The 114,573-nt window shown below is 69.2% G+C and carries 103 protein-coding genes and 1 pseudogene (2 of these 104 cut by a window edge); 46 read left to right on the top strand and 58 right to left on the bottom strand.

From position 1 onward, the window contains the following. The 10 genes from FNH13_RS07605 to FNH13_RS07565 form a co-directional block, all read right to left on the bottom strand. Nucleotides 1–492, bottom strand: partial view of a glucosamine-6-phosphate deaminase gene (locus tag FNH13_RS07605; RefSeq protein WP_143782901.1) — the 5' portion only. The gene continues 273 nt to the left of window position 1, outside the view; only the first 492 of its 765 coding nucleotides appear in the window; its start codon is at nucleotides 490–492; its stop codon lies off the left edge, out of view. A 2-nt stretch (nucleotides 493–494) separates the two neighbouring features. Beyond that, complete coding sequence (locus FNH13_RS07600) at nucleotides 495–1,460, bottom strand: ROK family protein (RefSeq protein ID WP_228266643.1); 966 nt, start codon at nucleotides 1,458–1,460, stop codon at nucleotides 495–497. Further along, nucleotides 1,457–2,467: a glycoside hydrolase family 3 N-terminal domain-containing protein gene (locus FNH13_RS07595; protein WP_143782900.1), complete on the bottom strand. Its 1,011-nt coding sequence runs from the start codon at nucleotides 2,465–2,467 to the stop codon at nucleotides 1,457–1,459. Before FNH13_RS07595 ends, FNH13_RS07600 begins: the two co-directional genes overlap by 4 nt. Next, nucleotides 2,394–2,987 (bottom strand): glycoside hydrolase family 3 N-terminal domain-containing protein, encoded by a 594-nt coding sequence (locus FNH13_RS19695; protein ID WP_143782899.1) that lies wholly within the window; start codon nucleotides 2,985–2,987, stop codon nucleotides 2,394–2,396. Before FNH13_RS19695 ends, FNH13_RS07595 begins: the two co-directional genes overlap by 74 nt. Then, nucleotides 2,984–3,868 carry a carbohydrate ABC transporter permease gene (locus FNH13_RS07585; protein ID WP_143782898.1) on the bottom strand — a complete coding sequence of 295 codons (885 nt, stop codon included), beginning with the start codon at nucleotides 3,866–3,868 and terminating at the stop codon, nucleotides 2,984–2,986. The genes FNH13_RS19695 and FNH13_RS07585 overlap by 4 nt, the downstream gene beginning before the upstream one ends. Then, nucleotides 3,865–4,824, bottom strand: a complete 960-nt coding sequence (locus FNH13_RS07580; protein WP_143782897.1) for a carbohydrate ABC transporter permease — start codon at nucleotides 4,822–4,824, stop codon at nucleotides 3,865–3,867. Before FNH13_RS07580 ends, FNH13_RS07585 begins: the two co-directional genes overlap by 4 nt. 172 nt (nucleotides 4,825–4,996) lie before the next feature. Beyond that, nucleotides 4,997–6,076, bottom strand: a complete 1,080-nt coding sequence (locus FNH13_RS07575) for an extracellular solute-binding protein (protein WP_165700053.1) — start codon at nucleotides 6,074–6,076, stop codon at nucleotides 4,997–4,999. Then, complete coding sequence (locus tag FNH13_RS19010; RefSeq protein ID WP_165700052.1) at nucleotides 6,015–6,353, bottom strand: hypothetical protein; 339 nt, start codon at nucleotides 6,351–6,353, stop codon at nucleotides 6,015–6,017. The genes FNH13_RS07575 and FNH13_RS19010 overlap by 62 nt, the downstream gene beginning before the upstream one ends. A 44-nt stretch (nucleotides 6,354–6,397) precedes the next feature. Further along, nucleotides 6,398–7,510, bottom strand: coding sequence for an ROK family protein (locus tag FNH13_RS07570; RefSeq protein ID WP_143782895.1), 1,113 nt, complete (start codon nucleotides 7,508–7,510; stop codon nucleotides 6,398–6,400). Nucleotides 7,511–7,559: 49 nt separating this feature from the next. Beyond that, nucleotides 7,560–8,642 (bottom strand): Kelch repeat-containing protein, encoded by a 1,083-nt coding sequence (locus FNH13_RS07565; protein ID WP_143782894.1) that lies wholly within the window; start codon nucleotides 8,640–8,642, stop codon nucleotides 7,560–7,562. Nucleotides 8,643–8,888: 246 nt separating this feature from the next. On the opposite strand from FNH13_RS07565, the gene FNH13_RS07560 reads away from it, so the two are divergent. The 3 genes from FNH13_RS07560 (at nucleotide 8,889) to FNH13_RS07550 (ending at nucleotide 14,725) form a co-directional block, all read left to right on the top strand. Further along, complete coding sequence (locus FNH13_RS07560) at nucleotides 8,889–9,884, top strand: hypothetical protein (RefSeq protein ID WP_143782893.1); 996 nt, start codon at nucleotides 8,889–8,891, stop codon at nucleotides 9,882–9,884. Nucleotides 9,885–9,908: 24 nt separating this feature from the next. Beyond that, nucleotides 9,909–11,273 (top strand): diaminopimelate decarboxylase, encoded by a 1,365-nt coding sequence (gene lysA, locus FNH13_RS07555; RefSeq protein ID WP_143782892.1) that lies wholly within the window; start codon nucleotides 9,909–9,911, stop codon nucleotides 11,271–11,273. Between the two features lie 101 nt (nucleotides 11,274–11,374). Beyond that, nucleotides 11,375–14,725: a S8 family serine peptidase gene (locus tag FNH13_RS07550; RefSeq protein ID WP_143782891.1), complete on the top strand. Its 3,351-nt coding sequence runs from the start codon at nucleotides 11,375–11,377 to the stop codon at nucleotides 14,723–14,725. On the opposite strand, the gene FNH13_RS19745 is transcribed toward FNH13_RS07550, so the two are convergent. Beyond that, complete coding sequence (locus tag FNH13_RS19745) at nucleotides 14,703–16,010, bottom strand: glycosyltransferase (protein ID WP_143782890.1); 1,308 nt, start codon at nucleotides 16,008–16,010, stop codon at nucleotides 14,703–14,705. The two genes, FNH13_RS07550 and FNH13_RS19745, sit on opposite strands and share 23 nt — an antisense overlap. Nucleotides 16,011–16,134: 124 nt before the next feature. Continuing rightward, a complete protein-coding gene (locus FNH13_RS07540) occupies nucleotides 16,135–17,019 on the bottom strand; it encodes a phosphotransferase (RefSeq protein WP_143782889.1) in 885 nt (294 codons plus the stop codon). A 263-nt stretch (nucleotides 17,020–17,282) separates the two neighbouring features. Here FNH13_RS07540 and FNH13_RS07535 point away from each other — a divergent pair, with 263 nt between their 5' ends. Together FNH13_RS07535 and FNH13_RS07530 are read left to right on the top strand one after the other, a co-directional pair. Next, nucleotides 17,283–17,747: an SRPBCC family protein gene (locus FNH13_RS07535; RefSeq protein ID WP_143782888.1), complete on the top strand. Its 465-nt coding sequence runs from the start codon at nucleotides 17,283–17,285 to the stop codon at nucleotides 17,745–17,747. 273 nt (nucleotides 17,748–18,020) lie between these two features. Beyond that, complete coding sequence (locus FNH13_RS07530; protein WP_143782887.1) at nucleotides 18,021–26,873, top strand: SpvB/TcaC N-terminal domain-containing protein; 8,853 nt, start codon at nucleotides 18,021–18,023, stop codon at nucleotides 26,871–26,873. Nucleotides 26,874–26,887: 14 nt separating this feature from the next. On the opposite strand, the gene FNH13_RS07525 is transcribed toward FNH13_RS07530, so the two are convergent. After that, nucleotides 26,888–27,448, bottom strand: coding sequence for a TIGR03086 family metal-binding protein (locus tag FNH13_RS07525; protein WP_143782886.1), 561 nt, complete (start codon nucleotides 27,446–27,448; stop codon nucleotides 26,888–26,890). 50 nt (nucleotides 27,449–27,498) lie between these two features. Between FNH13_RS07525 and FNH13_RS07520 the strand changes: the two genes are divergently transcribed. Further along, on the top strand, nucleotides 27,499–28,377 hold the full coding sequence (locus tag FNH13_RS07520; RefSeq protein WP_143782885.1) for a helix-turn-helix domain-containing protein: 879 nt from the start codon (nucleotides 27,499–27,501) through the stop codon (nucleotides 28,375–28,377). On the opposite strand, the gene FNH13_RS07515 is transcribed toward FNH13_RS07520, so the two are convergent. Beyond that, nucleotides 28,349–29,164 (bottom strand): MBL fold metallo-hydrolase, encoded by an 816-nt coding sequence (locus FNH13_RS07515; RefSeq protein ID WP_143782884.1) that lies wholly within the window; start codon nucleotides 29,162–29,164, stop codon nucleotides 28,349–28,351. The two genes, FNH13_RS07520 and FNH13_RS07515, sit on opposite strands and share 29 nt — an antisense overlap. Nucleotides 29,165–29,328: 164 nt before the next feature. On the opposite strand from FNH13_RS07515, the gene FNH13_RS07510 reads away from it, so the two are divergent. Beyond that, nucleotides 29,329–29,895 (top strand): nucleosidase, encoded by a 567-nt coding sequence (locus FNH13_RS07510; RefSeq protein ID WP_228266642.1) that lies wholly within the window; start codon nucleotides 29,329–29,331, stop codon nucleotides 29,893–29,895. 47 nt (nucleotides 29,896–29,942) lie between these two features. Here FNH13_RS07510 and FNH13_RS07505 read toward each other — a convergent pair whose 3' ends face one another. Further along, nucleotides 29,943–30,539 carry a TetR/AcrR family transcriptional regulator gene (locus FNH13_RS07505; RefSeq protein WP_143782882.1) on the bottom strand — a complete coding sequence of 199 codons (597 nt, stop codon included), beginning with the start codon at nucleotides 30,537–30,539 and terminating at the stop codon, nucleotides 29,943–29,945. Between the two features lie 159 nt (nucleotides 30,540–30,698). On the opposite strand from FNH13_RS07505, the gene FNH13_RS07500 reads away from it, so the two are divergent. Beyond that, entirely contained in the window at nucleotides 30,699–31,328 is a 630-nt protein-coding gene (locus FNH13_RS07500) for an NADPH-dependent F420 reductase (RefSeq protein ID WP_143782881.1), read from the top strand. Further along, nucleotides 31,325–32,089 (top strand): DUF998 domain-containing protein, encoded by a 765-nt coding sequence (locus tag FNH13_RS07495; protein WP_202878896.1) that lies wholly within the window; start codon nucleotides 31,325–31,327, stop codon nucleotides 32,087–32,089. The genes FNH13_RS07500 and FNH13_RS07495 overlap by 4 nt, the downstream gene beginning before the upstream one ends. Before the next feature lie 148 nt (nucleotides 32,090–32,237). Here FNH13_RS07495 and FNH13_RS07490 read toward each other — a convergent pair whose 3' ends face one another. Then, nucleotides 32,238–32,909 (bottom strand): alpha/beta fold hydrolase, encoded by a 672-nt coding sequence (locus FNH13_RS07490; RefSeq protein WP_143782880.1) that lies wholly within the window; start codon nucleotides 32,907–32,909, stop codon nucleotides 32,238–32,240. A gap of 48 nt (nucleotides 32,910–32,957) precedes the next feature. On the opposite strand from FNH13_RS07490, the gene FNH13_RS07485 reads away from it, so the two are divergent. Continuing rightward, entirely contained in the window at nucleotides 32,958–33,452 is a 495-nt protein-coding gene (locus tag FNH13_RS07485) for a nucleoside deaminase (RefSeq protein WP_143782879.1), read from the top strand. Between the two features lie 78 nt (nucleotides 33,453–33,530). Here the strand turns inward: FNH13_RS07485 and FNH13_RS07480 are convergent, their stop codons facing one another. The 4 genes from FNH13_RS07480 to FNH13_RS07465 form a co-directional block, all read right to left on the bottom strand. Further along, complete coding sequence (locus FNH13_RS07480) at nucleotides 33,531–34,076, bottom strand: NADPH-dependent FMN reductase (RefSeq protein WP_165700051.1); 546 nt, start codon at nucleotides 34,074–34,076, stop codon at nucleotides 33,531–33,533. Between the two features lie 68 nt (nucleotides 34,077–34,144). After that, nucleotides 34,145–35,200: an NAD(P)/FAD-dependent oxidoreductase gene (locus FNH13_RS07475; RefSeq protein ID WP_143782877.1), complete on the bottom strand. Its 1,056-nt coding sequence runs from the start codon at nucleotides 35,198–35,200 to the stop codon at nucleotides 34,145–34,147. Between the two features lies 1 nt (nucleotide 35,201). After that, nucleotides 35,202–35,723 carry an isoprenylcysteine carboxyl methyltransferase family protein gene (locus FNH13_RS07470; RefSeq protein WP_143785003.1) on the bottom strand — a complete coding sequence of 174 codons (522 nt, stop codon included), beginning with the start codon at nucleotides 35,721–35,723 and terminating at the stop codon, nucleotides 35,202–35,204. 5 nt (nucleotides 35,724–35,728) lie between these two features. After that, the gene (locus FNH13_RS07465) at nucleotides 35,729–36,811 is read right to left on the bottom strand and encodes a type III polyketide synthase (RefSeq protein ID WP_143782876.1); all 1,083 of its coding nucleotides are present in this window, start codon (nucleotides 36,809–36,811) and stop codon (nucleotides 35,729–35,731) included. Nucleotides 36,812–36,909: 98 nt separating this feature from the next. Between FNH13_RS07465 and FNH13_RS07460 the strand changes: the two genes are divergently transcribed. Then, nucleotides 36,910–37,716 carry a UbiA family prenyltransferase gene (locus FNH13_RS07460; protein ID WP_143782875.1) on the top strand — a complete coding sequence of 269 codons (807 nt, stop codon included), beginning with the start codon at nucleotides 36,910–36,912 and terminating at the stop codon, nucleotides 37,714–37,716. A 62-nt stretch (nucleotides 37,717–37,778) separates the two neighbouring features. Here FNH13_RS07460 and FNH13_RS07455 read toward each other — a convergent pair whose 3' ends face one another. Next, nucleotides 37,779–39,221: a GntP family permease gene (locus tag FNH13_RS07455; protein WP_407669972.1), complete on the bottom strand. Its 1,443-nt coding sequence runs from the start codon at nucleotides 39,219–39,221 to the stop codon at nucleotides 37,779–37,781. Nucleotides 39,222–39,521: 300 nt separating this feature from the next. On the opposite strand from FNH13_RS07455, the gene FNH13_RS07450 reads away from it, so the two are divergent. The 5 genes from FNH13_RS07450 to FNH13_RS07430 are packed head-to-tail and all read left to right on the top strand — an operon-like array spanning nucleotide 39,522 to nucleotide 44,505. Next, complete coding sequence (locus FNH13_RS07450; protein ID WP_165700050.1) at nucleotides 39,522–40,247, top strand: 4-hydroxy-tetrahydrodipicolinate reductase; 726 nt, start codon at nucleotides 39,522–39,524, stop codon at nucleotides 40,245–40,247. 31 nt (nucleotides 40,248–40,278) lie between these two features. Beyond that, the gene (gene dapA, locus FNH13_RS07445) at nucleotides 40,279–41,289 is read left to right on the top strand and encodes a 4-hydroxy-tetrahydrodipicolinate synthase (protein ID WP_143782872.1); all 1,011 of its coding nucleotides are present in this window, start codon (nucleotides 40,279–40,281) and stop codon (nucleotides 41,287–41,289) included. Next, entirely contained in the window at nucleotides 41,286–42,119 is an 834-nt protein-coding gene (locus FNH13_RS07440; protein WP_143782871.1) for a 2,3,4,5-tetrahydropyridine-2,6-dicarboxylate N-succinyltransferase, read from the top strand. The genes dapA and FNH13_RS07440 overlap by 4 nt, the downstream gene beginning before the upstream one ends. Continuing rightward, nucleotides 42,116–43,237, top strand: a complete 1,122-nt coding sequence (locus FNH13_RS07435; protein WP_143782870.1) for a pyridoxal phosphate-dependent aminotransferase — start codon at nucleotides 42,116–42,118, stop codon at nucleotides 43,235–43,237. The genes FNH13_RS07440 and FNH13_RS07435 overlap by 4 nt, the downstream gene beginning before the upstream one ends. After that, a complete protein-coding gene (locus FNH13_RS07430) occupies nucleotides 43,234–44,505 on the top strand; it encodes a type III PLP-dependent enzyme domain-containing protein (RefSeq protein ID WP_143782869.1) in 1,272 nt (423 codons plus the stop codon). Before FNH13_RS07435 ends, FNH13_RS07430 begins: the two co-directional genes overlap by 4 nt. A 20-nt stretch (nucleotides 44,506–44,525) precedes the next feature. On the opposite strand, the gene FNH13_RS19005 is transcribed toward FNH13_RS07430, so the two are convergent. Beyond that, the gene (locus tag FNH13_RS19005) at nucleotides 44,526–44,693 is read right to left on the bottom strand and encodes a hypothetical protein (protein ID WP_165700049.1); all 168 of its coding nucleotides are present in this window, start codon (nucleotides 44,691–44,693) and stop codon (nucleotides 44,526–44,528) included. Between the two features lie 77 nt (nucleotides 44,694–44,770). Between FNH13_RS19005 and FNH13_RS07425 the strand changes: the two genes are divergently transcribed. Beyond that, nucleotides 44,771–45,691 carry a LysR substrate-binding domain-containing protein gene (locus FNH13_RS07425; protein WP_143782868.1) on the top strand — a complete coding sequence of 307 codons (921 nt, stop codon included), beginning with the start codon at nucleotides 44,771–44,773 and terminating at the stop codon, nucleotides 45,689–45,691. Nucleotides 45,692–45,838: 147 nt separating this feature from the next. On the opposite strand, the gene FNH13_RS07420 is transcribed toward FNH13_RS07425, so the two are convergent. After that, entirely contained in the window at nucleotides 45,839–46,987 is a 1,149-nt protein-coding gene (locus FNH13_RS07420; protein WP_143782867.1) for a M14 family zinc carboxypeptidase, read from the bottom strand. Nucleotides 46,988–47,109: 122 nt separating this feature from the next. Then, the gene (locus tag FNH13_RS07415; protein ID WP_143782866.1) at nucleotides 47,110–47,775 is read right to left on the bottom strand and encodes a DUF305 domain-containing protein; all 666 of its coding nucleotides are present in this window, start codon (nucleotides 47,773–47,775) and stop codon (nucleotides 47,110–47,112) included. A gap of 301 nt (nucleotides 47,776–48,076) precedes the next feature. Between FNH13_RS07415 and FNH13_RS07410 the strand changes: the two genes are divergently transcribed. Further along, nucleotides 48,077–49,768 carry an LVIVD repeat-containing protein gene (locus tag FNH13_RS07410; protein WP_143782865.1) on the top strand — a complete coding sequence of 564 codons (1,692 nt, stop codon included), beginning with the start codon at nucleotides 48,077–48,079 and terminating at the stop codon, nucleotides 49,766–49,768. Between the two features lie 83 nt (nucleotides 49,769–49,851). Here FNH13_RS07410 and FNH13_RS07405 read toward each other — a convergent pair whose 3' ends face one another. Next, nucleotides 49,852–50,490: a hypothetical protein gene (locus FNH13_RS07405; RefSeq protein ID WP_143782864.1), complete on the bottom strand. Its 639-nt coding sequence runs from the start codon at nucleotides 50,488–50,490 to the stop codon at nucleotides 49,852–49,854. 102 nt (nucleotides 50,491–50,592) lie between these two features. On the opposite strand from FNH13_RS07405, the pseudogene FNH13_RS19500 reads away from it, so the two are divergent. Further along, a pseudogene (locus FNH13_RS19500) lies at nucleotides 50,593–51,411 on the top strand (isocitrate lyase/PEP mutase family protein). Between the two features lie 4 nt (nucleotides 51,412–51,415). Here FNH13_RS19500 and FNH13_RS07395 read toward each other — a convergent pair. From FNH13_RS07395 to FNH13_RS07385, 3 genes are read right to left on the bottom strand one after another with little or no spacing between them, the layout of a single operon-like run. Beyond that, nucleotides 51,416–52,303, bottom strand: coding sequence for a DMT family transporter (locus FNH13_RS07395; RefSeq protein WP_143782863.1), 888 nt, complete (start codon nucleotides 52,301–52,303; stop codon nucleotides 51,416–51,418). A 2-nt stretch (nucleotides 52,304–52,305) separates the two neighbouring features. Beyond that, nucleotides 52,306–53,265, bottom strand: a complete 960-nt coding sequence (locus FNH13_RS07390) for an HAAS signaling domain-containing protein (protein ID WP_143782862.1) — start codon at nucleotides 53,263–53,265, stop codon at nucleotides 52,306–52,308. Nucleotides 53,266–53,267: 2 nt separating this feature from the next. Further along, the gene (locus FNH13_RS07385) at nucleotides 53,268–53,603 is read right to left on the bottom strand and encodes a PadR family transcriptional regulator (RefSeq protein WP_143782861.1); all 336 of its coding nucleotides are present in this window, start codon (nucleotides 53,601–53,603) and stop codon (nucleotides 53,268–53,270) included. A 207-nt stretch (nucleotides 53,604–53,810) separates the two neighbouring features. Between FNH13_RS07385 and FNH13_RS07380 the strand changes: the two genes are divergently transcribed. From FNH13_RS07380 to FNH13_RS07365, 4 genes are read left to right on the top strand one after another with little or no spacing between them, the layout of a single operon-like run. After that, a complete protein-coding gene (locus tag FNH13_RS07380) occupies nucleotides 53,811–54,779 on the top strand; it encodes an NAD(P)-dependent alcohol dehydrogenase (protein WP_202878892.1) in 969 nt (322 codons plus the stop codon). Between the two features lie 11 nt (nucleotides 54,780–54,790). After that, on the top strand, nucleotides 54,791–55,693 hold the full coding sequence (locus FNH13_RS07375) for an ABC transporter ATP-binding protein (protein WP_143782860.1): 903 nt from the start codon (nucleotides 54,791–54,793) through the stop codon (nucleotides 55,691–55,693). Next, nucleotides 55,690–57,333: an ABC transporter permease gene (locus FNH13_RS07370; RefSeq protein ID WP_228266641.1), complete on the top strand. Its 1,644-nt coding sequence runs from the start codon at nucleotides 55,690–55,692 to the stop codon at nucleotides 57,331–57,333. The genes FNH13_RS07375 and FNH13_RS07370 overlap by 4 nt, the downstream gene beginning before the upstream one ends. A gap of 6 nt (nucleotides 57,334–57,339) precedes the next feature. After that, complete coding sequence (locus tag FNH13_RS07365; RefSeq protein ID WP_143782859.1) at nucleotides 57,340–57,924, top strand: NAD(P)-binding domain-containing protein; 585 nt, start codon at nucleotides 57,340–57,342, stop codon at nucleotides 57,922–57,924. A gap of 121 nt (nucleotides 57,925–58,045) precedes the next feature. On the opposite strand, the gene FNH13_RS07360 is transcribed toward FNH13_RS07365, so the two are convergent. Beyond that, entirely contained in the window at nucleotides 58,046–58,504 is a 459-nt protein-coding gene (locus FNH13_RS07360) for a DUF6326 family protein (protein WP_143782858.1), read from the bottom strand. Between the two features lie 161 nt (nucleotides 58,505–58,665). Between FNH13_RS07360 and FNH13_RS07355 the strand changes: the two genes are divergently transcribed. Both FNH13_RS07355 and FNH13_RS07350 read left to right on the top strand, forming a co-directional pair. After that, nucleotides 58,666–59,814, top strand: coding sequence for a sensor histidine kinase (locus FNH13_RS07355; RefSeq protein WP_143782857.1), 1,149 nt, complete (start codon nucleotides 58,666–58,668; stop codon nucleotides 59,812–59,814). Further along, nucleotides 59,811–60,458, top strand: coding sequence for a response regulator (locus FNH13_RS07350; RefSeq protein WP_143782856.1), 648 nt, complete (start codon nucleotides 59,811–59,813; stop codon nucleotides 60,456–60,458). Before FNH13_RS07355 ends, FNH13_RS07350 begins: the two co-directional genes overlap by 4 nt. Before the next feature lie 127 nt (nucleotides 60,459–60,585). On the opposite strand, the gene FNH13_RS07345 is transcribed toward FNH13_RS07350, so the two are convergent. Next, nucleotides 60,586–63,078, bottom strand: coding sequence for a hypothetical protein (locus FNH13_RS07345; protein WP_143782855.1), 2,493 nt, complete (start codon nucleotides 63,076–63,078; stop codon nucleotides 60,586–60,588). Nucleotides 63,079–63,176: 98 nt separating this feature from the next. Between FNH13_RS07345 and FNH13_RS07340 the strand changes: the two genes are divergently transcribed. Both FNH13_RS07340 and FNH13_RS07335 read left to right on the top strand, forming a co-directional pair. Beyond that, on the top strand, nucleotides 63,177–64,799 hold the full coding sequence (locus FNH13_RS07340) for a LuxR family transcriptional regulator (RefSeq protein WP_143782854.1): 1,623 nt from the start codon (nucleotides 63,177–63,179) through the stop codon (nucleotides 64,797–64,799). A 190-nt stretch (nucleotides 64,800–64,989) separates the two neighbouring features. Beyond that, a complete protein-coding gene (locus tag FNH13_RS07335) occupies nucleotides 64,990–67,788 on the top strand; it encodes a M36 family metallopeptidase (protein WP_143782853.1) in 2,799 nt (932 codons plus the stop codon). A 72-nt stretch (nucleotides 67,789–67,860) separates the two neighbouring features. Here the strand turns inward: FNH13_RS07335 and FNH13_RS07330 are convergent, their stop codons facing one another. Continuing rightward, a complete protein-coding gene (locus tag FNH13_RS07330; protein ID WP_143782852.1) occupies nucleotides 67,861–68,373 on the bottom strand; it encodes a hypothetical protein in 513 nt (170 codons plus the stop codon). Between the two features lie 105 nt (nucleotides 68,374–68,478). Then, nucleotides 68,479–69,678: a hypothetical protein gene (locus FNH13_RS07325; RefSeq protein WP_143782851.1), complete on the bottom strand. Its 1,200-nt coding sequence runs from the start codon at nucleotides 69,676–69,678 to the stop codon at nucleotides 68,479–68,481. A gap of 170 nt (nucleotides 69,679–69,848) precedes the next feature. Between FNH13_RS07325 and FNH13_RS07320 the strand changes: the two genes are divergently transcribed. After that, a complete protein-coding gene (locus tag FNH13_RS07320; protein WP_202878891.1) occupies nucleotides 69,849–70,775 on the top strand; it encodes a DMT family transporter in 927 nt (308 codons plus the stop codon). A gap of 21 nt (nucleotides 70,776–70,796) precedes the next feature. Here FNH13_RS07320 and FNH13_RS07315 read toward each other — a convergent pair whose 3' ends face one another. The 3 genes from FNH13_RS07315 to FNH13_RS07305 form a co-directional block, all read right to left on the bottom strand. Further along, the gene (locus tag FNH13_RS07315; RefSeq protein WP_143782850.1) at nucleotides 70,797–71,207 is read right to left on the bottom strand and encodes a phage holin family protein; all 411 of its coding nucleotides are present in this window, start codon (nucleotides 71,205–71,207) and stop codon (nucleotides 70,797–70,799) included. Nucleotides 71,208–71,334: 127 nt separating this feature from the next. Then, nucleotides 71,335–73,419: an LTA synthase family protein gene (locus FNH13_RS07310; RefSeq protein WP_143782849.1), complete on the bottom strand. Its 2,085-nt coding sequence runs from the start codon at nucleotides 73,417–73,419 to the stop codon at nucleotides 71,335–71,337. 81 nt (nucleotides 73,420–73,500) lie between these two features. After that, nucleotides 73,501–74,211, bottom strand: a complete 711-nt coding sequence (locus tag FNH13_RS07305) for a B3/B4 domain-containing protein (RefSeq protein ID WP_143782848.1) — start codon at nucleotides 74,209–74,211, stop codon at nucleotides 73,501–73,503. Nucleotides 74,212–74,309: 98 nt separating this feature from the next. Here FNH13_RS07305 and FNH13_RS07300 point away from each other — a divergent pair, with 98 nt between their 5' ends. Beyond that, nucleotides 74,310–75,347 carry an Ltp family lipoprotein gene (locus tag FNH13_RS07300; protein WP_143782847.1) on the top strand — a complete coding sequence of 346 codons (1,038 nt, stop codon included), beginning with the start codon at nucleotides 74,310–74,312 and terminating at the stop codon, nucleotides 75,345–75,347. 41 nt (nucleotides 75,348–75,388) lie between these two features. Here FNH13_RS07300 and FNH13_RS07295 read toward each other — a convergent pair whose 3' ends face one another. Next, the gene (locus FNH13_RS07295) at nucleotides 75,389–75,682 is read right to left on the bottom strand and encodes a GNAT family N-acetyltransferase (protein WP_143782846.1); all 294 of its coding nucleotides are present in this window, start codon (nucleotides 75,680–75,682) and stop codon (nucleotides 75,389–75,391) included. 104 nt (nucleotides 75,683–75,786) lie between these two features. On the opposite strand from FNH13_RS07295, the gene FNH13_RS07290 reads away from it, so the two are divergent. Next, nucleotides 75,787–76,653 (top strand): hypothetical protein, encoded by an 867-nt coding sequence (locus FNH13_RS07290; protein WP_143782845.1) that lies wholly within the window; start codon nucleotides 75,787–75,789, stop codon nucleotides 76,651–76,653. Between the two features lie 16 nt (nucleotides 76,654–76,669). On the opposite strand, the gene FNH13_RS07285 is transcribed toward FNH13_RS07290, so the two are convergent. The 7 genes from FNH13_RS07285 to FNH13_RS07255 form a co-directional block, all read right to left on the bottom strand. After that, nucleotides 76,670–76,957: a WhiB family transcriptional regulator gene (locus FNH13_RS07285; protein WP_321169228.1), complete on the bottom strand. Its 288-nt coding sequence runs from the start codon at nucleotides 76,955–76,957 to the stop codon at nucleotides 76,670–76,672. A 175-nt stretch (nucleotides 76,958–77,132) separates the two neighbouring features. Continuing rightward, nucleotides 77,133–79,067 carry a hypothetical protein gene (locus tag FNH13_RS07280; protein WP_143782844.1) on the bottom strand — a complete coding sequence of 645 codons (1,935 nt, stop codon included), beginning with the start codon at nucleotides 79,065–79,067 and terminating at the stop codon, nucleotides 77,133–77,135. Between the two features lie 99 nt (nucleotides 79,068–79,166). Next, nucleotides 79,167–79,889, bottom strand: coding sequence for a GOLPH3/VPS74 family protein (locus FNH13_RS07275; protein WP_228266640.1), 723 nt, complete (start codon nucleotides 79,887–79,889; stop codon nucleotides 79,167–79,169). A 36-nt stretch (nucleotides 79,890–79,925) separates the two neighbouring features. Then, the gene (locus tag FNH13_RS07270) at nucleotides 79,926–80,765 is read right to left on the bottom strand and encodes an alpha/beta fold hydrolase (protein ID WP_143782843.1); all 840 of its coding nucleotides are present in this window, start codon (nucleotides 80,763–80,765) and stop codon (nucleotides 79,926–79,928) included. Between the two features lie 21 nt (nucleotides 80,766–80,786). Then, nucleotides 80,787–81,677 (bottom strand): protein kinase domain-containing protein, encoded by an 891-nt coding sequence (locus FNH13_RS07265; protein ID WP_143782842.1) that lies wholly within the window; start codon nucleotides 81,675–81,677, stop codon nucleotides 80,787–80,789. Between the two features lie 23 nt (nucleotides 81,678–81,700). Beyond that, complete coding sequence (locus FNH13_RS07260) at nucleotides 81,701–82,420, bottom strand: ABC transporter permease (RefSeq protein WP_143782841.1); 720 nt, start codon at nucleotides 82,418–82,420, stop codon at nucleotides 81,701–81,703. A gap of 31 nt (nucleotides 82,421–82,451) precedes the next feature. Beyond that, entirely contained in the window at nucleotides 82,452–83,402 is a 951-nt protein-coding gene (locus FNH13_RS07255) for an ABC transporter ATP-binding protein (RefSeq protein WP_228266639.1), read from the bottom strand. 180 nt (nucleotides 83,403–83,582) lie between these two features. Here FNH13_RS07255 and FNH13_RS07250 point away from each other — a divergent pair, with 180 nt between their 5' ends. The 3 genes from FNH13_RS07250 to FNH13_RS07240 all read left to right on the top strand — a co-directional run bounded on the left by FNH13_RS07250 (nucleotide 83,583) and on the right by FNH13_RS07240 (nucleotide 87,644). Further along, nucleotides 83,583–86,321, top strand: coding sequence for an ATP-binding protein (locus tag FNH13_RS07250; protein WP_143782840.1), 2,739 nt, complete (start codon nucleotides 83,583–83,585; stop codon nucleotides 86,319–86,321). Nucleotides 86,322–86,563: 242 nt separating this feature from the next. Continuing rightward, nucleotides 86,564–87,214, top strand: a complete 651-nt coding sequence (locus FNH13_RS07245) for an NAD(P)H-binding protein (protein ID WP_143782839.1) — start codon at nucleotides 86,564–86,566, stop codon at nucleotides 87,212–87,214. Nucleotides 87,215–87,404: 190 nt separating this feature from the next. Next, a complete protein-coding gene (locus tag FNH13_RS07240; RefSeq protein WP_143782838.1) occupies nucleotides 87,405–87,644 on the top strand; it encodes a hypothetical protein in 240 nt (79 codons plus the stop codon). 184 nt (nucleotides 87,645–87,828) lie between these two features. Here the strand turns inward: FNH13_RS07240 and FNH13_RS19000 are convergent, their stop codons facing one another. Further along, nucleotides 87,829–87,978, bottom strand: coding sequence for a hypothetical protein (locus tag FNH13_RS19000; protein WP_165700048.1), 150 nt, complete (start codon nucleotides 87,976–87,978; stop codon nucleotides 87,829–87,831). A gap of 75 nt (nucleotides 87,979–88,053) precedes the next feature. Between FNH13_RS19000 and FNH13_RS07235 the strand changes: the two genes are divergently transcribed. The 5 genes from FNH13_RS07235 to FNH13_RS07215 are packed head-to-tail and all read left to right on the top strand — an operon-like array spanning nucleotide 88,054 to nucleotide 94,032. Then, on the top strand, nucleotides 88,054–88,968 hold the full coding sequence (locus FNH13_RS07235) for a LysR substrate-binding domain-containing protein (RefSeq protein ID WP_143782837.1): 915 nt from the start codon (nucleotides 88,054–88,056) through the stop codon (nucleotides 88,966–88,968). Nucleotides 88,969–89,013: 45 nt separating this feature from the next. Next, nucleotides 89,014–89,760 (top strand): SDR family oxidoreductase, encoded by a 747-nt coding sequence (locus tag FNH13_RS07230; RefSeq protein ID WP_143782836.1) that lies wholly within the window; start codon nucleotides 89,014–89,016, stop codon nucleotides 89,758–89,760. A gap of 40 nt (nucleotides 89,761–89,800) precedes the next feature. Then, the gene (locus tag FNH13_RS07225; protein ID WP_143782835.1) at nucleotides 89,801–90,673 is read left to right on the top strand and encodes an alpha/beta fold hydrolase; all 873 of its coding nucleotides are present in this window, start codon (nucleotides 89,801–89,803) and stop codon (nucleotides 90,671–90,673) included. A gap of 56 nt (nucleotides 90,674–90,729) precedes the next feature. Then, on the top strand, nucleotides 90,730–91,590 hold the full coding sequence (locus FNH13_RS07220) for a hypothetical protein (protein ID WP_143782834.1): 861 nt from the start codon (nucleotides 90,730–90,732) through the stop codon (nucleotides 91,588–91,590). 48 nt (nucleotides 91,591–91,638) lie between these two features. Then, nucleotides 91,639–94,032 (top strand): LuxR C-terminal-related transcriptional regulator, encoded by a 2,394-nt coding sequence (locus FNH13_RS07215; protein WP_143782833.1) that lies wholly within the window; start codon nucleotides 91,639–91,641, stop codon nucleotides 94,030–94,032. A 31-nt stretch (nucleotides 94,033–94,063) separates the two neighbouring features. Here the strand turns inward: FNH13_RS07215 and FNH13_RS07210 are convergent, their stop codons facing one another. The 7 genes from FNH13_RS07210 to FNH13_RS07180 all read right to left on the bottom strand — a co-directional run bounded on the left by FNH13_RS07210 (nucleotide 94,064) and on the right by FNH13_RS07180 (nucleotide 103,355). Continuing rightward, nucleotides 94,064–95,053, bottom strand: a complete 990-nt coding sequence (locus FNH13_RS07210) for a substrate-binding domain-containing protein (protein WP_143782832.1) — start codon at nucleotides 95,051–95,053, stop codon at nucleotides 94,064–94,066. After that, nucleotides 95,050–96,408, bottom strand: a complete 1,359-nt coding sequence (fucP, locus tag FNH13_RS07205) for an L-fucose:H+ symporter permease (protein WP_143782831.1) — start codon at nucleotides 96,406–96,408, stop codon at nucleotides 95,050–95,052. Before fucP ends, FNH13_RS07210 begins: the two co-directional genes overlap by 4 nt. Nucleotides 96,409–96,588: 180 nt before the next feature. Beyond that, nucleotides 96,589–96,816 (bottom strand): hypothetical protein, encoded by a 228-nt coding sequence (locus FNH13_RS07200; RefSeq protein WP_143782830.1) that lies wholly within the window; start codon nucleotides 96,814–96,816, stop codon nucleotides 96,589–96,591. A gap of 220 nt (nucleotides 96,817–97,036) precedes the next feature. Further along, complete coding sequence (locus FNH13_RS07195; RefSeq protein WP_165700047.1) at nucleotides 97,037–100,126, bottom strand: DUF3427 domain-containing protein; 3,090 nt, start codon at nucleotides 100,124–100,126, stop codon at nucleotides 97,037–97,039. A 144-nt stretch (nucleotides 100,127–100,270) separates the two neighbouring features. Next, a protein-coding gene (locus FNH13_RS07190; RefSeq protein ID WP_228266482.1) for an IS3 family transposase occupies nucleotides 100,271–101,448 on the bottom strand; the annotation gives its coding sequence in 2 pieces (ribosomal slippage) (nucleotides 100,271–101,173 and nucleotides 101,176–101,448; 1,176 coding nt in all). A 459-nt stretch (nucleotides 101,449–101,907) separates the two neighbouring features. Continuing rightward, entirely contained in the window at nucleotides 101,908–102,939 is a 1,032-nt protein-coding gene (locus FNH13_RS07185) for an ArsO family NAD(P)H-dependent flavin-containing monooxygenase (protein WP_143782829.1), read from the bottom strand. Then, entirely contained in the window at nucleotides 102,936–103,355 is a 420-nt protein-coding gene (locus FNH13_RS07180; protein WP_228266638.1) for an arsenate-mycothiol transferase ArsC, read from the bottom strand. The genes FNH13_RS07185 and FNH13_RS07180 overlap by 4 nt, the downstream gene beginning before the upstream one ends. A gap of 438 nt (nucleotides 103,356–103,793) precedes the next feature. Between FNH13_RS07180 and FNH13_RS07175 the strand changes: the two genes are divergently transcribed. Together FNH13_RS07175 and FNH13_RS07170 are read left to right on the top strand one after the other, a co-directional pair. Further along, nucleotides 103,794–104,378, top strand: coding sequence for an arsenate-mycothiol transferase ArsC (locus FNH13_RS07175; protein WP_228266637.1), 585 nt, complete (start codon nucleotides 103,794–103,796; stop codon nucleotides 104,376–104,378). A gap of 28 nt (nucleotides 104,379–104,406) precedes the next feature. Beyond that, nucleotides 104,407–104,823, top strand: a complete 417-nt coding sequence (locus tag FNH13_RS07170) for an arsenate reductase ArsC (RefSeq protein ID WP_143782827.1) — start codon at nucleotides 104,407–104,409, stop codon at nucleotides 104,821–104,823. Between the two features lie 45 nt (nucleotides 104,824–104,868). On the opposite strand, the gene FNH13_RS07165 is transcribed toward FNH13_RS07170, so the two are convergent. The 6 genes from FNH13_RS07165 to FNH13_RS07145 all read right to left on the bottom strand — a co-directional run bounded on the left by FNH13_RS07165 (nucleotide 104,869) and on the right by FNH13_RS07145 (nucleotide 108,240). Next, nucleotides 104,869–105,258, bottom strand: coding sequence for an ArsR/SmtB family transcription factor (locus FNH13_RS07165; protein WP_228266636.1), 390 nt, complete (start codon nucleotides 105,256–105,258; stop codon nucleotides 104,869–104,871). 398 nt (nucleotides 105,259–105,656) lie between these two features. Beyond that, complete coding sequence (locus FNH13_RS19250; RefSeq protein WP_202878889.1) at nucleotides 105,657–106,034, bottom strand: FAD-dependent oxidoreductase; 378 nt, start codon at nucleotides 106,032–106,034, stop codon at nucleotides 105,657–105,659. A 12-nt stretch (nucleotides 106,035–106,046) separates the two neighbouring features. Next, nucleotides 106,047–107,201, bottom strand: coding sequence for an MFS transporter (locus FNH13_RS07155; RefSeq protein WP_202878888.1), 1,155 nt, complete (start codon nucleotides 107,199–107,201; stop codon nucleotides 106,047–106,049). Between the two features lie 67 nt (nucleotides 107,202–107,268). Next, on the bottom strand, nucleotides 107,269–107,505 hold the full coding sequence (locus FNH13_RS19245) for a hypothetical protein (protein ID WP_202878887.1): 237 nt from the start codon (nucleotides 107,503–107,505) through the stop codon (nucleotides 107,269–107,271). Between the two features lie 69 nt (nucleotides 107,506–107,574). Beyond that, nucleotides 107,575–107,994, bottom strand: a complete 420-nt coding sequence (locus FNH13_RS19240; RefSeq protein ID WP_202878886.1) for a hypothetical protein — start codon at nucleotides 107,992–107,994, stop codon at nucleotides 107,575–107,577. 18 nt (nucleotides 107,995–108,012) lie between these two features. Beyond that, complete coding sequence (locus FNH13_RS07145; protein ID WP_143782826.1) at nucleotides 108,013–108,240, bottom strand: hypothetical protein; 228 nt, start codon at nucleotides 108,238–108,240, stop codon at nucleotides 108,013–108,015. A gap of 35 nt (nucleotides 108,241–108,275) precedes the next feature. Here FNH13_RS07145 and FNH13_RS07140 point away from each other — a divergent pair, with 35 nt between their 5' ends. The 6 genes from FNH13_RS07140 (at nucleotide 108,276) to FNH13_RS07115 (ending at nucleotide 114,027) form a co-directional block, all read left to right on the top strand. Next, nucleotides 108,276–109,124 (top strand): helix-turn-helix domain-containing GNAT family N-acetyltransferase, encoded by an 849-nt coding sequence (locus FNH13_RS07140; protein ID WP_143782825.1) that lies wholly within the window; start codon nucleotides 108,276–108,278, stop codon nucleotides 109,122–109,124. 360 nt (nucleotides 109,125–109,484) lie between these two features. After that, complete coding sequence (locus FNH13_RS07135) at nucleotides 109,485–110,489, top strand: PstS family phosphate ABC transporter substrate-binding protein (protein ID WP_143782824.1); 1,005 nt, start codon at nucleotides 109,485–109,487, stop codon at nucleotides 110,487–110,489. A gap of 43 nt (nucleotides 110,490–110,532) precedes the next feature. Further along, the gene (pstC, locus tag FNH13_RS07130; protein ID WP_143782823.1) at nucleotides 110,533–111,513 is read left to right on the top strand and encodes a phosphate ABC transporter permease subunit PstC; all 981 of its coding nucleotides are present in this window, start codon (nucleotides 110,533–110,535) and stop codon (nucleotides 111,511–111,513) included. 5 nt (nucleotides 111,514–111,518) lie between these two features. Then, entirely contained in the window at nucleotides 111,519–112,433 is a 915-nt protein-coding gene (gene pstA, locus FNH13_RS07125; protein ID WP_202878885.1) for a phosphate ABC transporter permease PstA, read from the top strand. A 116-nt stretch (nucleotides 112,434–112,549) separates the two neighbouring features. Then, nucleotides 112,550–113,320, top strand: coding sequence for a phosphate ABC transporter ATP-binding protein PstB (gene pstB, locus FNH13_RS07120; protein WP_202878945.1), 771 nt, complete (start codon nucleotides 112,550–112,552; stop codon nucleotides 113,318–113,320). Between the two features lie 44 nt (nucleotides 113,321–113,364). After that, on the top strand, nucleotides 113,365–114,027 hold the full coding sequence (locus tag FNH13_RS07115) for a winged helix-turn-helix domain-containing protein (protein WP_143782820.1): 663 nt from the start codon (nucleotides 113,365–113,367) through the stop codon (nucleotides 114,025–114,027). Here FNH13_RS07115 and FNH13_RS07110 read toward each other — a convergent pair. Continuing rightward, a protein-coding gene (locus tag FNH13_RS07110) for an arsenate reductase/protein-tyrosine-phosphatase family protein (RefSeq protein ID WP_143782819.1) crosses the window boundary here: on the bottom strand, nucleotides 113,996–114,573 show its 3' portion. The gene runs 433 nt beyond the window's last position; 578 of the gene's 1,011 nt are visible here — the last part of the coding sequence; its start codon lies beyond the right edge, outside the window; the stop codon is at nucleotides 113,996–113,998. The genes FNH13_RS07115 and FNH13_RS07110 overlap by 32 nt on opposite strands.

Here is a 114,573-nt window from a genome sequence, read left to right as displayed (position 1 = left end):
AAAGAACCTGGCGTTGTCGCGCCGGGTCCGCGTGGTCAGTGTCTTGACCCTGGTCCGTGAGTTGAGCGAGGAGCCGGGCTCGTTGAACCCCAGGTGCCCGTCACCACCGATCCCGAGCAGCTGCACGTCGATCCCACCAGCCTCCCGGATCCTCTCCTCGTATGCCGCCGCCTCCGCGAGCAGGTCCCTCGCCATCCCGTCTGGCCCGGTGATGTCCAGGCCGACCTGGTCGGTGAGCATCTGCTGGATCACCTGCCGGTAGGACTGTGGGTGGTCGGCGCCCAGTCCGACATACTCATCGAGCAGGAAGGCCCGCACCCCCTCGAAGGACAGTCCTTCCTCCCGGTGACGGCGGACCAGCTCGGCATACGTCTGCTCCGGCGAGGAGCCGGTCGCCAGGCCCAGGGTGCCACCGGGTCGGACCCAGCGCTGGAGGATGGTGGCGACAAGGTTCCCGGCCAGCTGCGGGGTGTCGGTGACGATGACTTCCACGACTACCCCTCCCCCGGGAGCAGGGCGGCGCCGACCGAGCCGGCCGGATAGTCCTCGGGCAGCCAGCGCACCCGCTCATGGACGGCCAGGTGCTGCTCGAAGCCGGAGTCGGCACCGTGGCTGCGCAGCTCGGCCAGCAGGGCTCCCTGGAGCGCAGGGGTGGAGGTGACGACACCGCCGGCGAGGACCACCTGCTCCACGTCGGTGGCCTGGACCAGGATCCGCACCGCCTGGGCCAGCCCGGCCACCAGGTCCTCACGCACCAGTTGGGCGTGGGCGTCGCCGTCCGCCGCGGCCACCATCAGTTGAGCAGCGGAGCCCGACCAGCGCCGGGCCAGCCCGCCACCGGAGGCATAGAGCTCCAGGCAGCCGCGCTTGCCACACGGACAGGGTGGTCCGGAACGGTCGGTGACCAGGTGGCCGATCTCCCCGGCGAGTCCCCTCGCTCCCCGCCGCAGCGAGCCGTTCAGCACCAGGCCGGCAGCCAGCCCCGTGCCGACATTGAGCAGGGCCAGGTCCACGTCGGCACCCGCGCCGTCGGTCGCACGCAGCCACTGCGCGGCACCCCAGGCTGCGGCCTTGACGTCATTGTCGACACGCACCGGGACCGCAGTGAGCGCTCCAGCCTCCGCCGCCAGGTCGAACGGGTCACCGTCGAGACCGAGGTTGACCGCGTGGGAGACACGGCCCCCACTGACGATCCCGGGCACCCCGATGCCCAGGCTCGCCACGGGCCTCTCGGTTCCGAGCCGCTCCAGGAGCTGGGTGTATGCCGTGCGCAGCCCTTCGCGGATGCCCTCCCGCCCGCGGACGGTCGGCACCGCGTGCTGCAGGAGGATCCGGTGGTCGCCGTCCCGACCCTCCGCGACGGCTGCGGCGTCGATCCGGGTGCCGCCGATGTCGATGCCGACCCGCACGTTCATGACTGCCTCCCTCGACACGGCCAGGGCTCGGACCGGGGTGCTCACGACTGACTCCTCGCGGCGTCCGCGAGGCCGGTGGCCAGCGCCTGCGTGGAGGCGGCGGACGCGCCGTAGGTGCAGATCACCCGTCCCAGGGTGCCCAGCTGGGGGTCGGGCCAGCCCAGCTCGACCAGCCAGGCCTGTCCGTTGGCCGACAGCGCCTCCTGGATCCACTGCCAGACCCGCGCGTCACGGGTGGCGCCCCGGACCACGAGCAGGCTCGGGCCGGCGGGCGGACGGGCGGTGGCCAGATCCTCGGGGCTCAGGCGGACGCTGGGCCGTTGGTCGGGTTGCGACGCGGCCGGAAGTTCCCAGATAGTCTCTCCTACAGCAGGGTTGGCGATGGTGTCCAGGTGGACCACCCGCGCGCCCGGCAGGCTCGGCAGGTCGCGGTGGACGGCCCGTGCGGCGCCTAAGGAGGCAACCCGCGCGGCGTCCAGAGAGGCAACCCGAGCGGCGTCCAGGGACGTAGCCCGCCCCGCGTCGACGCGTGGAGACTGAAGACCACTCTGTGCCGAGTGGGGGCTGGCCCATTGCTGCCTCAGCCCCTCCACCCGTCGCGCCGCGTCGAGCACCCGCTCGGTGGCAAGGCTGCCGTCGTCGACCGCAGCGGTGATGGCGTCGACCACCTGCTGGATGAGCGTTGGTGTGTCAGTGGCACTTTCCGGCCCCAGGCAGAGCAGGTCCGCACCGGCGGCCACCGCCCGGACAGCGGCCCCGGGGACACCGAGTGCGCCCGGCCCGGATCCTTGCGCACCGACCATGTCGAGGGCGTCGGTCACGATGACTCCCTCGAATCCGAGCTCGTCACGCAGTAGGTCGCTCAGCAGCACCGGGCTGAAGGTCGCCGCAGACCCGGGGTCGAGCGCCTCAACCACGAGGTGGGAGGTCATCACCGCCGGGGCGCCTGCCACGACGGCGGCGGCGAAGGGCACCAGCTCACGCAGCCCCAACACCTCCTTGCTCGCCCGGATCGTCGGCAGCCCCGTGGTGGGAGTCGGTGCGCGTGTCACCGTGCCCCGGAAAGTGTTTCACGCAGGCGGCCACCCCTGAGGATGCCAGGCCGGCGACGAAGGCCTGCGTGTGGAGGGCCACCAGCGCTGGGTCCGTGCCAAAACTGCGGGTGCCGATGACCGGGTTGAGCGGGTCGGAGTTGATGTCAGCGCAGGGGGCGAGGTCGAGCCAGATCCCCGCCGCGGACAGCTCCGCGCCGATGCCAGCGGCCACCTGGTGGGTGACCACCGGGTCGTCGAGAAGGCCGAGGACGGCGGGTCCGGCATACGGGCTGCCGGTGGTGGCGTGCAGCCGGGTGACGTCTCCGCCCTCCTCATCGATCGCCAGCACCACGCTCGGGTCGAGGGCGCGCACCGACCGGGCCAGGGCGGCGAGGTCGTGCTCGGGCGCAACATTGTTGCCGTAGAAGCAGATCCCGCCCAGACCCTGGCCCAGCTCGTGGGAGAGCCAGGACGGGACCACCGCTCCGGCGAACCCGGCGAGCAGGACCTTCCTGGCGGCATACTGCAGGTCGATCATCCCTTCACCGCCCCGGAGACCAGGCCCTGGGTCATCCTCGTCTGGACCATCATGAAGAAGATGATGACCGGAAGTGCGACCAGGACCGAGCCGGCCATCACCGCGGGCCAGTCGATCGCCTCGTTGGACACGGTGGTCATGCCCCGCAGCCACAGCGGCAGGGTCCGGTTGTCCGGCTCCATGACGACCACGGCCAGGGTGTACTCGTTCCACGCCTGGAGGAAGGCGAAGACGCCACTAGCGATCAGGCCGGGCGCCAGCAGGGGGAAGGTGATCGTGAAGAACGCCCGGACCCGGCTGCAGCCGTCGACCATCGCCGCCTCCTCGAGCTCGATCGGGACCCCGTCGACGAACCCGCGCAGCAGCCACACCGTGAACGGCAGCACGGCCGCGACATAGAGCAGGGACAGGCCCGCGACGGTGTTGTAGAGGCTCCACTCGTTGAGCATCCGGTACTGGCTGATGAACAGCGCCTCAGGCGGGATCATCTGGATCGTCAGGACCACGATGATGAAGGAGACCCGGCCGCGAAACCGGAACCGTGAGATCGCCACGGCGGCGACGAACGCGCAGACGACCGCTAGCGCCACACAGATCAAGGTCACCACCAGGCTGAGCCGCAGCGAGGCGAAGAACTGACCGTCGAGCACCCGGCCGAAGGCGTCCAGGGTGATGTCGGTGGGCACGAAGACCGGCGTCGGAGAGCGCAGCGCCTCGACCGGCTGGAGCGCCCCGTTCACGATCCAGTAGGCCGGGAAGGCCCACACCAGGGCGATGATGACGGCCGCCACACCCCAGAGACGGGTGCGCGTGCTGCGCCGGAGGCGAGTGGTGGGGCTACGCCGCAGGCGGGTTGCTGTGGTGGGCGGCAGGTTGCTCATGTCTTCTCCGCCCGCAGCAGGGCCCGCACATAGCCCGCCGTGAGCACCACGGTCAGGACGAGGACGAACAGGGCGAAGGCCGAGGCCATGCCGTACTCGCTCTGACCGACGCCGAGGGTGTAGATGTAGGTGCCGAGCAGGTGGGTCTCGCTGGGGATCCCGCCGACGCCCTGCAGATAGTGGATCTGGGCGAAGACCCGCAGGTCCCAGACGATCTGCAGCATCAGCACGATCGTCAGCGCCGGGCGGATCGAGGGATAGATGATGAAGCGCCAGCGCTGCCAGGCGTTGGCACCGTCGATCTGTCCGGCCTCCAGGGCATCCTCGGGCACCTGAGTCAGGGCGGCATAGGCGGTGAAGGCCACGAAGGGCACGCTCATCCAGACCACGATCACCGTGGCGACCAGATAGAAGGAGAGCGGCTCGATCAACCAGTTGTGCCGGGTGAAGTCACCGAGGCCGAGGGTGGTCAGCGTCCAGTTGATCAGGCCGTAGCGGCTGTCGAACAGCCACTGCCAGGCAGTCATCGCCGCGATGACCGGCATCGCCCAGCACAGCAGCATGCTGACCTGGAGCACCACGCGCGGCACCCGCGGGGCGCGGAGCATCAGCAGCGCGAAGACGGTGCCGATGACCATCGTGAGGACGACATTGACCGCGCAGAACGCCAGCGACCGCCAGACGACACCCCACATCTGGGCGTCGGTGAACAGTTCGCGATAGTTGTCCAGCCCGATCCACTCCGGCAGCGCCCCGAACTGCTGGGCCCGGCCGAACTCCTGGAAGGACATGACCACCTGACGCACCAGCGGGTAGCCGGCGCCGACCACCAGCACCGCGATCGTCGGCAGCAGCAGCCCATAGGGCCCGAGCCCACCGCGCCGGCCCCGGCGACGGCGCGCTGGCGCGGTCACCGGCGTGCCCGTCAGCGGCACCTGGGCCGTCTCCTGGGTCATCGTCCGCCCTTCTCGTTACCCCATTTTGAGGGAGGTTTCGTAGGTCCCTTGCGCATTTTGAGAGGGGTTTCGTAGGTCCCTCCCGAATTTTGAGAGGGGTTTCGTAGGTCCCCGGGCGCAGTGTGGGGCCGGCACCGGTGCGGCACCGGCCCCACGACGTGCTGCCCGCGGCTCAGCCGTTGAGCACGTCCTCCAGCTGAGCGTCTGTCTCCGCGGCGACCGTGGCGACATCCTCACCACTGGCGATCCGACCGAAGAACTCCTCCATGACCGACCCGGTCTCCACCGCGGCCCACTCCGAGGAGGCCGGGGTCAGCTTGGCGTTCGCGGCGGCGGAGATCGCGGCCTGGGCGAATTCGTCGTCACCCATCAGATGGGTGAACTCGGCGTTGGCCGGGCCGAGCCCGTTCTCGGCCAGCATCGTCTGGTAGTCATCGCTGAAGATCAGCCGCATCAGATCAGCGGACAGATCCTTGTGCTGGGACTGCGCGGAGATGGCGATGTCGGAGCCACCGGCAAAGACGGGAGCCACGCCGCCGTCCACACCCGGGAGGGCGAACGCGCCGAGGTCCTCGGCCTTGGTCTCCTCCACGCTCCAGCGCGCCCAGCTGGGCGCCATGAACATCGCGGCCTCACCGTTGTTGAACGGGACCCAGGCCTCCGCGTCCTTGCCGTCCTGCGGTGCGGTGGAGGCACCGGCATACAGCTCCTGCCACTGCGTCAGACCCGCCAGGCTCTCCGGCGAGGACAGGGCCCCGACCCACTGGTCACCCTCCTGCACCGCGATGTCACCGCCGTGCGCAAAGATCCAACTGATGCCGTTGCGCCAGTCCTGACCAGGCAGCCACAGGCCCGAGTAGGCGTCGTCGCCGGCCTCGCGCAGCGTGATCGCCGCCTCGGAGAGCTCGGCGAGAGTGGTGGGCGGCTCCAGCCCTGCGTCACTGAACGCTGCCTTGTCAAAGAAGATGTAGCGCGAGCCCCAGTAGTAGGGCACCGCGTAGACCGTCCCGTCATAGGTGCCGGCCTCGATGAAGCCCTCCGGGCCGATGTCACCGAGGTCGCCGAGCAGGCCGGACAGGTCCTCAAAGGCACCGACGCTGGTGTATGTCGGGACCTGGGTGTTGCCCATCTCGATCACGTCGGGCGTGTTGTCCGGGTTGGGGAGCGCCTGGTTGGCACGCTCGAGCAGCTCACCCCAGGGGATCCGCTGGACCTCCAGCGTCGCGCCGGTCTCCTCCGCGAAGGCGGTCACCAGCCACCTCGAGCTCGACAGGGGTGTCCGTCTCACCGGCGAGCCAGAGGGTGATGGTCTCCCCGGAGGCCTGCGCACCGGTGTCGGCCGCGGCGTCCGTGGAGTCGGCCTCGTCGGTCTCGTCTGTCGCCTCGTCGTCGGCACCGGCGTCAGCGGTGTCCTCCTGCGTGCCCTCAACGTCGGGGTCGCCAGTCGTGCTGCCGGAGCTGCAGGCGGCCAGCATGGTGGCGGCGACAGTCGTCACCACCGCGGCCCGGGTCATGGTGCTGAGCTTCATCGTTGAACCTCTCTCGGTGTGTGTGTCGGCAGTGAACCCAGGGGTCACACCACGCCTATCTCGCGATAGCGCACGAGCGCTGCCGCTCCCTTCAGAACGAGCTCGTTCTCCAGCGGCACCACGCGCACGCGCACCTGTTGGGCAACGAAGGGAAGGGTCTGGTGAGCGAGCGCGTCCTGCGTCGCCCGGAGCAGCTGGCCGTCGAGCAGCTCGGCCGGTCCGTAAAGCACGACATCGGCGATGCCAAGCACGGTCACGACCGGGCTGAGCACCGAGCCCAACCGCTGACCGGCAGCCGCGAGCTCGGCCCCCGACTGTGTGCGGCGCAGCGTCGGCACCGCCAGGATCGTCTCCAGGCACCCCCGGTTGCCGCAGGCGCAGGTGGGTCCCTGCGGGTCGACGACCACGTGCCCGATCTCCCCCGAGGACAGCAGCGGCCCGGCGAGCACCCGCCCGTCGACCAGGACCCCTCCCCCGACGCCGTGACCGATCGTGACCAGGAGCAGCCCCGCCTCGTCCCCGGCGCCAAAGCTCGTCTCGGCCGCCGTGGCCATGTTGGCGTCATTGGCGACGTATGCCGGCAGGCCGGTCTCCCCTCGGACCACCTCGGCCAGGTCCAGGTCGGACCACCCCAGGTTGGGCGCGTGCAGGACGGTCCCGGCGTGGGAGATGATGCCGGGCGCACCGATCCCGATGCCGAGGACGACCCGGTCGACACCGTCGCGCACCCGGGCGATCAGCGCCATGACCTCGGCCACCGCCCCCTCCCCCTCGGTCAGCTCGACCGACTCGGCGCTGAGGATCTCTCCGTGCAGGTCCACCACGGCACCGCGCAGGACTCGGTCGCCCGACAGGTCGAGCGCGATGACCACCGGGGCGGTGTCCGCAAGGCCGACCAGGGTGGCGGGCTTGCCCTGTCGCACCCCGGGACGGTGCCCGAGCTCGACGAGCATGCCGGTGGCAAGCAACTCGGCGACCAGGTCGGAGACCGTGACGCGGGTCAGCCCGGTCTCCCGCGAGAGGTCAGCGCGGCTGCGCGGCCCGTCGTCAAAGAGCTGCTGCAGGACCAGGGCCCGGTGGTGGCGCCGCGCGTCGCCGGGGAGCACCTTGCCGGTGGGGCGGCGTCCGGCTCGCGGTCGGCCGGTGACCTGTGTCATGAGAGTTAGTATGTCTCATTAACTAACTTTGTCAAGACTCCACGCAGACTCACGGTGCCGGCGGGGTCCACCTCAGCCCTGCGTTGCTGTTGGCCACGCCGGGGTCCGCGAGCCCGCCCCACACCAGGAACTCCTGTCCGGTCCAGACGCCCACGGACGGCTCCAACAGACCCGGGCAGGCCGGCACGACCATCGCGACAGGCGGGTCGAGGGCGACCAGGACCGAGCGTCCGGGGGCGAGCCAGTCACCGGCCGGACCGATCATCGGCAGCTGGCAGCCGGCCTGCAGCTGCTCGTAGCTGTCTACCTGCGCCACGTCGCTCCACTCCCCCGTCGCGGGATCGAACGCCCCTGCGACGGTGTCGGGCCCCACGGCCCCCTGGGCCCGCTGGCTCGCGTTGACGAACTGCCCGTCAAAGGCCCACCACTCCTGGCCCCAGAAGGTGACGTCGGTCTGCTCGGGCCCGGACCACTCACCGGAGTCGGGATCCAGGCTGGTGACGACAAAGTGACGGGGCGAGCGGTCGTCGTCCACGCTCAGCGCCGCGAGATAGAAGCGCCCGTCGAGCCAGGCGAGCCCGCGGTCAAAACTCGGCCCCAGCGGGTCGTCCGGCAGCGTGGCCCACTTCCCGCTGGTCGGGTCGAGCGTCTGGATCGCCTCGCCATACTCATCATCGGTTGACCAGAGCACCAACTGCTCCCCGATCCACAGACTGTGCGTGAACTGGCCGTCGGGCGGAGGGTCAAGGGTCCGCCAGATGCCGGCCTCCGGGTCGAGCGCGGTCACCGCTGCCGGCAGGGTCCTGGGTGACGCCCCCTCGACAGTGAACGGCTGGTGCACGACCAGCATCTCCTCACCCGTCCAGTGCGCGGTGTCATAGAAGGTTGCGCGGGGCATCTCGGGCAGCGCACGCCAGGTGTCGGCAGCGGGATCGAAGGCCGCTCCGTCGAGCAGGAGCTCCTCATCGTTGGGCCCTCGACAGTCCGCTCCCGGGGGACAGAACCAGGAGACGCCGCCGACCACCAGGAGCTCCTCGCCGGTCCACACCCCGGCTGGCTCGGTGCGCGGCGACAGGGGAGACTGCGCGATCGGCCTCCACTCCCCTCCCGATGCCGTATGCCGTCCAGTCACCTCCGTCGCGCCGCTCCCCGCTGGCGGTGGGCTGGTCTGGTGTCCTCCGGTGCCCGGCTGCTCCGTGCTGGACTCGAGTGAGCACCCTGTCCCGGCGAGAAGTAGTGCTGTGAGGATCGCAGCCGCGCGCATCATGTCGGCTTCGACGCAGGGGGGCGTCCATCGGTTCCCTTCGTCCGTGCGAAGGCTCGTGCAGAGCGGGCACCGACCGGCTGACCGGCCCGGTCTACCGATAGATTCGTGGTCATGTCCCCCCTCGCTGTGCCCCGTCCGACGCTGCGCACGCTGCGCCCCGACGCGCTGGCCTATGTCGACCCCCACTTCCCCGTCGACCGGCTGTGGTCCACCCTGGCCCAGCCGGTGCACACGGTCGAACGCGGTGAGGATGTCGAGCTCACCGGGGAACTGGCGCTCGTGGGCCAGGAGTCGCTCTTCACCGGCCAGCAGGTGTCGGGCACCTATCAGACCTTCTGGTTCACCGGCGACGAGGTCAGCGGGGTCACCCTCTTGGCGCAGGGCGCCACCCCGGTGGGAGCCATCGGCGGAGGTTTCTGCCGCGCCGGGGACGAGTCCATCAGCATCACCACCCGCGAGGGTCTGGGCCTGCTGTCGTCCGGCAGCCAGCCGGAGGGTCGGGCCTATCTGCGCGGAGAGGGGACAACACTGATCAACCTGCCGATCGAGGCCCCAGGAAGCGACTCCGATGACGACCCGGACAGTGACGACCCGGACAGTGACGAATCCGGTGGCGAAGACCTCGACGACGTCCCAGAGCTGGTCACGATCGACTTCCTGCTGGACGCCAGACACCAACCCTGCGGCTTCATCATCAACGGCGACCTGGACCTGACGCCCTGGGAGAGTCGCATCCTGCCTGAGGAGACGACCCGAGTCAGTTCCCTGCAACTGCTCACCGAGCTGCAGGGCACCGACCCGAAGGCGCGTCCGGTCGTGGTGAGCCGCAGCTCCGGCTTCCTGGGGCGCGCCAAGACCCGCACCCTCGGCCACGTGGGCGACCTGGACCTCGGTCGGGCCTGGAACTTCTCCGTCGTGCCGCCGCCAGCTGCCCTGACCGCGAGCGAGCTCATCGACCTGTTCACCGACCCGATCTTCCGCGTGGGCGCCGACCTCGGTGTGGAGGCTGACCTCCCGGACCCCGTCTGGGTGACCGGGATCCAGCGCGAGCACGGCAACCTGCAGCTGATCGTCTCTGACGTCCTACTCCCCGACCACAGCCTCTAAGCACGCGCACGCCATACTCGCCGCATGCCACTGGACCCCACGCTCTGGTCACGGAACGTCACCCAGGACGAGCAGGGACGCCTGTGGGTCGACGGCCTCGACGTCGTCGCGCTGGCGCGGGAGTTCGGCACCCCGGCGTATGTCGTGGACGAGGACGACTTCCGCTCCCGGGCGGCTGCCTTCCGCGACTCCTTCGCTGAGCGTTTCGCCGCGGTCTCCGGCGGGGCCGACGTCTACTACGCCGGCAAGGCCTTCCTCTGCTCGGCGGTCGCCCGATGGGTGCTGCAGGAGGGCCTGCACCTGGACGTCTGCTCCGGAGGGGAGCTTGCGGTGGCCCAGCACGTGGGCTTCCCCGGTGACCGAATTGCCTTGCACGGCAACAACAAGAGCGTCGCCGAGCTCCGCCAGGCGATGGAGTATGCCGTGGGGCGGGTTGTCGTGGACTCCCTCGAGGAGATCGACCGGTTGGCTTGCGTTGCAACCGAACTCGGCGTCCAGGCAGCCGTGGTGGTGCGCGTCACCGTCGGTGTCGAGGCCCACACCCACGAGTTCATCGCCACGGCGCACGAGGACCAGAAGTTCGGGTTCAGCCTTCATGGGGCGGACGGCGCCGACTCGAGCCCGGCGATGCAGGCCGTCGCCCGGATCCTGGAGCACGGCGACTGTCTGCGGCTGCGCGGGCTGCACAGCCACATCGGCTCCCAGATCATGGACACCGACGGGTTCGCCGTGGCGGCGCAGCGGCTGATCGGGTTGCACGAGCAGATCCGCCGGGTGCACGGCATACGACTGCCCGAGCTGGACCTGGGGGGCGGCTTCGGCATCGCCCACGCCTCCGGCGACTCGCCCCTGACTCCCGCGGAGTTGGCGACGGAGCTGGCTGCGGTGGTGGAGCGTGAGTTCGCGGCTCTCGGGGACGTGCCCCGCCCGCGGATCTCGGTCGAGCCGGGGCGGGCCATCGCCGGCCCCAGCACGCTCACGCTCTATGAGGTCGGCACGGTCAAGGAGGTCAGCCTCGAGGACGGGTCGGTGCGGACCTATGTGTCGGTCGACGGAGGGATGAGCGACAACATCCGCCCGGCGCTCTACGGCGCCGACTACACGTGCGTGCTGGCAAACCGCTCGTCGGGAGCCGGGCCGATGCGCGCCAGGGTGGTCGGACGGCACTGCGAGAGTGGCGACATCCTGGTACGGGACACCGAGTTGCCCGCCGACCTACGGGCCGGTGACCTGCTCGCGGTCGCGGCGACCGGCGCCTACTGCCGCAGCCTGTCCAGCCAGTACAACCACACGCCACGGCCACCGGTGGTGGCGGTGCGGGACGGGCAGGCTCGGGTGATCGTGCGCCGCGAGACGATCGAGGACATCCTGGCTCTCGACGTGGGGTGAGACCGCCTACCGATCAACTCTTCCCCTCGGGGCTGTCGTGGCTCTAGGTTGTGCCTCAGGTGCCGGTTCCCCGCGGCGCCACTCTCCCCAGGAGGCACCCCATGTCGCGTGTCCATCCGTCCCGCAGCCTGGCTCTGCTCGCCGCTGGCGCCCTCGCCCTGACCTTCGTCTCCGCACCCGCAGGCTCCGCGGCCGACCCTCCCACTCCCCCGGACGGCTGGACGGCGACCGCGGTCACCGCCGACGGACCCGTGATCCACGCTGCCCTGTCGGCCAGCGGCGCGATGGCCCGCAGCGACGAGAGCCTGCTCGCGCGCACCGACTCCGAGGTGGTGCCGGTCATGATCAAGCTCGATCTCGACGGTGCCGCCAGTTATGCAGGCGGCAAGGCCGGTCTGCCTGCGACCAGCCCTGAGGTGACCGGCAGGGCCCTGGCGGACAACCCCGCGGCGGTCAACCGTTATCTGGCCCACGCCGAGGGTGTGACGGCAGACGCGGTCGCCGCTGTTGCCGAGACCGTGCCGGCCGCCGAGGTCACCGGCTCCTTCGAGGTGGCGTATGGCGGACTGTCGGCTCTGGTGCCCGCCAACCGGGCCAAGGAGCTGCTCGGGGTCCCCGGTGTGGTCGCCGTCCAGGCCGACGAGCCCCAGGAGATCCAGACAGACGCCTCGCCGGAGTTCATCGGCGCGACGGAGGTGTGGCCCTCCCTCGGCGGCTCGAGCACGGCCGGGGAGGGCGTTGTCGTGGGTGTGCTGGACACGGGCATCTGGCCCGAGCACCCCTCCTTCCTCGACCCGGGCATCGACCGTCCCGACCGCGGCCCGGTGGGCTGCGAGTTCGGTGATGGCACCGATCCCGACCTGGGTGATCCCTTCGAGTGCAACGACAAGCTGCTCGGGGCCTACGCCTTCCTCGACACCAACGTCTTGGTCACCGGTGACCTCGCGGACGACTACTGCTCCGGCACCGAGTGCACCGCCCGTGACGACAACGGTCACGGCACGCACACCTCCTCCACGGCCGCCGGCTCACCGGTGGAGGAGGCGGTCATCCTGGGCGTCGATCGTGGCCCGATCAGCGGCATCGCCCCGGGTGCCTCCGTCATGATGTATCGCGTGTGCCGGCCCAGCTGTTATCAGTCGGACTCGGTCGCGGCGGTGCAGCAGGCCATCACGGACGGGGTCGATGTCATCAACTTCTCGATCGGAGGTGGCACCGACCCCTACAACGACGCGGTCGAGCTGGCCTTCCTCGACGCCACCGCCGCCGGCATCAGCGTCAACGCCTCAGCCGGCAACGAGGGTCCGGGCGCCGGCACCGCCGGCCACGGTGGCCCGTGGGTGACCACGGTCGCCGCCTCGACCTCGGACCGTCACTTCCGCACGGACGTGACCCTCACGGCGGACAACGGTGACACCTACACCAAGGTCGGTGACACGGTGACCGACGGGATTGCTGCCGGTGCGGACGTGGTCTATGCCGGCTCGGTCGCTCCCTTCGACCCGCTCTGCCAGACACCGCTGGCAGCAGGCACGGTGACCGGCCAGGTCGTCGTCTGCGAGCGCGGGGTCAACGCACGCGTCGACAAGGGCTACAACGTCCTGCAGGGCGGCGCCGCAGGCATGATCCTGCTCAACATGGTGACCCAGGGGACACAGACCGACAACCACTGGCTGCCCACGGCCCACCTGGACGGTCCCAACACCGAGCTCATGGACTTCCTCACGACGCACACGGGCGTCACCGCGACCTGGGGACCGGGTGAGCCCCGGCACGTCCGCGGTGACGTGATGGCCGGCTTCAGCTCCCGAGGCCCGCTGGGGCCGGTCCTCAAGCCGGATGTGACCGCACCGGGCGTGCAGATCCTGGCCGGTCACACGCCCACCCCCAACACCATCAGCTCCGGTCCTCCCGGAGAGCTCTTCCAGGCCATCGCCGGGACCTCGATGTCCAGCCCGCACGCGGCAGGCGCCTCGGCGCTGCTGACTGCGGCGCACCCGGACTGGACTCCTGCGGAGATCAAGTCGGCGCTGATGACGACGTCGGTCCAGGACGTCCTGGAGGAGGACGGCGTTACCGCCACCGATCCGTTCGACCGCGGCGCCGGGTCGCTGCGGGTCAACCGCGCGGTCGATCCCACCTTCGTGATGGACGTGCCCGCTGAGGACTTCTATGCGGCGGCGGCCGGCTCTCTGGAGTCCATGGACCTCAACCTGGCCAGCATCTATGTCGACCCGCTCCCCGGGGTGGTGTCGCTGGAGCGCACAGTGCGCAATGTCAGTGACAAGACCCAGCGCTTCGATGCCCTGGTCAGCGCCGACGACGGAGTGGTGATAAGGGTCAGCCCGAAGAACCCGGTCATCCAGGCCGGGGCATCGCTCACCCTGACGGTGACCATCGACACGACGGCGGCGGAGCCCGGCTGGCACTTCGGTCAGATCACGTTGACCCCGAAGAGCAAGCACTATGCGGCCGCGGTCCTGCCTGTGGCGGTCAACGCTGCCGACGGCGACCTGATGCTGGATCACTCGTGCGAGCAGACGCAGATCAGTCGCTCGGGCTCAACCGTGTGCACGGCGACGCTGGCCAACAACAGCGCGGCCGACTTGGAGGTCAGCGCTGCACTCACCGCTCCGAAGAAGGCCGTGATCTCTGCGGTCTCGGCACCGGCGACGCCCACCGGCAACGGATGGACCTTCGACGGCACCCTGGCCGGAGCGCAGGCACCCATCATCGACTCGATCACCGGCGGTGGCTCCCCTGCGGGCTACCTCCCACTGGAACTGTTCGGCATCACCCCCATCAGCGGGATCGGCGATGAGAGCATCGTCAACTTCGGCATCCCGGCCTTCCAGTACGGCAGCGAGACCTACACCTCGATCGGCATGACCTCCAACGGTTATGCCGTGGTCGGTGGCGGCACCGCAGCAGACGTCCAGTTCGAACCGCCGGGCATCCCCAATGCGGCACCGCCCAACAACGTGCTCGCCCCGTTGTGGACCGATCTGAATCCGTCCCAGGGCGGCGCCCTGCGGATCGGGAGTCTCACCGACGGTGTCAACTCGTGGATCGTGGGCGAGTGGAGCGGGCTGTCCCCGTGGGGCACTCCGTCGGTCACCAACTCGTTCCAGATCTGGATCCAGGTCGGTGCCACCGAGCAGGTGACCTTCGCCTACGGCGGTGTCGGAGGCACAGCCGGAACCCCGTGGCAGATGGGAGCCGAGAACCGCGACGGCAGCAGTGGCGCGACGCTGCCGCTGACGACCCCCACAGCCGCGACGGGCACCGACTGGACCGTCAACACCTCCCCACCCGTGCCGGGTGACGAGGTGACGATCACCTACACGGCCTCGAGCAAGCACGCCGGGACCTACCCGCTCCGGGTTGAGGCCAGTGCGCCAGACCTACGCACGACCGTGGCGAAGGTGGTCAACCTGGTGGTGGTGCGCTGACCCCGCAGGGGCTGGTCCGCTGACGCCGCGGGGGCTGGCCCCCGCGGCGTGTTGCGGCCTTCGGGCTGGCTGGTTGCCGCCCCAGCTCCGCCTCGATCACCGCGACCGCCCCACCGACCCCGTCCTCACCGCGCACCACCTGACCCACGCTGCGGGCACGGCGGGTCAGGGCGGGGTCCAGTGCGGTCTCCAGGGCCGCCAGCAGGCGCGCCGGTGTGGCCTCGGTGATCGGCACCGGGGCCGATCCCACCCCGATCTCGTGCACCCGGCGGGCAAAGAACGGCTGGTCCATGGTGAACGGCAGCACCACCTGGGGCCGTCCGGCCCGCAGCGCCTGGGCCGTGGTGCCGGCGCCACCGTGGTGCACCACGGACACGCAGCGAGGAAAGAGCAGTTCGTGGGGCACCTCGTCGACAAAGAGCACCCGGTCGCCGTGCTCGAGGTCCTCCAGCCCCGAGCCACGCTGCACGATGGCCCGGTGGCCCAGGTCGAGGGCGGCCGAGACCGTGTGCGCCAGCGCCTGGCGCACGGTCGGGACGGTGTGCGAGCCCAGGCCGACATAGACCGGTGCGCTTCCGCCGTCGAGGAACGCGGCGACCTCGCGGCCCAGCTCGGCCGGCAGGTCCAGGAAGGGATAGCCGGTGGAGCGGATCTGCCGTCCCCCGATGCGCCGCGGCGTGATGATCTGCGCGCTGTTGGCCACGAAGGCCGGTGCGGTGGCCAGCTGGGTCAGGCCGCGCAGGCGCTCCCGCGGGGTCGATGAGCCGTCCGTCGTGGCGAGCCGCGCGGACGGCCCCATGGCCCGCAGGCCACTGACCAGATTGTGGATCGAGCGGCCCGTCCGCTCGGAGTAGAGGCTGACGTCTCCCCAGACCGAGGGCAGCGCCGCGACAAACATCATCAGCACCTGAGGCTTGCGGGGACCTCCGATGAGTCCCGGCCACGCGGAGCTCATCGCGGTGGTGACCACTGCGTCATAGCGCGGCCAGAGGTCGGTCAGCGTCTCACGGACGGCCGGCGCCATCACCCGGGCAACCTCCCCGAGCAGGTCCATCTGGCCCAGCAGACCGGTGGGCATGCCATCGCGCAGGGCGTGGTCGCGGTAGTAGCCCATCACGTCGACCGCCACCTCCTCGGCGCGCACCCCGGCGCCGGTCACCATCGGCAGGTAGTCGCTGGTGGCCGTCACCCCCACCTCGTGCCCACGCGCCTGCAATCCCCGGGCGACGGCCAGCACGGGCTGATAGTCCCCGCGGCTCCCCGCAGCAAGCATGGCGATCCTCATGCCCCCAGTATCGGCTCCTCGTCGCCCTGTCCTGCGTGTCACGCACAGGCGACGAACGCTGCGGCATGCCGGGCGCCAGAGCCCCACTGATGCAACGCCCGTTCTGCACAGGCGACGAACGACCTCAGGCCCCAGGTAGTCCGCGGATCAACTCTTCGACGGCATGTCGGGCAGGATCGGCATAGCGCTCCGGGAAGGTCACGGCGCACCCGATCAACCAGGCGGTTCCCTCCAGGGTGCGCAGTCGCAGCCAGGGGGCGAGCTCTTCCTGCGTCGGGACCGCTCGCCCGCTGACCTGCGCGTATGCCGACAGCGCAGCCCTGCCTGTCTCCTCATCCGGGGTGCTCCCCAGAACTGCGAGGTCCCACTCGACAGGGCCGCGGCAGGCCTCTTCCAGGTCACTCCAGAGCCACTGGCCGTCCCGGTCACGCAGCAGGTTGCCGCGGTGGGCGTCCCCGTGCAGCAGCACCTGCCTCGTGCCCAGGCCCTCGACGCCGGCCAACGCCTCTTGGTGCTCGCGGGTGAGTGCCGCGTGGGTGCGCTGGTCCAGGTGGCCCCGACGGGCGGCATAGGCCAGCGGCTCGGCGATCAACTGGTGGGCGAACGACATGACCGGTAGGTCCTGACCGACGTCAGCCAGGATGTGGTGCCACTGCGCCAGCGCAGCAGCCGACTCTGCGGGCGTCGCCCGGACGCCACCTGAGTCGCCCAGGTCGGTCCAGAGGGAAACCCACAGACCTTCGACGTGATGCGGACCGGCGCGCTCGGCAGGTGGCACGACCGGTGCGCCCGCCTCCTGTGCGAGGCGCCCGACCGTGACCTCCTGGGTCAGCCACCACCCCGGGTCCACACGCTGGGCACCAGTGTGGGTGGAGACCCTGGCAACCAGTCCGGTGCCGGGCAGGCGCAGCATCAGCGACCCACGGTCGGACAGGACCTCGGGCATCACACGCCCCAGACCCAGCTCCCACGCCACGGCGGTGGCCGCCCGGAGTCCGGACTCGCGCACGGTCGACGGACTCTGGGGCGGTGATGGCTGCTGTGGTGGCAGTTGCGGTGGTGGCACTTGCTGCGGGCTCTGGTCACTCACGGGCCGATCCTGCCACCACGACGACCAGGATCGCGTCGGCCGACCTGCCACCCGACCCCAACATCACTGCGCGGAACCTTGGCACTCACCTCTGAGCATGCGCGGCGGCCCGGAGCCGCCTAACGTCGAGGAGGCGGCCCGGGCACCGATCCGGAGCCCGCACCCGACGAGAGGAGCAGGACATGACGCAGGACCGCAGCATCACCGTCAGCCGGGTCATCGACGCCTCTGCGCAGGACATCTTTGAGGTGCTGTCCAACCCTGAGCGGCACGCCGACCTCGACGGGTCAGGCTTCGTGCGCTCCGACGACCGCTCCGACCGGATCACTGCCACCGGCCAGGTGTTCACCATGAACATGGAGGGCGAGCACATGGGCGGGGAGTACAAGACCGACAATCACGTCGTTGGATATGACGAGAACCACCTGCTCGCGTGGAAGACCGCGCCCGCCGGGACCGAGCCGCCTGGGTGGCAGTGGGTCTGGGAGCTCACTGCTCAGGGCAACGACGCCACCACGGTGAACCTGACCTATGACTGGTCGGCCGTCACGGACGAGGCGATCCTGAGCAAGGTGAGCTTCCCGCTGGTGACCGAGGAGCAGCTCGAGGACTCGCTGGGCAACCTGGCGTCGGCCGTCGCGGGCTAGACGCCGGCCGTCGGATAGACGTCTGCGGTCGACCCACCTGATCCGTGCTCCCCCAACCAGTGCTTCCCCGCTGTCTCTGACCGCGGCGCGCAGGAGTCAGCCGCCCCGGGAAGACCAGGCGCCGACCCGGCCCGGCACCGCCTCCGCCTGTACACCTCCAGGTGGTCCCCGCGCAATGGGCACTTCCACCCATTGTGGCCCACCCCAGCCAGGAGTAGGCATGGCCCAGGGCCCGCACGGCGGGTCCATCCACGCTGGGCGAGGGAGCCGATCATGCGGGCGTCACGGAAACTCCTTGGGACAACTCTGGCCGCGGCGCTGGTGGTGACTGCGGCAGCAGGCACCTTCGTCACCACCGCTGACCCCGTGGCAGCCGCCGACGACGCCGTGGGACGCGAGTCGATCCTGACCCCGGAGCAGCTGGGCACCGGCGGCATCGACGGACTGCAGTATGCCGACCCGACCGAGGGCCTGTCCCTCATCGACCCGCCGACGGCCAACACCGGGGGCAGTGCCCAGCTGTCCTATCCGATCCTGGTCCCACCGGGGCGCGGGATCACTCCGGAGCTGGACCTGACCTATGACTCATCGGGCGACAACGGCTGGCTGGGGCTGGGTTGGGACCTGTCTGTCGACGAGGTCGCCGTGGACACCACCTTCGGTGCCCCGCACTTCAGCGCCACACATGAGAGCGAGTCCTACACCCTCGACGGCGACCTGCTGGTCCCCAACGCCCTGGGTGAGGAGTGGGAACCGCGCTCCAGCGGCGACCGCGAGGACTGGACCCGCCAGGTGGAGACCTCCTACGAGCGGATCATCCGACACGGCACCAACCCCAAGGACTACTACTGGGAGGTCTATGACAAGCAGGGCAACGTCCGCTGGTATGGCGGCTTCCCCGACGTCGGCGGCCCCGAGGGCGGTGTGACCTCGGAGGGCACGATCGACCGCTCGGCGATCGTCACCGACCAGGATGGGAACGCCGTGCGCTGGCTGCTCTCGGCCCAGCGGGACGTCGGCGTCAACGTGATCCGCTACCACTACGCGACGATCGAGTATGCCGACGGAGACAGCGGCTGGCACGTCACCTCCGACTGCGACACCGACAGCACGTCGACGGTGTGCGGCAAGCACATCTTCCTCGACCACATCGATTACACCGCCGCCGCCGAGGTCTCCGGCGAGCCCGCCGACCCCGCCTACCGGGTCACCTTCACCCCTGAGGCCGGGGCCCATCGGTCCGACCCGGTGGTGGACGCCAGTCTGGGCTACGTCGACGTGCTGGTCACCCGGCTCGCGAAGGTCGAGGTCCATCACGGCGCCCCGAACGGCGGTGCCGCCCGCACCTACGACAACCTCGCGGTGCGCTACGAGTTCGACTACGAGCAGGGCAGCGCCACCCCGTTCGAAAAGTCGCTGTTGACCACCATCACCCAGAGCGGCGGGACCCCGGACACCGCCGTTCACACCCTCGAGTACTTCAACGAGGTCGGCACCCGGGCAGATTCCTACGACGGGTTCGGCCCCTCCGGCACCTGGAACACCGGCAACGACCTGAGCACCCGGTCGATGCTCGACGCGAGCGTCGAGGCCGGCGCGATGGGTGCCAGCGAGTCCAACTCGGCCGAGGGCCACGCCTACCTGGGCTTCAACCCGCTCATCCCGGACAAGAACGGCTCCTTTGGTGGGTCCCTGCAGATCGGCGGTGGCAATACGCAGGCCCTCGCCGAGTGGCTGGACATCAACGGTGACTCCCTCCCGGACAAGGTGTGGAAGGACGGCACCCAGCTGAAGTACCGGCTGAACACCTCCGGCCCCTCCGCCGGCACCACCTTCACGGAACTGGACATGATCGAGGGGATCGGCACCCTGTCCAACGACAACAACATCGGGGTCCAGGGTGGCATCGAGGCCAACCTCGGCGTCACCGCCTCGTTCGGCCTGGGCCTGGAGGTGGCCTGGGGCGACACCTACTTCACCGACGTCAACGCCGACGGCCTGCCGGACCTGGTGTCCGGGGGCAGCGTCCACTTCAACAGCCTGGACACCAACAACAGGCCGACGTTCTCCACAGACAGCGCCACGACGCTGGTCCCGCTGCCGACGAGCGGCGGCACGCCCAGTGCCTCCAACGACCTGCTGGACGAGATGCAGGCCGAGCTGGAGCGCCGCTCCCCGACGATCGACACCGTACGCCGCTGGGTCGCCCCCTACACGGGCGCCATCTCCATCGACGCCCCCGTGACGCTCACCCCCACGAATGGTGACTCCCTCGACGGTGTGCGGGTCGCGATCCAGGTGGGCGACGACGAGATCAGCCAGGCCAACCTCCTCACCCCTGGCAACACGGCCTTCGGCACGGCGCTCACGGCGACGGTCAGCGCCGGGGACCCCGTGTACTTCCGGGTCGGCTCGATCAATGACGGCGCAGGCGACGAGGTGGAGTGGTCCCCCACCATCAGCTACACCTCCGTCGCCGGATTCCCAGCGGTCGGTGACGTGCCGGCCGACGTGAACGGCCTGTCCCAGACCACCTTCGCCCTCACCGAGGACTTCACCCTGGCCGGGCGCCCAGACAGCGGCGTCGTCATGCCCTACACCGGCACGGTCGAGTTCACCGCCGACATCGACAAGACCGCGGTGACCACTGACAACCTGCACCTGGTGCTGGAGCACAACGGGGTGGCCGTCCCCGGCTCCGACATCACCATCGACGCCGACTTCGTCGGCACCACCCCAGTCAGCGTCACCTTCCCGGTCACCCAGCCGAGCCTGCCCGATCCTGACAACCCCAACGAGCCGGTCGCGGCCCCGGACACGGTCGAGGCCCACCTGGCCGTCGACACCCCCATCGACATCTCGACGATCTCCTGGGACCCGACCATCACCTATGCCAGCGCGGTCAACCGGAACGGCGACCCGGTCGCGACCACGAATGACGCCGGTGACCCGCTCATCACCGTCGACCTGATCCCCAACATCGACATCTTTCCCCAGCAGCTGGCCTCCTCCGCCTCGGCACAGGCCGGCCCGTCACTGCCCTGGCACTCGACGGCGTCCGGCACCTACGACGCACGGGTGGGACTCAGCCTCGGGTCCGACTTCCCCGGTGGCCGGGTGCTGGTCTCGGTCAAGAACGCCACGGGTGTCGTCGCGCAGACACCGTGGACCCTGCCGGCGAGCGGAGGCGGCCTGGTCGGCACGACCCTCGACCTCAACGCCAGTCTCACCAGCGGGACCGACTACTGGGTCGAGGTCACGATGACCGACCCGCAGGTGTCCGCGCGCACGACCCTGACCTCCTTCGCGCTGCGCCCCGACGGTGCCTCGGACGGCACCGGCGACGTCACCGTCGCACCCGCGGTCCTGGCCAGCGGCCAGCAGGGCATCTTCCCCCTGCCCTACCGCGGCTGGGGCGTGGCGGGCTACACCGCCGGCGGCGACCTGGCCACGGCGCCCATTGACCACGAGGCCTTCGTCATCGACGTCGACGCGCTGCAGGCCAACACCTCCAAGCCGGACGGTTTCGATGACATCCCCGAGGACGCCGGGGACCCCGAGCCGTCCTACGCCTACCTGCCGGTGAGCACGCCGGCCGAGCTGCCCGACGGCCTGCCGGACAACGAGGTGTATGAGCAGTTCGGGCCACTGGACGGGCCGCTGTGGCAGGGCAACCGGGACAACCTGGCGGCCAACGCCGAACGCATGCGCTCCTCCCGGTTGGGCGCCGACAGCATCGACCTCGCGCAGACCGGTGGTGACGGCCGGGCTGTCACCCGCGTCTCGGTCACTGCCCCGCAGGCGGCGCTGGCCATCGGCGCCGGACCACTGGGCGCCAGCTTCGGCATGTCCCCCAGCTTCGGGCTGCAGGACTACGAGGACATGAATGGGGACGGCTATCCGGACGTCATCACCCCCGGGTCGGTGCACTACACCACCCAGCGCGGCTCCTTCCTCGACAGCGCCACCAGCATCGGCGACGGGCTGATGGCCGTCACCAACCAGGACCTGACCTTCTCCGTCGAGGGCGGGCTGTCCCAGGGGCTGGTCGACATCAGCGCCAACAACAAGGGCCGCACCAATGCCACCAAGGGCAACGCGGCCGGCAAGGGCGGTGACGCCGGCGACAGCTCCGGTGGTGTGGAGATCGGCATCGACATCGGAGCCAGCTGGACCAGCCCCAACGCCTCCGGCAGCGGCGACGCACCGCTCGTCGGCGACATCATGTCCGACCCAGCCTCGGACTATGGAGACTCCGTCGGTGAGGCCGGGGCCGAGGCCACGGAGGAGGGCGCACCGATCAGCCAGGAGCTCGCCGACGTCAACGGCGACGGCCTGCCGGACCGGGTCTACACGACGGCCGAGGGAGTCTTCGCCCACTACAACCTGGGCTACGGCTTCACCCGCGGTGCCGTCTATCTCGGCACGGGCGGCTTCGAGGCGATGGAGTCCTACTCCAGCGGTCTCAACGCCGGCTTCACCACCCCGCTGGGTGAGTTCTCCGGCGGCCTCTCCTTCAGCTGGAACTACGACCTGGCCCGCTACACCTGGGCCGACGTCAACGGCGACGGCATCCTGGACCAGGTGCACAAGCAGAGCACCGGCGCCAGCCCCGCGGTGCGGTTCGGCACCGGCAGCGGCCTGACGCCACCGGTGACCTATGGCGCCATGCAGGACGCCTCCCCGGCGATGGGCGTGGCCACGGGCCCCAACTCCAACTTCGACCGCAGCCAGGGCATCGGCGGTGGCTTCGACTTCACCGTCTATGTCGGACCGCTCTGCCTCGTCGCCTGCTACCTCGTGATCAACCCCGGTGCCACCTATCAGAACTCGCTGAGCAGCACCGAGGTGGCCCTGGAGGACGTCAACGGCGACGGGTTCGCCGACTCGGTCGCCACGACCGCGGACGAGGAGCTCAAGGTCTCACTCAACAACCACGCCAGGACCAACCTGCTGCAGGAGGTCGACAACCCGCTCGGCGGCACGATGACGCTCGACTACGAGCGCGACGGCAACACCATCGCCCACCCCGACTCGGTGTGGGTGATGAGCAGCGTCGATCTCGACGACGGCCGGGACACCGCCGGTGACGGCGCCGACGTGCTGGCCTGGACCTATGAGTACGACGGGCTCGACTACGACCGGGCACACCGGCAGTCCCTGGGCTACTCTACGATCCTCGAGCACGAGATGGACGCCGCGACCGACACCGCGATCCGCACCACGACCCGCCGCTTCCTCAACGACAACATCTTCGTGGCGGGCCTGGAGTGGTCCACCATCAAGACCGACGCCCAGGCCGCCCCCGGCGAGGAGAACCTCAGCGGAGCCACCATGACCTGGGGCTTCCGCGACGCGCGCGAGACCCACGCCGACGTGCACGCCGAGGTCGTGCCGGTCCCCAGCATCTCGAACCTGCGCGGCATCGACTCCCTGGACCGCTCGATCGCCCCGCTGCTGGAGTCCGTCACCGAGGAGTTCTACGACTGGGAGGACATCGGCCAGCAGACCGAGACGACGTTCACCTACGACGCGCTCGGCAACGTGCTCGAGCAGGTCGACCGCGGCGAGCTCGAGGACCCGACCGACGACGTCCTCACCATCAACACCTACAGCACCTGCGACATCTCCTCCAGCGTCGGGTGCCTGACCACCCCGGCTGCCTCATCACCCCTGTGGGACGAGGACGTCTGCGCGACCTGGGTCAGCCTGCCGGCCGTGGTCACCGAGACCAACAACCGCACCGGCGCCGACGAGATCGTCTATCGCCACCGGGACGGCCGCGCCGACCTGTGCGACAACGCCTCCGTCACCCACCTGGAGGAGCAGGTCGACAGCAGCGGCGACGTGGCCGTGACCGACCTGGCCTATGACGCCTGGGGCAGTTATGACCGGATCGTCTATCCCGAAGGGGTCGACGGTGTGCGCTACGGCGTGCTCTACACCCGCGACGCCTCCCGGCACTCCGACATCGCCGAGGTCACCGAGTTCGACTTCGGCGACCAGGGCGCCGTCGACGCCTTCATCAACGACGGCGACGCCTCCGGCGCTCTGCGCACCGGCCTGACCTCGACGGCGACCTTCGACCCGCTCTCGGGCCGGGTGGCCAGCCGCACCGACGCCAATGACAACACGAGCCACTATGCCTACGACGCGTTCGGCCGGATCATCTCGATCAGCCTCCCGGGCTCGACCCAGGACCTGGTGACCTTCGACTACGCACCCAGCGCATCGGGCTACGGCTATGCCATCGCCCACCACACCGACCAGTTCAACCCCGGCGACACGATCGACACGATCACCTTTGCCGACGGTCTGGGCCGCACCACGCAGACCAAGCGGGACGCCACCCTGCACGTCGCGACCGGCGAGCCGGGCGTCGCGGCCCGGGTGGTCACCGGAGTGGTGGAGTATGACGCGCTGGGCCGGGTGGTGACCGAGCACTATCCGCACGCGGACCAGGCGGCCGGCCCCACGGCATACGACACGACTGCCCCGGACCCCGCGGCGGCGACCACCACGGTGCTCGACCTGTGGGACGCCCCCAACCTGGTCACCGAGCCGGGTGACCGGGTGACCGCGACCGAGTATCTCTATGAGGACATCGGCGACGGCACCGTGGTCTTCGCGACCACCACCACCGACCCGCGCGGGCGGGCGACCACGACCTGGACCGACATGCGCGAGCAGGTGTTGCGCATCGACGACGCTCCCGAGGATGAGGCGACACTGACGTCCTGGTACGACTACAACGGGCTCGGCGAGCTGCTGGCCTTCACCGACTCCGCGGACGAGGTGACCACCCACGGCTACGACATGCTGGGGCGGCGCACCGCCACGGACACCCCCGACGGCGGCCTGGTCACCATGACCTACGACGACGAGGGCAAGCTGACCAGCCGGGTCAGCCCCACCCTGCGGAGCGCGGGTCAGTCGACCAGTTATGCCTACCAGCTCGGCAAGCTGGTCGGGATCGACCACCCGGCCAGCACACCGGACGTGACCTATACGTACGGCGGCGCGGGTGCTGCGGGCAACGGCGCCGGACGGGTGACACAGATCGAGGACGGCACCCGCATCGTCGACCTGACCTACAGCGCCGGCGGGTCCGTCATCGAGCAGGCCGCGCAGATGAAGCTACACAACTGGGACCCGGCCCGGGCCGCCGACTTCACCTGGACGACGTCGTGGGACTTCGACGGGCTGGGCCGGATCGCCTCGATGACCTACCCCGATGGGGAGGAGCTGACCTACGACTACGACTCCGGCGGCCTCGTCCGCGAGGTGGTCGGCGAGGAGGACGGCTACGAGGACATCATCACCGGCTATGACGAGTTCGGTGACCCGATCTGGGAGCGGGTGCCGCGCACCTGGGAGTACGACTACGTGCTCAACCGCACCTACGACGAGTTCCTCGCCCGCCGGTCCACGACCTACGGCAACGAGGTCAGCACCGAGTGGTCCTACCAGCCGACGACCCGGTGGCTGGACCGGCAGGAGACGCTCTCGCCGCAGCGCAACGTGAGCGACCCGGCATACCAGGAGATCCAGGACCTGAACTATGCCTATGACGCGGTCGGCAACGTGCTGGAGTATCGCAACGAGCTCCCGAAACCGCTGTCCAGCCAGTTCGGTGGTGCGACCGAGCAGACCTATGAGCTGGACGGCTACGACCGGCTGGTCGGGGCCCACGGTGAGTGGCGCCAGGATGCCAAGAGCACCCGGATCTATGACCTGGCGCTGGAGTATGACGAGCACCGCAACGTGATCGGCAAGACCCAGCGGGACGTCATCAACAACGGCAAGAAGGATCTGGTGCAGAAGGACACGACCTACTCCTTCGACCGGACCTACTCCGATGCCGCACCGGGGCGGGCCATCAACGCCGGCCAGACGACCTATCACTACGACGCCAATGGCAACCTGCTGGGCACCAAGGACCGCAAGGGCAAGTGGATCCGGCAGCTCACCTGGGACGCGACCGACCGGATGACGGTGGTCAACGACTCGTCCTCCGAGACGACCTTCACCTATGACGACACCGGTCAGCGGATGATCGAGCGCGGGCCCGGCGGGGAGACGGCCTTCGTCAACCCGTGGGTGACCGTGCGCAACGGCACCGAGATCTACAAACACATCTGGATCGACGAGGAGCGGGTCGCCACGCAGCGCGACGACGGTGGCGCCGAGGAGTTGAAGCGCTACTTCCTGCACCAGGACCTGCAGGGCAGCACCAACATCGTCTCGGACTATCGCGGCGACACCTTCCAGCACCAGGAGTACTTCCCCGGTGGCGAGGTGTGGATCGCCGAGAACAGCACGGTCTTCCGCACCCCCTACCAGTACGGCGGGCACTACACCGACGAGCGGCGCGACCTGCTCGGGGTCGGCGAGCGGTGGTACGACAGCCGCGACGAGCTGATGTACTCCCCCGACGCGCTGCTGGTACAGGATCCCCTCGCGGTGATCGGGCAGCCGGAACTGCGCGGGGCCTACTCCTTCGCGGGCGCCAACCCGGTCAGCAATATCGACCCCTCGGGCCAGATGTTCATCGCCACCCAGGCCAGGGCGGAGATGGTGAAGGGAGCCGATAAGGCGGTGCGGGCCAAGCTCAAGGACAACCCGGACGTGGCGGCCTCGATCGCAGCCAGTCTGGACTCCAAGCTGCCCAGCAGCTTTGTGAAGCTGGCCCTGGACACAGGTCGCTCCGAGTCGTTGCAGGCCTTTGCGGACAAGTTCGAGCCCAACGCCTTCATCGACATCAACCTGAGCGAGGGCACCGTCAAGATCGGCGCGCCCTATGGCAAGCGGCTCAAGCTGGGCGGCTCGGACACGCCCGCCGATGCCACCGACTCGGCTGCACCACCGAGGCCTGGGACGCCGGCACCGGGTGGTCCCAGCACAGGAAACTCCGCGACGACGTCGACCGGCACCACCTCGACGACGACGTCCCCATCGACGGGGACCTCCCCCCAGGCGCCGCAGCGGCCAGGCGGTGGCACCGGCAACTCACCCGGTGATGCCGACACTTCCCAGACGCCGAAGCAGCACCCGAAACCGCTGCCGAAGCCACCGGCCAAGGCATCCGTCGGCGGTGACCAGGGCTCGGCGCGGTCCGGGGACTAGGTCTTGGCACGCCGTCAGCGGGCGTCGCGTCCCAGCCGGGCCAGGAGCTGCACCTGCCGCGCCTCGGTCTCGGGGACGTCCACCGGGCGCGCGCAGATCCCCGGGCTGTAGAGGGCGTCTCCGAACCCCGGGAGCGCGGCCTCGATCTGGTCCAGCTCCTCGGGCGTGAACTGCTCGTCCGCGCCGAGCGCCCGGGCCAGGTCCCACCGGTGCACGAGCAGGTCCCAGCCATAGAAGGTCGCCATCGTCCCAGCCACCGTCGCGGGACCGAAGTAGCCGTCATACTCGCTGGGTCCGACCTCCGGGTCGGCGAGCAACCTCTGGACAGCGGCGGTGTGCTCGTCCCAGGCCAGGCGTGGGTCGTTGACGGACACCTCGGGGACCTCCAGCCCGCGCTCGGTCAGGAAGTCTCGCTGGGTGTCGATCAGGTGGGCCACGAGGTCGCGGACGGTCCAGCCCTCGCACGGGGTTGGACGGTCCCACTCGCTCGTGCTGCCCAGCAGCTCGCCGATGTCGGCGGCGCGGTCACGATAGAGGTCGGTCAGGTCGTGGTGAGTGGTCTGTGTTTCGGTCATGCCTCCACCATGAGGGACGGGAGTATGCCGTGGCTTGCAATAATCCGACAGTGCCGGACTCCCACCCGATCGACCGAGCCCGTCTGACCGAGCGCGCCGCGTTGGCACCGCCGGTGCACCGTTACGCACCGTCAGCGGCCTTGGAGACCCTGGTGCGGCACTACTGGGTGCCGGTGTGGGACCTGCCCTCGGACCGCACCGTGGTGGAGCAGGTGTTGCAGTATCCGACCTGCCTGATCGTCGTCGCCGGTGACTACGCACGCTTCTACGGGGTGGCCCGGGGGCTGTCCACGGTCACCCTGAGCGGGCGCAGCTGGGCGGTGGGCGTCATGCTGCAGCCCGGGGCCGGCACCGCGGTGTCCCGCGGTGAGGTGTCCGGCCTCGTCGACACCCATGTGGACCTGACGGAGTTCGCGCACCTCGCACCGCTGGTGGGCCAGGTCCGCGAGCTGATGGGCCTCGATCCGGCCGACCCGGGCCAGCACGCCCAGGCCATCGGTGCCGTCGAGGATTGCCTGGGGTCCGGTCCTCCCCTGAGCGAGGAGGGAGAGCTGCTCAACCACGTGGTCGAGGTCGTCGAGTCCGATTCGGCGCTGCTGACCGTCCGGGACCTGGCGGGTCGGGTCGGCGTGGAGGAGCGCACGCTGCAGCGACTGACCGAGCGGCACCTGGGCCTGACCCCGAAATGGCTGATCCAGCGACGTCGGCTGCACGAGGCGGTCGCCCATCTCAAGCACGGCACCCAGACCCTGGCCGGCCTTGCCGCGGATCTGGGCTACACCGACCAGGCTCACTTCACCCGCGACTTCGGCCGGGTGACGGGGCGCACTCCCGGCGAGTTTGCCAGGACGCTGGGCCGTGACGCCTCGCCGGCCTCCCCAGCGAGCCCCGCGTCCAAGGTCAGGTCAGATGGTCGAAGTCGCCCCTGACCCAGGCCGTATGCCGATCGGCTGAGTACCGGACGATCGCCTGGGCATCCTGGGGCACGACCGCGCCGAAGTTGTTGTAAAGCCGGTCGAAGTGCATTCCCTCAACCTGAGTGGCCAGCCGCTGGACCACGTTGCCGGACAACGGAAGACGGTTGGGATAACTGCGCATAAAGCTGACCGTCCTGCGGTCGGGGTTGGGGAAGATCGCGTCCGCGGCGAGCAGCACCCCCTTGCCCTCGTTGCCGGTCTCCCACTCGAGGACGGCCTGCCCGCGGAAGTGACCGCCCACCCGGTGCAGGGTCACGCCGGGGGCGAGCTCGCGCCGCTCGTCATAGAACTCGACGCGGTCGGCTCGGCGCACCCACTCCCGGTCGCGCTCAGCGACCAGCACCGGCACCCCGAGGGCGGCGGCCCACTCGGTCTGCACGCCATACATGTGCGGGTGGCTGGCCGCCACGGCCAGCGTCGGCCCGAGTCCGCGGACGAACTCCACCGCCTCGTCGTCGAGATATCCCACGCAGTCGAACAGGACCGTCCCCTCCGGGGTGCGCACGATCATCGTCTGCTGGCCGATGCCGACCGCCGGCTCGGCGCGCATCCCCCACAGCTCCGGCTCGACCTGCTCGATCACGATGCGGGTGCCGTCGGCCGCGAGCTTGTCCAGGGTCGTCCACCGCGACCCACCCTCGGGCACCCACTGCCGCTCGTCGTCGCAGATGGCGCACAGCTCCGGCGGCGCCTCCACGTCCGCAGTCTCCACGGCACAGGTCTCACAGATCCAGATCATGGGCCCAGTCTGCGCTGTCCACCCCGCTCCCGCCACGACATTGATGCCGTATGCCGATGAGCCACCTCTCCCCCGAGGCCGGTGTGGTGCTGGCCCGCGCAGCGTCGACCGTGGGACGCTGCCAGCCACCGAGGGTCCGCGCATCCCGCCGTAGAGTCCCTGCCGTGACCCGTTATCTCATCGTCAGCGCCACCCGCGCGGAGGCTGCCTATGTCCCGGAAGGGCTCCCTCTCGTGATCACCGGAGTCGGGAAGACCGCGGCGGCCACGGCGGTGACCCGGGCGCTCATGGAGATCGAGCGGGACGACCTGATGGTCCTCAACATCGGCACGGCCGGTGCGCTGCGACCCGAGCGCGAGGGGCTGTTCGTGCCAGGCCGGGTGATCAACCACGACATCAGCGCCGCGGCACTACGCGCCTTCGACTACGACCCGCGCGAGGAGCTGGCGGTGGGAGACGGCGGATTGGCCACCGACGACTCGGTCCTGGCCTCGGGGGACACCTTCGTTGCCGATCCGCTGGTGCGCGACCAGTTGGCCGAGCGCGCTGACCTGGTCGACATGGAGGGCTATGCCGTGGCATACGCCTGCGATGCTCTGGGCGTCCCGGTGCACCTGATCAAGCACGTCTCGGACAGCGCCGACGCCGACGCGATGGACTGGCCAGACCTGGTCGATGCGAGCGCACAGGTCCTCGGCGCCTACCTGGCAGACCTGGTCGCACAGAGCTGAGCCTGGCCGACCTGGTCGCGACGCCCTGAGCCTGTGGCCCGGTGGGCTCAGCGAACCTCGCTGCCCTTCGGGGTCTCGGGGATGGCGTGATCGACGAGGGTCGCGGCGATGGCCTTGGCGGTGGGGAACGAGTCCTGACTGAGGACGCGGGTGCGCACCGAGGCACCGTCCATGAGAAGCGCCAGCTGTTCGCCGAGCTGCTCGGGATCGGTGGCGCCGGCCTCCCGAGCGGTCTCGGTGAATCTCTCGGCGATGGCGATCTTGTGCTCACGGGCAGTCTGGGAGGCGGGGTGCTCGGGGTCGTGGAGCTCGACGGCCGCGGCCAGGAAGGGGCACAGGGGCAGGTTCGCAGGCATGTCGAAGGCCGCCAGGAGTCGCTCGCGGGGCGTGAGGTCGTCGCAGTCAAACACGCCGGGGATGAGGTCGGGGTCAAACCTTCGCAGGTGCTCGGCGACGATCTCGTCCTTGCCACGGAAGTGCTGATAGATCGTGCGCTTGGACACCTGAGCCACCGCACCGAGCTGGTCCATGCCGGTGCGGTGGATGCCCTGCTCACGGAACAGCTGCTCCGAGGCGCTGAGGATGCGCTCGCGCGCACCCCTGCCGCGACGTTGGCCCAGGGGGCCCTTCTCCAACTCGGTCATGCCTTGAGTATACAACTCGGTTTACCTAGGCCTTGCGCGACGACCACCGGCAGGCGTACGTTAGGTAAACGATTCGGTGTCGATAGCGAGTCTGCGTCCCTCCGGATCAGCACCACCGGCTGAAATCCCTCGGCCGCACCGATCAGAGGAGAGCACGTCATGAGCACCATCACCATCATCGGCACGGGCAACATGGCCCGCACCATCGACACGCTTGCGGTCAACGGTGGCACCGATGTCGAGATCATGGGCCGCGATCAGGCCAAGGCTAAGGCCCTGGCGCAGGCCATGGGAGACCGCGCGACGCCGGGCACGTGGGGCGCCGCCCCGGCCGGGGACATCGTCATCGCGGCCCTGCTCTACCAGAGCATCGTCCCGGTCGTCACCGAGTTCGGCGAGTCCCTCGCGGGCAAGACCATCGTCGACATCACCAACCCGTTCAACGCCACCGGCACCGGACTGGCGGTGCCGCACACCACGTCAGTCGCCCAGCAGGTGGCCGAGGCCGCGCCGGCGGACGCCCACGTCGTCAAGGGGTTCAACACCCTCTTCAGCCATGTCCTGGGCAGCGGCCGTCCGGTGGATGTCTTCCTGGCCGGCGACGACGCGAGCGCCAAGGCGAGCGTGTCGGCGCTGGTCGAGAGCCTCGGACTGCGCCCCCGCGACACCGGTGACCTGAGCATGGCGCACTGGGTCGAGGGCGCGGGCCTGTTGACGATGGGTCTGGCCCGTTCCTCCGGAAGCTTCGACGTCTCCCTCGGCGTCAACGAACTCGCGAAGGCGTCATGATGACCTCCGCCGCCCCAGGCCTCACCCGTGCAGGCGTCGACCCGGCAGTCACCCTGCCCGCCGGGCGCGCCAGCGTCCGGCGATGGGCGTGGGCCGGCCTGGCCGCGCAGGTGGCCTTCGTCGCCGGCTTCCTGATCGCCGCCTCGTGGCAGGGACCGGGCTACAGCCCCCTCGCCCACAGCATCAGCGACATGTATGCCGACACCGCACCAGGCGGACTCTTCCTGGTGGTGCTCCTGTCACTGTGCGGCGCCGCCACGATCGGCTTCGCACTGCGCTCGGTATGGCCGTCCCTGCGGGCCGCCGGGTGGCGGGCCCTGACCGGATCGGTCCTGCTGGCCCTGTCCATCGTCGGACTCGGAGACCTGCTCTCCCCCGTTGAGCGGCTGGCCTGCCGGATCGCCGACCCGGGCTGCACGCCCGTCGGGCAGCTGTCCACCACCGGCGGGAAGCTCGACAACATCATCAGCTCGATCGGCCTGCTGGTGCTTGTGCTCGCCTTCTTCTTCCTGGCCTCAGCGATGCGGCGCATCGATGCCTGGCAGCGGTGGACGGCCCCGATGCGCTGGGTCGGCGCCCTGACCATCGTCTTCACGGTGGCCACCGTGCTGACCCAGGAGGCGGGCTACACCGGCCTGTTCGAGCGCCTGGTCGCCGTCACCGGCGCCGCGATGCTCGCCGTGCTCGCCGCTGGGATCCTCCGACAGGACCGCGCGGTCCAGCCCACCACAGGAGGCCGTCATGACGACCTCACCGACTGAGACCGCGAGCGCCACCCGCCCCGGCGTGGTCACGGCGGCGGCCGTCCTGGCGTTCCTCTGGGGAGGGCTGACGATCGTCTCGTCCCTGCTCAGCATGGCCGCCAGCAGCCTGCTGGGGACGCAGTCAGCTTCTCAGCGACTGCTCCGCTCAGGCCTCGGCGGTGCCCGGGCCGTCGTCCAGGAACTCTCGCAGGATCTCCACGAGCACCCTGGGCTGGTCAACATTCACCTGGTGACCGGCACCGGGGACCTCCCGCAGCTGCGCACCGGAGATGCCTGAGGCGAGCGCCTGAGCGGCCGGCTTGTTGGCCTTGTCCTTCTCCCCCACCAGCACCAGGGTCGGCGCCGTGATCCTGGGCAGCGCGTCGGTCAGGTCCACCTCGCGCACGATGTCCAGGGTCCGCAGCAACCGCTCCTTGGAGACGCTCGAGTCGGCCAGGCGCGAGGCCGGCATCATCTTGAGCATCTGCAGCTGCAGCTTCATCAGGGCCCGCGGCGGGCGCACCATGCCGGCGATGAGCACCAGCCGTCGCACGCGTTCCGGGAAGTCCGCCGCCAGGCGGGTGGCGACCACGGCCCCGTAGGACAGCCCGCACAGGTCAACCGCCTGCATCCCCTCGAGCATCAGGTCGGTGTCGAGCTTGGCGGCAGCATCGGCCACCGGCACCGCCTGCTTCTCGGTCGGCTTCAGTCCCGGCACCCACGGGGTCAACAGTCGCCGACTCCCATAGAGCGGCACCACCACGTCCTCCCACGCCATCGGCGCCTGGCCGAGTCCGTGCAGCAGGACGAGGGGGGTCGGGTCCTTCGGTGTGTTCACGCCACGAGCGTATGCCGTCGTGCGTCGCGGACATGATTGGCTGGAGCCATGACCGAACTCACTGACCAGGACCGGGTTCACCTGCGCCGTTGCCTCGACCTGGCCCAGGAGGCGCTGGAGGCCGGCGACGAGCCGTTCGGCTCGGTGCTGGTCGACGCCCACGGCCAGGAGAGGTATGCCGACCGCAACCGTGTCGCCGGCGGCGACCGCACCCGTCATCCCGAGTTCGAGATCGCGCGGTGGGCGGCCGACCACCTCTCCCCCGAGGAGCGTGCGCAGGCGACGGTCTATACCTCCGGGGAGCACTGTCCGATGTGCTCCGCGGCGCACGCCTGGGTCGGGCTGGGGCGGATCGTCTTTGCCGCGAGCAGCGACCAGTTGCGGACCTGGCGGCAGGAGTGGGGCATCCCTGCGGGACCTGTTCTGCCACTGCCGGTGAACGACGTCGCTCCGGGGATCGAGGTGGCCGGGCCCGACCCGGAGCTCAGCGAGGCAGTCCGCCTGCTGCAGGCCCGGCGGCACGGGATCGCACCGACCGGTTGAGCTAGGCCCCGACACAGATGAGGTGGTGACGCACCAGGCGCCACCACCTCATCGGCAGGGGTATGTCGGGATCGCGAGTCAGGCGGCAGCCGTTTCGCGAGCCGCGGCGTTGATCTGGTCGAACAGACCGCGCACGGCGTCCTCAGGAGCAGCCTGCAGGATCTCTCCCTCGGGGGTGAGGTCCTCACCGAACTTCAGGCCCGGGCCGTCGAGGCGCACGGCCTGGACGCGGTCGAGCACCTCACCGAACTGCTTGACGGACCCGGCGGCGGCACCCCAGCCATAGCCGACGACCCCGATCGGCAGACCGTTCCACTCGGCGTGGAGGGTGTCGATCGCGTTCTTCACGACCGCCGGGTAACCGGCGTTGTACTCGGGCAGGGCCACGATGAGTCCGTCATACTGACGCACGCGCTCGGACCAGGCGACGGTGGTGGGCTGGGTGTAGTTGCCGGCGGAAGGGAGCTCGGGCTCGGCCAGGAAGGGCAGGTCAACCTCGGCCAGGTCGATGATGTCGACCTCGTTGCCATAGGGCGCCAGCTCGCTGATCCACTGGGCGACCTTGGGGCCGATCCGGGTCGGACGCGACGAGCTGACGATGATGCCGATCGTAAATGAAGTCATGCATCCTTCAATAGATGTCGGGTCAAGCATGTTCCGGTCCGGCCCCAGAGTGGGCGGCGTCACACGCCTCAGTCGTGGGCCAGCAGGTCGACCGCACGCTGGAACAGCCACGGCTGCCGGTGGGCTGCCCCCAGGACCACCCGACGCCCAGGGGAGGTGCGGGTGGCTGCCAGCAGCCCCGCCGTCAGCGCACCGCTGCGTCGGCTCACCCGCGCGGCGGCCCGAGGATAGTCCTGCGGGCGTCCCTTCCCCAGGGCCGCAACGGCCTCCCGCGCCTGGGCCAGACCGACCGCCAGGCCTTCACCGGTGAGTGCGTCCACGTAGCCGCCGGCGTCGCCCACCAACAGGACCCGCCCGGCCCGGCGCGAGCGGACCCGTTGTCGCAGCGGCCCGGCACCCATCACCTCGCTCGCCGGCTCGACGCACGCCAGCCGCCCTGCCAGGGCGGGGAAGTCTGCCAGCCGCTCCTGCCAGCTCCCACGGCGGGTGCCGAGCAGCGCCACCCCCACCTCCCCCTCGCCGACCGGGGTGACGTAGGCCTCGCTGGTCGGCGACCAGTGCACCTCGACCAGGTCGGTCCACGGCGCGATGCGGAAGTGCCGTCGCAGTCCGTAACGGCGGACCCCGCGTCGCTCCACCTCGAGGTCGAGCAGCCGGCGCGTCGGCGAGTGCAGCCCGTCGGCGGCCACCACGAAGCGGGCGCGGACCACCCTGGGCGCACTGCCGCGCGGTCCCCCGACCTCGACATCGACCCCCGACTCGTCCTGGGACAGCCCGGTCATGGCCGAGGGCAGGATCGCAATGCCCGCCCGCCCGACAGCCTCCGCCAGCGCGGTGTGCAGCTCGGTGCGTCTCACCCCGCGTCCCGAGCCACCGCGGAACCGGGCCTCGACGGACCGCTGCCCGTCGACATACCGGATGCCAGCGAAGGGATGCCCTCCGACGTCCACGCCGAGCGCCGTCAGCGCGCCGACGGCGCCGGGCATCAGGCCCTCGCCGCAGGCCTTGTCGAGCGGGGTGGTGCGCGGCTCGAGCACGACGGGCACCAGGCCGGCCCGCGCGGCGAGCAGCGCGGTCGCCAGGCCGACCGGTCCGCCGCCGATGACGACCAGGTCGGGCGTCACGTCAACCCCTGGCCTGGGCGACGGTGTCGAGCGCAGCGTCCTCGGTGCGGATGCGCACGGTCAGCAGCCACGCGTTGAGCGCCGTGAACGCCACCGCGGTCAGCCAGGAGGTGTGCACCAGGGGCAGTGCGATGCCCTCGGCCACGACTGCCACATAGTTCGGGTGGCGCAGCCACCGGTAGGGGCCGCGGCGGACCAGCGCCAGCCCGGGCACGACGATGACCCGCGTGTTCCACTGCCGACCCAGCGTCGCGATGCACCACCACCGCAGGGCCTGGGCCAGCACGACCACGGCGAGCATCGGCCAGCCCAGCCATGGCAGGAACTCCCGGTCCAGCAGCCACGCCTCGGCCAGGCACGCCACCAGCAGCGCCGAGTGCAGGGCGACCATGGGCGGATAGTGGCCGCGTCCGAACTCGACCCCGCCCCGGGCGAGCGCCCAGGCGGCGTGCCGCTTCGACAGGACCAGCTCTGCGAGACGTTCGAGGACGACCAGGCCCAGCAGCACGGCATACCAGGTCAGCGACGTCACCGGGCCTCCCCCGGCGCGGTCAGCAGCACGGTCTCCAGGCAGAACCCGGGGCCCATCGCCAGCAGCACGCCGGGACTGCCTGGCTCCGGGGGCGCGTCCCGCAGCGTGTCGGCGAGCACGTGCAGCACGGAGGCCGAGGACAGGTTGCCGATCCGGGCCAGCGACCGCCAGGTCACGCCGAGGGCCTCGGCTGGCACCTCCAGCGCCTCGGCCATCGCGTCCAGCACCTTGGGCCCACCGGGGTGGGCGACCCACCAGCCGACCCGCGCGCGGTCCAGACCGTATGCCGACAGGAACCCGTCCACGTCGCCCCTCACCTGGGTGCGGACCAGGTCGGGCACCTCCGCGCCGAGCACGATGCGCAGACCGGTGGCACCGACGTCCCAGCCCATCGCCCGCTCGGTGCCGGGATAGAGGCGACTCCGGCTGGCGACCACCTGGACCCCGTGCGGGGCCAGCCGCTGGGCCGCCCGGTCGCCCACCAGCACGACCGCCGCGGCGCCGTCGCCGAAGAGACCGCTGGCCACGAGGTTGGCGGTGGACGTGTCGTCGCGCTGCAGGGTCAGGCTGCACAGCTCCACGGCGAGCAGGACCGCAACGCCGTCCGGGTGGCCGGCCAGCCACTCGTGCACCCGGCCTATCCCTGCCGCGCCGCCGACGCAGCCCAGCCCGACGATCGGGATGCGTCTCAGGTCCGCGCGTAGCGGCAGCCGGGCCATCAGCCGGGCGTCGAGGGAGGGCACGGCCAGGCCGGTGATGGTGGTGGAGACCAGCAGGTCGACATCCTGTGGGGTCAGCCCGGCGGCGTCGAGGGCCTCCTGCACGGCACGGGCGCCCAGATCGGTCGCGGCCTGGACGAAGATGCCGTTGGAGCGACCGAAGTCGGACGTCGCCTCGGTGTAGTCCTCGATCGGCAGCACCAGGTGCCGGTGCTGGACCCCAGCGTTCCGGTGCACCTGCTGCAGCAGCGTGCGGTGCTCAGGCGGCATCCCGACCAGGTCCGCCAACGCCGCGGTCAGGTCCTCCTGGGCATAGCGGTGGTCGGGGAGGACTCCCCGCACGGCCGCGATCACAGACATGTCCGCGAGCCTACGGACTGCAGGCCTCGCGTGCGCCGTCACAGCGCAGGGCACGCGCCGCCCGGCCGGCGGGCCCGTCGGACCCTAGGCTCGGTGGCGTGAGCACCATCGGCACGGCGCGCGGCCTGGTGCTGGCGTGCCATCCGCTGCCCACCGTGGCGGTCACCGTGCTCGCGCTGCTGCTCGCCCTCGGCGCAGGCAGCCCGAGCCAGGTCGCGGTGCTCGTGGCGGCTGTGCTCTGCGGGCAGCTCGTCATCGGCTGGCACAACGACCTGGTCGACAGCGCGCGGGACCGGGCCGCGGGCCGGACGGACAAGCCGATCGCGCGCGGTGAGATCTCACCGCGCAGTGTCCGTCTCGCCCTCGTCGTGGCCCTGTCCCTGACCGTGCTGCTGTCCTGGGCCACCAACAGCTGGACCGGGCTGGTGCTCCACGTGGGGCTGGTGGTCGGCTCGGGCCTGGCCTACAACGCCGGCCTCAAGGCCACCGCCTGGTCCTGGGTGCCCTATGCCGTGGCGTTCGGCACCCTGCCCGCCTTCGTCTGGCTCTCGGTCGGCCGGGCGGTGCCGTGGTGGGCGGTCGCGGTGGGTGCCCTGCTGGGCGTGGGCGCACACCTGCTCAACGTCCTGCCGGACCTGGGGGACGACGTGCGCGCCGGCATACGCGGCTTCCCACACCGCATCGGCGGCCGCGCATCACGCGTGGTGGCCCCCCTGCTGCTGCTGGCGGGGACTGTCCTGCTCGCGCTCGCTCCGGAGGGCGGGACGTCTGTGTGGGGTTGGGCATCCGTGGTCGCTGCGGGGCTGCTGGCCGTCGTGGCGTGGGCAGCTCGGGGCAAGGCCCCCTTCCTGGCGGCGATCGGCATCGCGCTACTCAACGTGGTCTCGCTGTCACTGCGCGGCTGAACCCGATGCGGACAACGAGCCGGGCAGACCGCTGCCGGACCTGAGAAGATCGCTGCCGGACGTTAGAAGATCGGCCACAGGATCGCGGCGAGGGCGAAGATGCTCAGCCCGAGCGTGGTCTCCAGGACGGTCCAGGTCTTCAACGTCGTGCGCACGTCCATCCCAAAGAACCGGCTGACCAGCCAGAACCCCGAGTCATTCACGTGCGAGAGCACGGTCGATCCGGCTGCCACCGCAAAGACCAGCAGCGCAATCCGGGCGTCGCCGAGGCCTTCGGCCGCGACCTGGGGCGCGATCAGTCCGGCCGTGGTGGTGATCGCCACCGTGGCCGAGCCCTGCGCCACCCGCAGCGCGGTGGCGATCAGGAAGGCCTGCGCCAGCAGCGGGAGCCCGAGGGAGCCGAGCTCTTCGGTCAGGGCCTTGCCGATGCCGCTGGCTCGCAACACACCGCCGAACATGCCACCGGCGCCGGTGATGAGGATGATGGCGGCGATCGAGCCGAGCGCATCATCAAACAGGTTGCTGGCCGAGGCGATGCTGAACCGGTTCGGGGCCAGCGTGAACAGCGCGACCAGGACGGTGATCAACAGCGCGATGGGGGTCTGCCCGATCAGCTGCAGGACGTCGGCCCAGACTGCGTCGTCGGAGATGGCGCCCGAGGTCCTCAGGGTTCCGATGCCGGTGTTCAGCGCGATCAGGACAAAGGGCAGCAGGAGCAGCAGGAGCACCTGTGCGAAGGAGGGCGCTCGCACCGCGACCCGGGTGTCGCCTCCCTCCCCCGCACCAGTCTCGCCACCGGGCCCGGCCTCCACGCCGAGGCCCTCGTTCTGCTTGCCGAAGGCGATGTCAGGGATCGAGACGTTGAAGCGCCGACCCAGCGCCGTGCCGACAAGATAGGCGCCGCTGAACCAGCCCACGACAGCCACGGGTATGCCGATGATCAGGGTGAGCCCGATGCTGCCATCCATCAGGTCCGCTGCAGCCACCGGCCCGGGGTGCGGGGGCACGACGGCGTGCATCGCGGCGAAGGCACCAGCCGTGGGCAGGCCGTAGGTCAGGATCGATCCTCCGAAGCGCCGGGCGACGGTGAAGATGATCGGCAGGAAGACCACCAGACCGGCGTCGAAGAAGATCGGAAAGCCAAAGATCAGCGCGGCGACTCCGAGCGCGAGGGGTGCCCGCTTCTCACCGAATCTGTTGATCAGGGTGTCGGCGAGCACCTGAGCACCGCCCGTGTACTCCAGCAGCCTGCCGAGCATGACGCCGAAGGCCACCAGGAGCGCGACCGAGCCGAGGGTGCTGCTGAAGCCGCCCATGAGTGCGTCGGGCACGCTCGTCAGCGGGATCCCCGCCGCCACGGCCGTCAGCACGCTCACCAGCACCAGCGCGACGAACGCATGGAGCTTGACCTTCATGATCAAGAACAGCAGCAGCACCACCGCGACCGCTGCGATGATCAGCAGGATCCCTGCGCTGTGGACCGGCTCCATTGCCTCCATGACGATCTCCTCGCTACAGCCACCACCGGTGGGCGTTTTATCACCCTAGGGGCAGCCACACGGCAGTGGCGAGTTCAACAACCACCGGTCGGATTCGTCACACCAGGTCTCTGGGGATGGTGACGTCCTGAGAAGCACGATGAGACCTGTCTCACACTGCGTGTTTTGCGCCGGCCGACGCAGCGAGCCGGGCGGACCGTCGCGTTCGCCGGATATTTTCCGGTCGCGACGCCACCCCACCGGACACCCTCTCTGACCTGCGGTTTTATGATCTGTGCCGCCGGGAATCTCCTCCATACTCGATCCATGCCGCTGCAGATCGGGATCTTCGGACGGGGCCGCCTGGGCTCCGCGATCGCCGCTGCCGCCGAGCAGACCGACGACCTTCACGTCGCCTGGCTGGTCGGGCAGGAAGCGCCTCAGGACCTCTCCCCCGTCGACGTCGCCGTCGAGGTCAGCCACGCCGACGCCGTGGCCGACCGCATCCGTTGGGCACACCGCAATGGCACCGACCTGGTCATCGGCACGACCGGCTGGACCACCCACGAGTTCGACGCGAGCGACGCCCTGGGGAGCGGCGGGGAGAGCCCAGCGATCGGCATACTGACCGCCCCGAACTTCTCCCTCACCGTCGCGCTGATGCGCCGGATCAGCCTCGCCCTCGGCGGCTATGCCGCCCGCACCGGCGCCGACCTCGCCGTCAGCGAGATCCACCACACCCGCAAGGTCGATGCCCCCAGCGGCACCGCGCTACTGCTGCGCGACACCCTCGCCGCGGGAGCGGGGCGCGAGGCGGAGAGCGTGCAGACCGCCAGCCTGCGCCTCGGGGAGGTCGTCGGGCGCCATGACGTGCACCTGACCAGTGCCGCCGAGTCGATCACGCTCACGCACGAGGCGCACAGCCGGGAGGTCTTCGCCCTCGGTGCCCTCACCGCGATCCGGTGGATCCACGGACGTCGCGGCAGCTTCACCTTCGACGACCTCGCTGCCGAGGTCCTCGATCCCCTGTTCCGATCTCACCCACACCGATAAACACACCCACACCCACACAGAAGGAGGAACCATGAGCGGTGCACAGTTCACCGGCCTCGGCGTGGCACTGGCCACCCCGTTCACCACAGGGACGGAGGGGGCGGCCAAGCCGGCCAGCGGCGGAGGTTCCTCCCGCAAGCGACCGGCCGTGGACCTCGCGGCCTACCGGACCCTGGTCCAGCACGTCGTCGCCGGCGGCGCTGACTTCCTGGTGGTCCTGGGGTCCACCGGGGAGGCCGCGACCGTGGACGAGTCCGAGCGCGCGGACCTGATCGCCACTGCGCGCGAGGCGGCACCGGGCGTCCCGATCGTGGTGGGCACCGGGCACAACAACACGGAGTATGCCGTCGAACTGTCCCGCGCCGCCGTCGCCGGCGGTGCGGACGGACTGCTCGTGGTCAGCCCCTACTACAACAAGCCACAGCCCGCCGGGATCGTCGCCCACTTCCGGGCGATCACCGAGGAGCTGCCCGGTGTGCCGATCATTGCCTACAACGTGCCGGGGCGCACGGGCTCGAACCTGACCCCCGAGACGCTGCGCGAGCTGTGGGCGATCCCGGAGGTCGTGGCGGTCAAGGAGTCCTCCGGTGACCTGCGCCAGATGGTGCGGATCTGTCAGGAGGCCCCGGCAGGCAAGACCGTCCTCGCGGGCGACGACGACCTGGCGCTGCCCGCGATCGCGGTCGGCGCAACCGGCCTGGTCTCGGTGTGCGGCAATGTCGCCCCCGCCGAGACGGCAGAGCTGGTCCGCGCGGCGATGGTCGGGGACCTCGTCCGGGCCCGCGAGTTCAACGCCGAGCTGGCGCCGCTGATGGCGGCCCTGTTTGCCGAAACCAACCCGGTGCCGCTCAAGGCCGCGCTCGCCTGCCTCGGCCTGGCCACCGGCATGGTCCGCCTGCCGCTCGTGCCGGCCGCCCCCGACACCTGGGCACGGATCCAGTCGGCGCTGTCCGCGCTCGCCCTGACGCCACACCACGCGCTCGGTGGAGTGGATTCCCGCACCACCGCACGTCCGGTCGTCAGGGAAGCGGTGGCCTCATGACCGCCAACACCCTCGCCCCCAACACTGCGCTGCGCGAGTACGTCACGCGGCCCGTCGCCGAGCTGCGGGAGGACCCCACTGCGCCGGAGCGCATCGGGGAGTTCCTCGACGCGCTGGAGTCCGGCACGGTCCGCGCGGCAGAGCGGAGCACCGACGGCACCTGGCACGCCAACGCCTGGGTGAAGTCCGGCATCCTGGCGGCCTTCGCACTCAGCGAGACCGTCGCCGTGCCCGGCTGGCCGGGCGGCGCCGTCGACAAGTCGCTGGTCCCGCCGCGACAGATCGAGCCGGTTGACGGCATACGCCTCGTGCCGGGTGGCACCTCGGTGCGCCGTGGTGCCGGGCTTGCCGCGGGCACCGTGGTGATGCCGCCCAGCTATCTCAACACCGGCGCCTGGGTCGGCACAGGCTCGATGGTCGACAGCCACGTCCTGGTCGGCTCCTGCGCCCAGGTCGGTGAGCGCGTGCACCTGTCCACCGCCGTGCAGCTCGGCGGGGTCCTCGAGCCCATCGGCGCCACCCCGGTGGTCGTCGAGGATGACGTCTTCATCGGCGCACAGTGCGGCCTCTACGAGGGTGTCGTCGTGCGCGAGCGTGCGGTGCTGGCCCCCGGGGTGACGCTGACCTCGCGCACCGTGATCTTCGACCTGGTCAACGGCCGCGAGGTGCGCGGTGAGGTCCCGGCCGGTGCGGTCGTCGTGCCCGGCGCGCGTCCCGCCCGCGGGGACTATGCCGCGTCGCTGGGGATCTCGCTGTATGCCCCCGTGATCGTGAAGTATCGCGACGGCTCCACCGACGCCTCGACCGTCCTCGAGGAGGCCCTGCGATGAGCACGGCAACCCGTGTCACCTCCCTGTCACCGAGCCTGATCCGGGCGATGTCCGTCGGCGCCCCGCCGGAGTCGATCGACCTCGGCCTCGGTGTCCCCGGCTGGGCGCTTCCCGAGCCCGCCCGGGCCGCCCTGGCGCAGTGCGCGGCACGTGACGAGCCGCTCGGATATGGTCCCAACGGCGGTGTGCCCGAGCTGGTCTCGGCGATCGGTGACTACCACCTGCTGGACGACGACGCGGCTGATCAGGTGATGGTCACCGCGGGCAGCCAGGCGGCGCTGACCGCGCTATTCCTGGCACACGTCTCTCCTGGCCAGCTGGTGCTGGTGCCCGACCCGGGCTTCCCGGCCTACGCCACGCTGGCCCGGCTCGCTGGTGGCATCCCGGTCCCCTACGCCCTGGGTCAGCACGGCAACCTCGACACCCAGACCTTCCTGAGCACCCTCCAGGGCGACGTGGCCCTGGCGGTGATCAACCACCCCGGCAACCCGACCGGTGGGGGTGCGTCACTGCCCGCGCTGGCAGCGGTCGCCGCAGCCTGCCGGGCGGCAGGTGCCCTGCTGGTCTCGGACGAGGTCTACCGTGACGTCCACCTCGGCGCCCGGCCAGCCTCGCTGCGCGACGTCACGAGCACCGGCGTCGTGGTCTCATCAGTGAGCAAGGGCTGGGCAGCGCCCGGCCTGCGCGTCGGCTGGGTCGTCGGAGACCCGACCGTGCTGGCGCCCGCCCGGCTGGTGCACAACGCCATGACCACCAGTGCCGCCCGACCGAGCCAGCTGGCGGCGACCGCGCTGCTGCGCAACTCGGCGGAGGTGCTCCGACAGACCCGGCGTGAGCTGATCCAGCGCTGGTCCATCGCACAGACAGGCCCGGCCGCCGTGCGCCCGGTGGCCACCCCGGCCGGCGGGTTCTATGCGTGGATCCCGGTGCCGCAGTGGGCGATCGGTGACACCCTCGGGTTCTGCCGACGGGTGCGTGACGAGGGTCGGGTGATCGTCGTGCCGGGCACGGCCTTCGGCTCCCGTGGCGAGGGTTTTGTGCGGGTCTCCTGTGGCGGCGACCCGAGATTGCTGGGCCAGGGATTGGCGCGGATGGCGCCCTTCTGGGAGGAGCCGTGAGCACTGCGACCACCACCGATGGGCGGCTGTTCGCGCTGTCCGACGCGGCCGCACTGCTGGCCGCAGACAGTGTGGACACCCCGTGCTTCGCCTACCGCATCGACCTGGCCCGGGAGCGTTTCCTGGACCTGCGGGCCGCGTTGCCGCGACGGGTGAACCTGGCCTATGCCGTGAAGTCCAACCCCGGCCCGCCGCTGCTGGCCGAGCTGGCCCGCTGGGGCGCGTGGTTTGACTGCGCCTCGGCGGGCGAGGTCGCGGCCGTCGGCACCGCCCGTCACGCGGTCGGAGCTCATCCCGCCGGGCCCAGCGCCGTGCCCGGCCGGATGGTCTTTGCCGGGCCTGCCAAGTCCGAGGCAGACCTGCGGGCCGCCCTCGCTGCGGGCGCCCGGATCCAGGTCGATGGCATCGAGGACGTGCAGCGACTGGCTGCCTGGCACCACGGCCCGGAGCCGCTGGCCATCAACGTGCGGGTCCACCCTCTCGAGGGTGTGAGCGAGACCGCCTCGATCATCGGCGGGTCCGGCCCGTCAGCCTTCGGGGTGGACGAGGAGGAGCTGCCGCAGTTCGTCGGCGCCTGTGCCGAGTACCCCACCGTGCGGTTGAGTGGCCTGCAGGTCTTCTCGGCGAGCAACGAGCTCGACGCGGCTGCCCTGCTGGCCAACCACCGCACCGCACTGGGCATCGGCGAGCGCCTGCAGTCCCTCCTGGGCCATGACCTCGACCTGATCGATCTCGGGGGCGGTCTGGGCATCCCGTATGCCGACGACTCCCCCGAGCTGGACATCCGCGCCCTGGGCGCTGGGCTCGCCGAGCTGCTCGCTGCCAACGCGTGGTTCACCGGCGAGGTCGTGCTCGAGCCGGGGCGCTGGCTGTCCGGTCCGACCGGTGTCTACCTCACCCGTGTGGTCCGGGTGAAGCGGAGCCGCGGCACCACCTTCGCGATCCTGCAGGGCGGCATCAACCATCTGTTGCGGCCGCTGATGACCGGCCAGTCCTTCCCGGTGCGGTCAGTCCCGGACCGGCGCGGGCTGACGGTGACCGACAGCGGAAGCGAGGATGGGGCGGCCGGGGAACTCACGGCATACACCCTGGCGGGGCCGCTGTGCACCTCGCTGGACCGGATCGGCACCGCCGAGCTCGGCCCGCTGGAGCCCGGTGACCTGCTGATGTTCGGTCAGGCAGGGGCCTATGGCTTCACCCAGGCGATGACGAACTTCCTGAGTCATCCAGTGCCCGAGCAGTTGTGGCTGGACGGTTCATCCGCCTGATCCGGCGCTCGATGCCGGGGTCAGCCGCCGAAGCTCAGCCGCAAAGACTCAGCGCGCGCCTCGAGGTAGCGCACCTTCATCGCCATGCTGTCGGCGGCGGGGGACGCGTGGTTCTGCCGGGCCGGGCGACGCTCAGCGCGCGCGGGGGTGCTGGCATCGATGGTCTGGATGTTGCGTAGTTTTGTCATGGCTCAAGTGTCTCTGACCTCGACTCATACGTCCAATGAGCGCAACGCATCAAACATATGCGTTATGGTTATGTGTTATGGATACGAGAGACCTCCGCTGGTTCCAGCAGGTGGCCGACGGCATCACCGTGACCGAGTTGGGCGAGGTGGAGGGCACCACCCAGCCGGGGGTGTCCCGGGCGCTGGCGCGACTGGATCGGGAGGTCGGCACTCCCCTCCTGCACCGCTCCGGACGCACCCTTCGCATGACGCATGCCGGGGCGGCCTTCAAGCGTCACGTGGACAGGCTGCTGCACGAACTCGATGACGGGCTGGCCGCCGTTCATCAGCTGGTCGACCCCGAGACCGGCACGGTCACGCTGGCCTTCCACTCCTCGCTTGGCACCTGGCTCGTGCCGGATCTGGTGAGCAGCTTTCGCGTCGACCACCCAGAGGTGCGTTTCCTGCTGCGCCCGCAGGAGGAGGCGGCAACCACCACCATCGGACCCCGCAGCGGCATCGATCTGGAACTGTCCACCGTGCGGCCCCGCCCCGGGTCGCACCGCTGGGCACGGCTGGTCACGGAGCCGCTGTCCCTGGCCGTGCCTGCAGGGCACCGCCTGGACGACCGTGACGAGCCGCTCGACCTGATCGAGGCCGCGGACGAGCCGTTTGTGCTGTTCTGGCCGGGCTCGGCGCTGCGCGAGCGGACCGACGAGCTGGCTGCCCGTGCGGGCTTCACGCCGCAGTTGGCGTTCGCGTGCGAGGACCTCACCACCGCGCGGGCTTTCGTCGCTGCCGGACTCGGCGTCTCCATCCTTCCGCCACCGTCGGCCTCCGGGGCCGGCGCATCCCCTGCCCGGGTCCGCTACCTCCCCCTCACGGACCGGCTCGCTGTCCGCGAAATTGGCCTGGCCTGGTCCGACGAGCGCCAGATGCTGCCCGCCGCGCGGCTGTTCCACCAGCACGTGCTCGACCGGGCCCACACGGAGGCGCCCGGCACCCGTCGCCGGGACTGAGGACACCGTTCACCCCGCGCGCCGCCGGGCTGTCCCCAGGCGGTGCCTGACGGAGACGGGTGGCTGAGTCATCCTGTGACTCAGCCACCCGTGCCCAACACGTGCAGCTCGGCCCGTCACCTCAGTGCCGACCGCACGTGTTCAGGGTCAGGGCGTGACCGGACCCTGCGCGGGCCATGGCGTGACCAGCCCGCCGTCTGTCTGGTAGCCGACGAAGGGCACGTGCGGGATCTGGTCGTGCCAGATCAGTGGGTCGGTGCCCCAGGTGCTGCCCGTGGCCAGGCCCTCCAGCAGGGCGACGGTGCCGCGCACATTCTGCTCGATCGCCTTGCCACGCGACTTCTGTCCGATGCTGCCGCCGTAGGTCTCGAAGAAGACCATCGGGTGGGAGTGACCGGTCGGGTTCATGTCCTGCCAGTTCAGGCCGATCATGACCGCCGAGGCCACACCGCCTCGGATGTCAATCTCGTAGAAGTTGCCGCCGCCGCCGACGCTGTAGCGGTCGATGTTGACGAAACCGTAGCCCTGGAGCGCGGAGTAGACCTGGCCCTGCATCTGCCGCGTCTGCACGTCATACAGTCCGCCCTTGACGCCCGGCAGGGTCGGCCCGCTGGGAGCCAGCGAGATGCCGAGGGACATGGTGATCGGCTCGCCGTCGTCGGCATACTTCAGACCCTGGTGGTGGATGTCGAGGCCGTAGTCGGGCTTGACCTGGTTCCAGTAGGTGTACCAGGCGATCGACTCCTTGGCCTGGAAAGCATTTGGCGCCCAGTCGCGGTTCAGGTCGATCCGCCTCCCGGATCCGTCCTGGAGGACGGTGTGCCGGATGTAGAGCTCGCTTCCGTCCGGGTTGTACATGGGGATGACGTGCAGCGTCAGCTCGTCGCGGATGCGGCGGAAGGTGGGGTTTCCGTTGGACCCGACCGACTTCAGGACGTCCAGCATGGTGTCGGTGCCATAGGGCTCGTTCCCGTGGATCCGGCCCTGGAGCCAGACGTGGGTGTCGCCGGTGCCGACCGTGGCGACATAGAGGTCGCGCCCCGCCTCGGAGACACCGGGGCTGATGCCCAGCTCGCGCAGGGTGGTGACCTGGACCGCGCCCTTCGAGGTGCGCTCGATCTTTTCCAGCGCCTTGATCATGTCGGCGTAGGTCAGCAGTGCATCGCGTGGCGGAAACGGCCCCGGCTCCGGGAAGGAGCCATCGGCCAGGGCGGGCTGGACCGCCGCGAGTGTCGCCAGCGCCAGTCCGCCGGCGAGCAGGTTGCGGCGACTGATGCTGCTATACGGGTGGGGCATGGTTTCTCCGCATCGTCTTTGATGGTGTGATCTGCCTCCCCCGAGTGAGGCCGAGCCTAAAGTGTGGTGCCCTGTCAGGCAGGGATTTTCACGCGCGATGTATGCCGTGTCGTCGGCCGACCTCAGCCCATCTCTTCGAGCATCCCGCGCATCCGGGTGATCTCGATGCGCTGGTCGGACTCCACGTGCCGGGCCAGATCGCCGATCTGCACCTCCTGGCCACCCTCGGCGGCCCAGAGGTCCTCGACCATCGTGATGGCTCCCTCGTGGTGCATGATCATGTACTCGAGGAACAGCCGGGAGAACTCGTCACCGGTCGCGGCCTCCAGTTCAGCGAGCTGCGCGTCCGTGAGCATGCCGGGCATCAGGTCACCCTGCCCATGATTCGCGTGGCCGCCCCCTGACTCGAGGTCGAAGACCGGCTCCCCGCGGTCCCGCAGCCAGGCCTGCATCTGATCCATCTCGTCCTCCTGGCTGACGGCCATCCGCTCGGCAAGCAGATGGACCGACTCGTCATCGGTGCGCTCCTCGACGAGGTCGGTCATGATGATCGCCTGCTCGTGGTGCCCGAGCATGTGGCGCACGAAGTCGACGTCGGCCGCCGTGTGCTCCACGGTGAGATCCAGCGCCTCAGCCTCAGCTGCGTCGAGCGTGCGGTTCTCGGCGCCCGGGGCTCCCAGCTGGACCACCGGAGCAGTGGATGCGACGCGCTCGGCACCGGTCTCCTCGCCGGTGCAGGCACTGAGGAGCAGGACAAGGGAGACGGCAATCAGGGCAGGCAGACGCACGTGGGGATCCTCACAAAATTGGTGAAAGTTTTATGGCGAAACACTAGTGCGAGGGGTGTGACGTGCGCTACCTTTCTCGCTATTAGGAGGGCCGATCGGGGAATTGTGGCCCTTTGAACCACTCAGGCGATGGTCGACGCCCTGCGATCCCCGCAGCCAGTTGAGACTGCCGCGCCAGCGCGATGGAGAGGTCACCCGAGACATGAAATCCCGAACCTTACCCCGCCCAAAAACGTCCCGGCGACTCGCCGCGGTCCTTGGGGCAGCAGCGATCAGCATCACCCTCTTGCCCTCGAATGCGATGGGTGACACTGACCCACGCATCGGACTGGCCCCAGGCTGGGACGACCCGGGCCAGGCAGCGTCCAGCATCGAGCTCCTGGAGCACGTCCAGAAGGCAGGAGCCTTCCAGGGTGCACCCAACAGCTCAGCCCCCTACAACTCCGACATGGCCTTCATTGACGACCACGTCATCGTCGGCAGCTACAACGGCTTCCAGGTCTACGACGTGTCTGACGCCTCCTCCCCGCAGCTCACCGGGTCCTTCATCTGCCCCGGTGGCCAGGGTGACCTCTCAGTCCACGGCGACCTTCTCTTCATGTCGGTCGAGGAGAGCCGGGGCCGCATCGACTGCGGGACCTCCAACCCGACACCTGCGGAGCGCTTCCGCGGCATCCGGATGTTTGACATCAGCGATCTCAGCAATCCGGTGCACCTCGGTGGGGTCCAGACCTGCCGTGGGTCGCACACCCACACGCTCGTCACCGACCCCAGCGACGCGTCGCACGTCTACCTCTACAACAACGGCACGGCGGGCGTCCGCTCGGCGACGGAGCTCGCCGGGTGCACGAACACCCCCTCCAACAACAACCCCGACTCCTTCATGGACGCCGACGGCAACCCGATCCTGACCTCGCGCTTCATGGTCGAGGTCATCAAGGTCCCGGTCGCTCACCCGACCGATGCGGAGGTCGTGCGTGAGGCGCGCCTCATGAAGAATCACGAGACGGGCAACCAGCACGGCCTGTGGGCCGGCGGCAACCACGGCGACGGCACGCAGAGCACCTCGGCCACCGACGCCTGCCACGACATCACGGCCTACCCGGAGATCGGTCTTGCGGCTGGCGCCTGTGAGGGCAACGGTCTCCTGATCGACATCAGCGACCCGTCGGACCCGCAGCGCATCGATGAGGTCATGGACGCCAACTTCGCCTACTGGCACTCGGCCACGTTCAACAACGACGGCACCAAGGTCATCTTCACGGACGAGTGGGGTGGCGGCTCCGGTGCGCGCTGCCGCGACACCGACCGTGAGACGTGGGGCGCCAACGCCATCTTCGACATCGTCGACGGCAAGATGCAGCTGGCCAGTTACTACAAGCTCCCGGCACCGCAGACCGCGCAGGAGAACTGTGTCGCCCACAACGGCTCGCTCATTCCCGTTCCGGGTCGCGACATCATGGTCCAGGCCTGGTACCAGGGCGGCGTAACAGTCTTCGACTTCACGGACAGCGCGAACCCGCAGGAGCTCGCGTTCTTCGACCGTGGCCCGCTCAGCGCCACCAACCTCGTCCTCGGTGGCTTCTGGTCCGCTTACTGGTACAACGGCAACATCTTCGGCAGCGAGATCGCTCGCGGGTTCGACAGCATGGCGCTGACTCCTGGTGCCGTGTTGTCGGACAACGAGATCGAAGCAGCCAGTGAGGTGTCCTGGGGGGCGATGAACCCCCAGGGCCAGGTCAGCTACGTCCACGCGCCGAGCTATGCCGTCGCGAACTCGTATGTCGACCAGGCCGAGCGTTCGGGCAGCCTGAGCGCTGCCGCGATCGCGCAGGTCCGCGGTCACCTCGACACTGCCCAGAAGCTCCAGGACAAGGGCAAGGCCAACCCGCAGGCCATCAAGTCGCAGCTGAACAACGCCATCCGCAAGGCCGGAACAGCAGACGCCGCCGTGACGCAGGCCCTGAAGGACCTGCTCGGCACGATCGGCTGATCTGACGCAGGACCTCATAGCGGCCACGTCGCACCTCGGTGCGGCGTGGCCGCTTGCTGTGCCGGCTCGCTCGCTGTGCAGTCTCAGTCGTTGCGGGAGCGTCGGGTCCAGAGCAACCAGCCGAGGCCCACGGTGACCACGCCGGCGGTGAGGGCGATCCACGGGAGTGCGGTCGGCAGGCCTGACTCCAACTCGGCCGCTGGCGCCTGGTCCACTGAGCCCGGCGCGGTGTCGGACCCGGTCGCGGGGTCAGCGGCTCGTGCCATCGGCTCCTGGCCTGGACCGGTCACCGCCTCCACCTCGGCGATCAGCGTGGGTGTGGCCCGGGACGTGCCGTCACACAGACCTGACTCACCATCGCGGACAAAGAAGACATAGTCCCGGCCGACCGCCATATCCTCCAGTCCACAGGAGGCCCCGTGGGAGGCCGACCGGAAGACCAGCGGGTTATCGGGCTCACCCTTGAGGACGGTCTGCAGGGTGACGGTGTAGGTCACCTGGTCAGCGGTGTCAACTGCCCCATCCGCACGCGTCGGCGGCGCCTCGATGGTGGCGAGCTCCCCCACGGCGATCGTGTCGACATAGCCCACCAGCGTCTCGGTGTCGGCCACGGCACACGAGCAGGCCATCGCAGCAGCCGGGGCGAGAAGCACCAGGGCGGGGGCAAGGAGCAGTCCGGCGGCCGCCACACCGCCACCTCTCACGGCAGTCCGGTTGATCATGTGAGGCTCCTGTCGGCGCGGGTGCTGGGAGCAGTCTCCCCGGTGGTGGGACGAGGCCCTAACCTGACAGTGAAGAGTACGCCCACCCGAGCGGAGGCACCCATGTCTGAGGACCTCGGAGCGACACGTATCGCGCAGTTCCACCGGCTCCATGAGTCCGGGACGTTCGTCATGCCCAACCCCTGGGACGCGGGCAGCGCAGTCATGCTGCAGCGGCTGGGATTCCCGGCCCTGGCGTCGACCAGCGCGGGGGCCGCATGGGCTGCGGGCCGCCCCGACAACGGGTTGGCGCTGGAGCGGGCCCTGGCCCACCTGCGTGATCTGGTTGCCGCGGTGAGCGTGCCGGTCAACGCCGACTTCGAGGGCGCCTACGCGGTGGACCCGAGTGATGTGCACGCCCATGTGACCCTGGCCTGCGGCACCGGTGTCGCGGGACTCTCCGTCGAGGACTCCAGCTAGAACCCCGAGCCGCCGTTGTGTGACTTTGCGCTGGCCGTGGATCGGGTGGCCGCCGCCCGTCAGGCGATCGACGACAGCGGGACCGGCGTCCTGCTCACCGCCCGGAGCGAGGGCTTCGTCGTGGGCCGACCCGACCTGGACGAGACGGTCCGCCGGCTGCAGGCCTTCGCCGAGGCAGGAGCGGACTGTCTGTATGCACCGCGGATCACCACGCCCGAGGAGATCACCGCCGTGGTCGAGGCGGTCGCACCCAAGCCGGTGAACCTGCTCATCAACGCCCCCTTCATCACCGTGGCGGAGGCGGCCGCCCTCGGGGTGCGGAGGATCAGCGTCGGCGGCACGCTGGCCCGTGCGGCCTGGGGCGGGTGGCTCGGCGTCGCCCGCGAGATCGCCGAGGCGGGCACGTTCACGGGGTTTGCGGACCTACCCGACGTCGACGGGTTGCTCCGAGAGCACGACTGATCGGTCAGGTCCGCCTGCGCGAGTTCGCGACATACGCACCGGCCAGCGCCAGCACGATCCCGAGCATCGACAGCGGGGCGACCCGCTCACCGACGAGGCCGGCTCCGAGTGCCAGGGCGACCACGGGGATCAGATAGTTGGTGATCGAGGCGCGGGAGGCACCGATCCGTCCGACCAGCGTCACGAACATGACGAACGCCAGGCCGGTGCCGAGCGCGCCCAGGGCGATCATCGCCGCCCAGCCGCCCACCGTCGGAGTGGAGTCGAGCAGGCCGGGCACACCGAACGGCGCGACGACGACGAGGGCGACGAGCTGCGCCCGCCAGATCACCGCGAGTGCCCCATTGCGCGCCTGCAGGTGCCCGGAGATGTTGAACGCAATGGCGTACAGCAGGGTCGCCGCAAGGACCATCAGGATCCCGGTCAGGCTCGCCGACCCGTCCACGTTGGGCACCCCGAGGGCCACCACCCCCACGAACCCGACGGCCAGGCCGATCAGCAGCCGCCGGTCGGGCGAGCGGCGCCACCACACCGCCGCGACGGCAGCCGTGAACAGTGGCGCGGCGCCGTTGATCATGCCGGCCAGTGCCGAGGCAATGTGTTGCTGAGCCAGCGTGAAGAGCACGAACGGCACCGCCATCCAGACGACCCCGAGGATCGCGGTCAGCCTCCAGTCCTCGCGGTGTCGCAGCGGCGCCCGGGCGGCAGGGACCAGGGTCAGCGCCAGCGCACCCAGAGCGATCCGCAGCCAGGCGATCGTCGCGGGCGGGAAGTCCTCCAGCCCGATCTTGATGAACAGATAGGACGAGGCCCACATCAGGGCGACCGCCACCAACATGCCCCAGTCGCGCCCGGTGAGTGCGACCGGTTCGGGCGCAGCAGGAGCGGTCATGGTCAGGGCCGGGCGGCCTTGCGGAAGGAGTCGACCGTCTCCCAGAGGGCGATCGCCAGGAGCCCGACGATGGTGACCGTCAGGGTCGCCCCCTCGTTGACCTGCAGGTCGCCGTCGCCGACCCACTCCAGCGGCAGGGTGTCCCAGGCATAGAGGGTGTTGCGGGCGGCGAGCCACACCAGTGGACCCACAAAGAGCACCGTGCCGATGAGGTTGGTGATCGCGGTGGGCCAGGTCCAGCGGCCGCGGGCCAGGACGAAGACGGAGGCCAGCAGGCTGGCGACCATGCCGGCGGCGAGCACCCAGCGCAGGCCGTATGCCGTGTCGGTGAAGATCTGCCCCCACGCGACGTCGTCCACCGATCCACCGAGACGTCCGGGCAGCAGCAGGAGGGTGAGGATGAAGGCGTTGAGGACGACCGACAGGATGCCGTCGCCCCAGGACACCTGACGCTTCTGCGGCTCGGGCAGCTCAGCCGGGTCCCACTGGCCGTGCGTGCCGAGGATCTCGAGGGTCTGGTTCTCGGCGCCGGTGCGCTCGGCGATCGCGAAGCCGACGGTGACCCAGAAGGTCACCATGACCGCGGACCACAGCACGCCGCTAACCATGCTGCCGACGACATCGCCGGGCGGGTCGCCATCCAGGAGCCCGATGACGAGGGTGATCCCGCCGACCATGGCCGGCACCCACAGCAACAGTGCCTTCAGGGTGCGCACCCACGCGGGATAGAGCCGCTGCCCGATCAGCGAGCGCCCCTCTCCGCGGTAGTTGTCCGCGAGCGCGGTCGGATGTCCCAGTGCCAGCAGGGCCTCCCGCTCAGCCACGGCGGGGTCGGTGCCCGCGGGGGCAGCCGCGACGGTGTCCTCGATGGTGCCCCGCAGCTCGGCGGCGATGTCGACCCGCTGCGGCTCGGGCAGCTCTGCGGTCACGGCGTGGACATAACGGTCGGTCAGTGAACTCATGGTCATCCCCTGGTGGTCAGCGTCTGCAGCGCGAGGTTGAGGTCGCGCCACTCGGCAGAGAGCGCGGTGAGGACGGTGCGGCCGTCCTGGGTGAGGACATAGAACTTGCGGGGCCGACTCTCATCGGTGTTCCACTCGCTGGTGAGCAGCCCCTGCTTCTCCAGTCGGCGCAGCAGCGGATAGAGGGTGTTGCCCTCCACCTCGATGCCCGCGTCCGCGAGGTGCTCCAGCAGGGCGTAGCCGTAGCGGGGCTCCCCCAGGCAGGCGAGCGCCGCAAGCACGACGGTGCCCCGGCGCAGCTCCTGGCTGTGCGTCGCCAGCATCTCCTCTGTGTCCATGCCCCGAGACATTACTGTGTGTCACACACTATTGTCAATCACACGTCACTGTCCGACTCTGCGCTCGCTGCCAACGCCCCCGGTGACCTTGCCCTTTCGACCGCGCCTTTTGACGCCCGTGCAGGAAGAGGGAAGGTCGAATTCCCAAGGTCATGGGACCGCCTCCCGATGTGACGCAAAACACGCGTCCCTGAGTAGAGTCGAGTCGTGCGCGCAGCCGTGAACACCAACTACGGGCCGCCCGAGGTCGTCTCGGTCACCGAGGTGCCGGTCCCCCACCCCGGCGCCGGCGAGCTGCTGATCCGGGTGGACGCCACCACCGTCAACCGCACCGACTGTGCCTACCGCGCCGCCCGCCCGTTCTTCATGCGCGCCCTGACCGGCCTGCGACGGCCCAAGCGCACCATCCTGGGGACCGAGTTCGCCGGCGAGGTGGTTGCCACCGGAGCAGACGTGGACCGGTTCGCGGTCGGAGAGCGGGTCTTCGGCTACTGCGAGGGCCGCTTCGGGGCACATGCGGAGTATGCCGTGGTGCAGCAGACCTCCTCCCTCGCCGCTGTCCCCGCCGGGGTGAGCCAGCAGGAGGCCGCCGCGTCGACGGAAGGCTTTCACTACGCCCGCTCCGCGATCCGCCGGGCGGGGATCCGCGCCGGGGACGATGTCCTGGTCAACGGCGCCACCGGCGGCATCGGCTCGGCCGCGGTGCAGCAGCTCGCCGCCCTCGGGTGCAGCGTGACCGCCGTCTGTGCCGGCGAGCATGCGGAGACGGTGCGCTCCCTGGGTGTTGTTCACATCGTGGACTACACCCGTGAGGACTTCACCGCCCTGCCGCACCAGTTCGACGCGGTCATCGACGCCGTCGGCAAGAGCACCTTCGGTCGGTGCCGGCGGATCCTGCGTCCGGACGGCGTCTATGTCTCCTCCGAGCTGGGCCCCGGTTGGCAGAACCTGCCGCTCTCGCTCCTGGGGACGGTGCGCCGCGGGCGCCAGCGCGTGGTCTTCCCCTTCCCTGAGCACAACCAGTCGGTCGTGGAGGAGATCCGCGACCACCTGGCGGCGCGGACCTACCGCCCGCTCATCGACCGCGCCTATCCGCTGGAGGACATCGTCGCGGCCCACCGCTACGTCGAGTCCGGGCAGAAGATCGGCAACGTGGTGATCACCGTGCGGGACTGAGAGGTGACTGCATGACATCCGCGATCCGCACCACCGGCCTGGTGAAGAGGTTTGGCTCCTTCACGGCCCTGGACGGCGCTGACCTCAAGGTCGCTCACGGCGAGGTCCACGGTTTCCTCGGCCCCAACGGGGCCGGCAAGTCCACCACCATCCGGGTGCTCCTGGGGCTGCTGCGGGCCGACGCCGGCACCGTGGAGCTGCTCGGCGGTGACCCGTGGCGCGATGTGGTGGACCTGCACCGCCGCCTGGCCTATGTGCCCGGTGACGTCGTCCTGTGGCCGGGCCTGACCGGCGGCGAGGCGATCGACCTGCTGGGCAACCTGCGCGGCGGTCTCGACCGGACCCGCCGCACGGACCTCATCGAGCGCTTCGAGCTGGACCCGACCAAGCGCGGCCGGCAGTACTCCAAGGGCAACCGCCAGAAGGTCGCGATCGTCGCTGCGCTGGCGGCGGACGTCGAGCTGCTGATCCTCGACGAGCCCACCTCCGGCCTGGACCCGCTGATGGAGGCCGTCTTCCAGGACGAGGTGGCCACGGTGAAGGAGCAGGGCCGCACGATCCTGCTCTCCAGCCACATCATGAGTGAGGTCGAGGCGCTGGCCGACCGGGTCAGCATCATCCGCCTGGGCACGATCGTGCAGACCGGCACCCTCACCGAGCTGCGCGGTCAGACCCGGGTCACCCTCAGCACGACCCTCGCCCGGCCCCCGGCTGACCTGCGGGAGCTGCCCGTCCTGCTCGACGCCCACCTGGATGACCACCAGCGACTCACGGCCACCGTCGAGCCAGATCAGGTCAACGCCGCGATGGCCGCCCTGGTGCCGCACGAGATGTCCGCCCTCACGGTCTCCCCCGCTTCCCTGGAGGACCTTTTCCTGCGGCACTACAGCAGCGCGGACGAGCAGCAGCCGTGAGATCCTCACCGGCCCACCGGGCCACGGCACGCCGCGCCACCGCACCCAGGTCCGGGCCCCTGACCGGCACGGCGACGCTGCTGCGGGCCGCTCTCCCCCAGGACGCACGCAACCTCGCCCCGTGGGTGGTGCTGATCTCCCTGCTGTCCGCCTCCTCGATCCTGGCCTATGCCTGGGTCTTCCCCGACCAGTCCGACCGTGAGCAGCTCGCGACGGCGCTGGGCAGCAACCCGGCCCTGTCGCTGATCTTCGGCCCGGCCCGGGACCTGATGACCGGCGACGGGTTCAACGCCTGGCGGGCCGGGCAGCTGGGCGCCTTCTTCGCCGGGCTGATGGCGATCCTGGCCGTCGTGCGCAGCAGCCGCGCCGATGAGGACTCCGGGCAGGCCGAGCTGCTCGCCTCGGGCGTGATGGCGCGGCAGAGCCGTCTGGCGGTCGCCGTCGCGATCGCGGCCATCGCCTCGGTGGCCCTGGGCGTCGTGTGCTTCGTGCTCACCGTCATCAGCGGTGGCGGGGTGGGCCCCACCCTCATCCTGTCCGCGACCTTCACCGCCTCCGGGCTGATGTATGCCGGGGTCGCGGCCGTCGCCGCCCAGCTGGGATCGGACGCCCGCACCGCCAGCACCCTCGCGGTCGCCACCCTCGGCATCTCCTTCCTGCTGCGCGGCTATCTCGACTCCTCTGGAGCACCGGAGTGGACCACCTGGCTGACCCCACTGGGCTGGCTCGAGCGGACCCGACCGGCCACCGACAACAACCCGTGGCCACTCCTGGCGGCCCTGGCCCTCGCCGTGGTGCTCATCGTGGTGGCCTTCCTGCTCCAGGGCCGCCGCGACTTCGGTCAGGGTCTGATCGCCACCCGTCCCGGACCCGCCGAGGCGGGTCTGGCCGGCAACGTCTGGGGGCTGGCGCTCGCGCTGCACCGCTCGGCGCTGACCGGGTGGCTGGTGGCCTTCGCGGCGCTCGGCGCGATCTTCGGGACGCTGGCGACCACGATGGGTGGGGTCGTGGCCGGCAACCCCGCGCTGGCCGCGATCGTCGCCGCCGGGGTGACCAGCCTGTCCGACCTGACCTTCGCCTTCCTGGCGACCCTGCTGCAACTCATCGCGATCATCGCCGCGGTCATGGGGGTCCAGTTGATCCTGCGCGTCTATGACGAGGAGTCGAACGTCCGGGTCGAGCCCCTGCTGGCCGGATCGTTGCGCCGGACCACCTATCTGGCCAGCAATGTGGTCCTCGCGCTGGTCGCCACCGCGGTCGCACTCCTGGTGGCCGGCACGACCCTCGGACTGGTGGCCTCCGCCCGGGACGACTCGATCGCTCGTGGTGACGTGATCTGGCAGGCACTGGTGACCATCCCTGCGGTCTGGGTGCTGGTCGCGCTGGCCACGGCCGCGGTGGGCGCGGCCCCCAGCAAGCGACTCGTCGGCTGGCTCGGCGTGGTCGCCACCTTCGGGCTCACTCTGCTCGGCCCGACCTTCAACCTGCCCGGCTGGGCACTGGACATCAGCCCCCTGCGCCAGGTGCCGATCGTCACCCAGGCCTCCCCCGACTGGACCGGACTGCTCTGGCTCGCAGGGGCCTTCGTCCTGCTGATGGGCGTCGGCTTCGCCGGGTTCCGACGCCGCGACGTGCTCTGACCCGAAGTGGGTCACGTAACCCATCGTCCGCACCCCGCAGATGGGTGGATCGGTCGATGCCGCGCACCGTGCCCCGCTCACCATCTGCAGCGCGCTGGCCGAGAGGTCCTCGTCCTGGACCGGGCCGCCCGCGTCGGTCACCGGTGGCGCGGCCACTGGGACTCCCTGCGCCTCTACTCTCCCGCCTGGGCCGACGGCCTGCCCTGCCGCCCCTACCCCGGTCCGACGTGGCACTTCCCGAGCAAGGACGAGTTCGCCGACTACCTCGAGCAGTATGCCGACGAGCTGGCCCTCCCCGTCCGTCTCGGGACGCGGGTCCTGCGGGTCGCGCCGAGCGCAGGCAGCGGGTATGCCGTCACGGCCGATGCCGGCCACCTCACCGCCGACAACGTGGTGATCGCCACTGGCACGTTCGGCACCACCCCGAAGGTGCCCGACTTCGCCGATCGGATCGACCCCTCGATCGTGTGCAGCTGCACTCCAGTGAATACCGAGGTCCCGACCAGCTGTCGGACGGCCCGACGATCCTGGTCGGACGGGACACCGGTCAGATCCCGGTCCCGTTCAGCTCACCACGGCTCAGGGTCGTGATGCCGCTGATGCTCTTCGCGATGCAGCACGTCCTCACGCGCAGGACCCCGATGGGCCGCAAGGCGATGCCCACGGTCCCGACCCGAGCACGGGTCCGGGCCTGACGGCACCGCGGGCCACGTCACCCCTGCCGCCAGGTCCAGGCGGAGCGCAGGATGAACGCCAGGAGCAGCACCTCGAGCCCGATGGAGAGGCCGTAGAAGAAGGCCCAGTCCCAGGACTCCCCTGCCGCGTTGACCACCGAGTAAGGGATGTAGAGCGAGGCAACGACGAGGTTCGTGGCGCGGTTCACCCGGGGAGGCAACGTCATGGAGAGCATCACCATCAGGGCCGGGATCGCCACGGACGCAAGCATCAGGGTCAACAGGGTCGGGCTGATATCGAACGTAAAGACGACGCCGCCCAGGATGTCGTCGAGGGCCCCAGGCTTGTAGAGCTGGAAGTAGTCGACGTAGATATAGAGGAACATGAAACTGGTCCACGCGGCCGCGAGCTTGGCCTGGACGGGCACCCGCAGGTCTTCCTGCGTGCTGCGGGATGGCACATTCTCTCGTGCGGTGTGGGACTGATCGGTCCTCATTAGGTTGCTCCTTGGGTTGATCGGGTGTGTGCCTTCAGCGTTACGGATGCTGGTGGCGGGCACATCAGCCCTCGAGCCTGATCTGACCTGCCCGTTGGCCCAGTCGAGCACTCGTACTTTCAGCTGATACGCCGATCTCGCGGGGTGCCTAGTCTGATCAGATGGTCCCCAACGCGCTCCGCTCGCTGTGGGCCGAACCTCGACCCGCACGCGCCCCGGACCGGGGGCCGTGGGACTGGGCCCTGGTGGCAGCACTGGCCTGCTGGTCCCTGGCGGAGACGGCGCTTCGTCAGGATCTGGCGCCGCGCCCGCTGCTGCTGCTCGTGGTCCTCGCGGTCCTCGGTCCCCTGCTGTGGCGACGCACGCACCCGCTGCTCGCAGTCGCGGTCTGCTTCGGCTTGTTGACGATCGTCGACGTCGTCAGAATCCTCACCGGGTCACAGGGCGGGCTGCTATCCAGCACGTCCGGGACGCTGATCCTGGCCTTCGCCCTGTTCCGGTGGGGCTCCGGTCGGGAAGCCGCCAGCGGTCTCGCCGTCATACTGCTCTGGCTGCCGGTCACCACCGTGGCCGATCCCACCAGCGTGGCGGACACGGTCGGAGCGTATGCGTTCTTCCTGTTCGCGGCTGCGCTCGGCGCCGCACTCCGCTATCGCTCGAAAGTCCGCCTCCGCGACATCGACCAGGCCAAGGCCCTCGAACGCGAACAGCTCGCTCGGGAGCTCCACGACACCGTCGCCCACCACGTGTCGGGCATCGCCATCCAGGCTCAAGCGGGACGTGCCATCGCGGCCTCCCATCCCGAGCGTGCCATCGAGGCCCTGGCCACCATCGAAGACGCAGCGACCCGCACCCTCACCGAGCTGCGCGCCATCGTGGGCGTGCTCCGCGCGACAGAGGACACCGAGTTCGCGCCGCAGCCCGGTCTGGCCGAGGTCGAGCAGCTCGCCACCGAGGGTCAGGAGCGTCCCTGCGTCACGGTGCTGCTCTCTGGCGACTTCGAGGATCTCAGCCCGGCGGTGGGGGCCGCGATCTACCGCCTGGCCCAGGAGTCCATCACCAACGCACGACGGCATGCCCGCCATGCCACCGAGGTCACCGTCGCCGTCATCGGCGACACCGACCGGGTGCGCCTGACCATCGAGGACGACGGCTCGTCTCACGCTGGTGGCCGCGCCCCAGCGGGCTACGGTCTCGTGGGCATGCAGGAACGCGCCTCGCTGCTCGGCGGCACCTTCCACGCAGGCCCTGCCGCCACGCGGGGCTGGCGGGTAGAGGCAGCCCTGCCCCGAACCGGAGTGCCACGATGAGCATCAGAGTCCTCATCGCCGACGACCAAACCATCGTGCGCACCGGGCTGACGATGTTGCTCAACACCCAGCCCGACATCGAAGTGGTCGGGGCAGCCGCCGACGGGCGCGAGGCGGTACGCCTGGCGCACCAGCTGCGTCCCGACGTCGGTCTGTTCGACATCCGGATGCCGCTGATGGATGGCATCGAGGCCACCCGACGTCTCGCCGGCCCCGGCGTCGCCGATCCCCTGCCGATCGTGGTCATCACGACCTTTGACCTCGACGAGTATGTCCACGGGGCACTCAAAGCCGGTGCCCGCGGATTCCTGCTCAAGGACGCCGGACCCGCCCTGCTGACCCAGGCCATCCACGCCGCCGCGGACGGAGACGCGCTGATCGCACCCAGCGTGACCGTCCGACTGCTCGCAGCATTCGCCCACGCCCAGACCGCAACACCGCGGCAGCCGCTGGAGCCGCTCACCGCCCGCGAGGAGGAGGTCCTCGTGCCTGTCGCCCAGGGCCGCACCAACAACGAGATCGCCGGCGAGCTGTTCATCACCCCGAGCACGGTCAAGGCCCACGTCGCCAGCCTCATGCGCAAACTCGGCGCGCGAAACCGCGTCGAGGTCGCCATGTGGGCTCATGAGACCGGCCGCATCTGACACTGCGTATGCGTCCTTCGTGCTCCTGTCACACAGGGGACTACCTCGACGAGGTCTTCCAGCCCCGCGAAGTCAGCCGCGGGCCGCCACGCTTCTTCAGCGGCCTGGCCGTGCTGCTCAGCATCGGTCAGCCACGCATCGCGGCACGGTCCTCTGCGCTCGGCACCTCCGTGCCATTGACTGCTGCGCTGGCGGTGAGCCGCGCCGAGATGACAGATTCCTGGGTCTGCCGCACCTCGGCCCGGTCGGCAAACCCGGCACGCTGATAGCGGTCCACCAGTCCCCCGTCCAGCCCCGCCTCTAGCCATTCCGCAGCCCCGTGCCAGGCACGCAGGCTCTCTGCGTCAACATTGTGCTCGGACCGAAGCGCCTGACGGCCCGCCATGCTCTCCAGGTCCGTGAGCAAGTCCGCCGCTCGCGGGTGGCTCCGAGCCAGCGCCGCAGCGAACCTGCCGATCGACCCGATCCCCGCATAAGGGCCATCAGCCAGGTCCCAGTCGGCCAGCAGTGCTCGATAGGGATCGGAATCCTTCACCCACGCGAGGAACGGATCGGCCAGAACACTCGTACGACCCCTGGGCTCGGGAGCAGCCAGCCGGATCCGTTGCACACATCTGCGGGCCAGCCGCCCTCTCAACTCGGTCTCTGTCACAGGAGTGAGGTGATATGCGGTGGCGTACCCGCAGGCCAGGTTGCGGTGGTCGGTCCGTGAGGCGGAGAGCGACCAACCGTCGAGTTGATCGGTGTCAACCGGGTCACCCGGCTTGCGGTCCAGGGCGATCGCCACCGAGACAGCTGCGCTGCGGGACGCAGCGACGAGGTAGCGCCAGAGATCCCGCTCATCCACGTGAGGCCTTGGAGCCTCGGAGAGGGTCACGCTGATCTCAGATCCGTCCAGTGGCAGACCTTCTCGCTCGGCGGGAGTGAGGAACGTCGCCCACAGCCGCAAAGCCTGCGTGAATGGCCCTCGCCAAGCATCCCCATCGAGGTCGGGGAAACGAGACACCTCGCGATTGACCAGGCCGGCCGCCAGCGTGTAACGGATCCGCCATGCCAAGGGCGAGTCTCCGCCCGAAGCGCGCCTCTCCTCCCGCTCCAGCAGACCCTCGAGTTGGCGTAGACAGAGGTCTTCTTCCTCAGCGGTGGGTGTCCCCAACAGGTTGGCGCTCACCAGCGTCAGCACGGCGGCCCGGTTGTCAGGGTCGCTGTGCACCGCCCGGGCAGCCATGGACAGGGCACCCGCAAACTGTCGATCACCAAGCCGCTGGGCAGCGATGGACGCCAGTGCCAAGCTGCTGGCTTTGCTCGCCCCGTAGAGGCGCGGTTCAGCGCCAGGATCAGGCAAGCGCCACCAGAGCAGGTGTGCGGCCACCTCCGTGGCGACATCCCGGACAGCGTGGGCCTCCTCCGTGTCGGTGGCCTTTTCCTCATCCACCCGGAAGTTGGTCGCGTTCACCGTGCGCACCTGGGCAAGGCGCGGCCCCTCATACATGGCTACGGTCGTCTCCGGCCCCTCCGTGGTGAGCAGGACACGGTCGCCGGACCGGAGCGCGACGGCGTTCCATACCTTGAGAATCGCGGCGAGCCACGGGTAGTCGAGCTGCCCGAGGACCCCGCGGATGCCCGTGTCGTGCAGGTCGGTGCCCACCATGGCGTGGAGGCCGCTCGACTTGCCGTTGGCCAGGTCGTGCAACTGTGTGACCGTCTGTCGCGCCACGGCCTGCTCCGGGTCGCCACCCGGTGAGGGTCCGACCTCGATCAACAACGGGGCGCGACTGCGCGAGAAGGTCGAGACGGCCAGGCCAGTCAGAAGGGCTAGCGAAAGCACCACGACCAAGAGGACCAGCGTGCTGACGCTGCCCCGGCCAAGCACTTCTTGCGTTGGCGAGTTCCCGGACCACAGGTGCCACGCCACCAGACCCACGATGGTGAGAACCGCCAGGGTGCCGACCCTGCGGCGGTTGAACGTCAGGGCGGTCGGGCGCCTCCAGAGCGTGATCGCGACGCCGATGGCGAAGGCGATTGCGGCGAAGGTCAACAGGAGCAAGCCGTCCTCAGTCACGGCATCACTGATCCGCTGTGGCCAGCTGCTCGAGCGGGCGTCGGCCAGGTTGACCAGGCCTGCCTGGCGACAGACCTTGGCCTCATCAACCCCGTCGAGCGCGGCATAGAGGGACTCCGCCCGGGCGAACTGTCCACGGCCGACCGCGGCATCCGCTTCCCCGCAGAGCCCAGGGTCCTGCTTGGCAGCCGGATCCTCCAACAACTTCTTGGCCTCCCCGTTGTTGGAGTCCAGGTCAATCGCCAACTGGGCCAGACGGTGTTGCTCGGTGTCATCCGCTTGTCGGGTCGCCTGATCCACGAGCGCATCCGATGCCTGACGTGCCTGGGTTGTCAGTTCCCCGATCTGGGTCGAGCAGTCACCGCCGACCGCCTCTGCCACGGTCTCGGCATCCTCGAGCGACCCTTCCTCCACGAGAGCCACCGCTCTGTCACACACGCTGGGGGCAGCGGTGGCGGGGGCGGTCGGCACGGGCCCGGACAGCCCGACCACCACGAGGCCGAGGATCCCCAGCACCTTCACCAACCGGCTCGAGCCACGAGCTCTCGTGTGTGACACGGGCACAGCGTCTCGCCTCTTGCCCGTCGTGGTCAAGAGTTCACGTGTGGACCCCGGGGCCGCAGTCACGCGAGTAGTCTCGAAACCTGGAGGCGCCCATGAGCATCGACGAACTCGCTGCAGGCCAGGCGGCATACGCGACCCAGGACTGGGTGAGCGCCCACCGTCACCTCAGCCGCGCCGACCGGGCCTCCCTCGGAGCCGAGGACCTGCGCGCGCTCAGCACCGCGGCATACCTCGTGGGTGATCACGCGACCGCGATCGGCGCGCTCCAGGAGGCGCACAACGCCAACCTCGCGGCAGGCGACCAGCGCGCCGGGGCGCGCGACGCGCTGGGCCTGGCGATGTTCTTTGCCGAGCGGGGCGAGCCTGCCGTCGGTGGAGGCTGGGCCGCCCGCGCTGCCCGCCTGCTGGAGGACCAGCCCGAGGACCTGCCCGAGCAGGGCCACCTGCTGGTCCCCGAGGCGTTCGGCGCCCTGGTCAGCGGTCAGCCCGAGGTGGTCCTGGGCCTGGCCGAGCGGATCGGGGAGATCGGTCGGGCCTCCGGCGACGACGACCTGGTCGGCTTCTCCCTCACCATCTCGGGCCAGGCGCTGATCGGGCTCGGGCGGGTTCCTGAGGGGCTGGCCCGGCTCGATGAGGCCATGGTCGCGCTGACCACCAGCGCGGTCACGCCGATCATGGCGGGGCACCTCTACTGCGCGATGGTCTCCGGCTGCCAGGAGGTCGGTGACGTCGGGCGGATGGCGGACTGGACCCAAACGCTCGAGCGGTGGTGCGCCCTGCAGCCCGGGCTCGTCCCGTTCACCGGCCAGTGCGCCGTGCACCGCGCGCAGATCCACCGGGTGCACGGGTCGTTCCCGCAGGCTCTGGAGGAGCTGACGCGCGCCGTCGAGCGCTATGCCGCCAACGGCATGGAGCCAGCGGTCGCCCTGGCGCTCTATGAGCGCGGCGAGGTGCTGCGGACCGTCGGCGATCTCGACGGCGCCGACGCGGCCTACGCGGAGGCCGCCGCCTCCGGTCACGACCCGCAGCCCGGTCGCTCCCTGCTGTGGCTGGCGCAGGGTCGGATTGCGGCTGCGGAGGGCTGCATCCGTCGGCTGCTCAGCGAAACCCCCGACCCCGTCACCCGCTCCCGCACACTCGGTCCCGCGGTGGAGGTGCTCTTGGCGGCCGACGACCTCGAGGCTGCCGCGACTGCCTGCACAGAGCTGACCGACCTCGCCGGCACCTTCGGGTGCGTGTCGCTGACCGCGACGGCCGCGTATGCCGCGGGGCAGGTCTCCCTCGCCGCCGGCGACCCGGCATCTGCCCTGGGACAGTTGCGCGCCGCTTGGAAGTCGTGGATCGGGATCGGCGCGCGGTATGACGCGGCGCGCGCCCGCGTGCTCCTCGCCGAGGCGCTGCACGCCCAGGGCGATGAGGTGACGGCCCAGTCGGAGTTGTCCGTCGCGGCCCGGACCTTTGCCGAGCTGGGGGCCGAGCCCGCCCGTCGCGAGGTCGAGCGGCTGCTCGGCACGGGGCTCCCCGACGGACTGACGGCCCGCGAGGTCGAGGTGCTGCGGCTGGTTGCAGCCGGGCGAAGCAACCCGCAGATCGCCCAGGAATTGGTGCTCAGCGAGAAGACCGTCGCTCGCCATCTGAGCAACATCTTCGGCAAGATCGAGGTCGCTTCCCGCACCGAGGCAGCGGCCTATGCGTTCGTGCACCAGCTGACCTGACGCGAGGCCCTTGCCGTCATGCCCCAGTCTTGACGATGTCCTGACCAAAGGGAAACTCTCTGCAGGCCTACCAGGCCATATGGTCATTTCACCTGGCGACGACGCCCGGTGCCCGGCGGATCCGTCCCCCGCGCCCCATGACCTCTGGAACCAGGGCCGTCGTCGCTCCCACCTTGAGATGGAGTGCTCGATGAGACGTACCCCGGTCCTGACCGCATGTCTGGCCCTACCCCTTGCCCTCAGCCTGCTCACCCCTGGTGCATCAGCCACCCCCGACCCGGTCGAAGAAGGGGGCGACGGTGCCTCCTTCTTCCTCACTGAGCCCAGCAGTGCGGCCCCCGAGCAGGTCGCCATGGATGTGCTGCGCCTCAAGGCGGGCGACTACGGAGTCGCCGCCGCCGACCTGGCCGACCTGCAGGTGCTGTCCCAGCACACCTCGGAGCACAACGGCGTCACCTACGTCAACCTGGTGCAGCACCACCAGGGCCGTGAGGTCCTGGGCGGCGTGGCGACGGTCAGCGTCACCAAGGACGGCGTCGTCCTGCACGTGGCCGAGTCCCTCGTCCCCAACCTGCGCAAGGCCGGTGGGACTGCCGACCTGGACGCGCCCGACGCGCTCGACGCCGCAGCGGGCGAGCTCAACCTCGCCCCGCAGGCGGCGCGGGTCACGAGCACCGCACGGGGAGCTGACCAGGAGACCGTGATGACGGCCTCCCGGATCTCCGGCGAGGAGATCCCCGCTCGCCTGGTCTGGCAGCCGACCGAGGACGGGCTGCGCCTGGCCTGGGAACTGGTGATCGACGAGCAGGGCTCGGACCACCTCTGGCAGGTCATGGTCGACGCCGAGAGCGGCGAGACCCTGGATCTGCAGGACTGGACCGACCACCACCACGCGTCCGACTTCGCGGGCCTGGCCCGCAGCCCGCAGGCCTTCGACGCGGCGGCGTCACGGCTCCTGCCGGCCAGCGTCGCCAACCCGGACGAGTTCGGCACACCCACCCCGGTCGACGACGGCTCCAGCTATCGCGTCGTCGCCTTCCCCAGAGAGAGCCCCAACGACGGGGAGCACACCCTGGTGAGCAACCCGGCGGACTCCGTCGGCTCCCCCTTCGGCTGGCACGACACCGACGGTGTCCCCGGTGCCGAGTTCACGATCACCCGGGGCAACAACGTCAGCGCCGGCACCGACCTGGACCGCAACAACCAGCCTGACCCCGGCAGCCAGCCCGACGGCGGGTCCTCGCTGACCTTCGACTTCGACATGGACCGCAGCGAGCACGCGCTGAACTACAAGGACGCCGCGGTGACCAACCTGTTCTACGCCAACAACGTCATCCACGACGTGCTCTACCGCTACGGCTTCGACGAGGCCTCGGGCAACTTCCAGATGACCAACTACACCGGTGAGGGCACAGGTGGCGACCCCGTCAGGGCCGACGCGATGGACGGAGCCGGCGTCAACAACGCCAACTTCAGCACCCCGGCGCGCGACGGCTCGGCACCCGCCATGCAGATGTATGTCTGGCCCGGAGCGCAGTTCGGCATGCCGAACGGTGTGACCATCGGCACGGGCGAGAGCGCAGTCACCTACGACGCCAACTTCGCCTTCTTCACCCCGGCCCCGACCAACGCCGGCCTGCCCGGCACCCCCGTGGTCGTGGAGGACAGCTGCTCGGCCTTCGACGCGCCAGGCGCGATCGTGGTGACCGCGCGCACCAACGCCTGCTCGCTGAACCAGCAGGTCAGCAACGCCGAGGCGGGCGGTGCCCTGGCCGTGGTCATCAGCCACAACGAGCCGATGGACCCCGAGAGCCCGGTGCCGCCGCGCCTGAGCGGGTCGATGGCCACCCCGGTCGGCATCCCCGCGGTGTCGATCAGCCAGGAGGACGGCGTCGCGCTGCGCGCCCAGGTCGCCGACGGTGCGACCGCCGCCTCGGTGCACAAGATCTCGAGCCACCCGGGCATCCGGGACGGCGACTACGAGAACGGCATCATCATCCACGAGTACGGTCACGGCGTCTCCAACCGTCTCACCGGTGGTCTCAACATCAACTGCCTGCGCGGACACGAGCAGATGGGTGAGGGCTGGAGCGACTACCTGGCCCTGACCATGCTGATGGACCCCGCCGTCGACCACCCTGAGGAAGCCCGCGGCATGGGCCCCTACGCCCTCTTCCAGGACGACCGTCACGGCAACGGCATCCGCCCGCGGCCCTACTCGCGCAACATGGACATCCAGCCGTTCACCTACGACCGGATCCACACCGGTGGCTGGCTGGACGGCGCGAGCCTGGCCACTCCGCACGGCGTGGGCCACGCGTGGGCCGCCACCCTGTGGGACCTCAACTGGGACCTGATCGACAAGCACGGCTTCTCGTCGAACCTCTACACCGACTGGGACACCGCCGGCAACACCCGCGCTCTGCAGTACGTCATGGACGGGCTGAAGATGCAGGGCTGCGAGCCGGGCTTCGTGGCCGGCCGCGACGGCATCCTGGCCGCGTCCGAGGCTCTCGGCGGCGAGGACACCTGCAACGTGTGGGCGGCCTTCGCCCGCCGCGGCCTGGGCTACAGCGCCGTGCAGGGCACGACCAACCGCGACGACAACACCGAGGCCTTCGACGTGCCGCCGACCTGTGAGGCGCCGGGCTCCGGCTTCCAGAGCCCGCTGTCGAACACCGCGCTGACCACGGTCAAGGCCGGTTCCACCACACAAATCCGCTTCAACCTCGGTGGCGACCTGGGTGCGGACCCACTGCGGGCCGCTCACTCGCCGATGGTCCAGGAGATCAGCTGCGACACGCGGGAGCCGCTGCAGTACTCCGTCACGGTGGCGGCCGACGGCCGCAACCTCAGCTACGCCAAGGGCCAGCAGCGCTACCAGCTCCTCTGGACTCCGGACACTGCCCTGGCGGGCACCTGCCAGGAGCTGATCCTCACCCTGGATGACGGCACCCAGCACCGCGCCGACGTCCGGATCGTCCGCTAACCCTTCGCAGCAGGCACCGCACGAGAGGGCCCCGTCACCAGATCCTGGTGGCGGGGCCCTTGCGCGTGCGGCTCAGTCGGTGACGGTGAGGTGTATGCCGATCTCCTCACCTTCCGCCTGCACCTGGACCCTCGCCTCACCGGCGCCCAGGGCCAGCAGGGTGAACTCGGCATACCCGGGGTCGGTGAAGTGGTCGACGCGCACGACCTCGACGACGTCGGCGTCCTCGGACACCGGCTCCGCCGTGTCCCACGGCGGGGCCAGCTGCACCGAGACCTCCTCGCCGACCATCAGGCGCACCGTGGCACCGTCGTCCTCGGGAGTGAGCACGGCTCCCGCGCCCAGGGGCTCCTCGGGGGTCTGGGTCATCGTTGCTCCATCGGTGGTGGCGTCGGACGTGGGCGACGTGGCGTCGGTCGTGGACGGAGTGTTGTCGGTCGCGGACGGCGTGCTGTCGGAGGTGGGGGTCGAGCCCGTGCCCTCCGGAGCAGTGGAGGTGCCGCACCCTGCCAGGAGCAGGCCGATCGCGAGGCAGGCGGCGCTCGCCGGTGCGGCCGCGCGTCGGGCGATCGGTGAGGGCGTCATCCCTGGGAATCTACCGCCCACGCGAAACAAGGCCCCGGCACACCGTTGGTGGTGTGCCGGGGCCCGTCCGTGGTGGACCGGAGACGTCCGTGGTGGACCGGTCGGTCAGCGAACCGTGGTCACCGAGTGCGTGACGGTTGTCGGGCGGTGGCCCTCGGCGGAGCCGGTCACCTCAACGGTGATCACGACGCCCTCGGGGAACCGCGCACCGGCCAACTTGAACGACTGGCCGGTCGCCCACTCAATCGCCACGCCGTCACGGAACCACTGGTAGCTGAACTGCGGGGTCGGCGACCAGGTGCCCTCGTCGACGGTCAGCGTCGCGCCCTGCTTGATCCAGCCGCGCGGGAGGCTGGAGGTGATGCCCAGCGTGTCGGCGGTGACTCGCGGCAGGACGAGCGTGAAGTTCACGGTGGTCTTGTTGCCGGAGATGTCGAAGACCTCCAGCGTGTTGTCGCCAAGGACGGCACCGAAGACGCCCGGCTTGACGAAGTTCAGGTCGGACCAGGCGTTGTTCGACAGGTCCTTCACCACGCCGTTGAGGACAACCTTGTCCACCTTGCCTGCGTCGAAGAGCTTGAAGGACACCATCTCGAAGTCGTCACCATCGGTAATGGTGTAGCCCTCGGTGTCCTTGACCGTCACGGTCGGCGCGGTCGCGCTCAGGACGAAGTTCACCGACGTGACATTGCCCGCCACGTCAAAGACCTCCAGGGTGTTCTCTCCCAGAACCGCACCAAAGGCGCCCGGCTTGACGAAGTTCAGGTCCGACCACACATTGTCGGCGAGATCCTTGACGACGCCGTTGAGGACGACCTTGTCGACCTTGCCGGCGTCGAACAACGAGAACGAGACCTTTTCGTAGGTCTCGCCGTCACGGGCGGTGAAGTTGTCCCCGTCCTTGACCGTGACGGTCGGGGCCTTGGTGTTGAGCACGAAGTCCACGGTCGTGACATTGCCCGCCACGTCAAAGACCTCAAGCGTGTTGTGCCCCAGGACCGCACCAAACGTCCCCGGCTTGACGAAGTTCAGGTCCGACCACACATTGTTGGCCAGGTCCCTCTCCACCCCGTTGAGGACGACCTTGTCAACCTTCCCCGCGTCATACAGCTTGAAGGAGATCTTCTCGTAGCCGCTGCCGGACGGCACGGTGTAGGACGTTCCAGAAACCGTTGTGACACTCGGAGCGGTGACATCCGCGCCGTCGGCTTGAGCGACCGTGGGCAGGGCGGTCAGGCCGAGGGCGAGCGCGAGCGTCGTTGCGACGCGCAGCGGCTTGGACAGTGAGCGGGCAGGGTTAACCACAAAAGCTCCTTGGCTGGCGATTGAAGGTACAACTACCTCTATCCTGCCTCACATTCTTTACTTTTCCAATACCTTCCCGTGAGGGTCCCGTTGCGATTCCGCTTCAGCCCTCGACAACGACCGCACGCGGGCACGCCTGACCCGGGCCGGTCCGTGTCACGCTGTCCCCCGTGACCGCCCACCCCTCCGCCCACCACGAGCATGCCGCCCCCAGCGGCTTCGGCCTGCTCGTGCTCGCCGGGCTTCTCTGGGGCACCGGTGGCGTCTCGGGGGCCGCCCTGGCGGAGAGTTCCGGCCTGAGCGCTCCGGCGGTCGCGACCTACCGGTTGGCACTCGGCGGCGGTCTGCTGGTCCTGGTCCTCCTGGCCCAGCGCCGGTGGCTGCCGCGCGGCCGGCCGGCGCTCACCCGCGTGGCCCTCACCGGCGTCCTGGTCGCGGTCTTCCAGGCGACCTACTTCGGCGGGGTGGCCCTGGCCTCGGTGAGCATCGCCACCCTGGTCACGATCGGGTCGGCACCCATGATCGTGGTGCTCGTGCAGTCAGTGCGCCGACGCCGTATGCCGACCGCCACCCAGGTGCGACCGCTCGCCCTGGGAGTGGTCGGGTTAGTTCTGCTCGTCGGTGGCCCGGCTGCTCCCGGGACGGATCCCGGGGAGGCGCTGGTCGGCATACTCCTGGCGCTGTGTGCCGGCGCGTCCTTTGCACTCCTATCGATGGTCGCGGCTCGTCCGCACCGGGGCACCGACGCCCCGATGGTGACCGGCTATGGGTTCCTGCTCGGCGGCCTGCTGCTCGCGGCGTGCACGCTGCCGTTCGCGCCCCTGGCCTTCGAGCCGACCGCACGCAACCTCGGGCTGGTCGCGTTCTTCGCGGTGTTCCCGACGGCGCTGGCGTGGACGCTCTACTTCGCCGGGCTGGCGCACGCCGGCCCCGCGGTGGCGACCGTCGTGGCGCTGCTGGAGCCACTGACGGCGACGGTGCTCGCGGTGCTGCTGCTCGGCGAGCACCTCACGGCCACCCTGGTGGTTGGCGGCGCGCTGCTGCTCGCGTCAGTCGTCGACGCCCGGCCGAGACCGGTGCGGCCCAGTCGGGGCTGAGCACGGCCCGGGCCGGGACGGTCAGGCCCCGGTGATGGTGGACTGGCGGCGCGGTCGGTCGCTGAGGAGCTGCTTGAAGAGGAAGAGCGGCAGCACGACCGCGGCCAGGAGCACGGCCAGCCAGACGACGAACGGACCGAGCACCCATGCCGTGAGGCCGGAGATGTTCAGTCCGTCGGTCAGCCAGTTCGTCAGCACGAGGCTGACCAGCGTGGTGACCAGGGCGACGCCCCCTCGGATCGCGGGCATATAACGCAACGACATCGAGAGCATGAAGGGACTCAGGACGCCCTGCAGGACCGAGAAGATCACCACGGCGATCACGAACCCGACGGGTTGCATCGAGAAGCCGGGAACCACCAGGGAGGCGACGAGCAGACCGACGGCGTTGGCCAGGACCGCGAGGGCCATCTGCGCGAGGAACCGGAGCATGTCTCCACCTTCATTTCACGTGGGCGCCGCAGGTCCGGCTCCTGTGGCCTGACACTACTGGCTCGGCAGCCCTGCCGAATCCTCCTGTTCGGATGATCCGCAGGCCGTGGACGACTCCACGGTTCACTCAGTCCTCAGGAAGGACGAGGCTGTAGTAGTCGCGATCCAGTATCTGGGCGGAGTAGTAGAACTTCCGGTCGATCTCGTCTGAGATGAGCTGTCGGTAGTCGTCGGGGACCTCGACGCCCTCGTTGGGGGTGAACTCCCGCGCGACGCTGTCGTAGCGACCCTTGTCGGTGATGAAACTGCGATCGTTGAAGATCACCAGCGGGTCGGTGTCGGCGAAGACGTCGCGGCCCATGAAGAGGCGGGAGTCGAACTCCACACCCATCAGGTTGGACAGCGTCGGCATGATGTCCAGGCTGGACACCGGCTCGTCGACGGTCTCGGGCTCCATGCCCTGGGCATAGATGATCAGGCTGGACTTGTGCAGCTCGAAGCGGCTGTCCACCTCGTGGCCGGCCAGGTTGTCGAGGTCCTCCTTCTCCAGGCCGTAGGGGTAGTGGTCGGCGCTGAGCACGATGAGGGTGTTGTCTGCGACCCCTGCTTCCTCGAGTCGCTCGTTGAGCAGCTCGAGTGCCCGGTCGAGCTCGATCTGGGTGGCCATATAGGCCTGTCCGGCCTCGTTGTAGGGCAGGTCGGAGACGAGGTCGCGGTTCTTGGCGGCCATCGCGTTGCCGCCCCAGTTGTAGAGCAGGTGGCCGCTGACCGTCATGAAGTAGGCGTGGAAGGGCTCGTCGTGGACGAACTCCTCCGTCGTCACGTCGATCATCTCGACGTCTGACTCGGGCCAGGACGTGGTGACGTCCAGCCCGTTGCCGACGCCCTTGTAGTCGTAGCCGAGGTTGGGGTGGGAGACGTCGCGGCCGTAGTAGTCGTAGGTGTGGTTGTGATAGGCCAGCGTCTTGTAGCCCAGGGCAGCCAGCTGGTTGCCCATGGCGAACGGCATCGAGTTGTCACCGGACTTGAGCATGCTCCAGACCCCGCTCTTGGGAATCAGCCCGGTCGTCGCGACATACTCCCCGTCGGAGGTGCTGACCCCCCAGATCGGGTTGTAGAAGTTGGTGAAGTTCACGCCCTCGTGGGTCATCCGGTAGAGCGTCGGGGTGAGGTCCTCGTCCACGGCGTAGTGCGAGTAGGCCTCAGCCGTGAGGAAGACCAGGTTGTAGCCCTCGAACATGCCGGTGTGCTCGTTCTTGCTCGACGGCGTGAGCGAGCTGAAGTAGAGGTGCATGTTCTTGAGCTCTTCGTCGCCGGCCTGCTCCATCAGAGCCTCGAAGTCGATGTCCATGGCGTTGTCGCCGTAGACGACCGGTTCCTCCACCGGCACGCCCGTCCCGTCACCCGACGGTCCCGGCTCCCCATCGGGGTTCGACGGGGCGGGATTGTCCGCCGGCTCCTCCTGGGAGGGCTTTGGCGGGATTGCCATCGGGGGCGGCGGTGGGACGCCAGGCTCAAACCCGAGCAGGGTGCGCTGCAGGTCGAGCCGCATGGTCGTCAGCAGACCCAGTTGGCTGACCGACGCGACCGGCTCGTTGTTGCGGTAGTAGGCGTCATAGGCACTGCCGTGGTCCTTGTCCCCCACGTTGATCGAGAGCAGCGCCGCCCCGAACAGCACCGCCGCCAGCCCGGCGGCAACACCTCGCTCCCGCCAGCTGTATCGATAACGCGCCCACGGGGCCTTCTTGGGAAGGACGAGGAACAGCAGGAGGGGCAGCGCGATGAGCGTGACGAACGCAAGGTTCTCGTTGACCTTGACGATGACGACGTCCAGGAACTCCGCCGCCTGGCCACCGTTGGCCGCGGAAAAGACCGTGTAGTAGGTCTTGAAGATGTCGTAGTAGAGGACCTGTGTCAGGAAGACGACAGTGATCGCGGCCAGACTCAGACCCACAACGATGTGCCGGGCCACCTGGTGGAAGAAGCTCGCGACCAGGAAGACGAAGAGGGCGGCGACGGCCGCGAAGAGGGTCGCGTAGACCAACCCCACCGCGAAGAACGGACCGTCGGTCCTGATCCGCACGGCGCTCTCCATCCACAGGATGGCGACCAGGACGACCAGCGGCAGGACCAACCGCGCCCGCCGGTGCTGCACACCATGGACCGGGGCCTCCACCCGGTGGCCCTGTGACAGCGTCCTCGCGGTTGCCATCTCACCGTTGTACCCCGTTTGCCGCCCAGACACCTACAACGCGCCCGAAGTTCATCTCAGCGCGCAACCGGGCCCGACCCGTCAGTCGCCCGGGCGCAGCCACCTCTGCCAGGTGCGCACCGGCATACCCACGGACAGGTGGCTGACGAGATCCTCGGCGGCGGCCTGCAGCGCGTCGTCGCTCATCGGGCCGAGCGCGTCCATGATGAACAGCGCGGTCGTGGTGCCTTCGTGCAACTGGGTGCGGCGGGCCTGCCGCCAGTTCCACCGGCGACAGGTGACGCCCTGCTCGTCGCGCCAGATGACCTCGCCGGGCTCGGGGCGCTCGACCACGTCGACGCCCTCGGCGACGGTGTCGAACGGCTCCTCCCCCGTGGCGCGCACGAGGTGCGGGGGCCCGGCATACCGGCTCAGGTCCTCGCCACCGAGGGGCAGCTGGTGCAGCACCGAGACCGCGTTGTAGACGTCGGTGAGCCGGTTGACGCGCGGCAACCCACCGGGAGCGCGCCGGGTCAGGGCCTCGAGACTGTTGCGGGTGCGCTGGGGCTTGGCCCCAAAGGCGCGGTATGCCGTGCGCCACGCCTCCACGTGGGGCAACTGATCCACCGGTTGCGCTGCGAGGAGTTCGTTGGCATGCGCCTCGGCGGCCAGCAGCAGCTCCTCACTCGCGGCGTCGCTGGGAGCCGGGGTGATGCCGTCGACCACGACGAGCAGCGCGCGGTAGTCGGGGCAGAGCGCAAAGACGTCCTCGGCGACGTGGGCGCCGGCGAGCAGTTCATGGCCGTGAGTCATGGTCGGATATTGTCTAGGCATCCCTCCCGTGAGATGCGCCCGGGGTCAGTTTGGCCACGTGTGGCACGTGGCATTCGCAGAATGGACGTGGTCACTCCATGGCTTTGCGGTTCAACACTCCCCCAGGCTGGCCAGTGCCCCCGAGCGGGTGGCTGCCCCCAGAGGGGTGGGCCCCCGATCCCTCGTGGCCGCCAGCACCGCAGGGGTGGCAGCTCCTCGTCGATGACGCTGCGCCGACCCCTCAGTGGCAGCACGTCGCGTCCCCTGACCTGGAGCAGGGCAGTGCCGACCAGCCTCGGGCCTGGTACAAGAAGAAGCGGTTCCTCCTGCCCATCGGGGCTCTGCTCCTGATCCCCGCCGTGGGCGCCCTGGTGGACGATCCCGACGCTCCAGAGGTCGTGCAGGCCGCCGCGAATGATGAGTCGGCCAAGCCCGAAACCACGGAGGCACAGCCGGAGGAGACCGAGGCTGTCGACTCGTCCGAGGCTGAGGCTGAGGCAGCGGCTCAGGCGGAAGCAGAGGCGGAAGCCGCCGCCAAGGCAGAGGCTGAGGCGGAGCAGGCCGAAGCTGAGGCAGAAGCTGAGGCTGAGGCAGCTGCCCAAGCCGAGGCAGAGGCAGCCGCCGAGGCAGAAGCTGCAGCCCAGGCGGAGGCAGAAGCAGCAGCGGCTGAGCCGGACATGACGGCCGGCCAGTCAAACGCTGTGCGCTCGGCGGAGAACTACCTCTCGGTGATGCCGTTCTCCTACCAGGGGTTGATCGACCAACTCTCGTCCGAGTATGGCGACGGCTACTCCGTCGAGGACGCGACGTTCGCCGCCGACACCGTCGACGTGGACTGGGATGAGCAGGCTGTCAGGGCCGCGGAGAACTACCTGGACACGATGCCGTTCTCCAGGGTCGGTCTGATCGACCAGCTCTCCTCCGAGTACGGCAGCCAGTTCACTGTTGACCAGGCGACTGTGGCCGTCGACCGCATCGACGTCGACTACAACGAACAGGCGGTCAGGGCCGCGGAGAACTACCTGGATGTCATGGCGTTCTCCCGACAAGGGCTGATCGATCAGCTCTCGTCAGAGTACGGCGACGGCTACACCCGTGAGCAGGCCACGTATGGCGTGGACCAGGTCGGTCTCTGACCAGGCCTGACTCCGCACGCCCGATCAGTCGCCTCAGGCGCTCAGCCCTTGGCCCGGCGGTAGTCCAGGTCTGCGTAGTCCGGGTGTCGTTGTAGCCAGGCCTGGACGAACGGGCAGACGGGCAGTGCCTTCAGACCCAGCTCACGGACGTGGTCGAGGGCACCGCGCACCAACGTGCCGCCGACGCCCTGTCCCTCATACGCGGGGTCGATCTCGGTGTGGGTGAAGACGACGAGCTCGTGGGTGCGCTGATACTCGGCGAAACCCAGGACCGTGCCGTCGCGGACGGCCTCATAGCGCGTGCGCTCCGGTGCGTCGATCACCTCGATGGTCACTGCTGTCCCTCCGGCATCTCATGCATGGTCCTGGCCATGGGGCATCAGTCCTTCCTGGATCGGCGTGGGCCAACTCTGTCAGACCGCGCTGCGACAATCTGTCGATGGCGAGCAAAGAGGAGTTTGAGCCCGTGCCCAGCATCGCCGAGCTGCGGGAAAAACTGACGGCGGACCAGCCTCGGATCGGCACTGGCTGGCCAGTGATCGATGCGGTCACGGACGGCATCCCGGTCGGCAGGACGACGGCGGTGCGCGGCCCACAGCACCTGCGCCTGCAGGTCCTGGCCCGGATGGCGGCGTGGGCCGCGGGTGACGGACACGCCACGATGATCGCCTCGCGTGCTGTCACCACGGAGGAGCTGTGGCTCGCCGTCGGCGCCGGCGGGCTGGGACTGCCACCCCGTGCCCTGCTCGAAGGCCACGAACACGACGCGTGGATCGACGACCGGCTCCGCGTGCTGGACCTGCGGGTCTTTGGTGGTCATGACGCGCACGAGGAGGTGGCCACCGAGCTGCTGCGGAAGGCTCCGCGGGTGCTCATCATCGACGACTACCCCAACTCTGAGCATCAGTGGGACGAGGCCCTGGACCCGGTCGAGCGTCGCCTCGACCTCAACGTCATCCCGCGGCGCCTCGGGTGCACTCTCGTGCTGGGTGCGTTCTCGATGGAGACCTTCAGCGACTGGCTCGACCGTGCTGCCCTCACGGTCCGCATCGTGCCGGAGAGCGACGGCACACGCACCCGGGTCAGCGGCTACGAGGGAGTGTCCAAGCGCAACCGCACAGTGCTGCTGCGTGACGGCTATCTCGAGCAACCCCGCCTCGACCTGCCTCTGATCCGTCGGGCCGGCGTCACCAACATCTGGGAGGGGCGCACCCCGCGGAACATCTCCTCCTTTGCACTGACGCTGGGGGCAGACGTGCTCGACGTCGAGCGCGATATCCCGCCGGACGACGACGATCTCTTGTAGGAGCGGGCCTCCGGGATTAGGCGGCTGCCGGGTTCTTCCGCGGACGTCCACGCGGCCGCTTGTGCGGCAGGATTCGTCCCCGCTCGATCAGCTCGCCTCCCCAGACGCCCCACGGCTCAGCCGCCTCAAGGGCCGCCTGCAAGCAGAGTTCGCGGATCGGGCACTCGGCGCAGAGCGCCTTGGCCCGCTCGATCGGCTCCGGGCGGTCAGCAAAGTAGAGCTCAGGCTCCCGCCGGCAGGCGAGGTCCGTGACCTCACGCGCTGCCTGAAGCAGTCCTATGGATCCGGGGTGGCTGGTCGGCACGATCGCTCCTCCGTCGGCTGCCTCCAGAGTCCGTGTCTAAGGTAGGCAACCGCATCGGGCAGATGCCTTATCTGCACGACATCGACATCTTCTATCTCGACCCAAGGCCCACTACTGCCTCCCAGCACGACGGGGCTGGCTCGCCGCGGGGTCCACGTGCAAGTGCATCGTCACCTCAGGGTTGGAAGTCGTCGTGCAGCCGGACCGAGGACAGCTCGGGCGGGCGGCCGGGTGGCTGCCAGAAGTGCAGCCGCCGAGCGCTCGGGGTGTTGATCTGGAGGGCGACCCGCCAGCAGGTGGCGCCGTCCTCCCGGGTGCGTGCCGGGGCACCACCGTCGCCGGACCGCAGCTGGTGGGTCTCGCGGGCGGGGATGTCGTGCACGCGGCCAGTCGCGATGTCGACCACGACGTCCACCACCTTGGACCGGTCGATGCCCGCAGTCTCGGCGAGGGAGTCCAGGAAGCCGGGCAGCACGACATACTCCCGCAGCGGCAGCGAGGGCTTCTCCGCGGCGGGGATCCGCACGGCCCACGCCTGCTCCACCTCCCAGCGGAACTGCCGCTCGGGGTCGGACCACACGGTCGGCGCCTCGCCGCTCTCGCGCTGGGCCCGCTTCGCGCGCTGAGCGTCCTGCTTGGCGCGACGCAGCTCCAACCGCTGGCTGGCCGCCTCCTCCCGCAGCCGATCGATCTCCGCCTCCTGCGACCGCGCGGTGCCCTCCAGGTCAGACCGCTGCTGCCGGAGGGCCTCCGCCTCCTCGGCGGCCGCCAGTGCCTCGGCCTGCCCCGGGCGGGGTGGCTGGCCGGCGAGGTCGCGCAGGGTGTTGCGCAGCCGCGCCTGCTCCACACGGAGCCGCTCCACGGTGAGCTGGAGGTCGCCGATGACCTTCTCCGCCTCGCTCAGCCGCAGCAGCAGCGGGGAGTCGTCGGGGGGCAGCACAGGACGGGGTGGGGTCGGCGCAGGTTTGTGGACAGGCACCGGCACGGGCTGGGGAGCAAGTGCCTGCACGACACCGGGCGGCCCCGGCTTGGGAGCCGGCTTCGGCGCGACTGGCCGAGCGACCGGCACGCCGGGCGGTGGCGCCGGCTTGGGCACCGCCACCGGGGCAGTCGGGGCACTGGGCGGCGCGGCCTCCACCCGGGCAACCACGCCGATCTGCTCGGACCGCAGCCAGGGCGGCCCACCGGGCAGCAGTGCGGGTGCAGTGACCAGCGGCTCGTCGTCATCGACGTCGAGGGTGCCGAGCCTCCAGCCCTTGCCGCCCGGCACGCCGATGCGCAGCACGCGGGCGCCCAGCACCTCCCCCTCGCTGACCAGGGACGTCATCCGGTCGATCGGGTTGCCGGTGACGTCGTCGCGGTGCAGCACCGCTCGCAACCCAGGGACCAGCTCGACGCTCGCCCGGTCGACCAGCACCTCGGCGACGCGGACCAGGACGACCGAGCCCACGGCATACTCCCGCAGTGCCTGCGCGCTGGGCCGCGGCAGGTCGGCGGGGGCGATCCGCCCGGCACCGAGGACGACCCGCCCCTCGATCCGCTGGCCGGGGACGACCAGGGAATCGATGTCGACACCGGGCAGGAGCGACTCTGCCCAGAGCGAGGCGAACTGTCCGTCGGCGTCGACCGCGAGCGCCCGGCTCGGGGGATAGATCTGCTTGACCGTGAACGTGCTGTGTCGGCTGGTCGGGGCCACGGTGCTGGTGCTCGATCCGCCGAACCGCAGGCCCTGCTGGATCAGCTGGTCGGTCGCCGCCGGTCCCCGAGCCACCTCACGGCACATCACCAGCGGGCACCCGGTGAACGGGTTGGCGGTCCACTCGTCCGCGGGGCCGTAGATACGGCCAGCCCCGCCGTAGACGCCGGCCGCCTCGGGCAGCAGGTCGGTGAGCGCGAAGGTGAGCCGGCCCGTTGGGACCAGGTAGTACTCACACACCTCCCCCAGCTCGCGCGCCACCTCGCCGACGTCGATGAACGGCGTCGTCGCCTGGTCTGCGACCGAGACGACACAGACCGGTCGCGTGCGCTTGCGGTTCAGCAGGTGCTCGCCCAGCGCACGGGCCTCCTCCGGCGTCGTGATCGACACGATCGACGTCGGTTGGGGTCCCATGGCGACAGGGTATGTCGAGTGGTCACCTGGGCGGTTCAGCCGGGGCCTCGTCGGAGTCGGCTTCTCCCATGGGCCGCCGGACAACCGGGGAGCTGGTGCTCACCGGGTGGCGATCGCGACGCTTGCGGCAACATTCGCCGCCGTGCGGGTCACCGCGGTGGCGACCGCCTCGGATCCCCAGTTGCCGCGTGCGAGGTCCTGGGCGCGGGTCACCGTCGTCGACGTCCACGGAAGTGCTGGGCGCAGCGAGGGCATGGCCCCGCTGGCGTAGAGGAGCCCGATGGTCGCCGCCGTGCGAGGATCGGGCGTCTCACCGTCCTCCAGCACGCGTCGGATCCGAGCTCGCAGCTGCGCCTCGTGCTGCTCGTCAGTGGCTGGCCACCTCGTGCTGCGGAAGACGCCAAGGATCCGTGACTCAGCGCGCTGGATCAGGCCGCGGGCCACGAGTCGGTCGAGCACCACGCGCCACAGGTCGGCGCCGATCGCGACGAGCAGCGGTTGCACACGCTGGGTCTTGGCGGCGACGATGTCGTAGGCGGCCTGCAGCAGTGGGTCGGGCAGCGGAGCATCCTCGGACGGCGTGACGCGCGGACCATTCAGAACCCCGGTGTCATCGACCTCCAGCCGGCCGAGCAGCGCGAGCTCGGTGAGCACTGCACCGCCGAGGGTGTAGTAGAGGCTGCCGGCGGCCTGGATGGACGCGCCGTCATCGTCCAGCAGGAGCAGCATGAGGTCATCGACGATCAACAGATCGTCCCGCTCCGGCGTCTTCTCATCCATGTCTGACTGCTTCTTGTCCATGTCTTGCGTCTTCTCGTCCATGTCTGACTGCCTCCTCGCGGCGGCGTCCTCGTCGGCTCAGGCGACGAAGGAACGCAGGGCGGCGTTGACTTCGTCGGCGTGCGTCCACAGCAGCCCGTGCGGGGCGCCCTCGATCTCCACGTAGCGCGCCTCGGGCAGGAGACGGCGGAAGCGGCGGGCGGTGGCGTCGATCGGCAGGATGTTGTCCGCTGTGCCGTGCAGGATGAGCGCGGGTCTGCCGCTGGCGCGGACCGCCTCGACGTCGGCGCGGAAGTCTTCGATCCAGGAGGAGACGACGGCGTGGGCCGCGGCGGGGGCGCTGGAGACGGCGACATTCCAGCTGCTGTCCACCGCCTCCTGGCTGATCCGGACCCCGAGGTTGTCGCTGAGGTTGTAGAAGTCGGCGAAGAACTGCGTGAACCAGGCATAGCGGTCGCTCTTTGCCGCGGCCTCGATTCCGTCGAAGACCTCCTGAGGAACGCCTTCGGGGTTGTCGTCACGGGCGATGAGGTAGGGCTCCAATGAGGCGAGGAACGCGAGTTTGGCGACTCGTTCGTGGCCATAGCGTGCGATGTAGCGGGCGAGTTCACCGGTGCCCATCGAGAAGCCGACGAGGACGACGTCCCGCAGGTCCAGGGTCTCCAGAAGGATGTTCAGGTCGGCGGCAAAGGTGTCGTAGTCGTAACCTGTGCCGACCTTTGATGACTGGCCGAAGCCGCGACGGTCGTAGGTGATCACGCGGTGCCCGGCGGCGAGCAGCTCGGGGGTTTGGCGCTCCCAGCTGTGTCCGTTCAGCGGATACCCGTGGATCAGCACGACGGGTTGACCCGCACCTCGGTCCTCGTAGTACAGCTCGACCGGCGTGTTGTTCTCGTTGCCAACAGTGACGTATCCCACGATCTCTTTCCTTTTCGTGATTCAGGCGCAGTGCGCGTGGTGGTTGGTGTCGTCGTGCACGATGGCGTGCGTCGTGAACTGGAGCGCCTCGCTGAAGGCTTGTGCCGTCCGGAACCGGTCCTTCCGGTCCTTGGCCAGGGCTTTCTTGAGCACGACGTCAAGGGCAGGGGTGAGGCCCGAGCGGTGGAGGCTCACCCGGTCGGGTTCCTCGTGGACGTGCTGGTAGGCAACCGAGACCGGGTCATCCCCGACAAAGGGTGGTCGCCCGGTCAGGAGTTCGTAGAGCACGCAGCCCGCGGAGTAGAGGTCGCTGCGGGGATCTGCGGCCTCACCGCGGACCTGCTCCGGGGAGACATACGAGGGGGTGCCGAGGAAGGCATGGTGCTGAGTCACCGTCGCGGCGGGATCCCCATGTGCGTGGGCGATCCCGAAGTCCACGACTTTGACGGCATCTGCAGGCGTGATCATCACGTTCGCGGGTTTGATGTCGCGATGGACGATGCCTGCCGCGTGACTGTGCTCGAGCGCCGAGAGGATTCCCACCAGATATCGGATCGACTCCCGGAGTGCTGGACTGCCGCCCGTGAGGAGATCCTGCAAGGACCGGCCTGCGACATACTCCAGGACGATGAAGGGGGCGCGGGTCCCCGTCGCGGAGCCATCGTCGAGTTCTTCGAACCCGGTGTCATGCACGGAGACGATCGCGGGGTGGTGGAGACCGGCCAGCGCCTGCGCCTCGCGCCGGAACCTGGGGTGGAACAGGGGGTTGTGGGCCAGGTCCTGGCGCAGGACCTTGATGGCCACGGAGTGGCCGGAGCACAGGTCACGCCCCAGGTGGACCTTGGCCATCCCGCCCCACCCGATGACCTCGCCCACCACATAACGTCCGTTCAGGACTCGCCGCGTGCTCACGATGGTCTCCGGGCCGCTGGCGTTCATCGGCGTGGTTCCCAGCGGAAGAGCCGGGCGGCTAGTGCGATGGAGGCGACAACCCAGGCGAGGGTGGGGGCCAGCAGCAGGAGCGAGTCGCCGATGGAAGAGCCGCCGTTCCAGGCGTGCATGATCAGCTCGGTCGCTGACCCTCCGGGGAGCAACCGCTTGATCAGCGAGAGGCTCTCGGTGCCGGTCACACCGACCCAGATGCCGACTGTGATGATGCCCAGGCTGACCGGGAGCGTGGTGATCTGGGCGCGCTCGGACGAGTTCGTCAGCCCAGCGGTGGCCATCCCCAGGGCGAGCATCATGATGAACGTGGCAACGATCGCCACCACCAGGAGCGGGATGTTGGCCGGCAGGTCGGTGACCACAGCGAAGGCGACCAGGATGAGTCCCACCTGGGCCAGGGAGATCAGACTGACGGGGAGCACCAGCCCGGACAGGATGGCTGGGTCAGAGGCCGCGGTGGATCGCAGTCGCTTGAGGAACAGGTTCTGTCGCCGGGCGGCCAGTGTGGTCACCACCGTGCTGTAGAGGCTGAACGCGGCGATGGTGAAGATGAGCAGGACCGCGATATAACCCAGGCCCCTGTCGCCGAGGAACAGGTCGCGGTTGTAGATGAAATAGATGCTGGCCGCGACGGGCATGATGAGGCTGGTGAAGAACGCGGTCCGGTCGCGGAGGATCTGGGTCAGTTCGCTGTAGGCAATGGTCAACATGATGAGGTCCTTGTCAGATCGTTCAGGGAGTTCAGGAGTGCGCTGGGGTGGTGTCGATGGCGCGGAAGACGTCGTCCAACCGGGTGGGCGCGGCAGCCAGGTCGATCAACTCGACTCGGTGGTCCTCCGCCCAGTCGAGGAGCTGCTTGAGGTCGCGCTGCAGCTGGAAGGTCTCGATCAGCACGTGCCCCGCGTCCGCCGAGCCGGAGGGTAGGGGCGGTGTCGGCGCGCCAGGTGGGAGCGTGAACTGGATCGACGCGGGCAGGGTGCCGGTCAGTTCGGCCACTGTGCCCTGAAGCCGGAAGGTGCCCTGGTGCATCAGGCCGATGCGGTCAGCTCGCTGCTGGGCCTCCTCCAGATAGTGAGTCGTCAGGATGATGGTGGAGCCGTCCTGCCGGAGCTGTTCGACGGCCGACCAGAGGGCGTCGCGGGACTGGATGTCCAGCCCGGTGGTGGGCTCGTCCAGGATGATCAGCTCAGGCCGTCCGTAGACCGCGGTGGCGAAGTCGAGACGGCGCTTCTCGCCACCGGACAGCTGCGCCACCCGGGTGTCGGCCTTGCTGGTGAGGTCGACGACCTCGAGGATCCGCGTGACCGTGTCGGAGCGACCGCTGAGCCGGCCGATCAGTCGGACCGACTCCGCGACGGTCAGGTCGGCGGCGAACCCGCTCTCCTGGAGCATGATCCCCGTCCTGGATCGCACCGCAGCACGGTCCGTCGGGCTCGTCCCGAACACCTGGATCCTGCCGGACGAGGCTCTGCGGTGACCTTCGATCACTTCCAGCGCCGAGGTCTTGCCCGCCCCGTTGGTGCCGAGCAGTGCGTAGACCTCTCCACGCTGCACCTGGAAGGACAGGTCCTTCACCGCCCGGAAATCGCCGTAGGTCACGTTCAGTGACTCCACCTCGATGACGGGCGCGGAGGGCCGGCCCCTATCGAGCCGGCGGTCGCTCGCCGCGGTCATGTCTGTGAGTTGTCCCATGCCGAAAACCTCCACGCGTTGGTTACTGGTCGTTGCTGTGCAACCAGGCTGGCAGCGGGGGTGGGGTCTTCGCGTCGGTAGAGATCCCTGATCACCCACGGTGCCGCGGGCCGCGAAAGTGGGTCTGGCGCAAGTAGTTCGGATCGGTGAGACTGGCCTAGTCCGCCCGAAGGAGCACACATGACAGGCATCTTGGGCCGGAGCACGGAGTGCGAGGCGGTCGACCAGCTGCTCGCCCGGGCACGGTCCGGGCACAGTGGTGCACTCGTACTGCGCGGGGAAGCCGGCATCGGCAAGACCGCGCTGCTGGACTACGCCCGCGACACCGCAGTCACGTCGCGGTTCCGGGTCGAGACCGCGGACGGCGCGGAGTCCGAGACTCAGTTTGCTTTTGCGGGGCTGCACCAGCTGTGCGCACCGCTGATGGACCGGGCCGGGGCACTTCCGGACCCGCAGCAGGCTGCCCTCGGTGTGGCCTTCGGACAGCAAGCCGGTGCTGCACCGGACCCGTTCCTGGTCGGGCTGGCGACACTGCACCTGTTGGCCGAGGCCGCCGAGGAGACGCCACTGTTGTGCTTGGTGGACGACGCACAGTGGCTCGACCAGGCGTCCGCCCAGGTCCTGGCATTTGTGGCCAGGAGGGTAGGAGCTGAGCGGTTCGCACTGGTCTTCGCAGTGCGCGACTCTGACGAAGGCGACGCCCTGCCATTCTCCGGATTGCCAGAACTGCGTCTGGACCGGCTCGGCGAGGCCGATGCCCAGGCACTCCTGACGACCACCGTCCGCGCACCGCTGGATGAGGTGGTGCGCGCCCGGATCGTGGCCGAGGCCCGCGGCAATCCCCTGGCGCTGCTGGAGCTACCCCGCGGCACGCAGGACACACCACTGGCCGGCGGGTTCGGGCTGCCCCATGGCACGGACGTTCCGCGCCGTGTCGAGGACAGCTTCCGCCACCGCTCTGCCAGCCTGCCGGACGAGACGCAGCTGTTGCTGCTGGTCGCCGCGGCCGAGCCGACCGGTGAGGCCGACCTGCTGTGGCGCGCGGCCGAGCAGTTGGGGATCGCCCGAGAGGCTGCCACGCCCGCTGAAGCAGCCAAGCTGGTGGAGATCGACTCCCGCGTGCGGTTTCGACATCCGTTGGTGCGCTCGGCGGTCTACCAGGCGGCCAACGCACCGGATCGTCGACGCGCCCACGGTGCGCTGGCCGAGGCAACCGATCCGCACGTTGACCCCGACCGGCGCGCCTGGCACCGCGGGCAGGGGGTGCTGGGCACCGATGAGGGCGCCGCCGCAGCGCTGGAGCACTCTGCCGACCGGGCCCGCGCCCGTGGCGGGTTGGCCGCTGCCGGTGCGTTCCTGCAGCGGGCGACCGAGTTGACCCCAGATCGTGCCCACCGTGCGCGGCGGGCGTTGGACGCCGCCCATGCCAAGCAGGAGGCCGGTGCGACCGAGGTCGCCCTCAAGATGCTGACGGTCGCTGCCGAGGGGCCACTGGACGCCCTACCACTCGCACGCCTCGACCTGCTCCGTGCTGAGATTGCCTACCACCAGAGCCGGGACAGCGAGGCGCCGAGGATGCTGCTCGACGCCGCCAAGACTCTCACCCCGCTCGATGCAACGCTCGCCCGAGAGACCTACCTGCGTGCTCTCGACGCCGCCCTCGTGACCGGAACCCCCGGCTGCGGCGTGCTGGAGGCAGCCATGGCCGCTCGGGCCGCGCCTGCACCCCGCGGGGCACCGCGGCCTCCGGACCTGTTGCTCGATGGTCTCGTCACGACCTTCACGCACGGCTACGAGGCAGGCGTGCCCGAGCTGCGCCGAGCGCTGCTCGCCTTCACCCACCACGAGCCGAGGGTGGGACCGGCCGGCCACGGCGACGACCACCGCTGGTTGTGGCTGGTCAGCAGGACGGCCATGGCCGTCTTTGACGACGAGCTTGCCCACACACTCGCGGACCGTCACGTGCGGCTGGCACGTGAGGCCGGTGCGCTGGCGACGCTCCCGACTGCACTTCTCGTCCAGTCCGTCATGCTGGTGCTCTCCGGAGAGTTCACCCGGGCAGACGAGCAGATCTTGATCGCGGCCTCGACGACGGCAGCGCCTGTGCTCCATGCCCAGCTCATCCTCGCCGCCTGGCGCGGCCGCTCGGACGAGACAGGCGAGATCCACGCGACCATGGTCCGGGAAGCCGCCAGACGTGGGCACGACAACGAGGTCTCCCTGGCGCAATACGGGCTCGCGGTGCTCCACAACAGTCTGGGCGACTACCCCGCGGCTTACGAGGCTGCGGCGCGTGCCTTCGAATCCGACGAGCTGAACCACAGCAACCTGGCCCATCCCGAACTCATCGAAGCTGCGTGGCGCATCGGTGAGCCTGAGCGTGCGGCCGCCGCGATCGAGCAACTCACCTCGCGAGCCCGCGTCACCGGCACCCCGTGGGCGCTCGGAATGGCAGCGCGCTCACAGGCACTGACCGGCACCGGATCGTCAGCCGAGGAGCAATACCGCGAGGCGATCGGGCAGTTCCAGCAATGCCGGATGGGCGGCTACCTCGCCCGCACCCACCTCGCCTATGGCGAGTGGCTCCGCCGTGAGGGCCGTCGCCGAGATGCCCGAGACCAGCTCCGCACGGCCCACAAACTGCTGTCGGACATGGGCGCCGAGGCCTTCGCCGAGCTGGCCGCCCGCGAATTGCGCGCCACCGGAGAGCATCCGCGCAAACGGACGGCCCAGCCCACGGATGCGCTCACCGCTCACGAACTGCACGTCGCGCGACTGGTGGCCACCGGGGCGACGTCCCGTGAGGTCGGTGCTCAGCTGTTCCTCAGCCCACGCACCATCGAAGCCCACCTGCGCAACATCTTCCGCAAGCTCGGCATCACCTCTCGTCGTCAGCTGGCAAAGATGCAGCTCCCCTGACCGGGTCGGCGCGCTCGGCGTCGAGCTCTTCCCCGGGGGACAACGAAGACTTGGTGGCTTCTACCGATGCGAACCTGTCGCCGGTCCTGCGAACCTGACGGCATGACCGCACGCGGGACGAGCAGGAGCTGGACCACCGAAACAACGGCCGGTGACGACCCCATCTGCTCGGCCATGGCCAGCACCATGGAGCTCGTGGAGAGTGACGTCCGGCTCCGGGGCGTCGAACGGGCGTTGTGCGCATGAAGGTCTTCATCATCGGCGTCAGCGGCGCAGTCGGGAGGCTGCTGGCAGGTCAGCTGATCGATCGCGGCGACGACGTCCTGGGTCTGGTGCGTCGCGACCAGCAGCGAGCCGACCTCTCCGCGCGAGGGGTCGATGCCAGCGTTGCGGATCTCGCCGGGCTGACCGCCGACTCGCTGGCCTCGATGCTCGACGGTGTCGATGCCCTCGTCTACACCGCCGGGTCGAACGGGGGTGCCAGGGAGGTGACGGCCGCGATCGACGGTGAGGGTGTGGTCAAGGCTCTCGAGGCAGCCGGTCTGGCCGCCGTCCACCGCTTCGCGTTGGTGTCAGTGCTTCCTGAGGCCGGGCGCGGGCAGGGCCTCAGCGAGGACGAGGAGTTCTACTTCGCCGTGAAGAAGCTCATCGACGTCACCGTCAGCGAGAGTGACCTCGACTGGCTGATCCTGCGGCCATCCCTGCTCGTCGATCGCCCAGGGACAGGCACGGTGGCCCTGGGCCCGGCACAGCCGCACGATGAGATCACCCGCGAGGACGTTGCCGCCACCCTGGCAGCGCTGCTCCACGAGCCGCGGATCCGTCGTCAGATCCTCGAGCTCAACCAGGGCTCGACGCCGATCATCATCGCCGTGCAGGCCAACATCCGCTGAGGCGCTTCTGCTGTGGTCGACCGCGCCTCTGGGGCCTGCGTCGCGCAGTGCGACGGCGGTCGCAACCCCCGCGGTGACCGGACGACGGGACAGGGCTGTCCAGTCGCGGTCGGCGGCACGGACCCCTAGCGTCGAAGGTATCGGCCGGATCCGACCGGCCGGCACAGCATCTGACGGAAAGGATGACGTCATGGCGGTCTGTGAGGTCTGCGGCAACGACTACGACAAGAGCTTCGAGGTGACGGCAGCCGGAGTCACGCACACGTTCGACAGCTTCGAGTGCGCGGTGCACCTGATGGCGCCGGTCTGCGAGCACTGCGGCTGCAAGGTCATCGGGCACGGCACGGAGGTCGATGGCCGTTTCTATTGCTGTGCGCACTGCGCCAAGCACACCGAGGGGGACGTGCCGGTCGACGACCGCGCGGGCTGACCCAGCACGACACCACCACGCTGCCGGGCGTCGTGGGACTGGGGTTGCTGGGCGGTGGACCGGCAGCCGCCTGGCCGGGGGCTGTGGAGGTGCTGCTCGGCATACTCCCGGCACTGTGTGCCGACGCGACCCTCGCGACGCCGAGCGTGGTCGCTTCCGCCCGAACTCAGCCGGGGAGCTGGGGTCAGCGCGAGCCGTCGCGATAGGGCACGGTCGGGCCCACGCCGCTGGGGGCAAGGAAGGCGGAGACCGCCAGTGCCGCGCGACGGATGACGGTGCCAAACCCGGTGCGAGTGTCGCTGTCGATGGTCTGGGTGCCCCTGAAATTGGTCATGTCACAAGTGTCTCTGACCTCACGTCATACGTCGAATGACTAGCACACATCTGATCCATGCGTCATAGTCATGTCATGGAGACACGTGATCTGCGGTGGTTCCAGCAGGTGGCCGACGGCATCACGCTGACCGAGCTGAGCGAGGTGGAAGGCACCACCCAACCGGGCGTGTCCCGGGCTCTGGCGCGCCTGGAGCAGGAGGTCGGCACCGCACTGCTGCACCGCTCGGGGCGCACACTGCGTATGACGCATGCCGGGGCGGCCTTCAAGCGTCACGTGGACCGGCTGCTCCACGAACTCGACGACGGCCTGGCCGCCGTCCACCAGCTGGTCGACTCCGAGACCGGCACGGTCACGCTGGCCTTCCACTCCTCACTCGGCACCTGGCTGGTGCCGGATCTGGTCAGCAGCTTCCGCGCCGACCACCCGCAGGTGCACTTCGCGCTGCGACCGCAGGCAGAGGTGGCGGACACCAGCGTCGGACCCCGCAGCGGCATCGACCTCGAGCTGTCCACCATGCGGCCCCACCCCGGGGCGGCCCGTTGGGCGCAGCTGGCGGTCGAGCCCCTGCTCCTGGCCGTGCCGGCGGGACACCCCCTCGCCGACCGTGACAAACCGCTCAACCTGTCGGACGCCGCGGACGAGCCGTTCGTGCTGTTCCGACCGGGCTCGGCATTGCGCGAGCGGACCGACGAACTGGCCGGCCGCGCCAGCTTCACGCCGCAGCTGGCCTTTGTGTGCGAGGACCTCGCCACCGCACGTGCCTTCGTCGCGGCCGGACTCGGCGTCTCGATCCTCCCGCCGGCGCCGCCCTCCGGGACCGACCCCTCCCCCACCGGGTTGCGCCACCTCCGGCTCGCCGACCGCCTCGCCGTCCGCGAGATCGGGCTCGCCTGGTCCGAGGAGCGCCAGATGCTGCCCGCCGCACGACTGTTCCACCAGCATGCGCTCGAGCGCACCCCCACAGTCTCGAACTACTACACACCGTAGTATCATGGGGACCAGCACATCCCAGCTATCCAAGGAGCACTCAAGATGACACTTGACGGCAAGGTCGCACTCGTCACGGGAGCCGCCACCGGCATCGGACGAGCGGTCGCACTGGCCTACGCGAGCGCAGGAGCCAAGGTGGTCGTGTCCGACATCGACGACGTCCGCGGCCAGGAGACGGTCGACCTGGTGACAGAGGCGGGCGGCGAGGCGACCTACTTCCACTGCGACACCAGCTCCGCCGAGCAGAACGACGCGCTGGTCGACCACGCGAAGCAGACCTACGGCCGGCTGGACCTGGCCTGCAACAACGCGGGAGTCGGCCCGGCGCCGCTCGCCCTGGCGGACTTTGACGACGATGAGTGGCGACGCATCATCGCGATCAACCTCGACGGCGTCTTCTTCGGCATGCGCGCCCAGATCAGAGCGATGCTCGCGACCGGCGGCGGTGTGATCGTCAACATCTCCTCGATCCTGGGCCAGGTGGCCTTCCCGGGAGCCGGTCCCTATGTCGCGGCCAAGCACGCGGTGGTCGGCCTGACCAAGCAGGCCGCGCTGGAGTATGCCGCTGCAGGCATCCGCACGCTCGCCATCGGCCCCGGATTCATCGAGACCGACATCCTGAAGAACCTGGACGATGAGGGCCGGGCTGGCCTCGTCGCACTGCACCCGGCCGGGCGCATCGGTCAGCCGGCTGAGATCGGCGAGGTTGTCGCCGCGGTCTCGGCTGACTCCTGGTCCTTCGCCAACGGTGCCTACATCCCGGTCGACGGAGGCTACCTGTCACGATGAACTGACCAGACGTGTCGCCGACGACTCGAAGGAGTGACGCATGCCCAGCACCGCGAGCAGGACGGTTGAGCTGCACGGCCAAGAGCTCTCCTACACCGACAGTGGGTCGGGAGCCCCTGTGCTCTTCATCCACGGCCTCCTGGGGACCCAGCGGCAGTGGCGTCGGCTGATCGACGAGATCGACGACACGCAGCGGGTGATCGTCCCCGACCTGTTCGGCCACGGCGAGTCAGCCAAGCCGATGGGTGACTACTCCCTCGGTGCCCACGCCGCGACGCTGCGCGACCTGCTCGACCACCTCGAGATCGAGCGGGTCACCCTCGTCGGGCACTCGCTCGGCGGCGGCATCACGATGCAGTTCCACTACCTCTTCCCCGAGCGCGTGGACCGCGTGGTGCTGATCGCCAGCGGGGGGCTGGGCCGGGAGGTGAACCCCCTGCTGCGGTCCGCCACGCTCCCCGGTGCAGACCAGGTGCTGCGGATCGCGGCCTCGACGGCCGTGACCTCGCGGGCCATGGCGCTGAGCAACGGGATGAGGAAGGTGGGGTGGCGGCCGGGCTCGGACATCAACGCGATCTGGCGCGGTTTCACCGCCCTTGCGGACAGCGAGAGCAGGCGCGCCTTCCTCGCCACGACACGGGCGGTCATCGACGTGGGCGGGCAGAGCATCACGGCAGTCGGCCGCCTGGACCCGGAGAACGCCGTCCCCACTCTCGTCGTGTGGGGGTCGCATGACCGGATCATCCCCGCGTGGCACGCCCTGAGCGCCCAGAAGGCGGTCCCGGACTGTCGGGTGGAGGTGTTTGAGCGAGCCGGTCACTTCCCGCACCTGGAGGACCCGGACCGCTTCGCACTACTGCTGCGCGAGTTCATCGCGGACGACTCATCTCCTCCAGTCCCAGAGGACGGCTGACTCCGGGGCCTGGTGCACAGCGGGTCACTGTCAGAAGGGGCTGCCACACTGAGTCGATGTCGATCCCGCACGAGCCAGAGCCGGTCCCGAGCATCTCCGAGCTGCGCAGCTGGTTCACCCGGTCCCGGCCTCGCATCGGCACCGGCTGGCCCGCGCTCGACGCCGTCACCGAGGGCATCCCGATCGCTGAGACGACGGCCGTGCACGCTCCCCAGAGTCTGCGGCTGCAGATCCTCGCCCGGATGGCCGCGTGGGGCGCCGGAGAAGGGCTCTCGGTGGTGATCGCCTCTCGGGCAGTGACCACGCAGGAGCTCTGGTTGGCCGTGGGCGCTGGTGGGTTGGGTCTGCCGCCACGGGCGCTGCTGGAGACGAGCGCGCACGACACCTGGATCGATGACCGCCTGCGCGTGCTCGACCTGCGCGTCATGGGCGGCTCCAGCGCCCCGGAGAAGCTCGCGGACGCCCTCGCGCACCGGGTGCCGTCGTTGGTCATCGTCGATGACTACCTCGGCAACGAATACGACTGGGTGGACGCGTTCGGCTCACCCGCCGAGCTCGACGTCCACGCCAAGCCGCGGCAGTTGGGCGCCGCCCTGGTGCTGGGCGGTGGGTCGATGGAGAGCTTCAGCTCCTGGCTGGATCGGGGCGTGCTCACGATCTGTGTCGTCCCCGACGGGGACGGCAGCCGCACCCGCATCACCTGCTACGACGGGCAGACCCGGCGCAACGAGGTCGTCCTCCTGCGCGACGGCTATCTCGAGCCGCCCGCACCCGGCGCCCCCATGCTGCGACGCCCCGGCGTGACGAACATCTGGCAGGAGCGCACCGAGCAGGACATCTCCAGCTTCGCTCGCGCACTGGGAGCCGATGCGACCGAACTGGTGTGGGAGCAGGGCTTCGACGCCGGCGTGGACTGACGGACGCGTTGCCCCACCGGCCCCATCGGTCACTGGCATACTGCCCGTATGCCGTGGCGCAAGATGCTCCACGCGCGGGAGGATCTGCTCAGGACTGCGCGGCGGCTGCTCGCCCAGGACAGCACGCGCGTCCTGACGCTGACCGGCCTGCCGGGCGTGGGCAGGACCAGCATGGCCCGGGCGCTGGTCAACGGTGCCCCGCCGCACCACGAGGTGCCCTTCGTGGACGCTCGCCGCGCGACCCAGCCGGGCGCGCTGTGCCGGATCGTGCTCGAGGCTGCCGCACTCTCTGACGTGGTCGTGGTCGACGACGCCGACACTGCCCCGGACGCGGCGCACGCGCTGGCCCGTGCGCTGGCCACCCAGCGCGACGCCCAGCTGATCGTGACCGCGAGCGCGCCCCTGCACCTGCCGGCCGAGGCCGTCGTCCGCGTGCCCGCCCTGCCCGAGCCCGACCTGTCTGAGGACCCCGAGACGTATGCCGGGCAGCCGGCGGTCCGTCTCTTCCTCGACCGTGCCGAGCGCAGCGGGGCCATGATCACGCCAGACCGGGAGACGTTGGAGGACATCGCCGCCATCTGCAGCGCCCTCGGCGGCAACCCCGGTGCGATCGTGATGGCCGCAGCTCGCACCCCCACCCTGCCACCGGCGATGCTGCGCGAGCTGCTGACCGAGTCGCCCCCGTCGACCGTCATCGCCGCGCAGCCGCTGTCGGGCAGTCGGGATCTGTTCACCGCCATCGCCTGGAGCGAGTCCCTGTTGGACGAGGCGCCCAGGGCGCTGCTCGCCGACCTTGCTGTCTTTGCGTCATCGGTGCCGCTGGAGGCCGTCGCGGAGGTGACCGAGCAGGACGGTCTGGTCAACCACCTCGCCGCGCTCGTGGACTCGCACCTGGTGGAGCCGCTTCACTACGACACCGGCAGCGCCTACCGGCTGTCGCCGCTGGTGCGCGAGCGCGCCGCTCAACTGTTGTCGCACCGGCCGGAGCGTGCCGCCGAACTCAGCGCACGGCATACGCAATGGGCGTTGGGAGTGGCGCACCAGTCCCGCATGTTGACGGTCTCAGGCATGACGACCGATGCCCTGGGCCTGGCTGCGGAGCTGGAGCCAGAGATCATGGCCGCCCTGCAGCGGTCGGTCGATGGTGGCGACGTCGAGGTGGCTGCCCAGCTGCTGCTGGGCATCGTGCCGTGCTGGTTCAGCCAGGCTGTGACTGCCCAGGAGAAGGGCTGGATCGACCGGGTCCTAGGGCTGGCCGAGGAGCACGAGATCGACCAGGGGTTGCGGGCCATGCTGCTGGCCTGGCGTGGGCTGGTCGGTGCCGAACTGGCCACGGATGCCGCAGGCGTGGCCGCGGCCCTGCCGGACCTGCAGGCGGCCCGGGAGCTGGCAGAGCCACTCGGTGAGCAACTGCTGACCCGAGTGCTGATGCTGTCGGTGCTGGCCGGGCGCGTGATGGGCGACCGGAGCGCCGTGGAGCCGCTGTGCCGACAAGGCCAAGAGCTGGCAGAGCAGCTCGGCGACGTCGCGGCGATGACGTCCTTCGAGGCCTGGGCCGGGATGCTGGCGCACCAGCGCGGTGACGTCGACGAGGCGCTGCGCTGCGCACGCGCCGCCTTCGAGCGGGCGCAGCGCCTCCGCAACCCTCGGGTCATGCTGCTGCCGGCGGCGCTGCTGCGGACCCTGCCGCCGGGCACGCCGATCGGCAGCGACGTGCCCAGCTTTGCGGAACTGCTGGACTCTGCCCGGCTCGTGCAGGACAACCGCTCGCTGTCCTGGATCCTGCCAAGCGGGACGATGACTGCACTGCACGCCGGTGACCTCGACACCGCCGCGACCCTGGCCCTGGAGGCGCTGCGGCATGCCCGTGCCTCGGGCAACCCGCGGCGCTATCTCACTCCCACCCTGACGGTGCTGCTGCTGGCCCACGCCCGTGGTGACGCGCACGTCGCGACCCGACTCCGGAGTGCCCTGCGCCCCTTCAGCCAGGTGCTTCTGCCGGCGCCGCCGCCGTGGATGCTGCGTGACTACGGCGAGACCATCAGTGGACCGCAGCCCGACTTGGCGCTGCCGTCCAGCCACCAGGAGGCGCTGGCCCTCCTGCAGGGAGCGGGCGAGGACGCCTTGCGTTATGTGCGGTCGCTGGCGACGGCTCCCGTGATCCGCATGGTCGCGCCGCTGGAAGACACCACCGGCCTGCGCCCGCGCCCCGAAGACCTCACCGAACGTGAGCGCGAGGTGCTTGCCAGCCTGCCCTCGGGCGCCTCCAACAAGGAGCTGTCCGTCCAGCTCGGCATCAGCGCCAAGACCGTCATGCACCACACCTCGAGCATCTATCGCAAGCTCGGCGTGCGCGGTCGATCCGAGGCCATCTCCTGGGTCTTGCGCCACGAGGATGTGCTCAGCGAGGGCGTCGAGCAGGCGAGAGGCAACGAGGCGTGAGGGACCTCTCCGGCAGGAACGTGCACAACCGCTAGTCACCCCAGCAGTTGCGCACCCCAAAGGCCACGTCCCGGGACTCGATACCGGGCGCCGGGTTGCCGGTGATCAGCACGACGCCGGTGTTTAGGAAGCCGCTGGGTGCGGCACCACCGCGGGCGTGCTTGGCCAGGGCTGTCACGCCCTCGCGCGCCATGTTCTCGGGGAACTGCTGCGCGGTGGCGTCGATGTCGCCGGGGCGCACCGCATTCTTGATCGCCTCACACCCGCCGTCGACGGTCACCAGCACCACCTCGTCCGGACCGACGCCGGCCTCGTCCAGGGCCGTGACCGCGCCGAGGGCCGCCGGCTCGTTGACGGCATAGACCACATTGATACCCGGGTCCTGGGCGAGCAGTTCGGCCATCGCCGCCTCCCCCTTTGCCTGGTCGCCCTCGGTGTCGATCGAGCCGACGATCTGCGGGTCGTCCTCCTCGAGGCCGAAGCCGGCCAGGAATCCGGCACGCCGCTGCTCACCGGAGGCGATGCCCGGGGCGAGATCGAGCAGGGCGATGCGTGGGGTGAGGCCGAGCTCCACAACCTTCGCTGCGGCATACTGCCCGATCAGTTCGCCCGCCTCGTGGTTGTCGGAGGCGAAGACCGCGTCGACGGCCGACTCGGGATCGGTCGGGGTGTCCACCGCGATCACGGTGACGCCGGCCTGCCGCGCTTCCTCGATCGCCGGCACCAGCGCCTGGGAGTCGGTGGGAGCGATGAGTATGCCGGTCGCGCCCTGGGCGGTCATCTCCTGCAGTGCGGCGATCTGGCTGTCCACGTCGACGTCGCTGGTGCCGGCCGCGGTCAACAGCTCGACGTTCTCGTCGCGAGCCGTCGCCTCGGCGACCTCGCGCATCGTCACCCAGTAGGGGTTGGCCTCCTGCTTGGTGATCAGCCCGATGGTGACGTCCGGCTCCTCGCTGCCGCAGGCGGTGAGGAGCAGCCCTGCGGTGAGGGCGGCAGCCAGGGCGAGGCGACGAGCGCTCATGATGCGGTCTCCACCGCGGTCCCGGGCACGGTCGGCAGGTGCGGTCGGTTGCGCAGCTCAAACACGGCATACGCCGCGACGATCGCCAGGCAGACGGCCGGCACGATGAAGCCGAAGGCCGTGCCGCCGACCCCGTCCATGACCGCGCCCTGGACCAGCGGAAGGATGGCCCCGCCGAGGATCGCCATGACCAGACCGGCGGCGCCGAACTTCGCGTCCTCACCCAGTCCCTCGAGTGCCAGGCCATAGATGGTGGGGAACATCAGCGACAGCGCAGCCGAGATGGCCACCACGGCGATGAGCCCGAGCATGTTGAGGGAGAACATGGCGACCAGGCAGCAGAGCACGCCGAAGCTCGCCATGAGCAGCAGCAACCGGGCGGGCCGGAAGATCCCGAGGAGATACACCATGACGAACCGGGCGACGAGGAAGAGGATCAGGCTTGCCTGGAGATACCACCCCGCGGCGCTGGTGGAGACGCCGACCACGTCGAGGGCATAGATGATGGTGAAGGTCCACACGCAGGTCTGGGCCGCGACGTTGAAGAACTGGGCGACCACGCCGTAGCGGTAGCGCCGGTTGCGCCAGAGCCTGCCCGCGACTCTGCCGGAGGGCGCGGCACCGACCGCGGTCTCGGTTGCAGCCGCCTGACCGGGCAGCTCGGGCATCTTGCGGAGCGCCAGCAGCAGCCAGAGGATGATCAGCACCACAGCGATGCCGAGGTAGGGCCGCAGCACCAGGAAGAGATCGGCCTCCTGGCTGGCCCGCAGCTCCTCGGAGGACATGATCGTCTTGGCGGCCTCGGACGTCAGCCCCGGCAGGATCAGCATCGCGCCGAGCAGCACGCCGATGTTGGCGCCGACCGGGTTGAAGGCCTGCGCCAGGTTGAGCCGGCGGGTCGCGGTCGCCTCGGAGCCCATCGCGATGATCAGCGGGTTGGCGGAGGTCTCCAGGATGGACAGCCCGGCGGCCAGGATGAACAGCGCGACGAGGAAGGCCTCGTAGACCAGCATCTGGCTGGCGGGCAGGAAGAGGATGCCGCCGACGGCGGCCAGGCCGAGACCGGTGAGCATCCCGGCCTTGAAGCCAAACCGGCTGTTGATGAGGGCGGCGGGAAGTGCCAGCAGGAAGTAGGCGCCGTAGTAGGCCGACTGCACCAGCGAGGACTGCAGGTTCGACATGTCGAAGATGGTGCGGAACACGCCGACCAGGACATCTGTGAGGTTGGCGGCCGCACCCCAGGCGGCGAAGCAGGCGACGACGAGGATGAAGGGGATGAGCAGCTCGGGCTCGACGAGCCGGGCTCGGCGCGGGGCCGTGCTCTCCTGGGACTCGGTGGTCGGCGTAGCGCTCACCCGTGGGCCCCCCTGACAACTGTGTCGGCTGTGAGGGAACCCAACGTATCCCCCGCCCGCGACGTTGTCACCTGGGGGCGAGTATGGCGTGGGGCCGAGCCGTTCCCTGCCCGGCGGTGGATCGATGCGCGGTGGGTCGATGCGTGGTGGGTCAGCGCGCGGTGATCAGTGCAGGTAGGGTCAGCGGGCGGCGTCGCGGTAGGGCACCGTCATGCCCACGCCACGGGTGGCGGGGTAGGCGGCGAACTGGCGGGCGACCCGGCGGCGCCCGGCGCGCTCGGGGTCCTGGGCCAGCTCGGCGCGCATGGCCCGCAGGAGGCGGATGAGGCCAACGCCCTCGCGGGCCGGCACGCGCTCGATCGTCGGGGTGGTGCCGATGGTCTGGGTCGTGCGAGTCATCGTCGTCATACATACAGTCTCCCGTGACCAGGGGTTATACGTCCAATGAGTGGCATGCATCTAATCCATGCGGCATGGTCATGTTTCTTGGATTCTGAGGGCGCGTGCGCTTGCGGTCCAGCAGGAGCTCCCCCAGCTCGAACGCGATCTCCGGCGCCGTGATCGTCACGATCGACGTCGGTTGGCGTGCCAAGACGCCAGGGTAAGTCGGGTGGCACGTCGGGGATCGCTATCCGGCCGCCACGGTCCCTGCAGCAAACATGTCCGCTGGCATCGGGGTGTCGAGACGCCAGGTGATGGCGATGGGGCGCTCCCCCTGGTGGGACACGTACTTGGCCGTCCCCAGGAACCGGTAGGGGCTGGTGCCGAACTCGTCCTTCTTCTCCTCGCGGACAAAGATCATGACGGTGGACGATCCGCTCAGGTATCGCTGCCCCGTCTTGGACGCCACGGTCGTCACCGACTGGGACTCCCAGTGGAAAAGGTCGCGGCTGATCGGGTAGTCCCGGTACATCGTGGTGGGCGAGAAGCCATCCTCGGTCTTCCTCAGCGTGACGAAGAACGCGTCGATGTTGAGGTCCGCCGCATACAGGACACCCTCGCGGAAGGAATTGGGCTTGCGTGACATCGAGGCGTAGCCCAGCGCAGCCAGCACTTCCTCCCGCTGATAGCGGGCGTGCACTTGAAGCGGCACACCGGCCATCGGGCCGGAGAGTGGCCGCACGGGGTGATCGGCAGACTCGAAAGCGAGGTCGATGACCTCCCGGGTGTCTTCGCGCAGGTCGTCGCTTCCGTCGAGGCTCCGCAGACCTTCTACGACTGAGTCGTGCCCTCCCCCGTCGGGCCAGAGCGAGAAGAAGAGCATGTCGGCCAGACGCCGCTCGACCGGCGAGAGGGTTTCGTAGGGTCCCATCGTGCCGCGCAACAACGCTCTGTAGGCGCTATGCCGCACAGGATCATCCACGTGCGCGAGCGCCCGGGCACGTCGAGCGAGCTTGACCTCCAATGGACTCAGAGCCTCACGTCGCGCGGCATCTGCTTGAAGTTCGCTCCAGGACCGTTGTCCCTGGCGCAGGACATCGGCCAGCCCTGTTCCAGAGTCGCCGAGGAAGCCGGCAAGCGAGGTGCCTTGCTCCATCGCCGCTAACTGCTGCACCAAACTGCGCCAACGAGCTGAGATCTGCGTCTTGAGGCTCTCCAGCACGACGGCCTGAGACCGCTCATCCAGCACGACCTGAGAGCCTGACGGCAGGTATGGGAAGCCAGACTCGATGTCCTGCTTAAGACGGCCTCGTGGCCGACCGGTGAGTGCGCCGAGCTTTGCGTCAAACCGGAACTCACGTCGCTGGTTCCCCACGAAGTCCAGCACCGTCAGGACGGGCTTGTTTGGCCTTAAGCGCAGCCCACGTCCGAGCTGCTGCAGGAAGACCGTCGCGCTCTCGGTGGGCCGCAAGAACAGCAGGGTGTCCACGTCGGGGATGTCGACACCCTCGTTGAAGAGGTCCGCCGCAAAAAGAATTTTCACGGTGCCGGCGCGGAGCGCCGCCAGCGCGGTTTTCCGTTCCTCACGTGGGGTGTCTCCACTCACGGCCCGGGCCGTGATGCCTGCTTCGTTGAACGTGCGGGCCATGTAGTCCGCATGGGCGACACCGACGCAAAACCCCAGTGCCTTCATCGCCTGGACATCGGAGACCTTGTGACCCAGTTCCTTCAGGATCACTCGTGATCGGGCATCGTTGCCGGTGTAGATCTGCTCGAGGGAAGCCTCGTCATATCGTCCACGGGTCCAGGCCACAGAGCTCAGATCAGTGCCGTCGGAGACCATGAAGTAGTGGAACGGTGAGAGGATCCCCGTCTGTAACGCCTCCCAGAGTCGGAGCTCTGCGGCAGTCCTGCCACCGAAGTACGCACGCACATCGAACCCATCTGTGCGCTCAGGTGTTGCGGTGAGCGCTAGCAGTTCCTTGGGCTGCATGTGTTCGAGCAGCCCACGGTAGGTCGCAGCAGCAGCGTGGTGGAACTCGTCGACAACCACGATGTCGAAGGCGTCGGGCGGGAGCGACTTCACTCCGTAGGAGTTGAGCGATTGGATGCTTGCGAACACGTGCTTCCACCGCTCGGGCCGAGCGCCGTCGACATAGAGCTCGCCAAAGTTTGGATCCGCGAGGACCTCGCAGTAGGTGCGGCGCGACTGCTCCAGGATCTCCTTGCGGTGCGCCACGAACAGGAGGCTCGGGTAGGTGCTTGTGCTCGGATCAGACAACCGTTTGTAGTCAAGAGCGGCGATGACCGTCTTGCCCGTCCCCGTCGCGGCGACGACCAGGTTGCGGTGGCGGTCATGCAACTCCCGCTCTGCCTGCACGGCATCGAGGATGTGCTGTTGGTAGGGGTAGGGCCGGACTTCTAGTCCGGAGATGCTCCATCCGTCACCACGCCCTCCGTCGCGCCCGGAGGCGCGTGCAAGCGCGTCGTCCAACCGGTCTCGGTGGCCCTGGTTGTCCGGGTCATATCGCTCGAAACTGGGATCGTTCCAGTATGTCTCGAACGTTGCGCCGAACTTCTCCAAGAGTGCTGGCGTGCCCACCTTGGACAGTCGGACATTCCATTCAACGCCGTCCAGAAGCGCGGACCGTGACAGGTTCGAGGAGCCGACGTATGCCGTGTCGTAGCCGCTGTTGCGACGGAACAGCCATGCCTTCGCGTGGAGGCGCGTCATGGCCTCGTCGTAGTGGATCCGCACGTCCGCCCCGAACTCTCGAACCAGCCGATCTAAGGCCTTTCGCTCGGTGGCCCCCATGTAGGTCGTGGTGATCACGCGAAACGGGACACCGCGCTCCCGCAGGTTGTGCAGTTGCTCATCGATGACCCGTAGCCCATGCCACTTCACGAAGGCGCAGATGAGGTCAACCCCGTCCGCCGCATCCAGCTCTGCCCGCAGTTCCGCCCCGAGATTGGGCTCGCCCTTGGCGTTCGTGAGGAGGGCGGCCTCACTTAGCGGGGTGGCCGGTCGAGACCCCACGCGGTGCGGTTGCCCCGGCGCAGCAGTGGTCCGGACGGCGGTGAGGTGACGGCCCGGCGCAACGACAACCTCGTCACCGGAGAGCTGCTCGAGCAGGTTGTTGGCCAGCGCAAGGCGCTCGTTGTCGTCGCGCACATCGCGCAGTGCCCGCTCAACCACCATCGCCACATGACGCGCGAAGGCATGCGGCTGGTCGGCAGCGTGGACGGCCTTGAACTCCGTAGTGGCATCGCGGGGCAAACCCCCAAGTCGAGCCACCAACTCCGTGGTGAGTAATGCCTCATAGATTCCCTCGTGCACACCCGCAGCTTGGCACCTCCGGCCGATAGCGCTCGGACGGCCCCCGTAGGCGGCGTGTCAGCCTCAAACGATTGGTGCTTCCGTGCCCACCACGCGAGCTCTGGGGTGGGAGGGGACTGCTGCACGGGTAGGTGACAGGTTGGGTCAGGCCGCCTGAGGGGCGGCTGTGGCCATGGTGGCTTCGTACTCGATGGGCGTCAACCGGCCGAGTCGGTCCTGGCGACGGCGCCGGTGGTAGGTGCGCTCGAGCCAGGTCACGATGCTGATGCGCAGGTCCTGGCGGGTGGCCCATCGGCGGCGGTCCAGGACGTTCTTCTGCAGGAGGGCGAAGAAGGACTCCATCGCGGCGTTGTCGGCGCTCGTGCCGACCTGGCCCATGGATCCGACCAGGTGGTGGCGACGCAGCGCGGCCAGGTACTTCCGCGACCGGAACTGGCTGCCGCGGTCGGAGTGGACGATGCAGCCGGCAACGTCCATGCCGTGCGCGGCACGGGTCGCCACGGCGTTGTCCAGGGCCTGCACCGCCAGGCGCGACTTCATCCGGGCGTCGATGGAGTATCCGACGATGCGGCCCGACCAGACGTCCTTGACCGCGCACAGGTAGAGCTTGCCCTCACCGGTGCCGTGCTCGGTGATGTCGGTCAACCACAGCTGGTTCGGGCCGGCCGCGGTGAAGTCCCGCTCGACAAGGTCCTCGTGCGCGGGTGGCCCCGGCTTCCTGCCGTTCTTGCCTCGCTTCTTGCCGAAGACGCTCCACCAGCCGTTCTCCGAGCAGATCCGCCACGCGGTCCGGTCGCACATGCCCTCCCCGACGTCGCGGGCCTCGTCGGCCAGCAGCCGGTGCCCGAACTCCGGGTCGTCGCGGTGGGCGTCGAACAGGGCGTTGGCGCGGTGGGCCGCCGCCAGCTCGGCGTCGGTGACCGGTCCCTTCAGCCAGCGGTAGTACGGCTGGCGAGCGATCTTCAGCACCCGGCACGTCACCGTGACGGGGATCCCGTCGACGGCCAGCTCTCGGACGAGCGGGTACATCATTTTGGGGAGATGTTCGCCTGGGACAGGTACGCCGCGGCGCGGCGCAGGACCTCGTTCTCCTGCTCCAGCAGCCGGATGCGCCGTTTGGCCTCCCGCAGCTCGGCCAGCTCCTCACGGTCCGGACCCGGCCTGATCCCGGCGTCGCGGTCGGCTTGGGTCATCCAGTTCGTCAGACACGACTCGGAGATCCCGAAGTCCTTGGCCACCTGCTTGATCGTCACCCCCTCCTCGCGTTGTCGGGCGACCCGGACAACATCGTCACGGAACTCCTGGGGATACGGCTTGGGCATGGTGCACATCCTTCCCTGCAGCGCCTCACAGCACCACAGACTCGGTGTCACCTACCCGTGCAGCAGTCCCGAGCGATCCACCTCGATTGATGAGTTCGCAACCGCTGGCGTCCCAGCACTCGTCAGCCCTCAGGCCAGCATGCTCATCGGCGAGCCACGAGCGTCCTACCGCCCACTATGGGCTACCGGGACTCGGCGACATTCAGCCGCCTGGAGGCGTGGCGGCAGAGGGTCGTGACATTGCTGTCATGCTTGATATGTGCTCTTGTTAGTTGGCATGATCATGCACTAGTGAGGATGGGTTATCCACCGTTGGTGGAGCGTCGGCCCGCTGGGTGTACTACACCGTCCGACCCGAGGCCTGTAGCAGGTCTGGCGCTTCGTGTGCCCTTCCGTCTCCGACGCAGACGCCTGCTGCTGGCGGACCACACTCGGGTCGGCGGTGCAGGTCTGGGGTGACTAGGTCAGGGCTCGTTGCACGGCCTGCCTTGCCCACTGGCCGACCCCGATGAGGGTGGCCGAGGCCAGGCCGCACCAGTCGCCGTAGCCGACGAACCCGAGGGTCGGACGATTCGCCGCGACCGGCCCGTCCGTGCGAGGCAGTCCGTCGTCGCGGTGCAGCCTCAAGGGTGTCAGGTGGCTGAGCTGGGGGCGGAAGCCGGTGCACCAAATGACGGCGTCCACGGGGCGGGTGGTGCCGTCGGGCCAGGTGACGCCCTGAGGAGTGAACCGCTCGAACATCGGCACCCGGTGCAGGAGTCCGGCATCGCGAGCGGTGCGCACGGGGGGCACCGCCACGATGTCCCCTAGGCCGCCGACGCCCTGGCCCTGCCCGCGCGCCCTAAGGCTAGCGACCCGGAACAGTTCGCGGCCGTCCACCTCGTCGGGCAGGAACCGCGGCGGTTCGGTGGTGCACCACGTGACCTCCGCCTGCCCGCTCAGGTCGGCGGCGACCTGGGCGCCGGAGTTGCCGCCACCGACGACGATCACCCGTCGCCCTGTGTAGGGCTCCCCGGATCTGTACTGCGCGGAGTGAAGTTGTTCGCCCGAGAACGTGGCGGCACCTGGATACGTCGGGATGAAGGGCCGCGACCACGTGCCTGTGGCGTTGAAGACAACGTCGGCGTGCCAAGTGCCTTCCGAGGTGGTCACGCGGTAGCCGGCCCCCTGCGCCGCGACCTCGGAGACGTTCACCCCGCGCCGAACCGGCACGGCGTACCGCTGCTCGTACTGGGTGAGGTAGTCGACGACGTGCTCGGCGTCGGGATAGCCGCCGGTCGGTGGCATCTGCCAGCCTGGCAGCGAGGAGTACGCGGCCGGTGAGAACAGTCTCAGCGACTCCCAGGTATGGAGCCAGGCACCGCCGGGGCGGTCCTGATCATCGAGAACGACGTGTTCGACTCCTGCGCGGCGCAGGAAGTACGCGGTCGCCAGACCTGCCTGTCCGCCGCCGACCACGAGGGCCTGCGATGTGAGGGTGCGGGTCGTCATACCCGCGGTCGTAGGGCCAGCTCGTCGGCGAGGGCCGAGACACGGGCCGCGATGTCGTCGCGCACGAGCCGCATGCGTTCCATATCGTGGATGCCGCGGTGCGACGGCTCGTCGGTGACCCAGCGCCGCACCGGTGTGGTTCCGGGGTCCAGTTGGACCTCCGGGCCGAGTAGCACGACGAGGTCTGCTGCGGCCAGCATCTGAGGGTCGACCAGCTTGGGGTGCTCGCCGGTCGGAGCGGCGCCTACCTCCTCCAGAGCGGCCACCGATTCCTGGTTCAGTGCACTGCTCGGACGTGTACCTGCGGAGACCACACGCACAGCGTCTCCATAGCCGTGGCGCATCAGAGCGGCGGCCATCTGCGACTTGCCAGCGTTCTTGATGCAAACGAACAGGACTGTTGGGGTATCAGTCACGGTGAACCTTTCGGGTGAGGACGGCTGGGCGGATAGGTGGCCGGTATGAGCGTGCGGCTCGCGTACTAGTGCAGTAACGACCGCTTCGCCCTCAGGCATTTGCAGGGTGATGGTTCCGTCTGCCCGACGGACGCTGTCCATGCACGGCATCGTGACATACATCGTCGCTGGGTCTCCGAACGGTGTATTGCCGTCCGGGACGGTTGCGGATGCCGGGTGCGAAGAGCAACGAGACAGGTCATATTGACAGATGTCTATTGGTTGGCGATGATGTTTGTTGAAACACGCCTATGGATCCCGCTGTTCATGAGTCGGAGTTTCGGGTCCCCACGTCGTGCGTGCGCGGCCGCTTTCCACCTCAGGAGGATGTTGATGTCCGTCGGCGACCAGGCAGTCCGATCCACTCGAGCTGAGATCTCGCAGCACGTGGTGCAGGGGGTGGTGGAGGATCTCGCATACGCCCTGGACGGTACGTTCGCACGGGAGGAGGTCGAGGCCGCTGTGCGCACCGCCTTCAGTGAGCTCACCGCCGTCTCAACGGTAAGAACCTACGTGCCGGTGCTCGCGGCCCGGCTTGCCAAGGAGCGGCTGACCGCTGGAGCGCAGGCCGACGGTCGGGTCGTCAAGACGGTCCCCGAACTGCTCTTCGTCTGTGTCCACAACGCTGGGCGTTCCCAGATGGCTGCTGCTCTTGCGGCCCACTTGGCTCCGAGCCGAGTTCATGTGCGCTCGGCTGGGTCGCGCCCCACCGGTGAGCTCAACCCGCAGGTCGTGGAAGCTCTCGCCGAGCGCGGCGTCAGTCTGACCGAGGCCTATCCCAAGCCGCTGTCCATGGACGTGGTGCGCGCAGCTGACGTGGTGATCACCATGGGGTGTGGTGATGCCTGTCCCGTGTTGCCCGGGAAGCGGTATGAGGATTGGGACGTGGCCGACCCCGACGGTCAGCCGTTGTCGGTGGTGCGCGACATCCGCGATGATGTTCAGCGGCGGGTTACTGCCCTTCTGCGTGACCTTGACCTGTGAGTAGTCCCGATCGCCGAGAGGAACTGTCGTGAGCGAGAAGCCCACCGTCCTGTTTGTCTGCGTGCACAATGCCGGCCGCTCCCAAATGGCCGCCGGCTACCTGCAGCACCTGGCCGCCGGGCAGGTGGAGGTTCTCTCCGCCGGTTCCGAGCCGGCGGATCAAGTGAATCCCGCGGCCGTGGCGGCCATGGCCGAGGACGGCATCGACATCGCCGCTGAGCAACCCAAGGTGCTGACCGACGGGGCTGTCCGCTCTTCCGACGTCGTGATCACGATGGGGTGCGGGGACACCTGCCCGATCTATCCGGGCACGCGTTACGAGGACTGGGTCTTGGAGGACCCGGCAGGGCAGGGGATCGACGGTGTGCGCCCGATCCGGGATGAAATTAAGCAGCGAGTCAGCGACCTGATCCGATCGCTCGACGTTCAGATCGCCGCTGGCTGAGCCGAGCGACCGGTTCGTCGAGGCTCCCGTCTGCGACTCTGAGGCTCAGCAGCCGTTGTCGTGGTCTCTGCGTTCGGGTAGCGCCAGGAACCTGCGCACCCTGTCCAGCGCCTCGGGTAGGACCGTGTAGTGCACCCACCGACCGCGCCGGTCCCGCTCGACTAGCCCCGCATCGTGTAGCTTGCGCATGTGGAACGACAGGGTGGGCTGTGTGATCCCCAGCGCGGCCGGAAGGTGGCAGGCGCAGGTGGTTCCGGAGGCTGACTCGGCGAGGTACTGCAGCAGGCGGACCCTGGTCGGGTCGGCGAGGGCCTTGAAGACGTTTGCCAGGTCTTCGGCCGGCTCTCTGGGCAGCATCTCGCAGTCCGTGCCCGCGCAGCACTCCTCGGGACCTGCGTGGGTCTGGGTCGCGCGTTCGGTGACCTGGGGCATCATCACGCCAGGCTACGCCTCATATCGAGGAGCGTCCATGCGCGTTCTTCCGAGGAGGTTCTTCCACGTCCGCCGCTCGGAGTGGGTGGATGGACGCGTTGGCTTGCTGGTGGAGGCGCCTGATGACATGTCGCGCGTCGCGACCGACACCGCGTAGCGTGGCCGAGCCGAAGCTGCGCTGCCACTCGAGTCCGACGAAGCCGAGACCGGGGACGGTCGTGGACCAGCCGGCCTGGTGGAGCGGGTTGCCGTTCCGGTCGAGGGCGCCCAGGGGCTTGAGGTATTCCACCGCAGGTCGGTAGCCAGTGGCCAGGATGAGCGTGTCGATTTCTTCGGTGATGCCGTCGCCCCAGGTGACGGTCCGCCCGTCGATGGCTGTGAATAGGTCGCGACGGTCGGGCTCACCGACCTCGAGGGCCGTAGTGTCCCGGATCGGACACGGGAGCGGTCGGTATGCCGTGTAGGTGTGGGCCGAGCGGGAGTCGGTCCAGGCCGGTGCGCACGAACCACCAGTGCAGATCCCGGCCGAGCAGGTTCGGGTTGGCGAAGGTGATCGGCCGCCGGGTCGCGAGCGTGACTCGAGCGTGCTGGGCCAGCTCGTGAGCGACGTGGACGGCGGTGTTGCCCCCGCCGACGATGACGACCCGCTGATCCGCGAAGGAACCCACGGGTGCGGTCCCGGCCTCGAGCAGGACCGCGGACCGTCCAGCCCGGGCCAGGTGGTGGGCGGTCGCTAGTCCTGCCTGCCCGCCGCCGACGATGAGGGTGTCGATGTTCATGGGTGTCTCTGATCAGGGTCGAGTGCTCTTCGGGTAGGTGAGCAGGCTGAGGCCGACGGCGACCGCGTTGAGGGCCGACAGGGCGAGGAAGGCGGCTGAGTAGCTGCCTAGCAGCGCGGCCAGTTGCGCACCGACCCAGGGCGCGAGGGCGATCGCGATGGTGATCGGTGCGGTGAGCACGGCGGTGAGCTGCCCGTAGTGGCCGGTGCCCCACCGGTCAGTGATCGCGGTGGCCTGGATCAGGGTGAACAAGCCCCTGCCGGCCCCGGCTAGGAGCACCACTGCCACGATGGGGAGCAGTGCCTGCACGAACCCGAGCATCGCGGTGGTGGCGGCCAGAACGGCGATCACCAGGGCGGTGCTCGTCATGGCCGACAGTCGCCGGTTGAGGGCGGCGAATCCGAGTCGACCGACGACTTGGCCCACCCCGCCCAGACCGAGGACCACACCGGCCGTGGTGAGGTTGATGCCACGCTCGGCCAGCAGTGGCACGAGGGTGACGACCACCGCGAAGGCAGAGAGTGCCGTGAGGCTCAGCGCAGCAGCGAGTGCGATGAAGGGTCCACTGACGACAATTCGGCGGGGCATGGACCTGCCCGCGGGGCCGTGCTGGCTAGGTAGCCACGGTCCGCGCAGTCCCCACAGGTGGGCCGGCACGGTGACCACGGCCAGGATCAGGGCAAGGACGAGGAACGTCTGCCTCCACCCGACCGACGCAGACAGTGCCGCTGTCAATGGGGCGAACACGGTGCTGGCCAGGCCGCCAGCGATCGTGAGGATCGTGAGGGCGCGGACCCGACCGTGAGCACCGTGCCATCGGGTGATGGCCGCGAACGCCGGGGGATAGAGCACCATCGACATGGCGACACCCGCCAGCAGCCAAGCCAGCACGAACCAGGTGAGTCCAGGGGCCCAGGCGAGTAGGACGACCGCCGACACTGCCAGCACCGAACCGCCACTCATCACCCAACGCGGACCACGACGATCCAGGTGGCGCCCGACCCAGATGCCCAGGAGTGCCGCAGTGAGCTGTCCGAGAGTGAAGGCGCCGGTGATGTGCTCAGGGCTCCATCCGGTGTCACCACTGATGACGGGGGCCAGAAGCGGGAAGGCATAGAACAGCACGCCCCAGCTGGTCACCTGCGTCAGGCACAGTGTGGCACTCACCCGGCGTAGAGCGGAGACGCCCAGGGCGGCCTGGTCCCTCGTCCCTGTCGTCACGGCCTGGCCTGGCTCAGTGGGCACCTGGTCGTGAGAGTTCCACCAGTTGCGGCTCGGCCGAGCCGCAGCACCCTGCTGAGGTTTCCGGCTCATCAAACAACCCGGAACCACCGCAGACCCCGGTCTCGGGGAGCACCAGCTCGACACGGGCTGCGGCCTCAGCGTCACCGGCGACTGCCGCGACGATGCTGCGGACCTGCTCGAAACCGGTGAGCGCGAGGAACGAGGTGGCGCGACCGTAGGACTTCATCCCGGCGAGGTACAACCCCGACTCCGGTTGAGCCAGCTCCTTGGCGCCATGAGGATAGACAGTCCCGCATTAGTGCACGTTCGGGTCGATCAAGGGCGCGAGTCGTCGAGGTGCCTGCAGGGCAGGGTCGAGGTCGACCCGAACTTCGGAGAGGTAGGACAGGTCCGGTCGGAACCCGGTAGCGACGACGATCTCGTCGACGTCCTCAACCACCTGGCCGTCCAAGGCCTCCACCGCCAGCTGACCAGAGGGCTGAGTGCGGACGGCGACGGTGCGGAAAGTCGTGCGCCGGTCCACGGCCGGTGACTCGACCACCTGTCGCGCGTGGAGGCCCAGGGCGCCGCGCTCGACCAGCTGGTCGTTGTCTCCACCGCCGAAGGAGGCACCCGTGCGGCGGACCAGCCACGTCACTCTCGTCGTCGGGTGCTCGGCCACGAGCTTCCCGAGGGAGACGAGGGCGCCCTGCGCCGACGCCCCGGTTCCTGCCACGACGACGTGCCGGCCGGCCTACCATGCCCGGGTCGTGGCCACGGACAGGTCGGGGATGCCGTTGGCGATCCGGTCAGCGTGCTCGACCTCCCCCGCTGCGGGGTAGCCGTCGGCCCCCAGCGGATTTGGCCGACCCCACGTGCCGGAGGCATCGATGACAGCACCCGCGATCAGCCGGACCGGCCCGGCGGCCGTCTGGGCATGCACGATGAAGGGATCCGCGTCGCGTCCCGCCTCCATCGTCACGTCACGACCGGTTCGAGCGACTCCGCTGACCCGGTATGACGTCGATCGTGCAGCACGTGCGGGCCGAAGACCTGCCAGCGGAGACCGCCGGCACGTATGCCGAGTGGTTCGCCACCCTGGCTGACTCCACCAGGGTGCGCCTGTTGCATACCGTGGCCACGGCGCCCAGCGGTTCGGTTCGGGTCGGGGACCTCGCCGCGCAGCTGGAGATCAGCCAGTCAACCTGTTCCCACCACGTCCGCAAGCTAGCCGAGGTCGGGTTTCTGATCGTGGACCGAGTGGGCACCACCAGCCTCGTCTCGATCAACCAGACCTGCTGCGTCGGCCTGCCACACGCGGCCGACGTCGTGATGGGAACGCTTCAGAACGCGCCGTGCTGTCCGAGTGACCTGCCTGATGACGTCACCGTCCGAGCCGTCGAGGAGCGCGACATGTCGGCGGTGCTCGACATCTACGCCGAAGGGATTGCCACCGGAGACGCCACGTTCGAGAGAGAGGTCCCCGCGGCCCAGGCGCTGCAGCGCCGCTGGCTGCCGAACCTTGCGTGGGTAGCCGAGTGTGACGCTGCTGTCGTCGGCTGGGCCGCGCTGAGCCCTGCGTCCGAGCGCAAGTGCTATGCCGGGGTTGCCGAATCCACCGTGTATGTCACCACCTCAGCCCGCGGCGCGGGCGTCGGCAAGGCGCTCCTGTGGCGCCAGGTGAACGAAGCAGACGGTGCTGGCCTGTGGACGTTGCAGGCCACGATCTTCCCGGAGAACCGTGCCAGCCTGGCCCTGCACCACGCCGCCGGCTACCGAACCCTGGCGATCCGCCACCGCATCGCACGACTCGACGGCATCTGGCGCGACACGGTCCTGCTGGAGCGCCGCTCCGAGGTCAACTGACGCACTCAAAGGTCACTCCCGCCGCCCATGCGGCGGGTGAGGGGTGGCAGTTCGCCCACGCGCCGATCGGTGACGAACGTTCAACCGCATCCGACGGGCCGACGTCCCCGCGGGAGCCGCGGTGTTCGGTGATATCCCAGGGCTTGTTGTGAACTCGACATCCCACCGCGCGCATGGGCACTCCCGATTTCCGCCATGATGCTCCCTGTGGGAATGCATAGATAGCCACCTATGGGATAGTCGTACGTACCTCACTCGTCACCTTCCGTTCATATAGGGAGACTTCTATGGGTCTGCTGGTTGTACGACCAGCGGCGTCGGGCTCTTGCTCGCCGCTCCCGTGATCGAAAGGAACGGCACATGTCTGTGCGACGCATGACCCTGGCACGCGTGTCCGTGGCGGCACTGGCGACAATTTCCCTTGCGGCCTGTGGCAGCGACGATGGTGACACCGGGACCGAAGACCCACCGGCGGCTGCTGAGGAGGGCGGCGAGTCCGAGGGCGACGAGCTGTCCGGTGACATCGCGGTCGACGGGTCCTCGACCGTGACCCCGCTGACCGAGGCCGCGGCCGAGCTGTTCATGAACGAGAACCCGGACGTTCGTATTGCTGTGGGCACCTCCGGCACCGGTGGTGGCTTCGACAAGTTCTGCAACGGCGAGACTGACGTCTCGATGGCCTCCCGGGAGGTCAAGCAGGAGGAGATTGACCTTTGTGCCGCCAACGGGGTGGAGTTCGAGGAGCTCGGCGTGGCCAACGACGGACTGGCCATTGTCGTCAACCCGGCGAACGACTGGGTGACCTGCATGACCGTTGAGGAGATCAACGCAGCGTGGAAGGACGGGTCCACCGCCACGACATGGGCTGACATCAACCCCGACTACCCGGACGAGGCGCTCGAGCTCTACGGCCCGGGCACCGATTCCGGCACGTTCGACTACTTCACCGAGGCCATCAATGGTGAGGAGGGGAACATCACCCAGAACTACAACGACATCGGCGAGGACGACAACGCAGCCGTCATCGGTGTGTCCGGGAGCACCGGCGCGATGGCCTTCATCCCGCTGTCCTATGTCACGGCGGCCGGTGACCAGGTCAAGGCCATCGAGGTCGAGAACGAGGCCGGCGAGTGTGTCGCGCCGTCCGAGGAGACCGTGCAGGCCGGGGACTACAACCCGCTGGGTCGCCAGCTGTTCATTTACCCCTCGGCTGAGGCCCTGGAGAAGCCCGAGGTCCTGGCCTTTGTCGAGTTCCACGTGGAGAACTCCGGCCCGGCGGCTGAGGCCGCCGGGTTCATCGGCCTGACCGAGGAGCAGACCCAGGAGGCGCTCGACAAGGTTGCCAGCCTCACCGGTGGTCGCTGACCGCTGACCGCAATCCCTGCAGACCAGGACCGAGGAGGTCGCCGTGAGCTCTGCCACGCACACCCAGTCCCCGCCCGGCGGGGACCGGCAGGAGCCCGTCAGCCTGAGCGCCAGCTCGCGGCGCTACGGGGAGAAGGCCATCGTCGGGTGGCTCTTCCTCTGCGCGGCCTTCTCGGTCCTGGTCACAGCCGGGATCGTCGTGTCCCTGCTGACCCCGACCATCGAGTTCTTCAACCGGGTCTCACCCGCCAACTTCTTCTCCACCGAGGCATGGGCACCTTTCAACGCGGGCAACCCCGGCTACGGTGTTTATCGACTCGTCGTCGGCACCCTGAACGTGACCCTGTGGGCTCTCGTGATCGCGATCCCGGCCGGGCTCGGCGCCGCGATCTACCTCAGCGAGTACGCGAGCCGACGTGCCCGCAAGGTGCTCAAGCCCATCCTGGAAGTGCTGGAAGGCGTCCCCACGGTCGCCTACGGTGTGTTCGCACTCACCTTCGTCACCCCGCTGCTCCGTGACTACTGGCCCACCTTCCTGCCCGGCCAGCTCGGTGAGCCGCCCGGAGTCTTCTCCGCAGCGTCGGCCGGCATCGTCATGGGCGTCATGATCATCCCGACGGTGGCTTCCATTTCGCAGGACGCCATGTCTGCCGTCCCGTCGGGTCTTCGGCAAGCCGCCTACGGCCTGGGGAGCACCAGGATGCAGGTCGCTACCAAGGTGGTGGTTCCGGCCGCTCTGTCGGGCATCGTGGCCAGTTTCATCCTGGGCGTGTCCCGCGCCATCGGTGAAACCATGATCGTCCTGCTCGCGGCTGGGGCGGCCGCCAGCCTGTCGTTGTGGCCCAATGACTCGGTCCTGACGATGACCACGTTCATCGCGCGAACCTCAACCGGCGATATCGGGCACGGCACGACCACGTACTACACGATCTTCGCGGTCGGTGCCTTGCTCTTCGCCATGACCTTCATCATGAACATGATCAGCATTGCACTGGTCCGTCGCTTCCGGGAGACCTACGAATGAACAGCGTGACCCGAACCGCAACGGCAAGCGCACGCCGGACCACCCAGCTGAACCTGGAGAACGGAGCCCGCCGAGGGAAATGGAAGGGAGAGGTCTTCCGGGCACTGCTCATCCTCTGCCTGGTGGTCGCGTTCGTCACCCTCGTCGCGGTGATCATCCAAGCGGCAGTCAAGGGGTGGCCGCGGCTGGACTGGAACCTCATCAGGCAGATGCCCTCGACTCTGGACCGTGAGAGCTCGGGCATGCAGTCCGCGCTCTTCGGCACGATCTACCTCATGATCGGCCTGGTCCTCACAGTGGTCCCGATCGGCGTCTCCGCGGCGATCTACATGGAGGAGTTCGCCGACCAGTCCAAGTGGTGGGTCCGCTTCATCGACCTCAACATCCAGAACCTCGCGGCGGTCCCCTCGATCGTCTTCGGCATACTCGGCCTCGCGCTCATCGTACGCGGCCCGCTGAGCTTGGGGACGGTGGTATACGCCGGGTCCCTCACGCTGGCCATGCTCGTGCTGCCGACCATCATCTTGGCCTCCCGTGAGGCGATCCGCTCGGTGCCGGTCACCCTGCGCAACGGCTCGCTGGGGCTGGGCGCGACGAAGTGGCAGACCATCTGGCACCAGGTGCTGCCCTCGGCGGTACCCGGCATGGTCACCGGAACGATCCTGGCGCTGTCCCGGGCCATCGGCGAGACCGCACCGCTGCTGCTCGTCGGGGCGACGGTGTTCGTCACCTATAACCCGGACGGGTTCTTCGACGGTGCCTACACCGCCCTCCCTGTACAGATCTACCAGTGGGCGAGTCGCCCACAGGAGGAGTTCCGCATCCTGGCCTCCGCCGGAGTCATCGTGCTCCTGGCGGTGCTGCTGGCGATGAACTCCATCGCTATCTGGATCCGCAACAAGTTCACCCGCGACCTGTGATGACTAGCAACACTCCCAAGGAGCACCCAGTGAGTAATGCCACGGCCACCGCCGAAACCAAGAGGCCCACGGTCCGCAACCCGGGTGAGGATCTCCCGAACCAGCCGCTGCCCGTCATGGAGACGCGGGCGCTCAACGTCTTCTACGGCGACTTCCATGCCGTGCACGACGTCGACCTCAAGTTCGGCCGCCACGAGATCACCGCCCTCATCGGCCCGTCCGGTTGCGGCAAGTCGACCGTGCTGCGTTGCCTGAACCGGATGAACGACCTGGTGCCCAGTGCGCGGGTCGAGGGCACGGTGCTCTATCACGACATCGACGTCTACGGCCCCAAGGTCGACCCGATCGAGGTTCGACGACACATCGGCATGGTCTTCCAGAAGGCCAACCCCTTCCCCAAGTCCATCTACGACAACGTCGCCTACGGGCCACGGGTGATCGGCATGAAGGTTGACAGCATGGACGACCACGTGGAGCAGTGCCTGCGGTCGGCAGCGTTGTGGGACGAGGTCAAGGACAAGCTGAAGGAGTCCGGCTACAGCCTCTCCGGTGGGCAGCAGCAGCGCCTGTGCATCGCGCGCGCCATCGCCACCAAGCCCGACATTATCCTGATGGACGAGCCGTGCTCAGCGCTTGACCCGATCGCTACGAGCGCCATCGAGGACCTGATGCTCAACCTGCGGGAGGAGTACACGATCATCATCGTCACCCACAACATGCAGCAGGCGGCCCGGGTGTCGGATCGCACGGCGTTCTTCACGGCCCGTCCGGATGAGACGACCGGGAACCGGACCGGGCTGCTCGTCGAGTTCGACAAAACCTCCAAAATCTTTGGGACCCCGTCGGACAAGCGCACCGAGGACTACATAAGCGGCCGTTTCGGGTGATAAACCACGCGAGACCGTCGCTGAGGTCCTGGCCGCCGCGCGTCGTGGTGATCCAGTCCCCGTCGCTGCCGGCCGGCTCGATTACCGGTGATCAGGCGTCCCTGTCGCTGGACTACATCGCCGACCCTGTTACTGCACTACTCGCGCTCGACCACCTCGTGCCCGATGCCCTGGTGGTGCCCACCGATGTCGTCGGAGTCTCAACGGCAGCTTTGGTAAGCGGGGTGCGTCAGTGGTCCGGGGTGCCGGTAGTGGTCGCTCTCGGGCAAGATGTCACGGCCATCACCGTGGCCGCTGAGGCGGTCGCCGCGGGGTGTCACGGCCTGCTGAGTGTCCCCCTGACGACCACGGAGATCGCGGCGCGGATACGCGATGTCTTAGGGGTGCAGGTGCACAGCCGCGCTCGGGGGGTGCTGGCCGTCCCGGGACTCCAGGTCGACCTCGACGCCATGCGGGTGCTCGCCCCCGGGGGGCGGGAGGTCACCTTGTCCTCCCTGCAGTTCGCCTGTCTGGTGCGCCTGCTCCGGGCTGCTCCGGCGTTCCTGTCCACCGCGGAGCTGGCCGACGAGCTTGGCCTGCTGGGCGCGAACGCGGACGAGCGAACGCGCCGGGTCGTGCACCGGCTGCGCAGACGCCTCATCGAGTCCGGTTGCACAGCCGACCTTCTGGAGAACGTCAGGGGTCAGGGATACCGCGTGGCCGCGTAGTGACCTCCCCGATCCCCAGCTCGGCGAGCAGGTGATCCACCCGACCGCGGATCTCCTCGGCGATCTCCCGGACCGCTTCTAGCGGCTGACCGCCAGGGTCAGGGACGTCCCAGTCGAAGTATCTTCTACCCGGGATGACGGGGCAGGCATCACCGCATCCCATGGTCACGATGATGTCGGCTGTCCGCACCAGATCCTCGGTCAGGACCCGCGGGCCGTGGCGCGGCAGCTCCAGGCCGGCCTCCCCTAGGTAGGTCAGCACAGTCGGATGGACGACGACGGCTGGTGTCGACCCCGCCGATTGCACAGTGATCAGGTCTCCAGCCAGGTGCTCCGCCCAGGCCATCGCCATTTGCGACCGGCCGGCATTGTGCACGCAGACGAACAGGATCGAGGGCACCGGATGAAGCACGATGCCGCGTGCCGCGGCGACACCGGCGAGCCGTTCGGTGGCCAATCGGTTGGTGAGCATGGGGATGTGGCGGCTCACCTTCGACCGGGAGGACAGCTCGTCATAGCTCTCCGCAACGTAGCGATGCACCGTGT

This window comes from Ornithinimicrobium ciconiae, from assembly GCF_007197575.1.
Lineage (GTDB): Bacteria > Actinomycetota > Actinomycetes > Actinomycetales > Dermatophilaceae > Ornithinicoccus > Ornithinicoccus ciconiae.
The sequence above is the reverse complement of the archived record's forward strand: the minus strand, read 5'-3'. Positions and strand labels throughout refer to the sequence as shown.

Excerpts from the sequence above, each read along its gene's own strand:
- FNH13_RS19695 (WP_143782899.1), bottom strand. The coding sequence starts at position 2,987 with ATGATCGACCTGCAGTATGCCGCCAGGAAGGTCCTGCTCGCCGGGTTC.
- FNH13_RS07585 (WP_143782898.1), bottom strand. The coding sequence starts at position 3,868 with ATGAGCAACCTGCCGCCCACCACAGCAACCCGCCTGCGGCGTAGCCCC.
- FNH13_RS07580 (WP_143782897.1), bottom strand. The coding sequence starts at position 4,824 with ATGACCCAGGAGACGGCCCAGGTGCCGCTGACGGGCACGCCGGTGACC.
- FNH13_RS19010 (WP_165700052.1), bottom strand. The coding sequence starts at position 6,353 with ATGAAGCTCAGCACCATGACCCGGGCCGCGGTGGTGACGACTGTCGCC.
- FNH13_RS07570 (WP_143782895.1), bottom strand. The coding sequence starts at position 7,510 with ATGACACAGGTCACCGGCCGACCGCGAGCCGGACGCCGCCCCACCGGC.
- FNH13_RS07560 (WP_143782893.1), top strand. The coding sequence starts at position 8,889 with ATGTCCCCCCTCGCTGTGCCCCGTCCGACGCTGCGCACGCTGCGCCCC.
- lysA (WP_143782892.1), top strand. The coding sequence starts at position 9,909 with ATGCCACTGGACCCCACGCTCTGGTCACGGAACGTCACCCAGGACGAG.
- FNH13_RS07550 (WP_143782891.1), top strand. The coding sequence starts at position 11,375 with ATGTCGCGTGTCCATCCGTCCCGCAGCCTGGCTCTGCTCGCCGCTGGC.
- FNH13_RS19745 (WP_143782890.1), bottom strand. The coding sequence starts at position 16,010 with ATGAGGATCGCCATGCTTGCTGCGGGGAGCCGCGGGGACTATCAGCCC.
- FNH13_RS07535 (WP_143782888.1), top strand. The coding sequence starts at position 17,283 with ATGACGCAGGACCGCAGCATCACCGTCAGCCGGGTCATCGACGCCTCT.
- FNH13_RS07530 (WP_143782887.1), top strand. The coding sequence starts at position 18,021 with ATGCGGGCGTCACGGAAACTCCTTGGGACAACTCTGGCCGCGGCGCTG.
- FNH13_RS07525 (WP_143782886.1), bottom strand. The coding sequence starts at position 27,448 with ATGACCGAAACACAGACCACTCACCACGACCTGACCGACCTCTATCGT.
- FNH13_RS07515 (WP_143782884.1), bottom strand. The coding sequence starts at position 29,164 with ATGATCTGGATCTGTGAGACCTGTGCCGTGGAGACTGCGGACGTGGAG.
- FNH13_RS07505 (WP_143782882.1), bottom strand. The coding sequence starts at position 30,539 with ATGACCGAGTTGGAGAAGGGCCCCCTGGGCCAACGTCGCGGCAGGGGT.
- FNH13_RS07500 (WP_143782881.1), top strand. The coding sequence starts at position 30,699 with ATGAGCACCATCACCATCATCGGCACGGGCAACATGGCCCGCACCATC.
- FNH13_RS07495 (WP_202878896.1), top strand. The coding sequence starts at position 31,325 with ATGATGACCTCCGCCGCCCCAGGCCTCACCCGTGCAGGCGTCGACCCG.
- FNH13_RS07485 (WP_143782879.1), top strand. The coding sequence starts at position 32,958 with ATGACCGAACTCACTGACCAGGACCGGGTTCACCTGCGCCGTTGCCTC.
- FNH13_RS07480 (WP_165700051.1), bottom strand. The coding sequence starts at position 34,076 with ATGACTTCATTTACGATCGGCATCATCGTCAGCTCGTCGCGTCCGACC.
- FNH13_RS07465 (WP_143782876.1), bottom strand. The coding sequence starts at position 36,811 with ATGTCTGTGATCGCGGCCGTGCGGGGAGTCCTCCCCGACCACCGCTAT.
- FNH13_RS07450 (WP_165700050.1), top strand. The coding sequence starts at position 39,522 with ATGCCGCTGCAGATCGGGATCTTCGGACGGGGCCGCCTGGGCTCCGCG.
- dapA (WP_143782872.1), top strand. The coding sequence starts at position 40,279 with ATGAGCGGTGCACAGTTCACCGGCCTCGGCGTGGCACTGGCCACCCCG.
- FNH13_RS07440 (WP_143782871.1), top strand. The coding sequence starts at position 41,286 with ATGACCGCCAACACCCTCGCCCCCAACACTGCGCTGCGCGAGTACGTC.
- FNH13_RS07435 (WP_143782870.1), top strand. The coding sequence starts at position 42,116 with ATGAGCACGGCAACCCGTGTCACCTCCCTGTCACCGAGCCTGATCCGG.
- FNH13_RS19005 (WP_165700049.1), bottom strand. The coding sequence starts at position 44,693 with ATGACAAAACTACGCAACATCCAGACCATCGATGCCAGCACCCCCGCG.
- FNH13_RS07425 (WP_143782868.1), top strand. The coding sequence starts at position 44,771 with ATGGATACGAGAGACCTCCGCTGGTTCCAGCAGGTGGCCGACGGCATC.
- FNH13_RS07420 (WP_143782867.1), bottom strand. The coding sequence starts at position 46,987 with ATGCCCCACCCGTATAGCAGCATCAGTCGCCGCAACCTGCTCGCCGGC.
- FNH13_RS07410 (WP_143782865.1), top strand. The coding sequence starts at position 48,077 with ATGGGTGACACTGACCCACGCATCGGACTGGCCCCAGGCTGGGACGAC.
- FNH13_RS07405 (WP_143782864.1), bottom strand. The coding sequence starts at position 50,490 with ATGATCAACCGGACTGCCGTGAGAGGTGGCGGTGTGGCGGCCGCCGGA.
- FNH13_RS07395 (WP_143782863.1), bottom strand. The coding sequence starts at position 52,303 with ATGACCGCTCCTGCTGCGCCCGAACCGGTCGCACTCACCGGGCGCGAC.
- FNH13_RS07390 (WP_143782862.1), bottom strand. The coding sequence starts at position 53,265 with ATGAGTTCACTGACCGACCGTTATGTCCACGCCGTGACCGCAGAGCTG.
- FNH13_RS07385 (WP_143782861.1), bottom strand. The coding sequence starts at position 53,603 with ATGGACACAGAGGAGATGCTGGCGACGCACAGCCAGGAGCTGCGCCGG.
- FNH13_RS07375 (WP_143782860.1), top strand. The coding sequence starts at position 54,791 with ATGACATCCGCGATCCGCACCACCGGCCTGGTGAAGAGGTTTGGCTCC.
- FNH13_RS07360 (WP_143782858.1), bottom strand. The coding sequence starts at position 58,504 with ATGAGGACCGATCAGTCCCACACCGCACGAGAGAATGTGCCATCCCGC.
- FNH13_RS07355 (WP_143782857.1), top strand. The coding sequence starts at position 58,666 with ATGGTCCCCAACGCGCTCCGCTCGCTGTGGGCCGAACCTCGACCCGCA.
- FNH13_RS07350 (WP_143782856.1), top strand. The coding sequence starts at position 59,811 with ATGAGCATCAGAGTCCTCATCGCCGACGACCAAACCATCGTGCGCACC.
- FNH13_RS07340 (WP_143782854.1), top strand. The coding sequence starts at position 63,177 with ATGAGCATCGACGAACTCGCTGCAGGCCAGGCGGCATACGCGACCCAG.
- FNH13_RS07335 (WP_143782853.1), top strand. The coding sequence starts at position 64,990 with ATGAGACGTACCCCGGTCCTGACCGCATGTCTGGCCCTACCCCTTGCC.
- FNH13_RS07330 (WP_143782852.1), bottom strand. The coding sequence starts at position 68,373 with ATGACGCCCTCACCGATCGCCCGACGCGCGGCCGCACCGGCGAGCGCC.
- FNH13_RS07315 (WP_143782850.1), bottom strand. The coding sequence starts at position 71,207 with ATGCTCCGGTTCCTCGCGCAGATGGCCCTCGCGGTCCTGGCCAACGCC.
- FNH13_RS07310 (WP_143782849.1), bottom strand. The coding sequence starts at position 73,419 with ATGGCAACCGCGAGGACGCTGTCACAGGGCCACCGGGTGGAGGCCCCG.
- FNH13_RS07305 (WP_143782848.1), bottom strand. The coding sequence starts at position 74,211 with ATGACTCACGGCCATGAACTGCTCGCCGGCGCCCACGTCGCCGAGGAC.
- FNH13_RS07300 (WP_143782847.1), top strand. The coding sequence starts at position 74,310 with ATGGCTTTGCGGTTCAACACTCCCCCAGGCTGGCCAGTGCCCCCGAGC.
- FNH13_RS07290 (WP_143782845.1), top strand. The coding sequence starts at position 75,787 with ATGGCGAGCAAAGAGGAGTTTGAGCCCGTGCCCAGCATCGCCGAGCTG.
- FNH13_RS07280 (WP_143782844.1), bottom strand. The coding sequence starts at position 79,067 with ATGGGACCCCAACCGACGTCGATCGTGTCGATCACGACGCCGGAGGAG.
- FNH13_RS07275 (WP_228266640.1), bottom strand. The coding sequence starts at position 79,889 with ATGGACGAGAAGACGCAAGACATGGACAAGAAGCAGTCAGACATGGAT.
- FNH13_RS07260 (WP_143782841.1), bottom strand. The coding sequence starts at position 82,420 with ATGTTGACCATTGCCTACAGCGAACTGACCCAGATCCTCCGCGACCGG.
- FNH13_RS07255 (WP_228266639.1), bottom strand. The coding sequence starts at position 83,402 with ATGGGACAACTCACAGACATGACCGCGGCGAGCGACCGCCGGCTCGAT.
- FNH13_RS07250 (WP_143782840.1), top strand. The coding sequence starts at position 83,583 with ATGACAGGCATCTTGGGCCGGAGCACGGAGTGCGAGGCGGTCGACCAG.
- FNH13_RS07245 (WP_143782839.1), top strand. The coding sequence starts at position 86,564 with ATGAAGGTCTTCATCATCGGCGTCAGCGGCGCAGTCGGGAGGCTGCTG.
- FNH13_RS07240 (WP_143782838.1), top strand. The coding sequence starts at position 87,405 with ATGGCGGTCTGTGAGGTCTGCGGCAACGACTACGACAAGAGCTTCGAG.
- FNH13_RS19000 (WP_165700048.1), bottom strand. The coding sequence starts at position 87,978 with ATGACCAATTTCAGGGGCACCCAGACCATCGACAGCGACACTCGCACC.
- FNH13_RS07235 (WP_143782837.1), top strand. The coding sequence starts at position 88,054 with ATGGAGACACGTGATCTGCGGTGGTTCCAGCAGGTGGCCGACGGCATC.
- FNH13_RS07230 (WP_143782836.1), top strand. The coding sequence starts at position 89,014 with ATGACACTTGACGGCAAGGTCGCACTCGTCACGGGAGCCGCCACCGGC.
- FNH13_RS07225 (WP_143782835.1), top strand. The coding sequence starts at position 89,801 with ATGCCCAGCACCGCGAGCAGGACGGTTGAGCTGCACGGCCAAGAGCTC.
- FNH13_RS07220 (WP_143782834.1), top strand. The coding sequence starts at position 90,730 with ATGTCGATCCCGCACGAGCCAGAGCCGGTCCCGAGCATCTCCGAGCTG.
- FNH13_RS07215 (WP_143782833.1), top strand. The coding sequence starts at position 91,639 with ATGCCGTGGCGCAAGATGCTCCACGCGCGGGAGGATCTGCTCAGGACT.
- FNH13_RS07210 (WP_143782832.1), bottom strand. The coding sequence starts at position 95,053 with ATGAGCGCTCGTCGCCTCGCCCTGGCTGCCGCCCTCACCGCAGGGCTG.
- FNH13_RS07200 (WP_143782830.1), bottom strand. The coding sequence starts at position 96,816 with ATGACGACGATGACTCGCACGACCCAGACCATCGGCACCACCCCGACG.
- FNH13_RS07185 (WP_143782829.1), bottom strand. The coding sequence starts at position 102,939 with ATGACGACCCGCACCCTCACATCGCAGGCCCTCGTGGTCGGCGGCGGA.
- FNH13_RS07165 (WP_228266636.1), bottom strand. The coding sequence starts at position 105,258 with ATGATGCCCCAGGTCACCGAACGCGCGACCCAGACCCACGCAGGTCCC.
- FNH13_RS19250 (WP_202878889.1), bottom strand. The coding sequence starts at position 106,034 with ATGAACATCGACACCCTCATCGTCGGCGGCGGGCAGGCAGGACTAGCG.
- FNH13_RS19245 (WP_202878887.1), bottom strand. The coding sequence starts at position 107,505 with ATGAAGTCCTACGGTCGCGCCACCTCGTTCCTCGCGCTCACCGGTTTC.
- FNH13_RS07140 (WP_143782825.1), top strand. The coding sequence starts at position 108,276 with ATGACGTCGATCGTGCAGCACGTGCGGGCCGAAGACCTGCCAGCGGAG.
- FNH13_RS07135 (WP_143782824.1), top strand. The coding sequence starts at position 109,485 with ATGTCTGTGCGACGCATGACCCTGGCACGCGTGTCCGTGGCGGCACTG.
- pstB (WP_202878945.1), top strand. The coding sequence starts at position 112,550 with ATGGAGACGCGGGCGCTCAACGTCTTCTACGGCGACTTCCATGCCGTG.